This is a genomic window from Pedobacter sp. (assembly GCF_041645105.1).
Classification (GTDB): Bacteria; Bacteroidota; Bacteroidia; order Sphingobacteriales; family Sphingobacteriaceae; genus Pedobacter.
This window is the reverse complement of the sequence record NZ_JBAZQQ010000006.1, coordinates 1-115,343: the sequence shown is the minus strand read 5'-3', so window position 1 is coordinate 115,343 and position 115,343 is coordinate 1. Positions and strand designations below refer to the sequence as shown.

Below are 115,343 nucleotides of genomic sequence, written 5' to 3'. Positions count from 1 at the left end.
CATTTTAGCTCCTAAAAACACACTAGATAAACCTTTTATCTCTCTATTTAACTGTTGTAAGCTCTGATAAACTACGGTTTGCTTTCCATCTTTACCAATTGCAGCTATATAGAACTGAGGTGTTGCCGGTGTCCAGTAAGTAAAATACTGAATACCTTGGGCTCCATAGGCCAGGTTACTATATACCTGCAACCTCAATGCTCCCAATGTTGGCACCGGATAGGGTGCGTGAGCAACAGAAAGAGCAAAACCCCAAAACGGCCTGCCTGATCTTTGGCTTGCTTCAGAAATCGTTTCTAAATTTTTATAAAACGATGGCCTTACAGATCGTTTGGTACTTCCGATAATTGGATAATGATCAAAAGATATTATCTGTGTGGGTACTTCTTTTATAAAGTTTTCTAAATATTCTTCATACGTTCTAACACCCAAATATTTTTCTACCTGATAATTTGGGAAAAGATTGACATAACAAATATGTTTATCATCAATCGCTCTTATCTTTTTCACCAATTCTCCCAATCGAGAAAAATCCTTGCGAGATGGTTCATCTGCTAAAAAATAACCAGCAAGTGCTGGATGGTTCATAAAACGCCTTACAGTCGTTTCCGGATCACTGATAAGCTCAGGACAAGATACAAACACTTTAATCCCGGCTTGCTGTCCCATATCCAATGCTGCCTGCATATCATGCGCATTTAAAAAATGATAGTAACTCATCGTTACACCAGAAGCACGTAACTCCTTATAACGCGAGATATTAGTTAAATTTTCTGGTATGGCTAAAATTGCAACCACAGGGATTTGAGCTTCAGCTTTTGAGATATAAGAAACAAGAGGATGGGATCCAACAAAATATTTAGTTAAAGTCTCTAGTGAATCCTTTTCACTTCCCTTGCTGATCGCGGCAATTGAAACAATTAATAGTGTTAGCAATAATTTTTTCATAATTAATCAAAGGTAACATAGTTAATAAAATCCTTCGCAGCACCCTATTATTGCTTAGAACCAGTGGGAAATATGTTCTTAGTGGGATGATACCATATCAGAGAATTTCTAATGCATGAAGTAATAAATATGGACCAATTAAAAATCCTGATACAGGTTTCTAAAGGTACTGCGCAAGCCAAATGTAAATAACGCTGTGTTTGTATTTTTAACCCCATTCACTTCTCTCCTCAATACACCACCAAGTTCCAGTCGTAAATTGTATTTTGGATTGAGCAGATAAGAAGCACGGCCTTCGGCAAAGTAAAGGTCAGTCTTTATACCTTGGCCAACTTTGTTACCATAATCAGCGGCCCTGGTGTCATAGTCTTTAAAAATATCCTTACCATAGTTCATCCCTTCAGGATCCAGGCCATAGCGCGCATACATCAGCTGACCTTGCAGGTCAAACCTTTTGTAGCTATAATTCAGCATACCTAAAACCTCTTTGAAGTTCGCTCCCATCGGGTGTGCCAAAGGCTGGTTCATGGCTGCATAGTTTGATAACCTTTCAAAGTGCGCATAAGTATAAGGCCTTGCCGTATTAAACTCTGCCAGGTAGTTTAAGTTTTCGACTTTAAATAGGTCAGAACCCCTTACCCCCAATTGCAGGGCCCATTTATTTGCCCAATATCCTTTATTGCTAAAAAACTCCTTTGCTGTAAACTCATCAATCATAAACTGACCATACAATGTAGTCTTGTCCAGAATTTCATACTTTGTATTGATCCCTAAACGCATTTTATCAGGTGAATTGACATTCGCTCCCTCTAAAGGTCTTAAGAAAACAAAGGGGTGGACATAATTGAAATCAAAGCCACGCTTTCCTTCTGGCTCTGCATCTGCCCAGGTTACTGCCTGGAAGAAGCCAATAGAGAATCTGTTTGTCGCATTCCAATCTATATAATGCATGGCGGCCCATTTACCACGATCACCTAATCTACGATCTGTAGTTAATTTCTCTGCTCCAGGATCCAGCATATAGCCAAATATGGTCTGGTATTGCACATTTCCAAGGCTTGCCCTAACCCTTAAAAAAGAATAGTTGGCGGCTACGTCCGACAATAAAATGGAGCGATAACCATCACCAATAAAGTTCTTATCATAACCCAAAGCCACGTTTAAGTGTTTATTTGGGGTATACGACAGTAAAGCTGTTACGTAAGACCAGTCTTTCGTTTTCTTGCCAAACTTACCACTCATTTCACTTGGCACCACCTTATTCGTATTAATGAAGTCAGTCAAGTAATTTGCGAATACCCCCTGGTTCTCAAAACCATTCGTATAAAATGAAAATTTTTCTCCAACTGTTCCACCAATCTGAAAGCCCCTTGTATTCTTCCATGTTGTTGTTCCGTTCTTAAAATCACGACCAATCTGAAAGTCAGGAAGAAAATCAGCATATACTGTATAATCTTCACCTTTAAAATTAAAAAGATGTTCTTCAGTCAGTTTTCTTCGCACCCATGAACGTTTGTTTACAGAATCAACGCCCATTTGCATTAAGCTATTGTACCTGTCTACTAACAAAGAATCATCGGCATAAAAACCTTTAATTGCAGAGTGTGAACGATTATTTACATCATAAGTCGACTTATTCAACTTCTGATAAAACTGATAAGAATAAGGGATATTTACATTAGGAGTCTGTGCTTTTAAGCTTTGGCAAGCCAATGCCAAGACTCCCAGTAATAGGATTTTCTTCATTTCTAAGAATTTTCTTCTACTGGCTCCTGGGCGTCCAGTTCTTCAAATACAGAGTTTTTACTAATAAATTCAGGCACGATGACTTTCATCTGTTTTACTACCTGTCTGTTGTTACTTGATACTGCAAATTGCACCAATTGATAAATCTGTGCTTCAATATCATTAAAAACATACTCCCTTACCTGTCCAATCATGATTTTCTCATGATGGGTTGGCATGGTACTTTCCTCATCGTTCAATAACTCCTCAAACAGTTTCTCTCCCGGCCTTAAGCCAGAATAAGTAATTTTAATATCCTGATTAGGAACAAGCCCCGCTAAACGGATCATCTTTTTCGCTAACTCTACAATCTTTACAGATTTACCCATGTCAAAAACAAATATCTCTCCTCCTTTACCCATACAACCAGCTTCTAAAACCAATCTACAGGCCTCAGGTATGGTCATAAAATAACGGGTAATTTCAGGATGGGTAACCGTTACCGGTCCACCATTTTCAATCTGATGCTTAAATCTGGGTATAACAGATCCATTAGAGCCCAATACGTTTCCAAAGCGGGTAGTAATGAATTTAGTTATTGGCTTCACATTCCCCTCATTCAGATAACTCAATCCATTTGTATAGATATGATCTGACTTACCTAGTGAATTGTTTAACGACTGCACATAAATTTCTGCGATGCGCTTAGATGCCCCCATTACATTTGTAGGATTCACTGCTTTATCTGTAGAGATCATTACAAATTTCTGAACACCATACTTTACAGATAAATCGGCAATTGTTTTAGTACCGAAAACGTTCGTCTTAATGGCCTCTGCAGGATTGTCTTCCATCAAAGGTACATGCTTGTATGCTGCAGCATGATAAACGTAATGTGGCTTATAAGTTATAAAAAGCTTCTCCATGCGTTTCACATCTCTTACATCCCCTATGAAAGCATGAAAATTGGTATTTACATGCGTTTCTTCCAGTTCCAGATAAACATTATGCAAACCAGTTTCACTTTGATCACAAAGAATAATTAAGCCAGTTTCAAACTTCAATAATTGTCTTACAATTTCACTTCCAATTGATCCTGCAGCTCCAGTAATCAAAATCCGCTTATCTTTCAATTGATTCTGAATTCCCTCTATATCAATCTGAATAGTTTTTCTATTTAACAGATCCTCGATATTGATGTTTTGAATCTGCGCAGTAGTCACAGGCCCCTTTGCCCATACATCTGGAGATGGTATATTTAAAATCTTAACCTCATTTTCCAAGGCAATATCAACCACCTGGTTCTTACGCTCCACCGGAATGGCATAAGAAGCAAAAATGATCTCATCTACCTCATGTTCTGCTATTAATTTCTCCAGATTTCCAGCATCCAATATGCGTACACCATCAATGGTTTTACCCACTTTTCTGATGTCATCATCCACAAAGGCAATAATGGTTTTATTTACCTTAGGATCATGATCGAAAGTTCTTTTTGTGGCTACGCCAGCTTCACCTGCACCATAAATAATGATCCTTATCTTGTCCAGACTAGCATTTTTGATGTACATAAAAAAGTACTTTACAATTATTCTGTACGTAATTAGAAACAAAAAGTTACACAAAGTGTAAGTTATAATGGTCACTGCAGTAATCACATGCTCACCTGTAACCACAATGGCAATGGCATGCGCAAAAAACAAGATTAAAGAACTGAGCACAACCGCGAATAAAATGCGAAAGGAATCCTGTGCAGAAGTATATCTGACTATGCCTGCATAGGTTTTTACAGAGTAAAACACCATTGAGTTCACAATGATCATTAAGACTACTGCTTTATAAAAAGCCAGGAAATCGATATGATTGAGGGCAAAATTCTTCTGAAGGATTACTGCAAATAGCAAAGCTATGACACTTAAACAAATGTCAATTGTAAAGATAATCCAACGCGATACAATTTGTAGTTTTGTAAACATATAGGCTACATAAAAATGATCGTTACAAACCTAACAATAATTACACCAAAAAGGTTTACCAATAAATGAGCATTAATTTAATTCACACTGATTTAGATGCTTAACATTAATTTTTTCTTTAAAAAAACATAACAGAGCACTAAAGGTAATGTGGTTAATAAGAATAGGTATTCAAAATTGATCGGCCAATCAATAATAGCGATGATAATTAAGGACTGTACCAAAGCGTACAAGGCAGCAACCCATAAATGTGGCCATTTTTGATCATTAGCTAAAATCTGGTAGAAATGTAGCCGATGTGCTTTAAAGATATTCTGTTTCAACAGTAATCTATGAACAATGGTCAATATCGCATCTACGCCATATACTGATAAAAATAAAATATAGGCATAATTCTCCGTCTGAATGATCAGTTTAAATATTAGATAACTGATCCAAAAGGCGATACTTATACTACCCACATCGCCAGCGAAGCACTTGGCTCGTTTACGGAAATTAAAGAATAAAAATACCACACAAGCTAAAACAGGTAACCAGATTAAATCAGGTTCAATAAAAGATGCGATCTGATAATTCACATATTGTAAGCCTCCCAGAACAACCAGACTATATAGTCCGGTTATTCCATTAATGCCATCCATAAAATTATAGGCATTAATAATTCCTATCACCAAAATGTATAGTCCAATGCATATATACCAGGGATAAAGCTGAAATATATTCAAGGCAAGAAACAACAAAGTCACCGCAGTCAAGTGGAAAAAGATTCTGATCTTATTAGACAGAGTGATCCTGTCATCAATAAAACTAATTATTCCAATAATCAGCATCCCCAAAATTGGCATCCAAAACTCAGGATGTAAAATCAAACTACAGATCACAGCGATAAGAAAGATTACTCCCCCACCGCGTATAGTGACTTCGGCGTGTGAGCTTCTTTCATTGGGTTTATCAATGATGTTATAATGATCTGCAAGCTTAAAATAAAGCATCATCATTATAAACATCAATATAACTAAAATCAGGTATAGCATTATTTAATCATTTTCAATAAATAGCTACCATAACCACTCTTTACTAAAGGAGTAGCAATGGTACGAAGCTCTTCTTTATCAATAAAACCCATTCTATAAGCCACCTCTTCAATACATCCAACCTTTAAGCCCTGACGCTCTTCTATTACTTCAACAAATTGTCCAGCTTGCATCAAAGAATGAAAAGTTCCAGTATCCAGCCAGGCGGTGCCTCTACTCAAGACCCCTACCTTTAGCTTTCCTTGTTCCAGGTAAACTCTATTTACATCTGTGATTTCATATTCACCTCGTGGAGAGGGCTTAATATTTTTGGCAATTTCTACTACGCTGTTGTCATAAAAATACAAACCAGGAACAGCATAATCAGATTTGGGTTCTAAAGGTTTTTCTTCTATTGAAATTGCTTTATTATCCTGATCAAATTCAACAACCCCGTAGCGTTCAGGATCTGAAACCCTATAAGCAAATACGACTCCACCGTCTGGATCAGCGCTATTCTGCAGTAGCTTTGCCATTCCATCACCATAAAAAATGTTATCACCCAGAACCAGTGCAACCTTATCCTGTCCAATAAACTCTGCACCAATAACAAAAGCTTGTGCAAGCCCATTCGGTTCATGTTGTACGGCATAAGAGAATTTACAGCCCAAACTACTTCCGTCTCCCAGTAACTTCTCAAAGTTCGGCAAATCATGAGGTGTTGATATAATTAAAATCTCCTTAATACCTGCTAACATTAATGTTGATAGCGGGTAGTAGATCATTGGTTTATCGTATACCGGCATCATTTGCTTACTCATCACCAATGTTAATGGGTGTAGCCTAGTACCGCTTCCTCCAGCTAAAATTATTCCTTTCATCTATTTATTTATTGTTTCTTTCGTCAGATGGAGCCTTTGATGATTGAAATAATTATAGCCCTATGTGTTTAATAATTATTTCAATCATGTCGGGTTCATTATTTTTCAAGTAGATTTAATTCCTGTATACATTTTACAAGGCTATCCCTCCAATAGGGAATCTCCATATCAAATGTATTTTTAATTTTTGCCTTATCCATTACTGAAAAAGCTGGTCGAACCGCCTTAGTTGGATATGCAGAGCCTGGTATTGGATTCAATTTTACTGTAATCTCACTAATATCAAAAATTGCTTTAGCAAAATCATACCAGGAAGTTACCCCCTCATTGCTATAATGGTAAGTGCCATAAGCAAGTTTTTCTGATTCAATAATATCCAAAATAGCTCTTGCCAAATCAACTGCATAGGTTGGTGTTCCTACCTGATCGACAATTACACCTAATTCATCACGGTCAGCACCAAGCTTACGCATTGTTTTAAGGAAGTTACCAGCAAATTCTGAATAGAGCCAGCTTGTACGAAGGATATAATTCTCTTTTAAAACTTTAGATATTTCTAATTCACCTTCCAGTTTAGTTTTACCATAAACATTAATAGGCTGGGCAATATCATTTTCATTTAATAACTTAGGTAAATTCCCTTCGAAAACAAAATCTGTAGAAACATGTATAAGTTTAGCGTTATGCTCGGCACAAAACCTCGCCAAATTCCCTGCACCAACCTTGTTAATCTGCTCGCACAATTCCACATCGTCTTCTGCTTTATCAACAGCCGTATAAGCTGCGCAATTAATTACAAAACTTGGTCTTTCTTTAGAGAAAAGCCCAGACAGCACATTTATATCTAAAATATTTCCCTCAATTTCATCCAAAAATACAATGGTTTGATAGCCTCTTTCTTTACTAACCTTATATATACACTGACCAAGTTGACCAAGGCCACCAAAAACTAATATTTTATTCATATTTATTTTATTGAAAAGAACGGCAAGGACAAATCTCTTTCTGCAATGACTTTTTTGTCTTCATCAATTAGCCAATCGATATTCAAATCTGGAGAAGCCAGGTGAAATCCTTGTTCAGCATCCTTATTATAAAAATTATCACATTTATAAAAGAACTCGGCTGTTTCACTTAAAACTGCAAAACCATGCAAGAATCCTCTTGGAATATATAACTGCAATCTATTTTCTGCACTTAAACGTACGGCTACATGCTGGCCATAAGTTACTGAACCTGGTCTTATATCAACTGCCACATCCAAAACTTCACCCTGTAATACTCTTACCAGTTTTGCTTGTGCATGATCTCCCGATTGAGCATGTAATGCCCTGATTACACCATAAGATGAATAACTTTGATTGTCTTGTACAAAGGCACCTGACATTCCAGTTAACCTTTCAAAGGTTGCAGAGTTAAAACTCTCATAAAAGTAACCTCTGTTATCTTCAAATACTTTAGGTTTAAGGATAAAACATCCTTTTAATGCTGTTTCTTGTATTTCCATTAGATATTGTTGTATTGTGTATTGTAATAAGTTTGGTAATTCCCAGAGGTCACATTATTCAACCATTCCTCGTTTTCCAAATACCATTCTACAGTTTTTGTCAAACCTTCTTCAAACTGTAAGCTAGGAACCCAGTTCAACTTGTTTTGCAACTTAGATGAATCAATAGCGTAACGTAAATCATGCCCTGCCCTATCGGTAACAAAAGTGATCAGTTTAGCAGAAGTACCTACCTCACGACCTAGCTTCTTATCCATGATATTGCATAATAAATGAATCAAATCAATATTCTTCCATTCATTGTGACCGCCTATATTATAAGTCTCCCCAGCTTTCGCTTCATGGAAAATAACATCAATAGCTCTCGCATGATCTTCTACCCAAAGCCAGTCGCGCACATTCTCTCCTTTTCCATATACTGGAACAGGTTGATTATTTTTAATATTATTAATCGCTAAAGGAATCAACTTTTCAGGAAAATGATGAGAACCATAATTATTGGAGCAGTTAGAGATTACGATATCAATACCATAAGTATCATGATAAGCTCTTACAAAGTGATCCGATGATGCTTTTGATGCCGAATAAGGGCTATGAGGGTCATATGAAGTGGTTTCTATAAACATCCCAGTATCTCCTAAAGCGCCATAAACCTCATCTGTAGATACATGATAAAAGCGCTTAGTAGCATAATCATCTTTCCAAAACTCCCTTGCTGCATTGAGCAGATTTACTGTACCAATTACATTGGTCATCACAAAAGCTGTAGGATCAGAAATAGACCTATCTACATGAGATTCTGCTGCCAAATGAATAACCGCATCAAAATCTTCGTTCTTAAAGAGATCACTAATTTCTATGACATTTGTAATATCTGCCTTTACAAATCTGTAATTCGGCTTTTCCTCAATATCAGTTAAGTTAGCCAGATTCCCAGCGTAGGTCAATTTATCGAGATTTACAATCTCATATTGAGGATAGTTGTTTACAAAGCGCCGAACCACATGAGAACCGATAAAACCTGCTCCACCTGTTACTAATATTTTTTTACTTAAACCCATAATTAAATTTTCCTTAAACTCTGAGCCTCCTTTAACTTATAAAGTTGGCGATTTCTTTGCCTCTAATATTATACCAATTAGATAAAAAACCAATAAACGTCCCTACAACAACTACCCCTACCAGAATATAATATCGATACTATTAGCTGACCTTATAAATTTTGTTTTATCATTAAAATAATAACAACTGATCATTTAAAATTCAATAGCTTCCAAATAAATGTGAGAATAAGAATTTGTTTAAATAAAATCGTGTCAATACAATGCTGCGAAGATATTTTTATTTTTTTGGATTACCTATTCTTAATAAGAATAGCAATAATTCCATGATGACAGATTTCATTTTAAATCAGATATGATTTAATTCGTCTTAAAAATTAACTTTGTGTCCTATGAAAAATAAAAAGATCATAATTGCAATTGACGGACACTCATCCTGTGGTAAGAGCACAATCGCAAAGGCAATTGCTAAAAACTTAAATTATATATATATAGACAGTGGAGCGATGTACCGTGCTGTCGCTGTATTCTTCCTTGAAAACAAAATTGATATTACAGACAGAGATGACATATATATATTTAATTCTTTGAAAAATATGAAAATTGAATTCAAAGATGAAAGTCAGAATTGTTTTATACTATTGAACGGAATCGATGTGTCTTCTAAAATCAGAACCATGGAGGTCTCCTCATATGTTGCTAAAGTTAGCAGTTTAAAATCTGTAAGGAAAATTTTAACGGCGCAACAAAGAGAGATGGCCATTCATCATAACATAGTCATGGATGGCAGGGATATTGGAAGTTCAGTATTTCCAGATGCTTCGGTAAAAATATTCATGACAGCGGACTTAGAGGTTAGAGCAACCAGAAGGTTAAATGAAATGAGAAAGTCCAATGAAAAAATTTCCATGGAAGAAATAACAAATAATTTAGTTATAAGAGATCATTTGGATTCAACCAGAGTAGAAAATCCATTAATCCAGGTAGAGGACGCTACTGTTTTGGACAATTCAAGACTTACACACGAAGAGCAATTAAGTATCGCATTAGGAATTATCAAAAATAAGATGAAAATTTCCGAATTTGAAAACTCACTTTACATATAGTCATTTTGGTGAACACCCAACATTCAGTTTACTTATTTAATTGCGACAGCGATGCAATCATTTCTAATGAAACATATTTAGAAAACTGTCTTAAATATTCATATTTTAAAAAATGAATCCGCAGTTTGTTTCAGTCCTTCTTTAGTAGTTAACGGGAAATCAATGCCTAATGCCGATTTTATTTTTTCATTACTGACTGTATAATTCTCAGTCAACTTTCTTAAACGTCCCGTATTTAATGGCAATTTAAAAAAATCTCCCAAAATAGCCAACCCTTTAATTAAATTAGAAGGAACTTTCCAAAGTCTTGGTTCCTTGTTTAAAGAAGCGGCTAAAACACATACAACTTCATTAGTTGACAAAGATTCATCATCTGCCAACTGATAAACTCCAGAAAGAATATCTTTTTCTATGATTTTTGCGACTACAAAACAAAAGTTCTCAACGCTTAAGAAAGATCGTTTATTTTCAAAAGCAGCCAAAGGATAAGGAACACCTTTTTGAACAAACTTATATAGTAAATTTAAGTTCCCTTTATTACCAGGCCCATGGATCATACATGGCCTAAGGATATAACAATATTTCCCTTCTGGCAAAGCCTGATTTTGGATGTATTGTTCAGCCATCAATTTAGACTTTCCATAGTGAGTTTGAGGGTCTGGATTAATTCCTTCCGTTAAAACACCTCCAACAACATCTGCAGCAGCTTTCACCGAACTTATAAAAATGAATTTCTTAGCATCTGATTTCAAAAATGCATCATATAACCTTTTCGTCAACTCAAAATTAACCTGATAGTATTCATCGGCATTAGAAGTGCCTTTAAGATCATGTGCTTTACCGGCAAGATGGATAATTACTTCGGTATTTTTAAAAACTTTTGAATCGAATGTCGACAAAACTTCTCTAGATATCGAATTGATAGTGTAACCTTCATTTTCCAAATATGGAATTAAATTCTGGCCAACAAAACCAGAAGAACCTGTTATTGAAATTGCCATTAGATAAATTGGTTCAAAGTTTCCCTATTAATGTCTTTTCTTTCTATATCAAAAAACCATCCCCATTTATTAAAATATGCAAACGCAGATTTAACAAAGACCATAAACAACCTACTGCTTTTGTTAGCTCCTGAATCATACCCATGATATACAGAAACTTCTGGAAAGTAAATTGTTTTATACTTCTGATGCATTCTTCTAGATAAATCCCAGTCCTCGAAATACATAAAATATCGATCATCGTACATTCCAATTTCCTTTATTGCAGTTAAATTAAGAAGAGTAAAGCAACCAGAAAGTATAGGGGAATTATATGTGACATCTTTGTGAACGAACCGTAATTCATATTTTTCAATAAAACGGTTATAAATCATTTCGGGCTTCTTAAGCTTACGTAATAAAATACTTAACGGGCTTGGAAGCAATTTTGGTAAGTTTTGCACAGTACCATCTTCATTCAAAACACTCGGCATCATCATCCCAACATCTGTATTTTCGTGCATGTATGTGATCATCTTTGTCACAACATCATGAGTGAAGTAAATGTCAGGGTTTACAATAAAATGGTAATTTGAACCACAACTCAACGCTTCTTTGATTGCTATATTTTGAGCCACTCCAAATCCCGGATTGGATGGATTATGGATATAAATTATATTAGAATTGTGTGATTCAATCCACTGAAGATCGTTCAATGGTGAATTATCAATTAAATATAATGTGAAAGTATAACCTTGATTATAAAAGCTATTAATAGCTTTCATCAACTCTACTGGATTGTTTTTATAAAGAACTATACTAGCAGAAAAAGTAAAATTTAGCATTTTATTATCTACTTATATAAACCTCGTGCTTTCATCTCATCTATTGATTTGGCATAATTATCAACTTCAACTTCTTGATCATTTACCCAATCTGTAAACTTTTTAATTCCATCCTGAAATGAAACTTTAGGTTTAAACCCTAGTTTATTTTGTATTTTTTTCAAATCGGCATAATTATGACGAATATCTCCTAATCTATAATTACCTGTAATTGTAATAGGTACATCGATACCATAATTATCAATTAAACATCTAGCTACCGTCATAACATCTGTTGGCTCACCAGTTCCAACATTAAAGATTTCATTATTTGCATCTTCGCTTTCTATACCTAATATTGTAGCATCTACAACATCGTCTATAAAAACAAAATCTCTTGTTTCTTTTCCATCTTCAAAAATATTAATACCATTTTTATTTTTGATCTGCGTTGAAAAAATCGATAAGATTCCAGTGTAAGGATTTTTTAGTGATTGCCCTGGACCATATACATTCTGATATCTAAACGAAACTGCAGCAATGCCTAGAGTTGGTGCAACTGTCATAATCATCTGCTCCTGATTTTGCTTTGTAATTCCATAGACCGATGACGGATGGATTTTTGACTCTTCGTCTGTTGCCATTAATTCTAAAGGTCCACTTCCTTCAATTCTCACTTCAAAATCACCAATATCCATGTCTTTTGAAGTTCTATGCTTTGGATATACAATTTCATTTTCTGAACTTTTGTATTTGCCCTCTCCATATAATGAGCGTGATGACGCTAAAACAATTTTTTTGATCGAATGAGGTTGGTTGGCTAAAATATCTAATAGGATCGCAGTACCGTTAATATTTACGTCAACATACTTATGAATTTCATACATGGATTGCCCAGTACCAGTTTCAGCAGCATAGTGAACGATAACTTCCTGACCATCGAGTGCCTTTTCCCAATCCTGCTTAGAAGTAACTGTTCCTCTAATAAATTTGACCTTATTTCTAATATTATTATATAATACAGAGGTTACTTCTGCATTATCTCCATGTATTTGAGGGGATAATGAATCTAAAATAGTTACTGTATGCCCTTTTGATATTAGTTTCAGAGCTAAATTACTCCCTATAAAACCCGCGCCTCCCGTTATTAGTATATTCATGTTTTCCTTGTAATGTAATTCATTGGTTTACAAATATAAATATTTAGATGTAACCTAGTTAATATATAAAAGCTTAACTTGACTCTTAATCAAGTGATTTATTGAATATGATTTAGCAATTCTTATCGAAATTTGACTATAATAAGTCTCCTGATAAATTTCAACAAAGAGTACCCAATTAAAAGAAAATACTCAAATATTCCAATGACCCCGAGCTTATAACCATCTTTAATGTTCTTCAAATCACCTTTTTCCATTTCGACCAGGTTTGATGATAACCCTGAAAAGCCAAAGCTTGGTTTGCCGCCACCTGTTGTAACGTAACTTTCATTAAGCAAGACACAGGTACCTGCCTGGCAAATTCGAACCCAGTAGTTACAATCTTCCGTATGTTTTTGATTCTCATCAAACAACCCTACCTTATTTATGACTTCCTTTCTAAAAATAACTGAAGGAGTAGAAAAAAAGTTCCTATACAATAATATTCTGGAAGTTATAATGGTTAGTCTCGAAAACTTCTTCTTTAAAAACCTACTCACATGCTCTCCATTTCGGTTACAACCAAGTAAAATCACATCGGGATTATTAACTAAGATCTCAAATTGAATTTTTAATTTATCTTTATGCCATTCATCGTCTGAATCTAAAAATGCAATATACTCTCCACTTGCAGATTTAATACCTACGTTCCTTGCTTTAGAAACACCCTCATTTTTTTTATTAATTAATAACACACTGAGGTGTACATTATGTGCAATAAATTTTTCTACTATTTCCTGCCCTTTATCTGTACTGCCATCATTTACTATTATAATCTCAAGATCATTAAATGTTTGATGCTTTATAGAATTTAAGCTTTGTAAAATAGTTGCTTCCGCATTATACATTGGTATAACTACACTAATCATTATTAATCTCCTTTAAAGGGTCCCAGCTTTGGGTTTCAAAATTAAACTTCTTTATTGGTCTGGCAGGTGCTCCAACAGCGATTACATTAGCAGGAATACTTTTAGAAACTACCGAATTCGCCCCAATTATAGATCCATCACCTATTATTACACCAGGCAATATAGAAACAGACTCTCCTATCCAAACTCTATTACCAATTACAACCTCCTTTGAAGATATTGGTCTTAAGGCAGGGCTGATAAGTGGTGAACTACCCAAATTATCACCTGCAGAATAATTACCGTGACTAGAATCAGATATGTAAATTTTGCTGGCCAGAAGTACATTGTCTCCAATAACAACCTTGGACACTGCAGTAATATGTACATAATCATGAATCTGAACATTATTCCCAATATGCATTACCACACCATTCCCCTCCGGATAAGCCTCTAATCTACATCCAAATCCCATTCTAAAACCGCTTCCCCAAGTAATGCTTTTTTTTCCTCTTATATCACTCGGCAACATTATCAATTTCGCAGAAGAATAGAAAATCCTTGTGAAAACCCATGACTTCAACAGAATAAAGCAGCCCCATAAACCATAAGTCTTATACATATTTAATTCAATAATATTTGTTAAATAAAACTAATCAACGCTAAAAATATTAACCAACCATTTCTGTAATGATAATAAATTAGGTTTGTTACTTACTTCAGATAATAAAAATGACTCATTAATTTCTGGATTAAGTTCATTAAAAAAGGCAACATATTCCTTGGAATAAATCTGCGTATCATTTTTAATATTATGGTTGTTAGTAAGAATTTTTGTATTTGATGCCATCGCCTCTATAACCCTCATAGAAAGTCCAGTTTGATTTGGACTACTCACATCTACCATTATTTTTGAATTGACCAATATATTAAGATATTCTCTCCTCGGCATTGGCTTCAATGAAACTATCTCTCTATTCAATTTCCGGCCTAATAACCTTTCTTTGATATATGAAGTAAAAGGCATATACAGAAATGCCTTTACCGAAAATCCATTTTTTGACGAAAATTCAATGAATTTTAATACTGCTTCATACCTTTCCGGAAAAAACCATCCCATAAAGAAAAAATCATATTTCTTATGCTCTACATTAGACCTTGCATTTCTTGAAACATCATCAGTAAAAAATAAAGGCAAATAACTCAAAGAAAGATGTTGTTTACAATCTGCAAAATCAAATGAGTATACCTTATCAAACAAAGGAATCAGATGCGAAAAGCAGTTAGTTTTGTTAGAATCCCATTGATACATAATCATTATAGCTTTTGGGCTCCTATCCCTAAATTTTACCAAAAATTCTTTTGATAGCATAAAACCACGAATTACAAACAAATAATCAAAACTACTCACATCAAATTTCTCAAATACTTGATTATAGTGATGGTTTTGATATGTCTTTAGACTTTTATTAAAAAAATTATTAATTATTTTAAATATATTTCCATATTTCCTTTCGGGGTAGAAAGTCACTTCAGCACCTAGAGCGATTAAGTTCTCTTTTATCAAAATGTGATAATCGTGAAAAACCGGGCCAATAAAAAGAACCTTTTTATTACTTAACATATTTGATCAAAGGTAAAGTTTGAGAATTTGTAAATCGAAAAGACTCATATAATCCGGAACACACAATTAATATAAAGAATGGGGCCATGATCAGTGGTTCTGAAAAATTCGCTAATATAATTATCACAAAAAAAAGCCACTTTTTATTAATCACAATTCTTTGTTTAAATAAATAGTAAAACCAAAAAAAACTAAATAACATTCCAAATCTAGATAAAAAATACATAATTGAATTTGAGCTTCGTCTGTCGAATATATTATCTATAAACTCTTGAGAATAGCCATTTAGAATAGAATTTTCGTTGTTTTTAACCCGTTGATATGTTTTTTCTGAAAGCCCTAATCCTGTGATAGGGTAACGTATCGTAAGATTTACACCCTCAACAAAATCATAAATCCTTAATACAGAAGATGTAACTTCAGTATTTGCAGTGGCACTATCTTTAAGTTTCGATTGATAATTAAAAATAAATAACGGTAGGGTAACTATTGCCAAACTTGAAAGTATAATTAATTTTTGCACAATACTCGTATTTTTAGAAAATAGAATTACAACAAACTGCAACAAAAGTATTCCGATACCAGTAGTAGAATAGGTCGTGAAAATCAAAAAAACTGATAGAACTTGTAATTTCCTGTTTTTAAATATAAATGAACTGATAAAAAAGAGAATGTTCATATAAATCTGTAGTATACCTGGTTCCCAAAAAATACCTTGATTACGATAAAAAGTTATGCCAAACAAATCAAAACTACTATTATAAAAAAACAAATAAATAAAACTATTCGTGTAGATATTTGAAGTAGTTATATTAAATAAAAAATTACCAACAATAAAAGATAAAATAAATGCTATAAGGGCATGAATTGCTATTACTTTGAGAACAGGATGAAGTAAATTAATCAGGTTAATATTTTTACTTTTTATATAGACTAAAAATAGCCCGATAAAAGCAGATCTCAAATAAAAAGTAATGTAGGGTAATGAATCATTTTCAAACGGAACCAGTAAATAATGAAGAGTTAAAAAAAAACCTAGAGATAAAGTTATAACTATATAAGTCAATAATGAATTTCTATTAATTCCATGCTGTAAATCTTTAAGAAAAAGAACTAATAATACAATAATTGCTAATACACTTAAAATGTTTCCAAATAGAACTACATAAACCGTACCCGTTAATGCTATAGTTAAAAATAAAAAAATCTGATCCAATCTCATAAAGGTAATTTTGTCAGGGATTAATTAGAAATCAATTATTAACATTATATGACTTGATTCCCTTCAAGAGAAAGTACATGATATATCCTAAAGATACGGATAGGTAAAATATAACACTAACATAAGAATAACTTTCTAGTGAACCTAGTCTATTAAAGTACAAAAAGCAGTAACACAAAACAGAAATAAGCAAGGCGCTAATATAGATAAACAACAATTCTCTATAGTGCAATTTTGCATTTATAACAAAGCTTATAGGATCAAGTAAAGTGAAAAATAATAAACCAACAATTACAATCTGTACATAGCGAATTCCCGCCTCATGCATTGGTAGTATTGCTTTTATTAACCATGGCATAATATAAAATGTGCCAAAAGTTATTACTACCAAGTAAGTTAAAATTTCCAGGTAATACAATCTAAATATTCTTATTAAGTCTCTTTTACTACTGCTATTTTGTGCTAGGGCTTTCATAAATTTAGGGAAATTTAAGTTACCTAAAGCACCTGGTACTACAGAGAAAAGACCAACATAAACAAAAACAAGATAATATTCTCCTAAAGCTTTCATTCCAAGATCTAACCCAATAACCCACCTTTCAAGCTGTAAATTAATGTAGTGTAAAATACCAGTCAAAAAAGGAACAAAACCTAATTTTATAATGAGCCTTAGATAAACAATACTTTTAAAATTAAGTTTAAATGCAAAATCCTTATTAAAAAGGTAGGAAAAAAATACTAAAAAAATCGGTTGAAGACCAACTAAGGTAACGGCTCCGTAAATAGAGTGGCTGTAAAGTAATGGCATTGCTATAAAAGACAAGACAATACTAGACAACGTAATCAAGCTCAATTTATTAGTCCTTGATAACGCAATATGCATATTTGAAATCCAGTTGCCCCAAAGAGAGAATAAACCTACAATTATTCCGATAGTCCAAAACCAACTTACAGAAATAAAAAAATTTAGTATTGAAACACAGCTAATAAGAACAAGAAAAAGCAAAAACAAATAAGTGACTACAGCATCATTTGTCTTTCTTTGTCTTAAAACGGAAAATGAGATAACTCTATACCCACCATAAATGACTCCCATCTGGAAAAAATTAACGATTAAGATCATTGACTGAAAAAGTGCCATGTACCCCAAATCTTCTTTACTCAAGATATCCATGAAAAAGTAACTTTTAATAAAGGTTACTAGAGAGCTAAATATAGTAACTGCTATGTACCCATATTTTTCGAAATAATTTTTCATGAACTCATTTCACTTTCTATGGCATATCTCACGTCATCGATATTTTTCTTACTATACAACTCTCCATGGGGCCATGGATTGCCTACATTTTGCATAGCGATTAATTTAGCTAGATAAGTTAGTAAATTAGTCCCTTTATTGAATTGCTTATGTCCTCTAAGTAAATCATAAACATCTTCAAATGTTGCACAATAATTAACGTTATCAAAAATATCAAAATATATCTTCCCAAGTACTATTACAGGCTTTCCAAGTACTGCAGCTTCAAACCCTGCGGTGCTGACCAAAGTTACTACAACCCTTGACCGTAAAATAATTTCCTTAGAGGAAATCTCAGCCTTGATAAATCTTAAACTTGGAAATCTATTTTTAAGATTTCTCCAGTGTTTTTGCATTAAATATCCAGCTTGCGCGGGATGCTCTTTAACAACCAAAAATTGATCTTCCGGCAAGCATTTTAAAAGGTTTTCAACTAATGCAAATTGATTATCATAATAGGTCGACATATAAAATAGAGTCGCCTCAGGTTCAAAATGCATTGGATAAAATACACATTCATCATTATTCTTCAAATTCGACAAACTATCATATGAGCCACTTCTTAATACATAATTAAAATAATGCCTAATCTCATTAAAGAAGTAATCCATCGCATTTCCATAACAAATTTGCCTAATAATCTTACGTTTAACAGCAAACCGAATATAGATATTTAGAATTAGCTGTTTTATCAGAATCTTAAGCCTTGATACATCTTTTCCAAGCTTATACTCCTTAATAAATGGATTGTCTATTGGCCCAGAATTAACCTTATCTACATATGCCTGAGCATCTTTTAAATTCTCTTCACTAGGTTGGATAATATTTAACCTTTCAGGCATCGAGCTATGAAAAGGATTCACATGCCAGTAAAACGATTTTCCAACTGGAAATGCTCCAAAGGCGAGGTATCTTATATTTCTTTTACGCGCCTCTATATACATTACCTCAGAAATCTCCAATGCAACTACTTCATTAACGATGAAATTAGGTTTATATTTATCGTAAATATCGGCCCAAAAAAAGACACATTTCTTGAGAATCTGGAGTCTTTCTTCCTGTGTGTGACCAACTATATATCTATCTGATCCAACGGAATGATCTAAATAAGGAAAGTCAATATCTGCTTCTTTAAGGTTTTCATACTCCTCCTCTAAACAACCAACTACCACTCCCCCACGCTCCTCAACATTTTTCTTTTCTTTTAAATTTAGCGTTACATGGATTGAATCATAAGTATCCGAGACTAATACAGGAAAAAAATTTGATTGATAATCGCGTGAAAAAAAAAGCACTAATGGTTTTCTATTCATAATTTTCTTAGTAGAATATAATATTGAGACATTTTATTAAACAAACCCTTTACCAAATAAGATATATTCATCTGTACTATCAGTTGATTGATAAGATGGTGTAACAACAAATTTTGAAAATTCTTCAACCTGTTTCAGTCGGTTAATATCCTGATTTATTTTCGGGAAGAGATAGGAAGAGTTTAACTCCCATTCCCAATTGTCATTTCTTTTCCAAAGATTCTTATTTCTATGCTGATCTATAAGATAATTGAAACTATTTATAGAAATACCAATCCAATCTAAAAATTTATCTAAATTAACAGGTGGCTTCTGAATATACTCTTTAACTAACTCTAATCCCTGCTCCCTTGTCATCCTTCTTAATCTAATTTCCCTGGAAGCATGATCTGTCACTTTTCCATACCCATGTTTAAGGAACTTAATATAATCATGCACATCTGAATAATTATAACAGTCTATATCATTATAAGTATCAAACGTTCTTGTTTGTTCGTGGGTTTCATAATTATAGCTACGAATCATCTCTTCGTGTTGCGCCTTAGTATCCCACCTAATGTAATTATTTAAATATATACCCCTTACACCTATCCGTTCTAGCTCTTTGTCGTCAGGGTATTTAAATTGCACTATATCTTGTTCTGTTATCCCATCAAATTCATTGATAAAATCCTCTGCCTCAAAGCCCATTAAATCATGTTCTTTCCTATATTTTCTCGTCATTTCTACTTCATCCAAATGAGAAAACATTCCTACTTGATCAACACCTTGATGAGCACCCCAAATAATTAATGGAATCTTAAATTTGACCGCCACTTGAACCGGATATACAGTTTGTCCTGCTAAACAATGCCAATAAATACTACCCATTTGACGCAAGCTTGCTCTCGTTATTTTTTTGACTGTTTCAGGGTTCACCGTTAACGTCATAATATCACAATCAAACTCCATTCGTAACTTGGCAAGGTTTCTAACTCCAACGTCAGTATTGTAATGTTTATTATAGGTAACTAACAATGGATTCATTCCTAATACATTTTTTACTGTATGAACAATAAAAAATGAATCCCTAGCCCCGCTTACAGGAATTATGCAATCATAGTTAGTATTTGATAAGTTCTTATAATTATCAAAAATATCCTTTAATTTATCGAATCGAGAATTCCAATCTAAAGTATCTTTTTCTTCATGAACAGTACATCCACTACATACACCATCTTCATTAAATACTATATTTAGCGGATGATTCTCAGGATAAAGGCAACGTGAGCAGTATATCATATAACTTCTTTTTCTATCCTAATAAACAACATATTTTCCAAAACCTCTTCCGTCTTCTTATTTAAGCGCAGTTGACCATCGTACTCAGAATCATTATAATCCGCAAAAGTCTCCAATCTGATATCCAAATTCCTTTTAATTATCGATTTTGTAATATTTACACTATGTTCCGTAAAATGGAAAAAATTAGCTGCACAAGCGGCGGAAACATTTGTTTCATTAAATACTTTAATAAAATCATTTGCATTTTTTGCCCCTCCGCAACAAATAACTGGCACATTAGCTACTTCACAAACACTATCTATTAAATCCAGGTCATAACCCAAATAAGAACCGTCTCTATTTACGGAATTAATCAGAATCTCTCCAGCCCCTAAATCTTGTACCTCCTTAGTAAATTCAACTATCGAAAGATCAAGTGCTTTCTGATTCACATAATCAAAAACTTGATATCCTTTATCAGTTTTCAAGGCATCAATAGATATCACTACGCATTGATCTCCAAAAACATTGGCAGCTCCTGAAATAAGTTTTCTATTTAGTAATGCAGACTGATTTAATGAAATTTTATCTGCTCCACAATGCATCAATTCTCTAATCTGATCAATAGTCTTTATACCGCCTCCTATTGTTAATGGAACATGACATTTTAACGCAGCATTTTTTATCATCAAAAAGTCAGGTTCTTGATGATTTTTAGTAGCACTAATATCTACCAGTATAATCTCATCAATCCCCCATTTATTTAAAAATTCAATGGCAATTGTAGGTTTTCCTACTGGCAAATATTTTTTAAACCCGATACTTTGAACTACAATCCCGTCTTTAACAACTAAACTTGCAGCGACTCTCTTTTTTAGCATGACTATTTAATTGAATTGAAAAAATCTCTAAATAATTTTAAACCATTTGTTTGACTTTTTTCTGGATGGAACTGAACTCCAAATATATTTTCTTTCTGTACTGCAGCCGTCACTTTAATATGATAATCACAATAAGCACTAACATAATTTGAGTCACAATCAAGATAGTAACTATGATCAAAATAGAAATTTGAATCTTTGGAATTTCGACTAAATAATGGTTCAACATGATTTATTGAAACGTCATTCCACCCAACATGGGGAATTGCAAACTCCTTTGGCAATTGTAATTTCTTCACTCGGCCTTCAATCCAATTCAATCCATAATGAATCCCATTCTCTTCAGATAGTGTCGCCATCAACTGCATTCCAACACAGATACCAAGAATTGGTTTTTTCTTATTAAGAACCTCTTCATTAAGAATTACGTCAAGACTTCTAGATCTTAAATTGTTTGCAGCTTCTTCGAATGCCCCAACCCCTGGTAAAATAAGTACATCTGCATTCTTAATGACATTCTCATCATCAGAAATAACCAATTTGTTATATCCTAAATATTTAATTGCATTAGAAACTGAATAAGTATTACCGACTCCGTAATCAATGATTACAATATTTTTCTTTAAACTCATAAACCTACACCTACCTCAAATTTTGGAACCCATCTATGATTTTCATCTTTCTCAAATAAATCCTTATTAACAGACTGATCAACTTTTTCCCAAAATTGCGCTTCTGAAATATCAATATAATCACAAAAACTCTTTATATATTTAGGCGAACAAGCCCCGTCATACTTTTTGTTTAATGTAATTGCCTCATCACGAGTCATCCTTCCTAAGCGGATATCTTCGTTCACATAGTCACTTATACGGCCAAATCCAAATTTCAAATATTTTATCATTTGATTCAATCCAACCCAGTCTTCATCTAATGATGTAATTCCCAATGGGTCTCCTATATCCTTTGGCGATTCATTTCTAATATCTAAACCTCGCAAAGCAGAGAAGTTACCATTATCAACTAAAGACCAGTCTTTCCAAAAATAGCCTAAAAATGTAATTCTCAAATTAGCATCTTCCATTTCCTTTTCTGAAGGGTAGTTATATTGAAGAATATCTCGCTTTTTTATTTCATCATTTAGCATCCAGGTAATATCCCCACCACCAAGCGTATTCATTTTTCTCAAATTATTACCATCACTCCCACTTTTCCCCATTACATTTAAATCTCCTAATTGCAACGCAGAATTTTCGCCCCACCATATTAAAGGTATTTGATATGCAATAGCTAATCTGGGAACACTACTGAATAATGCCAGCTCTGTTGATTTTGCCCAATTAGTATATTCAAAGAATCCTTTACGCATTAACTTTTTCCAAACCTTTGGCCCTGGGTTAATAGATATACAATCAAATCCATGAGCAACCATATTAGAAACGTTATCAACACCTCTCTGTGTTACCTGTTCTGGGGGATACCCCAAGCTCACTAATAGGGGGTTCATCTTTAATACGTCTTTCACAAAAAACGCTTGGCGAGTGCTATCTTTACCACCACTTACACCAATGATACAATCATATCCAGAGTGCGAATTGGCCTTACCGAAGGCTACAATACCATCTAATTCCTTTCGTCTCTCGTCCCAATCTACCGTTTTTAAGGTCTCGAAATAATTACAGGCTGGACAAACGCCTTTATCATCAAACTTTGTACCTGGACGAGTATCGACTTGTAAACACTTCTTACAATATTTCATAATTCACTAGATAAAATCCCATACTCAACAATATCAACATATTGACCATGCTTAAAAATAGCATGTCTCCTTAGCCCTTCTTTTCTCATTCCTAGTTTCTCTGCTAATTTCTGCATACCTAGATTGACAACTGACGTCCCGCAATAAATCCTGTGTAAATTTAAAAATTTAAATCCATGATTTACCATCAGGCAGCCCGCTTCGTACATAATTCCTTTACCCCAATAACTCTTATCACCTAGCAGAAAAGCAATTTCTGCATTACTATCAATCCAATTGATATTTTGTAAACTTATATTTCCAATATGTTGATTATTGGTCCGATCAATAATAGCTAATACCAAGTCCGATTTTGAAGAATTAACACTGCTGATATAGCTTAACAATTTATCCTCAGTCATTGGGAACCTTCCATGAGCGTTGAAATAAGTAATTTCAGGATCGTTTAGCCACAGGGCGTAATTACCTTTTATATCACTTTCATTTAGTGCCCTTAAATATATTCTTTCGCTTTCTAAAAAAGTTTCTAAATTCATTTGATCGACAGTTTTTTTAAAATATCAATAATTAAATTGTCTTCATTGGTTTTAATCCCCAAGTCCTGATCTATAAGAGGATCATTTTTTGAATCCTTTTCAAAAAACCTAACAACTGGCTTATCCATTAAATCGGCTTCAATTAGTATGGATGAAAAAAAACCAACAACAATATCAGAGAAGTATATGCTTTCATTAGTATTAATTTCAGGTGGTAAAATAGTGAAATTGGCTTGCCCAAAGAATATATTCTCCAATTCTTTAACAACTTGATTCGGGTGCATTTTAACTAGAATCTGTGTAGCATCTCTGAACTCAACAGACGAGTCATTAACACAATTTACCAATTTAATAGAAGCCGAAAGTTCATCAAAACCATAAGTATCTAAACCATTTACATTAGAAAGAGGATCTGGTGCGAAAAGGATGATTCTCTTTTCTGTGTCTAAACCAATATTCTTAAAGAATAATTCACGCGTGATTTTAGGTTTCCAGTTTTTTAGCCACATATGATACGGATTTCCTGATATATATAAGCTTTCTGAACTTATTCCTTCATCAACAGCAATTAGTCTTGCTCTTTCATCTAAAACCCAAATATCATTAGGTAAATTTAAATTCCCTTTGTCATCTCTAAATCTATTGGAAATAGAAGTCCAATGATCTACAAAAGACTTTATATGTATCCCTCTTCTTTTTGCCAAAAGGATAGTAGTCTTTTCAATATTTGATGTATAGGAAGTACCAGTAAATATTAAATTTGGTTTAAAATCATCTATTATTTTTTCAAGTTCAAGATCCGAATTTATAATAGTGACTTTAGACCGAAAATCGGTATAAAAAGAATATTCACGATCAGAAATGACCAATAAACCTGATGGATCAATTTCATCAGCAATAGCTAAACAAGGCTTAGCTCCTCCTGGATCACTAAATACAATAAGAATTTTATCCCCGGGTTTCTGCTTAAACACTTTTTAGTTCGTCTAAATTCTCAAATATTTTATGAAAAGCATTCACTACATCATCTAAATCTACATTTGTCATTCCTGGGCGCATAAACTCATGCGTGAATAACGTATCATAGTGCATTTTTTCGGTAATTGGACATAATCCCTTTGGGTAAGTTAAATTCTTGTCAGTCAGTTGATGTTCATATGCCCAAGCTGCTTTCTTTTGATAGAGTGGCTGTAAGTATATTGGCATTACATAACCTGCACCTAATAAAGGGGCCGTTTCTCTTAAAACCGCTGAAGGCAATTCTGCTTTCAAGGCATTAACAAAAGTATTTCGATCAATTCCAACAATATTTTTATTAAACTTTATTGGATGTACATAATAAGTATGCACTGAACCCTCTGTTGGTATTGGCTGCAATTCTAAACCGCTTATGCTACTCAATTGTGAGTTTAGATAGTAAACGTTCTTTAATCTTTCAGTCAATAACGACGGTAATTTCTTTAACTGCTGAATTCCAATAGCACATTCTATTTCTGTCATGCGATAATTAAAACCAATCATATTGGTAAGGTCTTCAATAGCTTTTGGACCAACAACATTTTCTGCATGGTTACGAATCATCTGACAGCGGTCTATCAAATTACTATCATTTGACGTAATTACACCACCCTCTCCTGTATGGATATGTTTATGATAGTTTAAACTAAAAACACCTAAATCACCAATTGTACCAACGTTTTGGCCTTTATATTTAGCCATTGGCGCCTGTGCGCAGTCCTCAATAACATACAGATTATGTTGCTTAGCTAAAGCCATAATGCTATCCATTTCTGCAGGATGTCCAAAAATATGAACGATCAAAATGGCTTTAGTCCGTGGGGTGATACAAGCTTTTATACTCTCCGCCGACATACAAAATGTTACTGGATCGATATCAGCAAAAATGGGAATACCACCATAAACAAGGGGAGCGATTGCGCTGGCAGACATTGAATAGGGAGATACGATAACTTCATCTCCTGGCTGAATACCAATTGCCCCCATAGCTGTAAATAAACCTGATGTATTCGAGTTTACAGATACCGCATGTTTAACATTAAAGGCTTCAGCCCAAGCTGATTCGAAAGCCCTAACAGTTGGACCACCTAAGAAATCACTGTGATACGCTCCCAAAAACTGAGAAAGATTGCCGGTATCCAAGACTTTCATCACGGCATCTTTTTCTTCCTGTCCAATTGTATTATAAGCAGGAAAAAGCTTAGTTCTTATGGCTTCGCCTCCATTTATTGCTAACTTTGCCATACTATTTATTTTTATAATTTAACATTTTAAGATTTAGGTTTATCGAAGTTAAAAAGTTGTCTTCTAAACTACGATTATCTGTAAGTTTTAAACTTTCAAGTATTACAGAATTCATATAATTTTTCAGACATTTTTTTTTGCTTAAATTTTCTTGAAGTATTAAAGGTTGTAAAAATCCTGATTGATCAGCGGCTTTATAAACATCAATAGTATTGCCAGCATTTATTATTGATATTTTATATTTTTCAAAATATAAATCAACCTCAAAATGAGAAAACTGTACACGACTAAGGCCTAAAACACTTATATTAGTTTTATTCCAGAATGCTTGAAAAGACAAGGTTGGATCATTTTCAAACTGATCGAATTCCATATTATGTATTTTCACTTCATTTAATGTAATTTCTGAATCCATTAAAAATTCTAAAAGATCCATAGCATGACTACAATTATTTACAAATCCCCGTTGGTATCTAATAGCAATATTTGTTAATTGCTCATTATTAAGGTTCGTATTTATGTATTCTTTCAGTTCTAAAAAATCTGGCTGAAATCTTCTGATGTAGTTTACCAATATTTTCGATTGTCCAACACCATAGGCATCTTTGAGTTTTGCCATTTCAACGTTGTCATTTGAGATCGGCTTTTCGCAAATGATCGTCTTCACTTTAGCATCAATTGCATCCCGCAAAAGTTGATAATGAGTAAATGTAGGTGTACAAATACTTATAATATCAAATGCGGCTAATGTCTCAGGAGTAGTATCAGTAACAATTTTACATTGATATTTTTCGGCTACCTGTTTTGCAAGTCCGCTATTGATGTCATAGATACTAACTTCAGTTCGGGAATTTAAATACCATGCCTTTACATGTGTTTGCACGTCATCATTATCAATGTCATACTGAGCACCAATATTTCCACAACCGATTACCAATACCTTATACATATTATTCTTTCCTCATTTTATTCAAGAGGAAAGTATACTTAATTTCTGCTACTTTCCAGTCTTCTTCAGTATCGATATCCTGAACTTCTGACTCCGGCATTTCCAGACCCACAGAAACATCAGAAAACAGCTTTTTATTTTGCATAAACAAAGCTGTTTGTATAAAATAAAACTGCCCACAATCATGGTATGCCGGTGGCAGGTCCTGAGATCTGGTATTGATATGTTCAGGCCAATTCATTTTAATAAGTCCATTCTCGATTTTGAATGATCTTAGTATAGGAAAACCAAAACTAACAACTGGTACAACTGTTTCCGCATTTTTTTCTAATAGTAAATGATAAGCTTTATTTAATTTTTCAGCAGTTACAAATGGCGCGGTCGGATAAATACAGCATGCATATTCAAACTCTTGCCCAATTTCGCTATACATTTCTAACACTTCAGTGATAACCTCTGCTGTGGTTGCAAAATCATTGGAATTTTCTTTAGATCTTAAGAAAGGTACTTTTGCACCGAGTGAAATAGCCAATTCTGCAATTTCATTATCATCAGTAGATACCATAACTTCATCAAAACAACCAGCTTTTAAAGCTGCATCTATTGAGTATTTGATAATCGGACTTCCTAGAAACTCTTTAATATTTTTTCTGGGAATTCTTTTGCTCCCACCGCGAGCAGTAATGATGGCAAGGCATTTTTTCATAGTTTTGTTAATTTATCTCAAATAGATCTTTTAACTTTTGTTCAGGTATATCAGGTCGTAAAGTTTTACCTATCTCTAGGAATTTTTCCTTATTCTTTTGAATTAGTCCAGGAATGATTACATATGGTGTAGAGCTATTGAACGTAAAAAATATAGCTAATCTACCTTCTTTACATCGGCTACCATAATGATAACAGGCAGCTGGATCTACAAAAATAGATTCACCAGCCTTACCATAAAAATATTCAACCCTACCATCCCCTAGTTCTTTTTTAAAGTCTTCATCATTAATTCTTCTAATCAAAACGGAGCGTTTCATTTTTTTTGAATCGGTTCTATTGATAAAAACAAAAGGTCCTTGATCAACAGTATTCACATCATTTAGGTACATAATTCCATGAAATGATTTGCTATCCCCAAAATCTTTATGCCAATATTGACTTTCCCTTAATTTCCCCTCAGTTGGGTAGCTATATAATACCTGTAAACTCTCGAATAGAAGTTTCCCACCAAAATAGTCCATTGCAGGATCTAATATTTCTTTTGAAAAAGCAAGTTTAATGATTGGATTATCAATAGTTACATCTTCATCACGCATCAAATTCTTAAATGGTGCACCCGTAGGTTTAGGAATAACTTCAGCAATCCTACTTTGATAAATTGATTTAATCCCCTCCAGAGTTTCGTCAGAACAAGTTGGGCCAACAGTAAAACCTATTTCGTTTATTAGAGAAGTACTCTCTAAAATAGGTGGCTCTGGCTTAGAAAACGATCTAAGGCTTATGTTTGACAGCATTGAAAACTTACGTAAAGCAATCAAATGAGCCCGTAGAAAGTTAATCTTATACTTCAATTTTTTCATTATTCTAAAATTTACAAATGAGAAATCCAATCATAACATACTTGGCTAGAAATTTTCTTAGCAGGAATTCCTACGTAAATGCCAGGTTCGGTTATTGATTTATTAACTAGTGACATTGATCCAATCATTACATTATCGCAAATAGTTACTGGTCCTAAAATGATTGAGCTCGTACCAATCACAACATTATCGCCAAACTCAAAAACTCTTTGTTCTTTGTGCTTTTTCAGGTAAAGCTCGTCATTCGGCGATCGACCTCCTAATTTCACTCCCGACATTATTACAACCCTACCCGTCGAGAAAACGCCATTTCCTCCAAGCAATATTCCACCAGGATGGGTAATAGACAATTTACTTACATTGATGGAGAATGACATAAGTTCAATACCATAAACTATAAATAAAAAGCGATCCATCGTAACACTTATTAATTTACCAAAAAACGGAATATTATAGTAGAAAAATCTAGATATTTTTAAATGTTTTGTAATCTGCCACTCAATTTTAAATATCTTACCAATTCCTAGGCCTAGTCCCATAGTTATTACGATTAAATCAAATCAAAAGTAAGCGGTGTACCTTTTTTAACGGATCTATTTATTTTTTTCCCAAGCATTGTTTCAAAATATTTTGGAGAAATCCCTAATCCTGGTCTAATAATCCGAATGTTTTGCTCATTAAATATTTCTCCTTCATTCATATCTTCAACAACATAAATAGAGCGTTTAAACATTTGACTCTTTTTCTCCGCTTCCATAATGCCATAGGTTACATTTCCTATTCCTAAATAAGCTCTCTCAGACTCTTCTACTAGCATCTTAAATTCTGCAGGTTCTAATGAAAAAGCAGAATCGACTCCACCCTCAGCTCTATCAATAGTAAAATGCTTTTCAATAACCCTAGCACCCAACGCAACAGCTGCTACAGACACCCCAATCCCTAATGTATGATCTGAGAGTCCAACATGGCAATTAAATAACTGAGCCATATGTGGAATAGTCAATAAGTTTGTATTTTCTGGGCTCGATGGGTAGGTACTTGTGCACTTAAGTAACACCAGCTGATTACATCCGTTTTCCCTTAGTGTAGCTACTGCAATTTCTATATCCGCAAGTGTCGATATTCCTGTAGACATAATTACTGGTTTACCTGTTTTCGCTACTTTCTTCAAAAGTGGAAGGTGATTGTTTTCAAATGAGGCAATCTTATATACTTCAACCCCGAGTTCTTCCAAAAAATCTACAGAAGTATCATCAAAAGGGGTACTAAAACAAATCATTCCCTTTTCCTTTGCCCGATCAAATAGTGCTTTATGCCATTCCCATGGAGTATAGGCTTCTTGATATAGTTCATAAAGATTCCTATCCTTCCATAAGGAATTGGGATCTTTAATCCTAAATTCATCATGAGATACATTAATTGTTAATGTATCAGCAGTATAAGTTTGTAATTTAATGGCATGTGCTCCAGCTTCTGCAGCTGCATCAATAATTGCCAATGCTTTTTCAATTGATTGGTTATGATTACCACTCATTTCGGCAATAATGAATGGTTTTAGATCATCGCCTATTAATATATCACCAATTTTAATATGTTCTCTCATCCTTAATTTTTGTATAAAATATAACTAGGAATATCCTTCACAATTTCTTCTTTTAATAATTCAAACCCAGCTTTTTTAAAGCTCTTATACGATGCCTCGTTTGTTTTAAAAATATACGCTAATAATTGTACCCCTTTATTAGTTTCAAGAAAATCATTTGATGCCATTTCTATCATTTCCTTGGCATATCCTTTCCCCCTAAAATCTACATCAACTTGCAAACTAATTACAGCATTTTCCTGATTACCTGCATTTATCCTAACCTGTCCTACAGCTACTCCATCCTCATCTAAGAAAATATAAAAGTGATTATTTACATCTAAAATTTGCTTATTAAACCACTCAACATGATCAATATAGGTTATTTCATTTTTTTGGTAAGAATTGATTCTAGCTAATGGATCATTGGCCCAATTAAATAATAGATCTATGTCTCCTAAATTTGCTTTCCTAAATGTCAACATGCAACAAGTAATTTAAATTCATCCAAAATCCTATCAGCAGATTGTCCATCAATATTGTGGAACTGATTTTTTATCATTTGATTAACTAGACTAACAGAAGCAAATTTCTGTAATTTGATACTTATCTCGTCCACATTGACATGATTAAAATCACCAACTGAATTAGCACAACTGGCATTCAAAAGTTGTTCATGAATTAGCTTTTGATTGTTGGCTGTTGTTCCCGTTAGTAAAGCAGCTTTTACACAACATACCTCCAATGCTATTGAACTTGCTGGACAAATGCAAATTTGTGAGGAGGAGATCAACTTGACCATTGTATTTGCATCAACATTGATATGATTAACAATTTTAATATCGGTACCAGCTTTTTTAATAAAACTTGCCAACTCTTGTTGATTTGCGTATGCTGAACCAGTAACAACAATGATCTCTTTGATAAACTTGGTTTTTATGCAACCCTCCAGAACCTTAATCGTTACATTTGTAGGATCTGCACCGCCCATACACACAAAAACAGTATCTACTTGACATACAGACCTATTAGTTCTAGCAGCCTTAAGAAACTCAGGTCTCAGCATAAGATAATTGAAACCGCACAGAACCTTCGTGTTTCTACTTGTCTTATAGGAATAAATTAGGGATTCATTTGCATGATTTAGTACTATAGCAGAATCAAAATATCCGACTGCGAAGTCATCAATAATTACTAATTTATGAACTTTAGCATTTAAATAACCAATATACTTTTCGTCAAATGCATACCCATCAACAACCATAATATCTGCTTTACATACAAAGGACTCTATTTCTAAAAGTTCGCCATCCATGTCCATCGACTTCAATTCGATTAACTCACCAAACGGAGCAATGATTGTTTTCAAAGACTCACTTGGGTGTGAAATTATAAAGCTACAGTGAAAATCGCCCCTTAACATTTGCGATAATGCAATGCATCTCATAATATGTCCCAGTCCTATTTTACTATTGCCATCTGCCCTAAATAATATCCTATTTTTTATAAAAGTCATTAATGGTTTTGATTACAAATTGCTGTTGTTGTTTCGTAAGTGTCGGATACATTGGTAGGCTAATACAATGTTTATAATACTTTTCTGCGTCTTGAAAATCATTTTCTTTATAGCCAAACTGTCGATAGTATGGCATTAGATGACAAGGGATATAATGTATCTGAGCAAAAATATTATGCATTCTCAAATAATTATATAAACCTAACCGATCCTCAACTTCAATTACATACAAATGATAAGCATGTCCATCGATCACTCCAGACTGCCCTTTTATAAAAGTCTGTCCTCTGAATTCTTCTTCGTAGATATGCGCAATTTCTCGTCTTTTCACAAGGCCTTCGTCTGCTCTCTTCAATTGACTTGTACCTAAAGCTGCTTGAAAATCTGTTAAACGATAATTGAAACCTAAACTTTGCATCTCCATATACCAACCTGGGTACTCATCTTTTCCACCAGCAAATTCAATAGAATTCGCAAATTTATCTTCCTGTTTGGTAATTCCGTGTGACCGCAAAATAAGCAGTTTTTGATAAAGCTCTTTATTATTAGTTGTAATCATCCCCCCTTCACCACAAGCAATATGTTTTACAGGATGGAATGAAAAAATTGCCAAATCTGCAAAATTACCATTTCCACAATTTTGCTGATTGTCGTCCTTATCAATAAAGTACCCCCCGGGAGCATGGCAAGCATCCTCTATAATCCACAAATTATATTCGTCTGCTAAAATCTTCAACTCCTCTAAGTTAACAGCTCTTCCGGCAAAATCAACAGGGATAATTCCTTTATACGTTCCTTTTGGAGAAGAATCTAGCAATATCTTTATCTTTTCAATATCAATCAGATATGTTTCAGGATTGATATCTGAGAATACTGCTTCACCACCACAATAACGTATACAATTAGCAGACGCGGCAAAAGTAATCGGTGTAGTAATTACTTTGTCTCCATCTTTAACACCTAAAGCTAACGCACATAAATGCAGTGCAGCTGTTCCATTCGCCACTGACACAGCATATTCACATCCTATATATTTAGCAAACTCCAATTCAAATTCTAAAATTCTTGGTCCTTGGGTCAAATAGTCTGATTGCAAGGCTTCGATAACATTCTGAATATCTTCCTGAGTTATGTTCTGTTTACCATAAGGAATGGTTGCATTATTATCCATTACATTCAAAACTTGAGTCGACATGTTCTTTAATTAGAGATCTTAAAGTATCTATTGTTTCCCACTCTGTATTTTCTCCAGAATTATACGCAAAACCTGGCTTTACCAATTCAGCATTAAAAGTACTTTTGAAATCTTCAATATTCCATTGGCATGTCGCTGGCAAAATGGTGTAATATTTTCCCAAATCGTACGTATAAAATGAATCAGAAGGTGTAATCATTTCTTCATGAACTTTCTCTCCTGGCCTAATTCCAACTACAACTTGTTCACAATTTGGCGCGATTGCTGTTGCAACATCTGTTATCTTATAAGAGGGAATCTTTGGAATAAATATTTCACCGCCCCAGGCATTTCCTAAAGCATGCATTACCATATCAACTCCACCTTGTAGAGAGATATTGAAACGCGTCATTTCCGAATCGGTAATAGGGAGCTTTCCTTCGGCTCTTTTATTTAGGAAGAAAGGAATTACAGAACCATTAGATCCCATCACATTACCATATCTTACCACAGAGAATATTATAGGGCTATCTCCTCTAATGTTATTAGCTGCAACAAAAAGCTTATCTGACGTCAATTTTGTTGCACCATATAAATTGATTGGGGCACATGCCTTATCAGTAGACAATGCTACGACCTTTTGCACATTTGTTTCAAAACAAGCATGAATAACATTCTGAGCACCATTTATATTAGTTTTGATACATTCATCAGGATTGTATTCTGCAATTGGTACATGTTTCATAGCCGCAGCATGAATCACATAGTCAACACCCTTAAATGCTCTTACTAATCTCTGGGAATCTCTAACATCCCCTATAAAAAACCTCAGTTGTGGATATTGTTTTTCAGGATATTCCTGAGCCATTTGGAACTGCTTTTGTTCATCCCTTGAAAAAATAATTACCCTTCTAACATTAGGATATTTTGTTATTATTTCTTTTGTTAAAGCTTTTCCTAAAGAGCCTGTGCCTCCCGTGATCAAAATACTTTTGTTGCTTAAATCTAACATACCTGGTTTAAAATAATTCTTTTAATATTTTTTTTACGATTAAATACAAGACACTTATTATTCCTAAAAGAAAACCTCCAATAGCCATCCCCTTTACCTTTCCAAAGGTCTCTTTCTTTAAAGGATATATGGGCTTATCTATGACTTGTATTAAAGGCGTTTCTTTCAACAGTGTCATCTTAGTCATCTCTAAACTTTTAGCCATTTCCGATAAAATTGCCCTATTCGTTTCTGCAGAAAACTGCGCACGCTGTGCTGGAGCAACTCGCTGAACTTGTCTTGTTGGATTTAAATTTGGTGTAGCATCTGCAATTGCAACAGCACTATAAATAGCACCGTTCATTACTGCTCTTACCGAATCTGTTTTATGCTGTAAAATTTTTACGGTCTGTAAAGTTTTTTTAGTTTTAGTATTAATGTAAAATTCATTAACAATTTTCACCAATTCATCATTAAAAGATTTAGCAAAAAACTCATCCTGAGCCTTAACATCTACCTGAATAGTACTGAGTTTTTTATCAGGTTTACTAACAACCAAATAATTTCTATTGAGATCGGCAACAATTACACCTAAAACACTATCTCGCAAGCGGTTTGGCTTCAAAAAATGTTTTTCATTTAGCAAACTGTCATTGATAAACTTCAAATTGATCAATTCCGGTTTATCAGCCCATCGTTTTCTTAAATGATGAAAATCAATATACCAGTCTATAAGTAATTGTTTTTTACCCTTACTTTCTACCTGAGTTAATAAAGTTCGCTCTAATATGCTGCGAGACTTATATAAACCTAAAATATTATCTCCCTGAAATATACCTCCTCCACTTCCTCCTAAATCTACACCAGCCATAGAAGCCAAACCAGCTAAATTACCTAACCCACCGCCACTTTTCTCATCTTCCAAGACAAAAGTAGTAGTCGCCGTATAAACAGGCTTTTTACTAGAAGCATAAGCAAAGCCCAATGCTCCTCCTATAAGTCCACATATCACTATGATCAACCATTTGGAAAGTAGATACCTCCAAAACTCTTGAATTTTTAAAATCAATTCTTTCAACGAGATCTCATCAGAATCAGATGAAGCGTTACTACTATTTATATTTTCTTGATTCATTCCTAATTCTAAACTATCTCAACAAAGTAATAATAATCGCACCTAAGGACGCCAAAGCAGTTCCTATCCCAATCCATGCCTGTGCACTCATTCTCTCTCTCTCCGCTTTCTTAGGCACCAAAATCTCTGCACCCGGCTTCACCTTTGGAAAATTGTTAAAGAACAAAAACTTACTGCCTGCTTCGACAGAACCATTGGCATATTTAATATATGCCCCACGTTTTAATGCACTAGAAGTAAAACCTCCAGCACCATTAACATACTGCTTAAAGCTTTTGCTCGGCATAAAAACGATGCTATTCGGGTTTAGGACCTCACCAGTAACTTTAACAGTTTGTAATTGTCTTGGAACCCTAATGATATCTCCATCTTCAACAATCAAATCATATTTTGAATATGGTTGATTCAGAATTCGATCTAAGCTAATACCAACCAGATCAGATTGAATTAACATCTGTTCCACTTCTGCTTTAACGGTATCCTTAACACCTGCCTCCTGAGCACGTTTTAAGTTTAAAAACTTTTTACGTTCTTCATCCTCATTGCTAATTGCATTCTTATCTGTAGGATTTACTTTCTCAGCACCCGGTCTTTTCAATGATGCCCCCTCTGCATAGCCATAAGGTGTTAATCCACCTGCTCTTTTAACTAAGTCAGAGATCCGCTCATCCTTAGAAAGAATAGTATATATACCGGGATATAAAACCTCGCCCTCTAACTTAATCTGCTTTTGGACCGTATATCCCGCCGAATTACGTATAGTTACGATATCATAAGGTTGAAGAATAAAAGCACCATCTTCTATCTTCAAATTCTGATCAACCTTTACAGTAAACAACTCTGCAGTAGCGGCCGACTTAGATAAAGAATCACTATTTTTCATCCTTCTCGAGACATCAATCCGATCTGGAGTTGCACCTTCTTTAAAACCACCTGCCATTTGAATTAAAGCCTCTAAGCTGATATTCTCGGCATACTCGAAAGTACCTGGTGCACGCACTTCACCTTGAATACTTACTTTATATTCATCACGCAAATCAAATAAAGACGATATTGTTACCTTATCTTCTCTTTGCAATAGAATATCCTGCTCTGTTCCTGCAATAATCTTGGCCACATCAAAAGATATTAATGCCAGAGTATTATCTGCATTTAAACGATTAATATAACCCCTGTTTAAAAACGCATCTTCTGTTAATCCATCTGCTTTAGCGATCAGCCCTTTTAAGGTTACGCCATTGTCTAGCGCATAAATACCTGGGCGGAATACCGACCCTATAATCTCAACCCTGTTCTGGAACCTATCCAAAATTGCCTCAACAACAAACCTATCTCCATTTTTAGGTTCATAAGTAGTAAAATCTGCAGCAGCAATATCTGTTATACGACGTTCCTTATCTGTGTTTTGAAAAGTCTTAATTTTTGCGGTATATGCCTGCGTTGTAAAACCACCAGCATAATCAATCAGGTCTTGTAAATTTTCGCCAGAAACGACTTCAAACAAAGCTCCAGTTTTAACTTCACCCATAACCTCTACTCGTTTATCATACACAGGAATATTAATCACATCCTGATCCTGTAAACGAATGTTATTTTGTTGAATACCTTTCAACAAGAAATCGTACACGTCAACTGTAGAAACTACCTTGTTGTTACGGATCACTTGAATTTTACGAAATGAACCTTTTTGATTAGGGCCACCTGCAGCATATAATGCATTATATACTGTAGCCAATGAAGAGATCGTATAAGTTCCAGGTTTAGTAACCTGACCTGTCATAATAATTTTTATACTCCTAATGTTTCCTAAATTGATAGCCAGACTGGTACGGCCTGATCCTAAAGAAGGATATGTTTTAGACATCGCCGAACGGATTTTAGATGTTGCCTGATCAATGGATAAACCACCAACAGCAATTCTACCTACAAATTGCAGGTTAATTACGCCCTCTGGATTTACCTGCAGTTCATAACTAGCTTCATTATCGCCAGTCAAATCGATCAGTAATTTATCATCTGGACCAATTATATATCCCTTAGGTGTTGCGATTCTTAAATTTGGTTCGAAAGTAATGTTTCCATTTCGGAAAAGCTCTGACCCAAATACCTTAGGACCAATCTCTTCATCCTTTACTTTCTTTTCATTATCTACCGCCCCACCGTCAGTAGTTTCGCTACCCTCGCGACCTGTACTTGTTGTTTTGTTGTCTGTTTGAACAACTACTGCAGAGCCCTGCTTCTTTACCTTATCAACACGCAAACGAAGCTTTTGAACTTCTTCCTGCTTCATTCCTTGAGCAGCAGCCATCTGCTCCAATTGTCCATCGCTATAACCTTTAGATTCCGCCCCTTTAATCATCTGCAAAATTTGTGCATCAGAAAGCTCGTCAACCTTTACATTAGCATAGTTCGACTGCGAGAAAGCAGCCTCTGTGACTAAAACAGCAAACAAGAATACTATTGCAGTTATGGTTTTTTTAAAATTCATATTGTATGTAGAGAGTTAATGTTTAATCATATATTTTATTGGTTACTTCTAAACCAAAACGTATAAAGTTCGAGAATCTTGCAAGCCACGGATCAAATCTAGCCATAAAGGCTTAAAATCGGCATATTTATCAGGAATTGAGGCGTTGTTGGTTAACTCAACTTTCATATTGGTAGATGTAGTTTAGTGTCGGATGCAAATATATTAAATTATTTGATCTGGATTAATGATATAGCCAATGAGTTATCTTACACTGCCAATATTAATCTGGACACCTACAGAAACTGCATTCGTTAAAAATTCTGATTTATTGTACTTATTAAAAGTCCTGGCATTCCCTACACCCTGAGCTACAGTTTCTTGTCGCTCATAAGAATAAAACCATTGAATACTACTTTCAGCAAATAAAGTTACCTGGCTTATCGGATTAATCTTGACACCTATTACAGGTGATGCCGTAAAACCAGTTTTACTTGTTTCCAAAATATTTGGAGCCATAACGGATCCGTTGGCATCAGATAATATATTTTTAGAAATTATTGTCCCATCAAATTTATTGTCTCTGAAACCAATATCAAAGCCAAAATAAGGTTGTATTCTAGAGAAGTTAAGGCTTTTTTCGAACCCGAGGGTGAGGTTAAAGTCCTTCATTTGACCATTCATCTCTTCACATGTACTGCAAATATTGACCGCCTTAATGTCTCTTTTAAAATAACTACCGCCTAGCCGATAGCTGATCTGATTGTCGTTAAATTTAATCATCCCTCCACTAAAGGAGACATCTTTAAATTCTTCGTTCTTTTTTTGGTTCATTATCTTGGGCATTTGCATGATGCTATAACCCTTTACAGCTAAACTGTAATTAAAATCACCATTTATTTGTGAAAAAGCACTATTGGACAATATTAGAGAGAGCACAATAAGTAGAATTCTTTTCATTAATAAATCCCTTCTCGGGCATTTTTGTTCAATTAAAATTTATAATAACAATAATGTAAAATAGCAAGAACGTTACAACTAGCGTATTTGCCCATTTATTGTGCCAGAAATTATATCACAGCAAAAAAAAATTAAAATTTCGACAAACATAATTGTCAAGATCAACTTGCAATGGAAATGGACAAGAAAGTCCAGAACATTCTCATCGATTTTTTTAATAAAAAAGCTGTTTTTTTTACAGATATTGTTCAAAATTCACCAACCAATGCCGCAATACGACTCACAAGATGAACAATCCTGGTTAAACGCCTTTCGTACAGGTGAGGACGCGGCTCTTGCATACTTTTTTGAACAACATTACCGGTCACTATGTTATTTTGCGAGTAGACTATTGCAAGATAATATGGAGGCCGAAGATATTGTGTCCGATTGTTTCTGTAAACTCTGGGAAAAGAAAGAAGATTTTGAGACAGCAAGTAATATCAAAGCATTTTTATACATCAGCTGTAGAAACGCATGCCTCAACCACCTAAAAAAAGTTAAAAGAAAAACGGCCATACAAGAGCAGTACTTTAGCCAGATTGAAGAAGGAGAAGAAACAATATTGTATGAACTGGTTGAAACAGAAATTCTAACCTTACTCAGTAAAGAAATCGAAATTTTACCAGATAAATGTCGTGAGGTATTTAAACTCATCTATCTGGAAGGCCGTAAAACAGATGAAATTGCCCTGCAACTCGGCCTTTCTGTGCAAACGGTTAGAAATCATAAAACACGTGCTGTAGAGATCCTAAAAGCATCTTTTCTTAAAAAAGGCATGTCGGCCGCAACAGCACTCGCTTTCTTCCTTTTTATCGATCGATAAAAAAATAAACATTTCATTTGGTTGTTTCCGATGCTCAGTTGTTTCTATATAAAAGCAGCATTAAAAACAGCCTAACATGAGTAATCAGCAAACCTTTAAAAATGAACAAGAACTATCATTACTGATAGCGGGACACCTGAACGGAACTTTAAGTCCGGATCAGGAAAAGGAGCTGAATAACTTTCGCCAGGCTTCAGGAGCTAATGAAGAATGGTTTCAGGCTTTTTGTGATGAAGCTAATATTGCAGCGCAACTTAAAGCGTACTACTCGGCAGATAAAGCTTCTGTATGGGACAAAACTAGAAATAAGGTCCTGGCTACAACCGATACACCAGTAACTAAAAAATTAAACATATGGTGGCGCATTACAAGCGCTGCTGCTGTTGTAATCATCATAGCTGCTGCCGGACTGCTGTTTTTGAACAATCCAGATCGTATAAACAATCAACCAACAGACAAATACGCCAATGATATCGCACCTGGAAAAAACCAGGCTTCGATCATCTTAGCAAATGGTAAAACCATACACCTTAGTGATCAGAAAAATGGAGTCATAATCGATGCTAGTGCTTTAACTTACAATGACGGTTCTAAAATCCAGGATGGAATAGCTTCAACTGAGGGAGTACAAACGATAACAACTCCTAAGGGAGGAACCTATCAGGTTCGTCTACCTGATGGAACAAACGTCTGGTTAAATGCAGCTTCCAGCTTAACTTACAATGCTTCTTTAAGTAAAGTAAGTACACGAATGGTGAAGCTAACCGGTGAAGCATATTTTGAGGTGGCAAAAGATAAAAAACGTCCTTTTATCGTGCAAACTGCTAAACAGCAGGTTGAAGTACTAGGTACACATTTCAATGTAAACGCTTACGAGGATGAATCAGGGACGAATACAACATTAATTGAAGGGTCTGTAAAAGTAGTCAGCAAAGCTGAAAGTAAGGTTTTAAGCCCTGGTCAGCATCTATTCAATGATTATAAGGAACTAAAAATTGCTCAGGCCAATATAGAGGAAACCATGTCCTGGAAAAATGGATATTTCCGCTTTAATGATGAAAGAATTGAAAGTGTCATGCGCAAATTATCCCGCTGGTACGATATAGAGGTGCACTATGAAGGGAAAATATCTGATGAAGAATTTAATGGAAAAATTTCCATGTTCAATAACCTCGACAAGGTATTAACCATGCTTGAAAAAACTAAGAGTATCCATTTTAAAGTTGAAGGGAGGAGGGTAACCGTTATGAAATAAATGATACAAACCCATGGTTACCAGAAAAAAAGCCATTCCGATTGGACTCAGAATGGCTAAACAGTCTGGATCATCAGCAGCATATCTAAAAACTAAACTGAATTCTCGAAAGCCGGATGCATCTCGACAATGAAAAGGCATTTCGAATAAAACCAAACTAACCAAATGTACAATTTTTATAAAAGGAATTTACAAATCCAGAACCACAGTCGCCCGGTTGTCAATTGGGTGAACCAAGCTGATAGAAGAAAATGGATTATGAGGATTAATATGATCTCGTTTTTGCTACTTGCCTCCTTTATACAGGTAAGCGCAACCACATTTGCTCAGAAAATAACGCTGTCCGAAAAGAATACCCGTTTAGAAAAGATCTTTGAAAAAATTAGCGCTCAAACGGGATATGATTTTCTGTTCACAAGAAGAACACTTAAAGATGCCTCTCCTATTAACATCGATGTTAAAAATGCAGAGCTGAACGATGTACTCCGGAAAATATTCAATGGGCAACCTTTTGAATATTCTCTGGAAGACAAATCTGTCGTCGTATCCCTAAAGTCTAAAACCATCCTTAAAAATGCAACATCAGGATTGCAGGATAACATTATAAAAGGAGAAATCCTGGATGATAGAGGTCTTCCTTTACCCGGAGCAACCATCACTATAAAAGGCACAAAAAAATCTGTAATCAGCAATACCAGCGGACAATTCAGCATCACAGGTGTCAAGGATACTGACGTGCTGGTCGTTTCCTTTCTGGGCTTTATAACTAAGGAAGTAAATGCTGACAAAGAGACTTTAAGAGTAGTCTTACAAGAAAAAGATGCGCAGCTGAATGAAGTCGTTGTAGTAGGATATGGTACACAGAAACGTGCAAATGTAGTGGGTTCCGTTTCCCAGATCAAAGGTGAAGAGCTTGAAAAAGCTCCTGCAGGTAACATTACCAATTTATTGGGAGGAAGATTACCAGGATTAACTTCCGTACAACAATCAGGACGCCCGGGTGCAGATGATGCAACTTTAAGAATCAGGGGCATTAGCTCGTATGGCAACAACCAAGCTCCCTTAATTATGATTGATGGTGTGCAACGCGAATCCTTCTCGCACTTAGATGCATCGGAAATAGAAAGCGTCACCCTGCTAAAAGATGCGGTATCAACTGCAGTATATGGTTTACAGGCCACTAATGGAATCATCCTCATTACCACTAAGAAAGGAAAACAGCAAAAAGCGTCCATAGCTTATGATGGCTCTTATACCTTAGGTCAGAATACTCGCTTCCCGGAATTTTTAAATGCGGTAGACTACATGGAATGGTTCAATAAAGCAACAGATGAAGACAATGAGTATCTGATGCATACTGGTGGAAACCCTGTCCCTTATGTATATGGCAAAAACCTCATTAACGACATCAGAAATGGAACAAACAAAAATATATTGTTTGGTGATACCGACTGGATAGGTGAACTGATTGGCAAGAACAGCAATTCGCAACACCATTCCATCACGGTTAACGGCGGTAATGAAAATATAAAATACTTTACTTCTGTTTCTCACCTGGATCAGGATGGGGTTGTGAAAAATACCGGATTCAAAAGGTATAACGTAAGAAGTAACGTCAGTGCGAACTTAAATAAGATCATCTCGGTCGACCTCAACCTGATGTTCAGGCAACAGAATACCAATACACCTGGTATTTCTCCTGATAACAGCTCATACCTGAACCCATTTTATCAGGCAGCGATGATGTTGCCAAACTTACCTATGTACGCACCAAATGGCATATATACGGCATACAGAAGTGGACCGGGATGGGTAAACCCCCTGGCATCTGTTGAGCAATCTGGCTTTCAGAAGCAAGAATCAAACTTCTTTCAGGGCGATTTAACTTTTAAACTGGACATCCCATGGGTTCCGGGTTTAAAAATGCAGGTAATGACCGCCTATGATAAAACTGGAACAGAAAATAAAGGTTGGTTACAGCCTTACCCATTAATGGGGCGCGATAGAGAACAGAAAACGGGTTCGTTTATACCGTTGACTACCGTTCCTGGAATTACACAAACTGCCTTAACTCAAAGCTATGTCCAAAATAATAGAAGGACATTTCAACCCAGCATCAGCTATCTAAAAACTATCGGAGATCACCACATCAATGTGCTGGCACTATATGAATGGTCAAGATATCAGAACAGCAAACTTTCTGCCGGAGCCAGAAACTTCCCTTTAGATGGCTTATATGACCTGGATTATGGTAGTCAGGACCCTGAAGATTTTGTACTTCCTGGTGGTTCCAGTGCGGTAACAGCAAGAGCCGGATATGTGGGAAGAATCAATTATGGTTACAAAGAAAAATACCTGATAGAACTTGCCGCAAGGTCCGACGCTTCTGTAAACTTTGCTAAAGAAAACAGATGGGACATCTTTCCTGCAATAGGCTTAGGATGGCTAATGAGTAAGGAGTCTTTTATTCAGGATCATATTAAAAGCCTAGATTACCTGAAATTTAAGACGTCATTAGGCCAGACAGGTAACGACAAAATAAACGGTTCCTTTCCTTACCTACAGACTTACAGGTTATCAACTGACCCCGTACATGTTTTTGGAGGAGCTCCAGTATCAGGACTGTATACCTCTGCACCACCAAATCTCGATATCCGCTGGGAGACTTCAACCACTTTCAATGTCGGCTTCGAATCAGAGTGGTTTAACGGTAAACTGGGCTTTGATGCAGAATGGTTTTATAGGGTAACGGAAGATATATTGGCCTCCCCTGCCGGACTATATCCTGCTTCTACAGGTGGCTTTTTCCCAAGCACCATCAATTATGGCATCATGGAAAATAAAGGGGTCGACTTACAGATCAGACATAAAAACAATGTTGGAGAATTATTTTACGGGCTAACAGGAAACTTCAACTGGGCAAAAAATAAAATCATCAGAAGAGATGAGAACACCAGTCTGCCCTACTGGCAAAGAACAGTCGGACGCTCCTACGGAGAGAAGGTTGGTTTTGTAGTAGATGGAATTTACCAAACCTGGGAAGAAACCAAAGATGCTGTTTCTCCTTCTGGTGGTGTTGTGGCTCCTGGGTTTTTCAAATACAGGGACCTGAATAACGATGGAAAAATTACCAGATCAGACGACAGAACTTTTATCGGCCGTTCTAATATTCCAGAAATGATGTTCGGACTTAACATAGATCTAAAATACAAAAACTTCGATTTCTCTTCATTCTTCCAGGGAGCAGCCTTGTCAGATGTAGCATTATCCGGACTATATGAAGGTTCATCAGGGACAGATGGTGTTGAAGCTTTTACGGTGATGTCAAGATCCTTTTATCAAAACGGAAATGCACCTTACTTTTTAGTTGAAAACTCCTGGAGCAGTGATAATCCTAACGCAGAATTTCCACGTTTAACAGCAGGCAAAGCAGCTTTGGGTGCGCACAATGCACACAGCAGTTCGGGATATTTGCGCAATGGTGCTTACTTACGTTTAAAATCTGTGCAGCTAGGGTATTCCCTGCCTAAAAGCATTCTGAATTATGCCAAGATTCAGAAAGTGCGTTTTTATGCTACGGCATCTAATCTGTTCACCCTGGATCATCTGAAATATTTTGATCCGGAGATGCCGAACGTAAACAATGGCTTTTACCCACAGCAAAAGTTATTCGCATTTGGTATAAACGTAGTCTTTAACTAAAATTTTTGAGTTATGAGTTTATTGAAAAAATATATAAAAGAAGCCTTCTTACTGATCATCTGCTGTTTCTCTTTGCAGTCTTGTAAAATCGACGTAACACCTACAGACAGATATACAGAAGAGGTAATCTGGAATAATCCGGGAAGTATTGAACTGTACATCAATGATATGTACCAGGAATTCCGACGCTTCCAATTTGGAACTTTTCCTATAGGGTATGACAATGCTACAGACGGATTAACCGATCTGTTAAAATACACATCCAGTGCATCTGGAAACGGTACCGTAAACATTCTGGCTACAGATGCATCCAGAATAAATTCGGCTAGCCCGGGGTTAAATTATTGGGCAAATGCCTATACCAGAATCAGGAGAATCAATGAGTTCTTAGATGGGATACATACCTATGCGCAAATAGATAATGGCAAAAAATTGGGTTATGAAGCCGAAGCCAGATTCATCAGGGCTTACATCTATTTCATGCTGGTAAAACTCCATGGTAGTGTAATTATAATGAAGGACCTGAGCGATCATACCAAAAAGGATATCGCCCGCTCTTCTGAAAATGACTGCTGGAATTTTATAGCGAGTGATTTAGAATATGCCGCGGCTTATTTACCTAAGACCTGGAAAACCGTTGAAGGTGGTAAGTTCGATGGTAAAGCTACCAAGGGTGCTGCTTTAAGTATGTTGGCCAGGACCTGGTTATATGCGGCTTCAATTGCAGAGTTTGATAAAAAGCAATTTAATGCAGATCCACTAACCGGTGTATCGGCCGATAAAGCGCAGACTTATTATACCAATGCCCAGAAAGCTGCCCAGGGGGTTGTCGATTTAGCCAATGAAGGATACTATGCTTTATCTGCTGATTTCGCCAATATATTCCAAAATAAAAACTCTACCGAATCCATATTCAGGATAGATTTTGTGACGCAGTTGCTAACACACCAATATGATTTCGGATTTGTCCCACCGGGTGATGATCCTGGCCAAACAATGGTTTATGGTGTACCAACAGCAAACCTGGTCGATGAATTTGAAATGGCCGATGGCAATAAGTTCAATTGGAGCACACCAGCTATGGCTAACGATCCTTACGCAAACAGAGAAAAACGCTTTTATGCTTCTATATTATACAATGGAGCAGTGTGGAAAGGGAGAACACTCAATACCACTGTAAATGGAACATTAGATGGTTTTGTGGCTTACGGAAGTATGTCGGAACCTAGAAAAACAGTTACAGGATATTATGCGAAAAAGATGCTTGATCCAACAAACACTACGATTCTTACCAGTAAAAGTACCCAAAGCTGGCATGAGATCAGGTACGCAGAAGTGATCTTGATTTTGGCAGAAGCTAAAGCCATGTTAAACGATGTATCTGGTTCAAGAACGGCCTTAAACCAATTGCGTGGTATGAGGAGCTTACCCAACACCCCTGCCAACAGTAAGGCCGATTTAATGAAAGCTATTGAGCATGAAAGAATTGTAGAGCTGGCTTTTGAAGGACACCGCTTCTGGGACCTTAGGAGATGGAGAAAAGCACATCAGACGCTTAACGATATCAGGTTCAGAGGTCATAAAATCAGCACAATAGGCAACAGCCTGAATTATGAATCAGTAAGTGTTGACGATAAAGACAGGGAGTTTTTCCCCTCTTTATATTATCTGCCAATACTGGACACAGAAGTTCAACGTAATGGAATGTTAACTCAAATTCAAGGTTGGTAATTATTTATTTAAGATTATGAAGAAGTTTATTTACATATCGCTGCTTGTTTTGACAACTGCAATATGGGGCTCCTGTAAAAAAGCAGACCCTGTGATACGAAACAGCACCGGCGACCTGACGGATATATTTGCAAATACTGAAGCATCGGGTGCAAAAAGAATGTTTGAACCCAGGTTTAGCAATGATACCATATATTTTGACATCCCCTATTTCTATCCTGTTGATACAGATTATCAAACAGATTTAAAAAAGATTATTTTAAGGGCATCACTATCTGCCGATGCGACTGTTAGTCCACAGTTAGGATCTCCAATGGATTTAACAGCTCCAATAAAGCTCACCGTGACCTCAGGTTCCGGGGAATCTAAAACTTATGTAGTAGTCGCAAAAAGAATTGGTGATGTAACCATCAGTAATGTAAAAATGTCTTACACAGATGGTGACGGGGCTTTACAGGAATTAGATGCTATTGCGGTCGACGATGAGTTGAGGTTCTTTATATTGCCTGGAACAGATGTATCTCAATCCAAAATCAATTTCAACATTAACAGTCATTCCACTGCTTCTATTGCAAATGGAGCGGTAGTAGATCTATCCAACCCTTTTTCATTAAAAGTGACTGCACAGGGGGATGTTTCAAAAACCTATAAGCTTATTGCAGCAGAGCCTACAAAACTGGATTATGGTTTTGGCATCCACAGACGTTTATGGACCAAACTAGCTGCAGATTTTGGTGGCTTTACAGGAGTAAATGAAACTTGTCTGGCTGTTAGTGGAGATCATCTGATCATCACAACCCTCGGAACAGCAGGTACTTCTAAATATAGAGTGTATAACCGTTTTACCGGTCAATTTATCCAGAATATGCACATGCCGTTTAACGCTGCATCAGGAGCTTTAAGTCAGACGAACCAATTGGTATCAGATGACAAAGGGGCTTTATTAGCGATTAACAGAGCTGCATATGGTACAAACTTTAGGATTTACAAATACAAAAATGTTTTTGATACCAATCCTGAACTACTGGTTAATTTCACCAACTCTAACCCTGCATTAGCTACGCTGACTACTGTAGACAGAGGAATTGGAAGAAGGATAAATGTATCCGGAGATTTAACAACTGATGCCGTAATCTTTGTTCCGATCGGACAAACACTTGCCTTTTATAAATGGGTTGTTAAAAACGGAACAATACAAAACGCCACTCCTGAAATCATATTTATGACAGGTCTGACAGGCGCACATTTTGGTTTCGTTGCCGAGGTGCAGCCTATAACTGCAAGTCCGACTACAAATTACCTGATCGCCAGTCAGTGGGACTTTGCTTATGTTAATGGCAGTACCAATGCCAATATCAGCAGTTTCTCTTTAGCAAATGCCGCTAACATCAACTTCAGGAATGCCTTATCTGTAGCGAATTTTAACAATGCAACTTATGTGGCGCTCATGAAATACATGAACAGCAGCAACTTAAACAAGGCTCATCTTTCCTTATTTGACATCACCAATCCAGCAAGAATCCCTACCCTGTCTACCGATCCTTCTTATGCTTTATTGAATGTATATAATTCAGAAGCATTCTCAGGTACACAAACCACAGGTGGCGCAGGCGATATTGCTTTAGGGTATTCAAATAATGGAGATAGAATGCAAGTCTACATGCTGTTATCAGGACATGGTGTATTGGCTCATGAGTTTACCGTTTATTCCGCAGAATAATTAAAACATAACCAGATGAAAAGAATTATAAAATTAGCATTACTGTTTTCAATACCTTTAATAGTAGGGTTTAGTTCAGGATGCAAAAAAGCTAAACATAGCATTGTCGACAATGAGCAAGAGGAGACGCCTAAAATAGAACCTAAAAGAGAGGTTTTAGTATGGGTAGATGCACAATCTAATATATTTCAAAACAGAGGAAGGTTTCGGGATAAGAATGACATAAAAGTTATCCTGGATAGTTTAAAGATCGTTGGTGTTACCGGACTGGTAGTCGACATTAAACACAATACCGGCTATACCTTATACAATAGCGCTTATACCGGCATGCTGAATTCCTGGGATGGCTATAATTTACCAGAGAATTATGTAGAGTTTATGATTTCGGAAGCGAAAACCAGAAATCTAAACATCTTTCTGGCCATCAATACCTTTGTTTGGGGGAATGGTGCCAGAAAAAGAGGTGTAGTTTATGATGAACCAGAGTTCAAAAAATATGAAGCTATTTTATGTGATGAAAATGGGAACCGGGTTACTTCTACCGATTTTGGTGCTAATGCTTTTATGAACCCCGCAGCTCCTGTGGTGCAGGAACGGGCATTAAATGTCATTAAAGAGATCGCTTCGAAATTTGACATAGATGGCATTGTCCTGGATTATTGCAGGTACAAAGATATCAATGCAGATTTTTCTGACCTGAGTAAGGAGCTGTTTATTCAATTCTTAAAGGATAAATTTAATGACAACGATGCGAAATACATGCAATTTCCGAAAGACATTGTAAGTTCCTGGAAAACCACTAATGGGGTTTTAGAGCCTAGTTCTACAGGGAAATATTACCAGAAATGGCTGTATTTCCGTTCTTCGGTTTTGAAAAACTTTATGGTCAAAGCCAGAGCTGCGGTTAAAAGTGTTAAGCCTAATCTTAAACTGGGTGCCTATACAGGTGCCTGGTACAACACTTATTATAAAGTGGGTGTAAACTGGGCTAGTGAAGATTATGATCCTTTTTATGATGATGATCTAACTTTTTCATGGGCCTACCCAGGATATAAAGAAACAGGTTATGCTGAGCAGCTGGACCTATTGATGACGGGTAATTATTTTAAACAGTTAATGTTGTCTGACAACCCTGCCACTGTAAATCTATTTTACCATTGGTGGAGTGTTGAGGGTTCTATAAATGGGGTTGATTATGTTACTAAAAACAAAATGCCTGTTTATTCGAGTTTAGATGTGGGGAATGTGCCTTATGATAATGAAGCTGAGATATCTAACTCTATAAAGTACATTTTAAACCGCTCTAGTGGTGGGCTCATGTTGTTCGACGTGGTGCATATTACTGTTCCTCATTACAACAATTTAAAGATTCCGTTGTGGAATGCGATTGAAAAAGGAATAAAAGGGAAGTAGTGATTTGTAAAAAATTAAAGCTGCGCTCCTTGGAGACTGGCATCTTTGCTGAAAAAGCAAAGCGCCTGAGGTCTCTTCGGAGCGCACCTTTAATTTTTCTGCTAAATAACTATCTTCAGAATGGAAGATAACGGAACAGGCCTACCGCCGGTATTTCTCTTAGCCTTTACACTAATGCAGCTGCTAAATTCCAGGCTTGAATATGAATTATGCCATTGTTAGAAGGTAAGGTAAAATCATCGAGCGAAACCACAAATTTTTCGTAATTGTCACGTATAATTTCCAGGGGCGCATATTCACGTTTTGCGGTATGCTCATCAGCCAAAAGATAAGTACTCTGTATATAAATAACACGGTCGGCCCTGGTGGCTACAAAATCTACTTCTTTAGTTCCTAAAGTACCTACATACACCTGATATCCAGCCCTTCTTAACTCTAGATACACCAGGTTTTCTAACTTATATCCAATTCCATAGCCAAAACCCGGATAGAGATAATTTTTATAAGAAAGATCGTTGATATAATATTTTAAATTGCCAGCTATAGTTTCTTTCCCTTTAATGTTATAGCGCTCGGCACTATGTACTAAAAATGTATCGGTTATATAACCGATATAATTGGAAATTGTATCGTATGATGTATGGCGCTTATTACTCTTAAAAAAATTGACGATATTTGATATAGATACCAGATTAGAAGCATTGTTTATCAAATAAACAAAAATATCTTCCAGCAGGCGAGGGTCTTTAACACTATGACGTTGTATAATATCACGCAACAATACTGTATCCTTTATCGCTCCTACATAATTCCGTCTGGTTTCCTCATTTGGCAACACAAATAGTTCTGGCAGCCCTCCGTTTTCCATGTAGCTTATATAGCTTTCTTTTGTACTTTCTTGCCCGGTAATACCTATATATTCTTTAAAACTAAATGGAAATATTTCGAAACTAACATACCTTCCAGCAAGTAGCGTTGCCAATTCTCCAGAAAGCATTCTGGAATTCGATCCACTAATAAAAATTTCATAGGGCTCCACGAAATCCTGTGAATGAGAATTCACAAAGTGTTCCCAACCAATAATGTTTTGAATTTCATCAATGAATAAATACTTTTTGCCGGTAGGCTGTAATTTATTGTTGTATACTTTCAATAAAGCTTCCAGATCATTGTATTGGCTAATAAAATCAAATTCAATAAATTCCTTATTGATGTATAAAATATTATGAGGATTTACACCTCCATCAATCAAGCCTTGGGCAATCTGCCGGAGGATATAGCTTTTTCCAGCGCGACGTTGGCCCACCAATACTTTAACCAGCTTGTTTCCAGTATAATTAAAAATTTTATCGACGTAATCTTTCCTTAGGAAACCCGGAGCCGGAATATTACCACCCCAAAAATTAAACTTAGATAAAGAATTGAATTTTTCGTCCATAGCTGAAAAAACCTAAACAAATGTAATATTTTTCGTCTACAACTGAAAATATATAAAATTAAAGCTGCGAATTTATCGCAATGGGCATTACGGTAATGTCCATTGCGATAATCAAAAACCTACCCGAAGGTTTAATTCAAAACTACCATTGGTATAGCCTGTCAAAGCAGAAGTTTGAGTGGTATACATACCGCCGATAAGGTATTTCCTTTTGTAATCCATGCCAAGACCGAAAGTTGCACTTTCAGTACTATGGTACATTCCCATTAAAAACACCTGCTTGTTCGCTATCCAGGCTTGTGCTCCAGCGTCCCAGATATTGTCAAAGCCCTTTACACCACGATAAGCTACCTTAGGTTCCAGATCTATGCCTTCCGGCCCCTCGCTCAACTTTATCTGATAACTTGCTGCAGTATAAAAAGTAGCCACATCAGCCACCTTGATCACATCCTTTTTAAAAAAGCTTTTTAAATTGGGAATAGCAGCTTCCAGGGTCAAACTGTTTGAAGTATAAGCAACCCCAAAGTCGCCATCCAGATAAGTTTTGCGATCATTATACAAGCCTATCTGCGGATCATTTATATCGCCATAAATATCACCATTTTCCAGACGCTGATTCATAAAACCAACTGAAACACCTAAATGTAATTGTTGTCCGTCGCTACTTAATGGTAAATGATAAGCATAAGTACCAACTACGCGGGTCTTACGTTCCAGACCTGCACTTTCATTGTTTACATTTAAACCAAGTCCGACTTTATTGAACCCATAATCGCCCGTCAGACTTTGGGTAACAGGTGATCCATGAATATTGCTCCAGAGTTTGCGGTAAGCGCCATTAATTTTAAAACCTTGTTTTGCACCTGCAAAAGCAGGGTTGATCAGGTAACGGTTGCTATAATATTGTGCAGCTAAAGGATTTAACTGGGCTTTTACTGTTGATATAACCCATCCAGAGCTTATCATTAACATCAAAAATTTATATAGAAATTTCATATTGTTCTGTTGTTTTAATTATTACGGATTACCGTAATGTATCCCCTTATTTTTCTTTTTCCCTGACCAAAGTCGATCACATAATAATAGGTTCCCTCGTTTAGCGCAGTACCATTCATCTGACCATCCCAGCTATTGTCATAACCCTTTTTGGTATAGACTATCCTTCCTGCTTTATCAAATACTTTTACGTCATTTTCAGGATAAACATCAATATTATCTATGACCCATTTATCATTATATCCGTCATTATTTGGTGTAAGAATATTGGTTGCTTTAATTTTAGCCAGGTCATCCAGAACTGTTACCGTAAATGTCTGCGTTTCACTACAACCGCTAGAATTGGTACCGGTAAGGGTATAGGTAGTTGTTACTGTTGGTCTGATTTGCAGCACCGCTGAATTTGCTCCGTTAACTATCCCGTTATTACCCGTCCAGGCATAATTACTTGCACCAGTTGCCGTCAAAAACACCACCTCACCTTTGCTCACAATGTTGCCCTTATCGCTGTTGATGGCCAATACAGGTAGTGGATTTATGGTAACTACAAAAGTCCTGCTATAAGCATCTACACCTCCGTTTGCTGTTCCTCCATTGTCTTTCACTGTAACCGTTACTGTTGCAGTTCCTACAGTACCAGTTTTACCACGATAACTAACTGAGCCCGTGGTTCCGTTATTGCTTACATCCAGACTTTCGAATAATGCGTCATTATCACTACTTACTGATACAACTAATGGCTGCCCACTTTCCGGGCCCGCACTGATACCGGTTAAAGCTACAGTCTGCAGGTTAGTTGTATAACAGATTGGTAAATTGGTTATCGCATCCAGCGTTGGTACTTCGTTTACATCAGCTATAGTAACATTCAATGTTTTTTCAAAAGTTAATGCATATTGGGTAGTACTGCGCACGCGTATGCTATATACAGCCTTTTGTTCAAAATTAAGACTTGCAGTAGTATTCAACTTATTTGTACTAATGGCGAATAAGCTATTATCCGTATCACCAGCACCCGGCACTAAGGTATAAGTAAAAGTAGCCGAAGGATCAGGTGAAACGCTGTTGAGTGTTCCAGCATTGGTTCCTGATGGGCGATTTTCATATAATGTAACTGCAGCCAGGCTGATATCTGTTGGAGCACCCGGTTTTATGGTCAGCACTCCTTTTACATATTTGAAAGAATAATTTGCTGCTACTGCCCCAGCTGCATTAATATCATAAGTTCCAACAGGGCTGTCGGCGGTGGCAGTAGTAGAAAGAGCCGGTTTAGTGGTTACCACAGTCTGTGTTTCGCCATTAACAAACCCACTGTAACTAGCTGTAAATGTTGGCAAGACTGCACCAGCAAACTTCTCAATATTATCAGCAGTAATGGTTAACTCTTTACGGGTGATGCTCAATCTGGTGGCATTTGTTGCTGCTTGTACAAATGTATAATTGGCGGCAGTTAAACCTGAACCAGTTATAGCATAGTTTCCAATACCAGTTGTAGTAGTGGCTGTTGTAGTAAACGAAGCTGTACCTGTAGTTGATCCCGCAAGGTTATCAGCATATTTAAAACCTGTCACCGTTCCACCAAGTACAGGATTAGCTGATCCATAAACCTTAGTAGCAGCGTTGGCTACATAAGTCAGTTGCGCTTTATTGATGGTAAGGGTTTGCTGTTTCTGTGCAGCTGCTGCAAAAGCAGTATTACCTGCCTGGTTGGCAAAAATGTTTACCTGCCCTGTCCCAACAATATGCACCTTTCCGGCAACAATGGTTGCAATAGCAGAGTTACTGGTGGTATAAGTTATCGGCAAACCACTATCACTACTTGCTACCGGAACAAAATCTGCATCACCATAGTTTACTGTAGCAGTAGAAGCCATGGTAATAACCTGTGCTTTACCCTGAACCACAATACTGTAGCTCTGATCTTTACTATATGGCCCATCGTCTGTAGATGAATCTGTACTGCGAACGGTAAATGTATAAGTTCCTTTTGTGGTCGGTGTACCAGTAAGAACGCCAGCAGAACTTAATGTCACTCCTGTAGGTAAGCTTCCTGATGCAATGGAATAACTATATGTTGCATATCCACCTGAAGTACTGAGAGTTTGATTATAAGTTGTACCGACTGTTACCCCAGGTAGCGTAGCTGGTGTTATAACCAGAGTTGGTCTGTCAATGGTTAAGGTATAGCTCTTAGAAACATTTGCCCCAGCATCGTCAGTACTTTTTACAGTAAATGTGAAAGTTCCCGCTGATCTCGGAGTTCCACTCATTACTCCCGCACTGGTAAACGATAAACCTACTGGTATATTTCCAGAGGCAATTGAATAACTATATGGGGAAATCCCACCTGAAGATGAAAAGGACTGACTATAAGCTACAGCCAATACAGGATTTGCGGGACTTGTCGGGGCAATCACAATTGCGGCCGGTGATACTGTAAAGTTATATATTTTCGAAATGGTCAGGTTGTTAAGGTCTTTAGACTGTACATTAATCGAAAAATTACCAGATTCACGTGCTGTGCCTGAAATAATCCCTGCAGAACTCATTGAAATTCCAGCAGGTAATGCACCGGATAGTAAACTATAGCTATATGGAGCTACTCCACCGGATGATGTTAGTGTTTGGTTATAAGAACCCGCATAATTCAGATTAGGCAAGGTTGCAGGATTGATTACAATTGGCACAGTAACATTTAAGGTATAGGCACGCGATCCTGAATAGGGGCCTGTACCAGTTGATGAGTCTGTTCCGGTTACAGTAAAATTAAAGGTACCACCGACTGTTGGTGTACCGCTGATCACTCCGCCCGCGCTTAACGTTAAACCGGAAGGTAGTGCTCCCGCAGTTATTGCAAAAGCATAGGGGGACGTACCGCCTGCTTCAGTCAAGGTCTGACTGTAAGCAGAATAAGCAGTAGCGGCTGACAAAGAAGCCGGATTTAAAGTAAGGGTTGGTGCAGCCACAGAAAGCGAGTATGCCCTGCTACCAGTATGTGGTGCTCCCGTACCTGTGGAATTTCCCTTCGCAGTAACTGTAAAGTTAAAAGTCCCACCCGCCGTAGGTGTACCAGATATGGTTCCTGAGCTGCTTAATGATAAACCTGCAGGTAAGGCTCCTGCCGTTACAGTATAAGTATACGGAGCTATACCGCCAGTTGCAACTATCGACTGGCTATAATTTACCGCAACTGCTGCATTAGGCACTGTTGTCGGAACGAGCGATATAGTCGGAGGGACAACATCTAAGGTATATGCCCTTGTACCCGAATATGGGCCGGGTGAAGCAGAAGCGTCTGTGGCCCTAATTGTAAAATTAAATGTTCCTGCAGCAGAAGGTGTGCCAGATAAAACACCTGTCGCGACATTGAGCGACAAGCCCGCTGGCAGTGCACCTGCAGAGATAGAAAAAGTATAGGTAGCAATACCGCCGCTTGCAGAAAAGGTCTGGGAATATGCCAATCCAACCTTAGCGTCAGATATCGTTGCAGGATTAACAACTATAGTCGGTGCCAGCGATACTGTAAAAGTATTGGTATTGCTCTGGTTACCTATATTCCCTGCCTGGTCGCTAGCCCGGGCACTTACCGTATGTGCACCTTGAGGCAAATTAGCCGGAGGCGTATAACTCCAATAGCCTGAAGCATTAGCGGTAGCGACATTGTTTATTGTATTGCCATCGATAGTCACACTGATGCGGCTATCCACCTCGGCTATACCGCTAACCAAAGGCAACTGTGAGTTTACTGTAGAGCCATTGGCAGGTGTAACCACCACCGGGGCTGCTGGCGGTGTCTTATCAACTGTATAAACCGGGCCGGTAAAACCACCACTTACAGGATTTCCTGCCAGATCAGTAATACCTGTGCCGCTAGCTTTAAGGTTTAGACCTAGTGTACCAGAAGCCGAAATATTGCTTACTGATATATTATACCTGTTGTTTGGAAGAACCGAGGAGACACCGCTCACCGTTGCGGGAAGTCCGACAACAGTAAAATCATTTATGTCAAGTCCCGTAACTTCTTCTGAGAAAGAAATACTAAATACAACGTCATTTAAATTGGTAGGATTGGGATGTTCCCTGTCCATGGAAATAACAGTAGGTGGAGTAACATCCGCTACTGCTGAACCTACCTTGATATCATCTATCCAATACCGACTGTTTGCTTTAAAAAAAATGCTTACGCTTGTAACCGTTAAATTTTTTGAATAAGTTTTTTCGCTCGTAGTATAAGTACCTCCAGCTACAGGAGTGTTATCTGGTTCTGTTTCTGGTGCTCCTACGGTTTTATTATAGGTGACGGTATAGAATGGGGGAATAGTTGGGTCACTTTGAGCATAACTGCTCATACTCTCCTGTCTCACATAAAACCCATAAAACTTAAAAGGCTGACCATCTGCACGTTCTAACACAAAAGTATCACCACCAGAGCCAACCTTCATGAGAGATTTACTGTTCCCTGAACCATTGTCAGGGCTATTGCTAAAGCTCCCATTACCTCCACTGGATAACTTATAGCTCACACCAGCTATCGTAATGTTGGCTTGGGTATTCCAAATAGGCCAGGTCGGATTGGAAAGAGCAGCGCCGGCGTCGAAATTATAAGTAGTTTGAGATTGAGCGCCAAAGTATGCAAATAGCATCATTAATAGTAATAGCAGGTTTCTGCTATAGGAAAAGATTTTCATGAGATTGTTTTGATGGTTTAGATAGGGTTAAAAGCAAAATCCAAAATGCAAGAGATTAATTAAAAATTAAGCGAATTTAAATCAAAAAATAAAAAATGAATTTTACAAACCGCAACATTTACGTTACACTGCCATAAAAACCATCACAACTTTAGATTTCTGTAAAAGAGAGAAATAACTGTAATAAGTATTACAATGCCAATTATGCCCCATGCATGTACAGATGTAGTATTTTTAGTAGCAATGGTCTGCTCGGCAGCGTTTTGTGCTATTGTTGTTAATTTTTCTGACTGAGCCTGATCAATCTGCTCTTTAATGTGCTGGTATTGATAAAAACCACTATCATTCCAATAAGTAAAAACCTGCGTCTCCTTACCAGAAGATTTTAAAACCAGCTGACCAAAATCCAGCTGGTTTTTTGAACTTTGCGTTGCGATATCCCTTGTTTTGCTAGTCTTTCTGAACAAGGAACAACTACAAAACAACATCGTGATGAAGAATAATTTCGTTTTCATAAGCTGGACCAATTTGAAAAGCAGTGTATACTGCGTTTATGTCTAATGCGTCGGTAAACACCTGTCCCCTCTCTGCTCCCATTAATATTGGTATTCCCTTCCACTGCATACACGAGATCGTTTTTCAGTTCCGTAACAATCCCGCAATGTCCTATTCTCTTTAGTTCAGGAAAGTATATCCCTAATACCATTCCAGGCAAAGGCTCCTTTGTAATCCTATTGGCCGGGAAAAGTGATGGACTCCAGGCTGTCCGCGGTTGCGGATATCCAGCCTGCCCAAAGCACCAGGAGACAAAGGAAGCACACCAAGGCACTTTTTTCAGTCCTACATAAGCATTGTACCGATCAACACGCAGGCCACTATTTTCTGAAGTTTCCTGAATGCCAATTTCCTTTTGTGCTATTGCAACGACCTGAGCTGGTGTTATAATACTGCGCTCAGCACGCCAACTGCTGCCAATAACAGCAATGCAAACGAGGCCCAATAAAATCCTAACTGTTGCCATAATAACAATTGTTTAAACTGTGAAACCATATTCCCTAAATCCGGAAAACCTAAACTCATCCAAAACCTTTGCAAAATCCACCAGCACAATGCTATAACCATTAGAAAAGCAATCATACTGAGCAAAAACAATAGCCAGATATTCGGATCAATAAACCCTATAGTAGGATCAGCATGCATGATCAGGCGCTGTGCAAATAACCATAGCGACAATAAGATCAGCAGCAACAAATAAACCTTATAATTTACCTTAGCATCTAAGGCTGAAACTTTTAATACATCCATTTTTACAATTTTAGAAATTACCTAATAATAAGACCAACACCCTTAACCACCCCACTTAGTTCATTACAGAAAAATAATGGTGTCTCCGAACAGGCATAGGGGCATTGCGTAGCTGTGTCCCAGCCTGAAACATTAAATGAAATCACCCCAAGTAGTTAATTACGAAAAAATAATGGTGTCTCCGAGCAGGCATAGGGGCATTGCGCAGCTGTGTCCCAGCCTGAGAGGAGATCACCATTATTTTTAATCAATTACACTACAACCACCTTCTTAACATAGACACTTTTAGAATGAAGCCCCTTTTTCTTAAAAGAAGTAAAGCTGAAGTAGCAATAAACCTCTGCCCCTACCAAATCAGGAGGCAACTGCAAGCTAAACTCCAATGCAGATCTTTCCTCCGCCCCTGTTAACATTACGAAGCGATTAGTCAATGGCTCATAAGCAACCACGTTGATCATATCTGTCCCATCCTTATGCTTACTATCAATACCATCCTCGCTCCAGGTAAATTTCAGCTCAGCTCCGGCAACCGGTTCCACATCGTATAAATAAGGAACATTCAATTTCCCACGACTAAACCTAAGCTTAGTATAATCAATTGAAAAATCCGGGGCGATACCAATAACCGCTTCTTTCAGATGATAAGAAACCGCCTGATTCATTGGTGATGCAGATTTTGCATCTGGTTGAAAACCTGTGTCAATCAGATCACTCAACAAGCTTAAGAAACTGGTCACCAATCCAAACTTTATACGCTGATTGACCTGTAACTGTGTTGGCGCCTTACCACTTGGACGAGGTAAGGTCTTGATAACATTTAGATCTCTAAAGAAAGCACCGGAAACATTACCAACTTTTTTGCGAAATCCGCCAAGGATTCCATTTCTAACAATTCCCATAATTTTAAATTTTAAGGATTAAAAAATCTGTTTGTTTCATTTAGCAGGCTTCAGGTAATTAATCGTCATTAAGCATCTTAGCCAGGACAAGGGTAGTCGTCACTACTCAGCCTATTGCAAATGATGACACAAAGAGAAAGAATAAAAGAAAGCTGTGGCAGTCCCGGGGGGTACGGTATGCTTGCGAATATTTAGACAAAAACAAGCTTTAAAGCTATCCAAACGGCATAAAATTTTTATCAAAAAATCATACAATCGTAAACTCCTCGTCCAACACCCTCAACATTTTCACCAGCAATGCCCTTACAGATTTGGCTGTACTTTGTACCACCTGCTTGTATTTGGTCATTAAACTATTGCTAGATAAATAAGCATTACCGATACCAGAAGTCGCGAAGTTTTTAGAAAGCGAAACGATCATACGGCTAACCGGGCCGGAGTCTAAAGCGCCGGCTTTAAAAAGCAATTTGAAAAAGTAGGCCAGGCCCTCGGCAGACAATAACACCCTGATACGATAGTCCTCTGCCGGATGATTGTAGTCCGCCCCTTTTCTTAAAAAACAATCCCCATAGCGCTCTTCAATATGCGACAATGTACTTTGAAGGCAGCCTTCTGTTAAGAAATACAAGGCTTCCGGCACATCCGGCATATTACCGTACTTGTACAAAGCATTCAACAAAAATGCACAATCGTAATGCATTTGTTTCAGATGACGCTCAACCAGGCTGTTGTCCGTATCGCCCAACACCTCTGCCTGTAATGCGCTTAATATATGCGACTGTATCAAAGGTAACTCCCGCAGCCAATCATCCACCTTCTGCTTATCCATATGGTAATATACCGGATCAAGATCCTTCAATACCAATGTCCTTAGCTTTGTTAACTCTGCATTCATAAGGGATTTACCTTTCCTAAATACTCACTATTTGCTACCCTTTTCCCATTTAATGAAACCACACTCACATACACATCCAGTGATTTGCCGATCAGTTTAGGATTTAATTCCAGGCTGCATTGTAGATTGGCGCGGTTACATCCGCCAATAAAGCCATCAACAATTTTAAGTTCCCTGTTATAAACGATTAACATCACCTGATCATCAGTAGAAGAGTCATCGTTGTGATTTTGCTTCCAGTTTAACTTTAGCAAATCTGGCTGGGCCAATTCAACTACTACTGAATATAAACCAGGTAAATGACCCTTTGTTAAAACCACCTTTTCATAATCGATGTTTAAGTCAGGATATGCCCCTACCGTAGCATATCTGTAAATCTTGGAGAATGCCGCATTGATTTCTGTTTTATCTTTCGCATAATTTCTAAAACCTACAGTCACATAGGCATAAAAAGGCACTAGCCATTGTTGTACAAATTTGAATTTTTCTCTGCAGGCTATTTGAGCAGGTGTTGCCTTTACGCCAGATTTTGTTTCTGTAGGCATGGTCCTCAAATATGCTGTTTGTTTCCATACTGCCCCCACTATTGAGCCTAACTTACCGTGTATAGGGCCTAATATCCCACTTCTTATTCTTGCCATAATTGATATGATTTAATTGATTTAAAATTTTTATTAGATTTTTTTGGGATGCGTCAAGAGCCGAATAGTGCCTTCCTAAACTATTTTTATACTACTCCTGTAAGGGATTAATATGAGTTGGATTTTCCCGAACAAAGCAGAACGAGAGAGCAAGGAGGTCCCTCTTAAATTCGACTTTGTTATTAAGCTGAATACCGCCATCCTGTAAGCCTGACATTCATCTAAAAAAATGTTGAAGAGAGTTTTTCTTATGTTATGTTTTTGATCCATAACCCAAAAGTAGAGTGAATAAAAAATGGCTTGTCGCAGGATGTCCCGATCTGACGTTTTATGTCGTAATTGTCTTGATAATAACTTTGTTACATAGGACCCACCTATAAAATGTTAAATAGTTATGTAATTGATTAATATTTTCACTTAATTTGAGAAATAAAATATTCCATTATTTGACAATAATTTATACAGTACAAAATTATTTACATAATAAATAATCATCATACTCAACCAATATATTAACCAACAACCAACTACCAGTTGGGTTCCGTACGGATCATCTGATCCATACGCTAAGCGTCACTTAACTTGTTGCGGTTTTAATCAGACCCTAACATGCAACGATTATGTATTTACCCTAAAGAAGCCGCCGGGCTTCTGGAAATCAGTGTGCGACAAGCACAGCGGATATTTAAAGCGATCCGTGAGGAACTAAACAAGAAAAAACGGCATTTAATCACTATAAAAGAATTTAGTGAGCATAAAGGCCTGGAAGAAAGCGAAGTTCTCAAAGCTTTAAACAAAAACAATTAATCTACTATCCACAAATCTCAGCGTATGATTCAAGATGAAAATCTATTGAGTGATTTCAATAGCACAGATTCCTTTTCCAAAGAATTTGAAGTTAATTTAGCAGATAAACTAGCCAAAAAAATCAGGAACAATTCCTCGATATTTTTAAGACCAGGTAAACAAGCTAAGTCGATCTGGCACCTCCGCTCTGGCTTTATCGTAGAAGTTAGTCAAGACATCAGCGGCATGCAAACCATTATGGACATCTATTCTCCCGGTGCATTTGTTACCGATCTGCCAAGTTTTTTCTATAACAAACTTGTGGCTTATAAATATATAGCCATTGGTCAGGTAGAAGTTCATGAATTGACACGAGAACAATATCTTAAACTAGAGCCGTATTCAGAAAGGGTAAAGTTCAAAGGATTGTTAATGAGCAATGCCATAAGGATAAATGATGTAAAGTCTGAAATGTTTTTATTAGCTCCACGTGAAAGGATAATCTTCTTTTTCAACCAATACGATGTTGCTGAACTGGCCGATAAATATTGTGCTTCATTTTTACGAATCAGCGCAGAAAATTATACTCAACTAAAGATAAGCCTGTTAAAATCAGGAGAAATTGACATTTACTCAGCAAAATCCAAATACTCCTCCCAGCCTCATTATATGCAAGTAGTACTTGAAATAAGAACTTATATAAATGAAAATTACGGCAATCCGGAATTTGAGAACCTCACGATTTTGGGAACTAAATTTAACACCACCAAGAAAACCCTGACCGAGTATTTCAAGAAAGTATTGGGTACAACTGCATATAAATATTTAACAGATCTAAGAATGACAAAAGCTCGTGATCTTCTGGTAAAAGAGCAGAAAATGGTAAAAGAGGTATACAAAGAGGTCGGATTTAAAACTGAGTACTATTTCAGCAGGAGATTTAATGAGTATCATGGGTATCCAGCTAAGGACGCGTTTATGTATAATCCTGGTTAAGAAACTCGTTTTTGTAAAATAGTAACCGATTATTGCTTTAATCTCTAAAATTTTGTCCCTAAACTGCATTTTTTAAGATCGATATAGTATGGAACTTTGCTTTTCATCTAAACGCTCTTCGACTATGCATTCTCATATTACATTCTACCTTAATGCCATGCTGATCAGAGTTAGTGATTCTGGTCAGCATTCCCATCTTAAAAACATCTCTTTAAATGGAGCTGCGACACAATTACTTCTGGGGAGTGATTCCAGAATCCAGCTTCAATCGATCAGTCATTACCTTGTGCTTTTAGGCTTTTTTGAACTTGATTTACCAGAAAAAACGAGTTTTGACATGATCATCGAGCAATCATCCTTCTTGATGTTTATTATGTTAAACGGAGAATCTACTCTTCACAATGAGTTTGGCGATTTGATTTCAGAAAGCAAAGGAAACAGCTGCACTTTGTGCTTTCTTAGTGCCGGGCACTACACCTGGGAATTTAAGTCCCCCAAACACAAAATGATCATTTTAAATTTTAACCCCGATTATTTTATAGATAGATGTAAAGAAATTCCACAATTCAAAGGGATGACAGATGCCCATCAATCTGGGGATATCCCTTACATTCTCTTGCCTCATTGCAAGATTACCACAAGCATTTTCAATCTGTTTAAAAAATATTTCAAGCACATCAACTCAGGTACATTGTCACAATTTACCGCTATAGAGAGCATCAGTACAAACTGCCTTGCTAAATACGAGCAAGCTCTGATAAATGAGAGATATACCACCAATGCTTTAAATAAAAAGAAAAAAGCAGAAATCATTTCTTTTATTCATCAACATTATACAGAGAAAATAGTTGAAAACCAGCTTACAATGGCAAGCATGTTTAACATATCGATATCTACCTTAGATCGGCTACTCAAAAAAACCATTAAAATGACCCTACGCCAATATGTTATAAAGCTGAGGATGGATGAAGCTATGCTACAAATTACAACCAGCCAGATCGCTATTAAAGACATAGCAGCTAACATAGGCTATCCCGATCCATTGCATTTTAGTCGGCTATTTAAAAATCATTTTAGTCTAGCGCCCAGTGATGTAAAGCGAAATCACTAAAAAATTCAGACGGTATGACATGGACAATCGTTTCAATTGAGGCATAAAATACATTTACATATTGACGTGATTGTCCATTCCAAAAGAAAGAAAATGTGTTGAGATTTGATTTGCATGCTTCTAGCACCACTCATAAAAATGTTTTTCCTGGAAGCGCTTAGCCGGGAGAAGCTGATTTATGAGGGTGCAACGAAGCGGCTAACGCGATCTACAATTAACAGATTTCTCACCATTAGCAGTTTTGGAAATGAAAACCCAAAGTAAAGTTTACCTGGTAAAACCCACTAGCAACCATTCGCTGGACGAGTTATATGGCATGTTTGACACACTTGAAAAAGCAGAGACTTTTTTAAATCGCTTTAAAACCAAAATGTTTGACGTAGAGATTGTTTCGTTGGATCTTAATCCTAAATATTATACGGAAAAAACTACAGACCCATATTGCATACTGCTTGATAAGATTTCCATTATACCAAAGGAAATATTAATCTGCAGTACGATTGACATGGTTGAAGAAGCATTAAAGGAATCTTACCATATCTTTTTTCATTCGGCATACGGCGAAGATGGAGGCATATTAATTTTTCAATGTCTGGCTGCAGATGAAAAAGAAGCAATTAGTAAAACTATTCAGAAAAGGGATGAGCTGGTTAAGAGTGGAGAATGGAAAGACACATGGAAAACATGCGTTAGCAATGATAAAATCGCTCTTTAAGCAAATATTAGACGAAACGCTTCGTTTGCCAGCAGCCACCACGGCACAAATGAAGGAAGAAATGTATCAATACATTTTCGATTTGACAAGACCAGATTATCGCGAAGGAAAACGGGATCTAATTAAAGATGGTAATGTTGCTGTAAGCATTTACTTTTTATTAAAGGGTAACTGTCGTTTCTACTACTACAGTAAATCATATAAACAAGAACTCAATCCATTCCTGATGTTAAGTCCCTGCATTTTGGCTGAAGGAAGAAGTATGAAAAAAAACTGTGTTGCAAGATTTAGCATTGAGGTTAGTGCAGGTAGTGTTGTTTATATTTTAGACAAGGCAGGTTTATCAGCAATTGAGTCAAAATATAGCGAAATAGGTATCTGTATAAATGATCTGATTAAAGAACAAATCCAGGATTTTAAACTATGGAAAAGGAGGCTTAAAACCCGTAGTCCTGAGCATCGATATTCGAAATTGAAACATGGACGTCCAGAAGTAGAACAGCAGTCAGCAAGAAAAGATATTGCCGGCCATTTAGGTATTAGAAATACGTCTCTAAGTAGAATGATTAGAAGGTTATCAAAATAATTTACTTTTTTTCAAATATTTTTTTCCTCACAAAACAGCCTTTACACTACCGCCAACCTAGGCCACTTGACTTAGGTCAAGTGTTTTACTTGACCCAGGTTAAGCGAATCACTTGACCCAAGTCAACACGCTTTTTTTTTCCTCATATATCTTTGGGTTAATTGACAGAGAACGAAGGGAAACGCCATTGCAGGAGATGGTGAACAATTAAAAGAAATAAAATATTATGGACGACAGGCATGTTAACAACAGATTTAGCTCCTTCAATTTTAGGGGAATCATAAATCAGCAGGTGATTGTAACCATCATCTCTGGTCTGTTTTTTTTATTGTTTATCCATACCGCTACAGATAAACTCATAGATTTTCAAAAGTTTAACGTGCAGCTGGGACAATCGCCGCTATTAACCCCTATATCCAGGTATGTGGCCTGGTTTATTCCATCAGTTGAAATCCTTATCTCATTTTTACTGGTATTCCCTTTTACCAGGCTAATTGCACTTTATGCCTCCCATGGTTTAATGGTGATGTTTACCACTTATATTATTGTGATCATGAATTTCACGGAAAGGATTCCCTGCAGCTGCGGTGGTATTTTCGAAGGGATGAAATGGGGAGAACACCTCATTGTAAACATTGCATTTGTAGGTGTTGGAATAGTGGTGATTCTTTTGCAAACACGGATAAATAAACAGAAAAGGCAGCTGATTGCCATATAGAAGATATTTGGTTGCTTAAGGCAATCAATCAGTGGAAGCCGAAAAACTGTGAAGAGTAGGCAATACCAAATATAAATGCTATGAGAAAAGTATTTTTCTTTTTTGGCTTACTGGCAACAGTTGCTGTAGGTCATGCGGTTGCAAAAAATGCAACTACGAGCAGGTTGGTTCCTATTGGCGGACCGCTGAACTCGTTGGAAGATTGTACCCGAAATGTGCCCTGTACATTATCGGATACTACCATTCCATGCACCTTTACCACAGGCCCTAACATAGGCACGTGGTATGCCAATGATCCGGAAACAGGCAAGTGTACGGTTACACTTTATAGAATACCATAAGCCGTTTCCTTCATCAGCTATACCTGTAGTTTAATTACTGCAGGTATAGCTTTACATCCTCTCAGTCATGAAAAGAACATTCTTAGCCCTTGCCCTAGTATCCCTGTTAGCCATAGTTCCCATAATTGTGTTATTCGGCTGGTATAATCTCCATTTAACAAAAAAATCTTACGATTTTGAACGCAGGTTTATAACTCCGTTAAGCAGTATATTCTCGTTAAACCTCAAGTACGACTCCTATTATATTGCAGGATCATCGGGCAATAAGCTCTATTTAGGAAACTATGTAGCCTTAGCACATTTGCTAAAAACTAATCTTCAATTAACCGATACCCAATTTGTCTATGTTCATATAAACCCGGCCGATTACAATAAGAATGGCAGTTACAAATATTATATAGACACTACTGATTTTTATATCCTCAATGGAACCGACCGGTTGATCTTATCTGGCAAAACTGACAAGTGGAAAGCGGGGAGGTCTGCAGTTTTTGCGCCCTATTTTAATCAGGGAATTCCCATAAACCTGCATTCTATTATCTATAAATATGTCAGTAGCAGAACAAATGAGAATGCACTCCGCAAGGAAAGCACGACAATAAAAAGAATCGAGAATGATGTTATCTTCGAAAAGCAGGTAGACGGATTGTTTTGTACCGCAGGGAATATAGAATACAACAAACAGCTTCATCTGTTAACTTATACCTATTTGTACCGTAACGAAATCTTGGTTATAGACACTAATCTGTCTTTGGTTCGAAAAATAAAAACCATTGATCCAATAAACAGGGCTGATTTTAAAGTGTCAACTATTAAATCAGCAGGTTCAAGTGTAATCACATCCCCCGCATTGATGGTTAATTCCGGCAGTTCATCATGGGATGATAAACTATTTGTCCAGTCAGAATTAATGGGCAGAAATGAAGATCAGGTTATGTTTGAGCATTCTGTAGCCATTGATGTTTATGACCTGAAAAGGTCTGCATATATGTATTCCTTTTACCTGCCTAAACAAAGTAAAGCTGCCATAAGCCAGATTAAGGTTATTGGTAATAACGTCTACACCCTGGCTGGCAAACAACTCAGCAGGTATACATTCCAACTTCCTGATGTAAAATAAGGGGCAGAAATGTTTAAGTTCCTGCCCTCTATTTTAATTGTCTTTTCTAATCACAATTACATCTGTCTCTCTTTTCTGTAGCGAGAGTTCTAAACCATGTTTTCTGAGCTCTTCAGCAAAAACGCTGTAATCGATGATTTTCCCCCGATGCTCAAATTTAGCCAGTCCCAGTTTTCCGGTATAACCGGTTTCATCAATTATGGGGTAAGTAATGTTATAAGAGCCGGGGCTATTAAGCAGACCATCTATTAATTCAGTTGTGGAAATATTATTGAACTGCATGTTGTTAGCCCCAATAAAGACTTCCTTTTCCCCTTGCTTATATTCATTTAAAGGACCTCTTCCTTTAGCAAGCACCAGACATTTCATCTGCTGTTTTTCCCAGCGTGCTTTTATTCCAAAGCTGGTTTCTATATCCACAATCATTTTATCTCTGATTTTTTGAATCGGGATGTCCCGGCTTGAGGTAGCCTGATAACAATACTTATTGTCATAACGTGGAATGTTGTTTAAAACGGACACTAAACTAGAAGAATCCTTGTTTTTAAAAATAATCCGTGCAGTTGGCACAGGCATAATATGATTAAATTCATTAATAAATCTACCGTATAAAAGCCGAAGAGCCGATTTTACAGAATAGTTTGCAATCCATCCATAAGCCTTATTATTAGCCTTTGTGAAACTATATATAGTCATGATATTGGAATTATACGGTGTAATAACGGAGCTTAAAACTAAATTGTTTCCGGTATCCTGTCCAACTACATTCCCGTTTACAAAAAGAGGTCTGTTGAATTTCAAGGAGATCAGTTGATCAGTTTTCTCGGGGACATTTATAGATTTTCGATCTAAAATACTCCTTATAAATTCTTTGCTGAGAAAATCACCTGAAGTAATGTGTTTTACTATACCCTCCCGATCTATAAAAACCAGATGGGGGACTGAAGCATGAGGAAAGATCTGTAATAATTGCTTATCTCCACAGGCCATCGGTAAAGTCATCTTCTGCCCGGATATGCGATCATTATTTTTTATAAATGCCTGTACCTGCGCTTTGGTTTGATAAGGATTTACGGTAATGATCTGGATACTACCCTTAAACATTTGCTGCAGTTCCATCAGTTTGGGCCAGGAGCCAACGCAGGAAGCACATCCGAAAGACCAAAAATCCAGGATCAGCAATTTGCCTTTAAAGTCGCTCAGCCTTAAATGTTGTTGCTCAGAATTAATTACGCCGGTTAGTACATAGTTTGGGGCGGGTACTCCAATCTTAGCCTTTTCTAAAATTGGTGTACTAACCTGCGCTGCTGTATGCTCTGTAAAAAAAGGTACAAGCATAAAAAGAAGTACTATTTTTATTTTCATAATGCTTTTAATGATAACCAAGGTTCTGTACTAAATTTTTATTATTCAGGAGTTCCGTTACAGGAATAGGATACAAGACATCCGTATTTTGCCACTTGCTGCCCTTAAGTGGAGCAAGGATTGTATTTGCCCTGTTGGTTCTTTTCAGGTCTAACCACCGGTGTCCCCATTCCGAAAAAAATTCAACTCTTCTTTCATCCTCTACCGCAAGCAGGGCGGTTGCCTTATCCATATCAGCGGGCAGATCAGGAAGGGGGCTAGAAACAGCGATGGTGGGCAATGCTCTAGCTCTTCGTCTTAATGCATTCAGATCTTCGATACCCAGATCTATCTTTTCCTGATTAATCCTGGCCTCAGCCCTGATCAGGTATTGTTCTGCCAACCTCAATACCATGGAATATTCTTCACTATTTGCGGAAGATTTCACTTTGTATTTAAAAGGATATTTCCACGAGTTGGCTCCAATGGTAAATGTGCCTACCCATTTCAACTGTCGCTCGTCTCCTGGTCCAAATGCAGACAAGAGTTGGTCACTTAAAACCACCTCAGTACTTACGTTTGGTGCGGCATTCAGGATAAACCTTTTCCCTTCAAAGGTATTACTGCCAAGTCCCGCAGGAACGACGAACTGTAAAATAGCCTCTTTACTGTTTTTTAGAAAAACCTGGTTCAGATCGCCAAGCAGTTCATACTGGTTTGTCCTGCCAATAATTTCTGATGCTTCGCTTTCTGCTTTAGCCCAGTCCTTATGGTATAAATAAACTCTGGACAGCAATGCAACAGCGGCCCATTTGTTAACCCTTACCCGTTCAGTTGAAGGGTAACCATCAGACAGTTGATTTTTAGCTTCTGTAAGATCCCTGATCATCTGCTCGTATAGCCGTGCTTTTGTACTAGCGAACGCCAAAATATTAGCTTTGTAATCTGTGGTTAAAACCAGTGGAACGTCTCCAAACAGATTTGTTAAATAGAAATGACAGAATGCCCTTATAAATTTTGCTTCTCCCAAAAGTTGCTGTTTAACAGGTTGAGATACCTGATCTGAAAGTATCAGGTTCTCTAAAACTGCGTTGGCGGCATAAATGATCTGATACGGACTCTGCCAAAGAGAACTCCGTAAAGAAGCATTGTCGGGTAAGATATTGTTATCGTAAAACTGTTTGTAGCTTGCATTTCCACTGTAATTGACAAAATCATCAGCAGACCTCCCTGCCAGGAAGGTAATGCTCAGCTGATTTCCACTTGCAAACATGGAATTGGATATGAGCTGTGCGTAAATACCCCTGATAACTGCCGTCGCAGTTTCATCATTGGTGTAAATTTTGCTTGCGATGATCTGGTCTTTAGGTGCATCTATTTCAAGGAATCCCTTGCATGCCATAACTAAACACATACCACTAATCAGAACTGTTTTTATGAATGTATTTTTCATTTTAAATGTTATTTTTATAAGTGCTGAACTGTTAAAAGCTGATTTGCATTCCTAAAGTAACGGTCCTAAGACTTGGGAGCGCTCCACTTGCGCCCACTTCCGGATCGCCCGGATATTTGGTTAGGGTAATTAGGTTTTGTCCTTGCAGATAAAGCCTTAGGCTTTTAATCTTTGCTTGGTGTATCCATTGAGAAGGGGCGTTCCAGGAAAGTGATAAATTCTTTAATCGGACAAACGAGGAGTTTCTGAATCGGTCAGAACTTACTAAATAATAATCCTTATTTCCTGCCAGGCCAAAGTCCTGGGTAAACATCTGGTAGTTGGCTATATCTCCCGGTTTCTGCCACCTGTCCATTACTTCTATTGGCTGATTGTAGAGCGCTCCAGGAGTAGGGAATGTGGATGAATACCTGCTGGTTTTATTCACAAACTGGAAAAAAAAGTCCAGTTGTAGTCCTTTAAAAGTAATAGAATTCTGGAATCCACCATACCAATGGCTGGTAAGAGATCTGGATGCAAGCTTACGGTCGGTTTCGTCTGTATCGTTGCCATTGCCATCTACATCTTCAAACATGTAAACACCCGTCTGTGCATCGACACCCAGATAGTGGTAGGCTTTTGGCCTAAACATGGAGGCGCCTACCGTATACATATAAACATAGGAAGAACCTTCTATGTTAGGATAAGATACAAGCTTGTTTTTCGGGACGCTGAAGTTGAGCGAGCTTTTCCATGAAAACGTAGTGGTTTTAATATTGGTCGTATTCAATTCAAACTCCCAACCGGTATTTTGTATGGTTGCCGGTAAATTATACTGGATACTCGGAAAACCTGTAATATCCGGCAGGGTATAACCAACCAGCTGGTTAGACGAACGGTTGCCGTAATGACTCAGTGCAAGCAATATCTTGTCATTTATAAAGCCCAAGTCCAAGGCCAATTCTGCTTTGCGGCTTGTTTCCCACGAAAAATCTGGATTGGCTATTCTTGAAGGGATTAAACCATTCTCTCCCTGATAAGGCTGCGTGGTGGCTTTGTAGGTTTCCAGGTAACCATAATTTGGAATCTGATCATTCCCGGTAATGCCATAACTTCCCCTTAACTTTCCATAAGAGAGCATAGGCAGTTTTTCGGCCAGCCAGCTTTCATTGCTAAAGATCCAGGCAAGACCAATTGCGCCAAAATTTCCGAACTGTTGATCCGGCCCAAACCTGCTTGATCCATCTCTTCTTCCTGTCAGGTTAACAATATACCGGCTGTTCAGGTTATAATTGACCCTGCCAAATATGGCATTGTATCTATATTGTGAGGATGAAGCACTTCCCAATCTGGATGGGGCAACCGAAACATTATCCAGATAGAGATCACTTAAATAACCCGATGCAGAGATGCGCTCTGATCTTTGGTCATCTTTTTGAAAGGTGGCGCCAAGCACCAGGTCAATTGTTCCTGGACCAATCTTTCTTTTATAGTTGAGCAGAGGCTCTATAATCCAGGTTTCTATGTTGTTAAATGCAGAAAGATTGGTGCCTGTTACTGCCGATGGTGAAGGAGCCTGACTGCTGATCGGGGTAATCAGGTTCTCGTTTAAGCCAATGTTTGTATACCCAAAACTGCTTTTAAGGAAAAGCCCTTTAACCAGTTCGTAATCAAGCAGGGCACTGGTAATGAAACCATTTGCCTTACTGTTGTAAGGCTGGTAAATACTGGCTATAGGATTGGTCCAGGTTGGGGAGCCGCTGCTGTTCAATCCCCAGTTTAGCTTTCCTTTTTCATCATATAAAGGTGGCGCATTGGGTGGCAGACTAATGTATTTAGAAACATCAAACAGCCCTAGTTTGTTCCTGTCTATGCTATAGCTGGCCGAAAAGCTGGCTTTAAACTTATGGTTAGCCGAGGTATGGTTAACCGATAATGCTCCGGCACCTTTATGGTCTACAAAATTACCGGGCGTAACGGTAGTGTTCCGGCTGTAATTCCCTCTAAAGGTAAATTGTGTCAACTCATTTCCTCCGTTTATTGCAGCCTGGAGACTGGTGTTTTTTGCTTTACCACCAATCAGTACCTCCTGCCAATCAGTATAACGGTTTTGGTCCCAGGTTCCGTTGACGTCGTAGTCGGTTGGTCCGGGGCTGGTATTGTCATTTTTAAATGCCTCTCTCCGCATTTCCAGGTATTGCTGGGTGTTTAATAGCTCAACCCTTCTGCTGATTTCGGAAACCCCATGGTAAACATTCATGTCTATAGTATGCTGACCTGATTTTGCCTTTTTTGTGCTGATCAGAATTACACCATTTGCACCTCGGGAACCATATATAGCTGTTGCATCTGCATCCTTTAAAACTTCTATGCTTTCAATGTCTGCCGGATTAATGTAATTCAAAGGGCTAGAAAATGCACTGAGCCCTTCTACGCTGAGGTTGCTGTTTGTGATTGGGCTGGACGGATAGGGTACCCCATCAATAATATATAAAGGTCTGTTCCCATTATCTGCACTGGTTGTTCTCAGGCTATTTTGACCTCTGATCTCGACTTTGAAGCCACCACCGTTTATGCCAGACTGCTGTTCTATGTTTACCCCGGGCATGCGGCCAATTAAGGCCGCGAGTGGATTGGATACCGGTTGCTTACCGATAGTTTCGGCGGTTACCCTTGATATGGCACCTGTGCGTTCTTTATCTTTTACGGTGTAGTAGCCGGCATTGATTTCTACTTCCTGTAAGTTTTTATCATCGTTATCCAGTGCAATAACTAGTGACTCTTTAAATGGAACTTGAATACTGATGCTTTTGTTTTTATAACCAAGGTGGGATATGGATAGATTATAGGTTCCGTTGCTCAGCGTTAGGATAAACTCTCCCTTATCACTGCTTACCGTAGTATAGTTTTGTGCATTTACTTTTATAACTGCACCTGGAAGAGATTCTCCAGTGAAAGCTGATATTATTTTCCCTATCACTCCTTGATTTTTTAAGGCTGGTGGTTTTAGAGGCTCCTGGGCATTGCTACTTAAATTTAGGCAAAGCGTGGCCATTACGATTATTGGTATCGTTTTAAACATATTTGGTTAGTGGTTAAACCCTAAAAGCCAGTTATGGGTAATATTCCCGTCCCTGGCTTACAGGTGATTGAATTAATGGATGATTTATGAGCTCAGAAAATGTTCAAATTGAGGATGCTGTAGCTAGTGTGGCGGAATGATTACCAGTGAAAGAATGTCACAGTGAGAAGTTTGTTTAGGTTTCATATTAATAATTGTTAGTTGCAATTTTAAAATATGAGTCTTGGGCGGGTAAGTAAATTTGGGGTTGCCACCCGCGTCTACTTGTCAGTTCTCAGGCCTTACGTAACGCGGGATAACGGCAAACCCCAAATCTATTTTTCAATGCGCAAATATAGCACATATCAAATAGGAAATGGGAGTTATCTACCGTCTTGCGTTACGGCCTGAGAAATGTAGCCGCAAGACTCTTTAATTAAACTTCATAAACAGAAGTCTATATTTTAGTTTTTATCATTATTGATTTTCATATGTAAATATAAAAAATCAATTGTAATTAAACAAATGTGTAGTCAAATACAAATGATATAAATCATTCCATTTGATCTTATGAGCGATCTTATAAGAAACATAATTGGTAGAAATGTTAAGTCTATTAGAAAAAGTTTAAATCTTTCCTTACTCAATTTCTCTATATTGACTGGGATTTCAAAAGCAAGTATTGTTAATATTGAATCCGGTAAGAAAGGATATAATCTAAACCTACTGGATAGTATTCTTTCATTTACGACTTATACTCTAAAGGAATTATCAACACAAAATCTAGTTGTTCCTTATGATTTAAGGGAAAAACTTCTAGAACTTTATAAAAATGATCTAGTTACATTTAATCTGCTATCACAAACTCCAGAAATTGGATACGCAGTATCCGCCAAATTATTGCCAAGCACATTTCTAAAAACACCTAAAGAGATTGGACAAATCAAAACATTTTTTGAAGAATTTGGCTGGATCTATCTAGGGACATCAATATCGAATGTTTTAAAAGGAATGCCAGATTCAATTGAAATTAGAAAACATGAAACCAAGAAAAACACCAATGTCTATTTAAAAAAACAGTAAGCTAAATCCAATTCCATTTTCCTTTACTCTTTAGCTGACTTGAATATTGACCAACGATAATTTAAATAACATTTACATTGAAGATAGGACTTTAATTAGAGGCCAAAAGATGAGCTGTAATTTTGTAAAGGTGATAATTCATCAAATTTTCTCATCAACATTCCAGCAAGAGAGCCATTCCATTGAAACAGCTCTCTTAACAATGTAAAAACTACCTCTTAGTATTCAACTCCCCATTCTTCTAATAATCTTTTATCACGGTCTAGAATCCTCTTCAGACGCTTTTTCCGTTTGCGAGGTAATCGCTTTGGTTTTGTAAATTCTATCTTCCGAATATCATATAGACTGCCGTCACTTCGTTTTAAAATCATAATTGTCTTAGTTATTTTCTCGTTTTGTTAAAAGGTCCGAAAAATGTTCATTCATTTTCACGATTTCTACTTCCACAAGCTCCAAATGAAAGCCACGCGCATTCTCTCTGCTGGTTCCAATTCTATCCTCAGCAATATTAGAAATCATATCTTTTAATATAGCAACTCCTTTATTAAGATATTCAATAGCTTCCTTACGGTTTCCCAACGCAGCTTGATCGGCTTCCTCAATTAACTTTCTATAGGAACGGCTTATAGGCACCATATTCCCATTAAAACTACCATTTTTAATTTCTTCAATTCGTCTTTTGTATTCTTCAAAATTGGATATCATACCTTTCATAATTAGTTATCCATTAGTGTTCACTGACCTTTATTGATCAACTACCACGCAAAATAGCGAATGTGTGATTCTAAAATTCCCTTAAAATTTCTTTGTGATTAAACGCAGTAAAATGGGTGAGATACAAAATAAAATTGCGTTTGAGCAAATTTTAAAAGGTCGTACCAAATAAAGTTTGCAAGGAGATTTTCCGCCAGTATAAAAGCGGACTGACCTGACGATGGCTACGTACCCAGTTTAGAAAGGTAGTGATAGATAAACTCGGGACTCTTTAGATTGTCACCATTTCTGTTCAGTTCATCCGCATAATCCAATAGCGAGCCACATCCGGCTTTTACAAAAAGTGCCCTGAGTCTTTCATTGCCGGAAATATCATAGATCAGAAATGCATCCATCCGATCCAGCATCAAATATTTTTTGTCCAGAACTTCTAATTGGGTAAGCTTTTTCAGTCTGTTACCTTCGGGTGTCCCTTCATTGGTCAGGAACAGAAAAGTCCGCACCAGCCATTTGTCTTCATGCAGGGAAATAACAAAGTAGCCGACTTTATGGATGCCAAGGTTACATTCAAGCAGAATATGGCTCTTTCGGACGATAGCTTTAGGATTACCTTTGGTAAATAGATGACCCAGATAGGCCTGTATATATCCCTTTGTAAACAATGTTCGTTCTTCAAAACGTTCCAGCGCATGCTGTTGGGAATATAGGGGAAGGGCGATTTCATCCTCCATGTCGAGTATTCCTAATTGGCTGGGTTTTATCATCAGCCAGTCCAGTTCGTCCACTTTCTTTGCAGAAGGTACTCCCATCCTCACAACCACACGCTTCTTTCCGTCTATATCCTGCAACTGTGTGCTGTGCTTCAGACGATAAACACGGATCTCATTGGTACCTCCTAATTGTTCGATTGCCATCCTGTCGAAGCGTAACCTTACTGTTCCTCTATAGAAATCGTACAACTGTAGGTCATTCATTCCCATCACAATAAGGATATTGGTTTTCTGTTTTTCGAACCATTCAGTGTCCGTAAAATAAGGAGAAAAGGCTTCCCGAAGTTTGGAAAAACGCTTGAATCGGTTCGCGATTCGGAATTGAATGTAATGCAGAAGAACCATGACATCGGTCATAAAACGTGCATAAGTTATCTGTTCACCAGAAGGAAGATCGATATAGTGTTCGCTCAGCAGACTGGCTAGCATCTGTTTATAGCCAGCCAGCTCTTCTTCGGTCATGACTCGCTTCCCGTTTAATACGATCTTGATGTCAGGATAACGGTGCACGTACAACAGTCGCCGGCTACTTTCAGGCAGGAGTTCAAAATATCCTTTGCCAACCATCTTTTCGCAGATACTACGTAACCGGTGGTTAAATACCCTTCTTCGGGTTAGCTCCTTTTGAGCAAAAGCTGCCTTTTTCTTACCTGTTTTTGCCATGTTCAGTCTAAACAATCGGTTCTACAAATAATCCCGATAGTCAGGACTTGCCTACACTCTGCCAAGAGAACGAGTACTGTAATTTAATTAAATAGACTGGAATATCCAAAATAGAGCAAAACAGACCTATTACTTATGAATGAAAGAGCCCAGCCATATCACAACCTCTATCAAGCCATTTTCGATCTCCTTTCAAAACCATGAATAGGAAGTACGTATGGTTTCCAGCCTATTAATTCCAATAATTTTCTTATTTAAAACGTGGAAAAATAGCTTCAGAAGGCAAATCTCCATAAACGTTAAAATATGCTTCCATAATAACAGGCAAGCTCAGCAGCTTTTTAATCTCAATTTGTTTCTTAGATTCTTTCCGATTAGAAAGCAACCTTTCAATAACATCGTCAGCAAATGAACTTGGTCTACGTCCTAACATTCTTTCAATCTCCAATTCTGTTGAATATTTCTTAAGCATCTCCTTAAGATTTGGAAATGACCTTGCAGAGACAGTCATATGCTTAAAATTGAGCTTTTTCTTCTTCAATAGTTTAAAGACAAACATATATGCCGGTAAAAACTCCCGAACGTCAGGAAACATTCTAGGTACGTAAACAGAACGATCAAATGCACCACACTTGCTTTCCCAGATCAATGCTCGGAAATCGTTCAGCAATAATGGCGGATATGACTTCTATATCAAGCAAATCTGAGGAATAGGGAGAAAAGCATTTAAAGCCTAAAGATCTCGTCTTTTCTCTGCCATACAACCATTATTACGAAAGTTGCTCATCCATCCAAGTTGACGTAAAACCCATTGCTGCCGGGTCTATGTTGGGATATTTGATGAACAAATCAAAAAAATTATCTTTAAATCTATGGTTCGGATTTATGACCTGCAACAGATAGATCATCATGGATAGAAGATAATATGTGCGGTTACTAATGCTCTAATAAACTCTAATTAAAAAATGTGTTAATCACAGCCAAAACCCCTATTTTATCCATTTCGTCTAATAACCCTCTAATTGATCGCGATTAAATAACCGTCATTTATTAGAGCAATCTATTAAATATTATCTTGGTAATGCTCCTCATTTTTGATCATCTCCTTTTTTCTCATTTCTGACAATAGGTTATTAACCTTAAACTTTTTTCTTGCTCATTCATCCACCCAGGAAGTTTATTAGACAATAATTCATCTATATCCTTTCGTTGTACCTGGTTATGATGTTTGATGAACTGAATGATCAGATCTAAATAATAAGCCTTATCAAAAGCCCTATTCTTCGTATATCCCGCTTTTTGTCCCGTTTGACTTGCAACCTTCAATGAAAGATAGTAATTTGGTTTTCTACCTTCTATTAATTTTTTGGTTCTCAGATGCTTTTCTTCATTATTGGATAGCAGCCTTCCCTTCTGGACTTTATCAATGGCAATTATCTCTCCTAGTGTTAACTCTTTATGCTGCGCAAGTATATTAGCAAATTCCATGTCAAGTACTTTCCCAGTAATAGTCACCTTAACTTTACCACCTGAAAGATCATAATCCGGTAATGGAAACAAACGCTGTCGCTGATAATTAAAGATCTTTTTTATACCACCACCTGCAGTATCTACCATCTTGAGGTTGCGATAAAACAAATATAATTATATTACATTATTTTCTTTTACGTCTGATTAATAACAAAGTACCCATCAACAACAAGAGTCCCGGCAATATCCATATGTAAATTATTTTAAATACTTTAGCTGTACTATGGCTAATTAACAATAGGTTGTCTTTAACTTCGATATTTCGCGGCAGGTACTGAGGATATGCTCCATCAGCGAACCAACTATAAAAGGCATTCCCAAAGGAGTTCTTCCCATTTCTCATATTACTGGTGAAATCTGCATCTCCGCAGATAATAATGCGTTGATGCTTATTATTAATCTGCCTGGTCAATTGAACAGCGGTAACAAACGATGTTTCTTTAATATCTCCGTCTTTAAGATTAAATGCCGGTGGTATGGAATCCAATACCAGAGTGCCTGCTTTAAGCCATGTTTTATGAGGAACTGTCCTTAACAAAGGGCTTATGGTGAAAGACCCATCTGTAGTATAAGAAAGGGCCACTACACCTGGCGTAGGTATTTTCAAAGTATCATTTTCAATGTCTTTCTTTTGCAAGGCTTCTTTCCACTTTAACAGTGGGGCTTCTTCCGCGAGATCGGCCCCGGCTGCCGTAATATATGATCTTACTTTATCCGGCGTTTCATTTTTGCTCAATTCTACCAGTATCCCCTTCATAAATTGTACTCCAATATAGGAAAGCAGGGGATTAAGTATCCCTTGTTTTCGGGGCTCACCATAAACCAACAAATTCCCTCCCTTATCTATATACTGCTTAACTTTGGTCAGTGTTGCAGAACTTAAATCAGTTTTAGGATCAGCAATTACAAGAGCCGTGATATCAGCAGGGATATCCTGTTGATCTAATGAAAGCGTACCTATATCAAAACCATGGTTAATTAATGCATTGCGATTACCTTTATCTGCGAAAGTTCTTGAATACTCCCGTTCACCGGTTTTATAAATGCTTCGTTCCAAATTTCCCGAAAGCATATATATCTTTGGGCTCTTTTCTGCTGTCAAACGCTTTAAAGCTTCATCTATATGTGTTTCATTTGGCCAGCAATAACTATCTTCATAGGTACGCAAATTAATTATCTGGTCTTTATACTTTAATTGTAAAAGGAGCCGACCGTTTTCAGAGTTTGGGTCAATCATTTTGCGGATATCTGCGGGGGGCATAAACATAGTCGAATCTACTTTATACAACTTTGCCATTATACCGGCTATCTGTTTTTCTGTTTTGCCAGGATAGGCTTTATAATATTGCTTATCGTCTAAACTACCATCATTATCATAATAATAAACGTACTTAAATTTAATATCTGGCTTAAACCGCAGAAAGGGTTCCCAAAGGGTTGTTAAGTATGAATTTCTTGCCGCAGGAAGTCCCCTTGTAAGGCTCGCACCTAATAAATTGGCATAAAGTGTTACTTCCAGCTCGGCCTTATCATCTAAGCTCTCTAGTATCTTTTGACTGCGGGGATGGATGGTATTAGTTTGTCCGACAGTTAGATCCCAATAACCGGTGATTGCGGGGCGCGAACTGATGTAGCCAATTAATACACCTGAAACAACTACTCCGATATATCTTAAAAATTTAACCGACCATGGCTTTATCTCCCTTCCACCTTTAAGTTTAAAAAGCGTAAAACCAAGAAACATATAAATTACAACAAAAAAATAGATCACATCTTTACTGGTGATTAATCCTAACATCATTTTACCCGTCCGCCCAGATATAGATAAAAAATAAGTAAGATCGCGCACAAAATCATATTGCTGCCAAAGAGTACCTATGCGGCCCAACATAAAGAGAACCATGAAGGTACCAATAGCAGATATGATCTGATAAGTACTAAGACTAGACATGAATAAACCTATAGCTGAATAGGCACAAGCAAGCAAATAAAAGCCCAGGGTTGCAGATAACAAAATTGGGTAGTCAATGGATTTAATGTGAAAAATACCCGAAACCATAAATATGCTTAATATTCCGACGAGCGCAAGATTATAGATCATTAAGGCTAGGTATTTTCCTAAAACGATATCGCGCAGCCTGATAGGCGACGAATACAATAATTTGAAGGTCCCATTATTAATCTCACGACTTAAAATACCCATTGTAAGCAATGGGATAAACAAGTATAGATTCTCTAATGCTTTCTCAAAAATGCTATTTGCTTCTAAATAAGCAACAGGTGTAATTGGCGACGGAAAATGTTTAAACTTAGGGCTGTTTTTTAACAAAACCTCCTGAACCATGGCACTCACCGTTAATGGTGTGGCATAATAAAAAGCACATTGCACTAAAAACACTAATGCCAAAAACCAGGCTACGGGTGAATAACAAAGATTACGGACTTCGTTCTTAGCAATTTTGAATATGATCATGATATGTTGATTGATTAGTAAGATTGAGCTCCTGATAGTTGTTTAAAAATATCATCCAACATGCTTTTTTCCAGGCTGATCTCGCGTAATTGCCATTTATGCTGTAAGCTGGTGGCCACCACTCTTTCAGTAATCTCTTCATCCCCATCAAAGTACAGGCGGATTTCTTTATGAGTAAGCGCCTCAGCTTTAGTAACGCCTGGTATTTTTAACAATTCTTCGATACTTGGCGGGTTTTCCATCTTTACAATTAAACTGTTGGGCTGCACATAATTGTCAAAGGCATCCATAGAATCTGCAAATACAACTCTACCTCCTTCAATCATTACAATCTCTTTGCAAAGGATATGGATCTCTGATAAGATATGTGAGGACAGCAGTACGGCACAATCAAGAGATATTTCTTTGATCAGCTTCCTTACCTCTATCAATTGGTTAGGATCCAGCCCGTTGGTCGGCTCGTCTAATACCACCAGTCTGGGTTTATGTATAATGGCCTGCGCTATGCCTACTCGCTGCCGATAGCCACCAGATAAGTTATGGATCAGCCGGCTGCTAAAATGGGTAATCCCGCAACGCTCTTTTACCTCCTCTACTGCGCTTTTTATTTTGCTTTTTTCAATAAATCGCAGCTCTGCACAATAAGTCAGGTACTCATCGATAGTCAGATCGGTATACAGCGGTGGATTCTGGGGTAAAAAGCCAATCTGCTTTTTGGCCAGTTCAGGCTGGGTTCTGATGTCAAAACCATGAACCTGAACCCTGCCTTCGGTTTGGTTCAACACCCCACAAATAATGTTCATTGTGGTTGATTTTCCGGCGCCGTTTGAGCCCAATAAGCCGGTAATACCGTTCTGGGCTATTTCCATATTGATATCGCGAACAGCCCAGCTGCTACTGTACTTATGCGAAAGTCCTTCTATTCTTAAAATGCTACTCATTAATTTTATAATTTATTTTTTTATATCAGCACCCCATTAACTCCAGAATTCCCTCATTCCTGATGATCATCATCCCCTGCCGGTCTTCGGTTATGCCTTCTTCCATTTTATAGGTATAGCGGGGTCTGGCTCCATCCATCACGGTAGGCATATAACCAAACCTGATATTGTCCCGTTCTTTTAGAGCTTCGCCCACTTCGATAATGTGTGTAGAAACAATAAACAGACAGTTCCGGTATTCTGAAAATCCTTCGGTTACCGCCAATGTCCCATCGTAAGCATCTTTTACATTGGTACCTTTAAACAGTTCATCGAACATCAGCAAAAGTCTTTTGCCACTGGCAGCAGCTTCTGCAGCCTGTTTTACCCTGACTACCTCGGCGTAAAAATGGCTGTAACCAAGGTTGATGTTGTCGGCCACATTGATAGAAGAATAGAGCCCTTGCCGGACTGAAAATTCCATACTTGCTGCTGCCACTGGGAAGCCCACATGTGCCAGGTACATCGTTATACCCACAGATTTCATCAGCGTAGATTTACCCGCCATATTGGCGCCTGTTAAAAACAGCACATTACTGTTTTGGTCCAGCAGAAGGGAATTTCCTACTGCTTTTTCTACACCGGGGTGGTAAAGGTTTGTTACCGAAAGCACGTTCTTTTCAAACGCTAAGGCTTTGGCGAAAACAAAACCTTTACTTCGGGCAACATCACTTACCGCAATGTTAACATCAAGCTCGTAAATAAACAGTAACACATTTTCTATTTCCTGGTGCAGTTTGTTTTTTATTAAATGGTTATAAAAAACCAATGATTTTAACGGCAGGCTCTTATAGATGTCTATGCTGCGCAGACGCTCTACACGCTTGTCGCTTAATAAGGTCCTTACTTCTTTTATCCGCTCTGCCCAGGTGCCTGGTACCGCTGACATGGTCTCTAAAAATGAATAACATTTGTTTAATACAATAATTGCGGCCTGCAGACCCTGAATGTTCTTTTTATACCGTTCATCCCGGGCTAATCCTGAAAGCCACTTTTTTATAATGGTCCCGGTAAACACCTTCAGAAAGCTCTCTTTTGCGCCGGTATCTACATATTCCCGCATTAAGCCTACCTGCCCGGCATCAAAAGGAAAGCTCAATTGCTCCTTTTGAAAAAATCGGAAAACGGCGGTACGCTCATTAATGCTTCCTGGATCTTCCAGCGGAGAAAGGAACATTTTATCTAACAGTTGTTCCCCGCCCCGCGTTTTTACATGGTTGAACAGGCTATACACTGAACCGCTCCGGAATTTCCCGGGCAGGTTCAATTCTTCAATCGTTTGTCTGTCTATACTGAAACTCATATTCATTTAATTTAACAGGGGTTCTTTATTCGATCTAACGGTGTGTTCTCCAGGTTGTTTACCGGCGTGCTTTTTATCCCGTTTTTTAACAGCTCCAGGATTCCCTCATTGCGGATGATGACCATACCATGGCGATCATCGGTTACCCCTTCTTTTAAAGTGTAAGTATATTCGGGCATGGTACCATTCATAATGGTGGGCAGGTAAAGAAACCCTACATTGTCCTTTTGTTTTAGTTGCTCTGCAGCTTCGACAATATGTGAGGAGATGATGAACATACTGGTTTTCTTCCGTGCAAAAGCATGGGTAACGGCTACCGTTGCCTCATGCGCATCTTTAACATTGGTACCCCTGAATAGCTCATCAAACAGAACAAACAACGATTTCCCCTGTCCCAGTTCTGTGGCTATTTTCTTTACCCGCAGTACTTCCATATAGAAATGGCTGGCGCCTATGCCTAGTTTATCAGGCAGGTTAATGGTGGTATAAACACCATCCATCACCGAAAACTCCATGTTGCCGGCCGCTACCGGGAAACCCATATGCGCCACATAAAGTGCGGTACTTACTGCCCGCAGGAAAGTAGATTTACCTGCCATATTTGCTCCTGTTAAAAAAATCACATTGTGCTGCGGATCTATAAAAACAGTGTTTGCAACCGGATGTTTAAGCTCTGGATGATACACCCCGCTCAGGTTTAAGGTATTTAAACCTTTTTCCAGAGCTATTGGAAAAACAAAATTTCGTTTAATAGCTACCTGTGCTACAGACAGGTATATATCCAGTGTATAAATATGGCCGAACAGATTTTTTATCTTCTCGTGTTCGCGCACTCTGAAAAGTACATCGTAGGCAGCTATAGCAGGGTAAGGAAGCTTACCCCGGGGTTTCTCTCTCAATGCGGGTTCAAATGCTGCATCGGCCAGGAACCGGGAAATCGCTTCTCGCTCTGCGGCATAGGCCACTATGGAGATTACCGCAGGGTTTTCTATAAACTTCTTGATACGCCATAAAATATCTATTATTGCCGTTACCCCGTTATACATTTCCTTTTCGTTTAATACTGTAGCATGGCTGGAGGTATCTTTGGCACGCCCGCTGGTGTTCAATAGATACCGCTCAGCAGCATCAAAAGCCGTAGTGTCAAAAGGGAAGCTCGCCTTCTGAGCTGCAAAATGGGAAATTATACTGCTCCGCTGATTTATTGCAGTTCTGTCTGACAAGGGGTTGCGGAACAGCGCTTTCAACACTTCTTCGCCGCCGCGGGTATGGGCAGAGTTATAGATATCAAATATACCACCAGAATTCTGCTTGCCAAATATGCCCAGATCTTCTATCGTTTGTTCGTCGGTTTGTAAAAATATCATATCTTATTTTCTTTTGCGCCTGATTAATAATAAAGTCCCCCCAACTAACAGCAGACAAGGCAACACCCATAGGGTAGCTATTTTAAAAGCATTCGCCTGTGGCTCGGTAACAGTGAGTAAAGTATCTTTAGGCCTAAATAGCCGGGGCAGATATTGAGGGTAGGTACCATAAGCCAACCAGCTATAAAAGCCATTTCCAAATGCATTAAAGCCTAATCTTAAATTACTGGTAAAATCTGCATCCCCGCATACAATGATGCGTTGCTGTTTATTATTAATCTGCCGGGTTAGCTGAACGCCTGTAACAAAAGAGGTCTCTTTACTGTCGCCCTCATCCAGGCTAAATACCGGTGGCACAGAGTCCAGTACCAGGGCACCTGTCTTAAGCCATGCTTTTTGAGGCATTGTCTTTAACAAGGGACTGATGACAAAGCCACTATTTGCAGAATAAGAAAGTGCTGTTGCACCGGGCATGAATATTTTAATGGTATCACTATCCCTATCTTTTCTTCGGATTGCATCCTGCAAAGCTAAAAGCCTGTTTTCTTCTGCAAGATTAGCTCCGTCCGAAGTAATATAAGGCACTACTTTATCTGGCGTCTCATCTTTGCTCAATTCTACCAAAGTGCCATTCATCAATTGTATCCCTAGCTGCTTGAGCAGGGGATTAAGAACATATTGTTTACCGGGCTCGCCACAGATGAGCAAATTCCCACCTCGATCAATGTATTGCCGGATTTTATGCATGGCAACATCGCCCAATATAATTTTGGGATCGGCAATGACCAGCGCCGCTATGTCATCAGGAATATTATGGCTTTCTAGTGAAAGGGTATCTACATCAAAGGCACGGTTAATTAATGAAGTTCGATTGCGTTTATCAGTAGAAATCGTGGAATATTCCCTTTCGCCGGTTTTATAGATGCTGCGCTCCAGATTACCCGAAAGAAAATATATTTTTGGTGCTTTTTCTGCCATCAAACGATTTAAAGCATCATCTATTTGTGCTTCATCGGGCCAAAAAGTATCGTCGTCAAAGGTACGAAGGTTAATTTTCCGGCCTTTATATGTCATTTGTAAAAAGAGCCGGCCGTTTTCTGCATTAGGGTCAATTATTTTACGGATCTCGGTTGAGGGCATAAACATAGCTGAATCCAGATCCAGTATTTGTGCCAATATACCAGCTATCTGTGCTTCTGTTTTACCTGGATAAAATTTATAATACTGTTTGTTGTCTAAACTACCGTCATTATCATAATAATAAACATATCTAAACTGGATATCAGGCTTAAAGCGTAAAAAGGGTTCCCACAGATTGGTTAAGTACGGATTTCGTGCTTCCGGCAGTCCATATGTAAAGGATGGTCCTAATAGATTCGTATACAGCGTTATTTCTAATTGAGCACTTTCATCTAGACTTTTCAGTATTTTCTGGGTACGGGGATGGATCGTATTGGTTTTACCGCCGGTAATGTCCCAATAGCCGATAAATGCCGGACGCGAGCTTACATAGCCGATTAGCACCCCAGAAATAACTACCACAATATATCTTATAGCCTTAATCGGCCAGGGTTTTATCTCTCTTCCGCCCTTCAGTTTAAAAAGCGTAAAGCTTAGAAATATATAAATCACGATCAAGAAATAGATCACATCTTTAGTGGTGATCAGTCCGGCAAGCATCTTATCTGTTCGACCGGAGATAGATAGAAAATAGGTAAGGTCACGTACAAGATCATACTTCTGCCATACTTTACCTACATAGCCCAATAAAAAAATGACCATAAAAGTTCCTATTCCGGATATGATTTGATAGGTGCTAAGGCTGGACATAAATAAGCCTATAGCGGAGTAGGCACAGACAAGCAGGTAGAAGCCTAGAGTGGCAGACAACAATATAGCATAATCTACAGATTGGATTTGAAAGACTGATGACACCATGAATATGCCGATTATCCCAACCAAAGCTAAATTATAGATCATTAAGGCGAGGTATTTCCCCAAAACAATATCGCGCAGCCTAATTGGGGAGGAATACAATAATTTGACGGTGCCATTGTTTATTTCCCGGCTCAATATACCCATGGTAAGTAGGGGAATAAACAGAAAAAGATGCTGTAGCGCATTTGCAAAAATGCCTTCAGGACTTAAAAAAATTGCTCCTGTAATTGATGATCCGAAATTTATAAATTTCGGACTGTTTTTTATCATCGTGTCTTGCGTATTCGCGAAACTGATTAAAGGACCGGCATAAAAAACAGCGCATTGTACTAAAAATACAATTGCCAGGAACCAGGCTACAGGTGAGTAGCAAAGGTTACGAACCTCATTTCTGGCAATTTTGAATATGATACTCATAGCTTGTTGTTTTATCATCTAAAGTATTCCATTACCATAAGCACCTGCTTATTAGCCTGTGTACCAAATAGGGCAAGTGTAAAATTGTTATTTCGCCATTTGTTGCCACCCGTTTCTACAGAGCCACTTGCATTTACCTCATCAAACGTATAGCTCCCTAATAATTCATCCGTAATCCGATCACGAAACTCGAAAGTATAGCTATCTACAGTTGACCGCACGGTATAATGTTTAAATTCTGTAGCTCCTTTATAAGGTAGATTTGCTATTGCATAGCGATCAGCCTGCCCAATTAAATTTACACTTACAGGGTTACCTCCTTCCGAAATATTAACAAAACGGATCCCCATGGTCGAATCTGCAGGGAGATGATATGGTAGCTTATTTTTGGTAAATAAAGTATCTGGAGCCTGTGGTGTACCCATTAAAAAAAGAGTATGCATAGTGTTAACCGGCAGGTTCAATTTTAAATTAAACAAGGGGTTACTATTGAGGCTGGTATCTGCCGCCAGGTATAAGCCCAGCTTTTGCTGGCCACTGTAATTAGTGGTAAACAGATACCATTCAGGGTCTACATAGTTTAACTGTCCATAAAACTTTACGCCGCTTAAATCTGTCCCATTAAAATTGGTAAGTAACTTACTATTGCCTGCTACACAATTAACAATAGTAAGGGCCGCTGTGCCTGTACCAGGTTTGACTATATCTTTCTTACAAGAGCTTATGACCAATAAAAACAGTGTAATTGAAAAAAGATTGAAATATATTCGTCTCATTTTTTGTCTTTTTATTTGTATTAATTTATCTATCAATTATTTACAGACAGAACATGTCTGATGCCGATTGATTTTGTTTATAACCTCTTTAGGTGTCGCTAGTAGTCTGGGTTCTGTGTTAAAAAAGGATCTATTATGATTTCTGCGACAGGTATGGGATATAAAAGCTGGTAATTTCCTGGCCAAGGTTGTTTTAGAGGAATGGCAGAAAGCACAGCACCGGCTTTACCTGTGCGCTTTAAATCAAACCAGCGATGCCCCCATTCGGAAAAAAACTCTATCTGTTTTTCTTTAGCTACAGCGGCAATGACCTGTTGCTGGCTTAAGTCCTCATTTAAATCGTCCAGGTCGGCCCTATTGCGAATGATATTTAAATCAGAAATGGCTGTGGCAATTCCGCCTAAGGCTCCATTGGCTGTTGCCTCTGCACGTATCAGATAAGCTTCGGCCAAACGCAATATCATATAATATTCTAAAGGCGGCTGATAAGCCTCGCCGTTTTTACTGCCAATTTTGTACTTATGAGGGTAATTACGGGTTGAACCTGAGATTACAGAACTACCTACCCATGCTAGTTTACGCTGGTCTTCGGCATCAAATCCGGACAACAGTTGATTGGTTAGGGAATATGGCGAAGGTAAGTTAAACCCATAACCCTCGGTTGTTGCATTTTTTACAGCACTGCTTTCATTGGTTTGCTTTAATTGCCATACTGCTTCTCTACTGTCAATTAAAAATACCCTATTCAAATCGGTCTCCAGACCAAACAACGCAGTATGGCTAATAACGGCTGTTGCCTGTGCTGCGGCATTTATATAGTCGCCGATATATAGGTAAGCACGGGCGAGTAATAGCGTAGCTGCCCATTTATTAGGGATTACCCTTTCGCCTTGACCTGCAGAATAATCTGGTGGCAACGCAGCCTGCGCGTCTATCAGATCTTTAATGATTTGCTGATAAACCTCCTGCTGGGGCATGCGGCGCAGGTTTCGGGTTTTGTTAAAATCAACCGTAAGCACCATGGGTACATCGCCAAAAAAGTTAGTAAGGTAGAAGTAACAAAACGCCCTCACAAATTTAGCCTGGGCAGTAAGCTCTGTTCTTACATTATTGTGCAATGCCGGAGCAGTTGATGCTGCTATGCCTTCGATAACCGAGTTCGAACCATATATAATTTTATAGGCTGATGTCCATAGGGTTGTGGATGCACCTGAATTTAATGCCGATATCCGATTAGTGTTATATAAATACATTTGGTTTCCTGAATTGCCTGAAGAAAGGAATAACTCATCTGAAGATAGTCCCCCTAGAATGGTAGTAAGGCCCATGCTAAAGCCACTGGTTGGTTGCGGAAAATTCCCATTTCCATTGGCCATTAAGGTATAAACACCTGCCATCGCCGATGTAGCCAAGGCATCAGTACTGAAAACTTCCACCGTTGTAACTGTATCTAGGGGTGGATCAATTGCTATCAATTTCCTGCATCCCATATTAAGGGTGCATGTAATGGCGCAAAAAATATAAACTGTTTTTAATTTAAAGGAATCCATAATCATTTCTATAAAGTAATTGATAGACGAAAATTAAAAGTTCTAGGTTGCGGGTATTCTCCAAAGGGTAACTGTGGATCAATGCCATCATATTTTGTAAGTGTGAAAATATTTTGCACATTAAGAGAAACGCTCAACTGCTTTGCGCCAAGCTTTTGGGCAAACTTCTCTGCTAAATAATATCTTGCCGAGATATTGCTCAGGCGCAAATAAGAACCATCAGTATACCCTCCATCTGAACTTCCAAAAAGACTCTCTGAAACACCTGGATTAGTTGTAAGAATTGGATTAATAGCAATGTCTCCAGGCCTTTTCCAATAGTTACTGAAAGCCGTTACTGGAACGTTGCCTACTGCACCAGGAGAACCTCCTGTATAAGCCCTTTGCACTATTCTTTTTTCAAAAGTAAAGCCCAGGCTGACTGCTAAATTCTTATAATTTAAATCTGTAACTGCTCCCCCATTAAATTCGGGACTCAAATCGACAACAATACGTCGATCATCTGTACCCAGACCGGGAGGAGTACCAGGGGCATAGTTGCTGATTTTTCCATCATTATTATAGTCCTGAAAGGCTCGACGCCCTGTTTGGGGATCTACACCCAAATAGTGCAGCAAGTACATAGCACTCATTGATTCCCCTATTCTAATTCTGGAGTAATCAGCAGTATATTCTATACCAGGGTAGGCCAGTAATTTGTTTCGATTCCGACTGATATTAAATGAGGCTGACCATGAAAAATCCTTTTCGGTGATGATATTTCCGCTTAAACTAGCAGTTACTCCTGTATTTTGCAGATTTGCAGCAGAATTCCCAAATACAGAATTAAAACCAGTAAATTGCGGCGTTGGCAGGTTTGTCAACTGGTTATCGCAATTATTTTTATAGACCGATGCACTCAGGTTAAACTTATCTTCCAGAAAACCTAAACTTAGCGAGGCAGATAGTTTTTTAACGGATTGCCAATGGTAGTCCTGATTTACAGCATTGATAGGTACTAGTGGTAAATTACCATTATAATAATATAATGGACTAGCTGATCCCGATGACCACTGCGATAGATATTTATAATCGCCGCCGGAAAGTCCCGTAATGCCATAATTACTGTTCAACTTAATTAAACTAATCCATGTCGGTATTACTCCTTTCAGCCATTTTTCTTCTAAAGGAAACCAGTTGACCCCTGCCGACCAAAAATTCCCAAACTGCTTGCCTGGGCCAAAACTGGAAGAGCCACTCCGATTTCCAGTAAGTTCAATAATATACTTTCTTTCCCAGTTATAGTTGATATTTGCATTTACATCAATATACTTGTTCTGAAGATATCTTTGGGTGATCGTTTTAAAAGGAGCATTATTAATCGACTTTAATAATTCATCACCTGAATATCCAGCCCCCATTAAGGTGTACCCTTCTGCAGTGGTATTGTTTAGTGTTGCACCCATTGAGATCTTCAGGTTCCCCTTGCCAATATATCCAGAATAGGCTACAAAGGGATTAACATTATAGCCAATGTTCCCATTATTCCCAAAAATAGCAGTTCCAAGAGGATAGTCGATGGGATTTTGAGCCGCTATGGGCTGGAAAAATTTGTTTTTTGCCGAAGAGTTGTTATATCCCATGGATATATTGAAGTCTAATCCTTTTACTATTTTGTAGGCTATCGTCATACCGCTTGATAAGGTATAGGTACTTGCGGTACTAGGTGATAAAAGCCCGCTGAATGGGAAAATTATACCTGATCCTGGAGAATAATTAAAAGGACCGTAGTTCAAATTCCCTTCTTCATCAAATATTGGCGGCAGGTTAGGAGGCAAGGTGGTGGCCCCGCCAACAAATACCTGATTGGTAGTTGTATAAGCATAGGTCGCGGTAAATGAAAGAGATAATTTTTGATTTAAACTTTTATAACCCAAGTTGAAATTTAGGCCTCCCTTATCATTTTTATTTTGATTGCTTAAAGCGGACATATTCTGTATTGCAGAATAGGAAGCCCCTAGCCTAAACGTTGTAATGTTATTTCCTCCAGACAGAGAAGTTGATACGCCAGTACTGATATTCGATTGCCAAAGTTCCTTTTGCCAGTCGGTATTCCTGTTTGCATCCCATAAGATCAAATCGGGTGCATTTTCAATCGTTGGGGTAATCCCATCGTTACTGAATGCCTCGCGCCGCATTTGTAGATATTGACTGGTGTTTAACATATCCCAATGTCCAATTGCCCTATCCACAGACCGATCCACATCTACAGTAAACTGGGTTGTTCCCTGCTTGCCCTTTTTGGTAGTGATCATGATCACTCCGTTTCCGGCTCTTGAACCATATCTGGCTGTGGCCGCCCCGTCTACCAACACACTAACACTTTCAATATCTTGCATATTGAGGCTATATAAAGGGCTTTGCCCTTTGGAAAAAGACAAACCTGACTGTATCAATCCGGCAGAGCCATTGGCATAATCTCCACTAAAAGCAAGCCCTAGGTTTGGTATAATTAATGGCACCCCATCTATTACATATAGGGGATCGGAAGGGACGTTCGCGATGGAATTTCGTCCTCTGATTTCTACTTTTACCGGAGCACCACTAAACCCACTTGTAGGGCTTACTATCATCCCTGGCACCATTCCCTGTAATGCCAGCAATACGTTTGTTACTGGCTGTTTCTCCAGTTGCGCCGCATTTATTTGGGTTATTTCGCCTACGGACAGCCTTTTGGTAGTAGTTCCATAAGCCTGCACCATTACAGCATCCAGCTCATTGTCTGCCTCCTTCATATAAATGCTAAATTCGGTTTGCAAGGATACCGCCATCTCCTGGCGCTTATAACCTATATAACTTATACTCAGGGTATCATTTGTACGTACATTTTCTAAAATAAATTCCCCCTTGGCATTTGTAATTGTACCTTGATGGCTACGCTTGATGATCACATTGGCATTAGCCAGGCCCTGCCCTTGTGTATTATAGACAAAGCCATGTACTGTCCCTTTAGAAAAAGCATTCATATTAATTGCCGGCTTTCCGTCATCGTCTTTAGGTTGAGTTTTATCGATAAGCACTACTATTTTACCCCCTACCAGGTTATATCCCACTGGGGTATTGAGCAAACACTGATTTAATGCAGTACGTAAATTAGCTTCCTTTACTGTAATAGATACTCTCCCTGCTTTTTTTAATATGTCGAGATCATAGAAGATCTGAATCCCTGTCTGTTTTTTTATTTGCGTTATTACAGTTTCGAGCGGCACATTTTTTAAAGAAAGCGTAATGGTAGGCTCTTTCTGTGCATACAGCTGAGCACTCGCCAACAGGCAGATAAAAACGAGTAAAAGTCTATACATTTTCATACGCAGTGATTTAAGTGCTGAACTACATATATTTGTTGCGCAAACAGTCCTGCAGGCAAAGTAGCCCGCATAAAAAAAATCCCTTTTTTCATCAGTTTAATTTGGTTTTGGTTGGTTTAGTTACTCAATTGCTATTTACATGAGTGCTTAACAATTATTATATTAGGGGGTAACAATTAATTTTCTTCCTTCAATGGTGAAATGAACTTTAGACAATTCCAGAACTTTCAATACTTCTAAAAGATTGGTATTTATTGAGATTTTACCTCCAAATTGCCGTTTAGGTATGTCACCTTTATATTCCACATCTATATTGTACCAGCGTGAAAGCTTACGCATAATGCTTTCAAGACTTTCGTTATTTAAAATAAAATAGCCATTCTTCCAAGCAAAGGCCTCTTCCAGATCTGCATCTGAAGCCATTAATTTATTAGCTTGCAATATAGTTTGTTGGCCCGGTTTTAAGCGTACTTCGGCGTTTTTGAAGGCAGATTCCCCTGAGGTAGAGACTTTAACTGAGCCTTCTAAAAGCGTCGTTTTGGTCGCAAATTCATCATCATAAGCACTAATATTAAATATTGTGCCTAGAACTTCAATAAGCTGGCCTTTAGATTTTACCCGAAACGGCTTTTCAGCATTATGGGCCACTTCAAAATAAGCCTGTCCACTAACCTCTACTTTACGTTCATTACCTGCAAAAAATACAGGATATTTAATAGTAGAAATGGCATCAAGCATAACTTTTGTTCCATCTGGCAAAACTACCGTCCATTGCCCGCCTTTTGGAGTTGTTATAGTATTATAGGTTATTGACTCTTCGCTACTAGATTGATTGTTTGCCAGATAGCTGATCACCCCCTCACTGGTCTTTGTAATAACCTGACCATTCTCTTCTAATACCGTTCCTTTTGTAGCCTCATTTAAGCTTACCTGCTTGCCATCAGACAATGTCAATATGGCCTTGTTGCCTCCGGGAGTAATCTCCACCTGCTTCTGGCTAAGTAATTGAGGAGTTGATTTGTGTAGGTAAAAATACCCCCCCATAAACAGACAAAACAATAAAGAGGCAGCAACGGCAATACGCGGCCATATGCTCCTTAACTGCCTTGCAGGCGCTTCTTTTTCAACCTCTTTCCACATTTCGGCTTTGAGTGCTAAAAAATCAGGCTCTGATAACAGATATTTTTCATCTTTATCCAGATTATGGAACCAATGGTTCAGCCTCAGCTTCTCTTCTTCGCTGCACTTGCCTGATCTGTAACGCTCTAGTAATTCTATTGCCTTTTCCATTTATACTCTGCAGATATTTAAATCTATATCCTCTTTATACTCTCTTAATTATAACCAAGACAGATAACTCAGCACATACAGTGACAAACTTGTAAAATAAATTTCAAAAAAAAGACAATAAGCTTATAACTAAGAGTTTATAAAAATAAAAATATAGACATAAATACCTAATTTTGTACGTAGTGCTTTTAAAGCACGCTTCATTTGGGTATTTACTGTTGTCTCAGAAATATTGAGTTTCTCAGCAATTTCTTTATAGGTTAAGTTTTCAGTACGGCTTAAAAGAAATACTTCTCTCATTTTTAGAGGTAAATTATTGATCTCTATTTCAATTAATGCTGCAATCTCCTTTTCACGGATCAGATAATCTGTTCCTTCATGATTGGCTTTCAAATATTCATCAAGTGATGCCAGGTACTTGCTCTCTATATTTTTATGAGCAAAGATATTTAATGCACGGTTACGAACGGAGCGGTAAAGGTATCCGGACAAAGAAATATCAAACTTGATTTCCTCCCGACGGTTCCACAAAGCTATAAACACATCTTGTACAGCATCTTTTGCTTCTTCCCTCTCCTTTAACTTTTTGTAGGCGTACAGATAAAGCAGGCTATAATATCTATCATAAATTTCTACAAATGCCTTTCTGTCGCCCTGATTTAATAATAAGGAGAGTTTATGATCACTATAAGCATTGTATATTGATGCTATCATCAGTCTTACTTAATTTATACAATTCCAGGTCAATTATAAATAATTATCCTTAGAATAACAGTACAGTAAAATATACACTCATACTTAATGATGGTGTAAGTTGCGCCCAGCATCACCTAAAGATAGTTTTTAGCGTAAAAAAGATGATAAAATTAATAGTACCGTCCATTCTGGTCATGTACAATATCTTACTTCTCACAGGTCTTAGGTTTTTATACAAATGGGAAAGGCCGCCAAATGAAGAAACCTCGAGTAACATCCAGCTAGGGGGCAAAGGGTTGCTATAGTTTGCCTTGAAGAACCCTAAAAATTGCTCATCACTCCCGTCAAATTCCCTCTTTCAATTTAATTAGACTCGCATTGTGTCTGTTTTGATTAGCAAACAAAGAAGGATTACTATACCAGAAAAGGCCGTATTGGTGTGATAATATGTAAATCATCTTTGCACGAATGGCAACTTCAATCTTTTCAAGTTCGGCCGTTGCGAGTTTACGGAGTAAGTAATTAAATAGACCGGAATATACAAAACCCGAGTCCTGCTCAGATTTTAGATGCATTTTTTAAATTGCAGAACTAGATCGTATCTTGCCGGGCACTAAGCAAAGCCGCAAACCGCTGGCAGTGATTGAAACGAGCAATCCCCATAGCAACCGATGAAGTACAAAAAAATAAATCCTTATAAACAATTAAATCCCTTTATTCATTTCTATTGGGAACTCAAAGGAAACGAGCTTGAAAGACGACAATGGGAACGGGTTTTCCCAGATGGCTGTGCTGGTATAGTAATGAATTTGGGAAATACTTGTTTGACCGACAATGGCTCGAATTTAATTGAGTTTGGGAAAACGTATGTAGTTGGTGCAATGAATTCATTCAAAGACAGCTTTATTGACAACGATACACATCTAATAGGTGTGTGTCTAAAACCTGCAACTTTTGCGAATTTTTATAGCTACACCTCACAAAATGAGCTGACCAACAACACCGTTGAATTTGAAAAATCTAATTCATTTAATGTTAATAGAACATTTGACAATCCATTCAATTATTTTAACCAATTCTTTTCAGAGAGAATAAAAAGCAAAAACAAACCACTACAATCAGTGATCAACGATATACATTCCACAAATGGACAACTCAGTATTTCCGAGCTATCAAAACGAAACTTCACAACGGTAAGACAACTGGAGAGAAATTTTAAAAACTACATTGGATTATCACCAAAAGAATATTCAAATATTATTCGCTTTCAGAATGCTTTGAGTATAATCAAAAATTCAAATCAAAACCGAAGCTTATTAGATATTGCATTTGAATGCGGCTATTATGACCATTCGCATCTTACCAATGAAATAAAGCGAAATACCGGGCTTTCACCTTCACTACTTTAATTTTGTCGTATTTTTACAAAGTGTAATGACTTGTCTAAAAGTAAATTTGCAGAAACAGTTAAATTTAAAAAAGATGCGAAAAATATCACTTTTCATTGCAATGAGTTTAGACGGTTACATTGCAAAACCAAATGATGACCTAAGTTACTTGAAGCTTGTTGAGAAAGCAGGAGAAGATTACGGCTATGAGGAATTTACATCCAAAATTGACACCATAATTATTGGTAGAAAAACCTATGACTATGTACTTAATGAAATCGGTGCATCTCATTACGACAATGGACAACGAGATATTTATGTCATAACAAGGACTGAAAGACCACAAGTAGGCAGAACGATTTTTTATACGGGCGACTTAACCGAATTGGTGGACCGTTTAAAATTAGAAGATGGTAAGAACATCTATTGCGATGGTGGTGCTGAAGTAATCAATGAACTATTGAAGCACGAATTAATAGACGAGTTTATAATCTCGGTTATCCCTGTTTTATTAGGTGACGGAACAAGACTTTTTAAAGACGGAAGGCCTGATCAAACTCTTGAATTTATAACAGCAAAAACTTTTGATACAGGATTAGTACAATTATATTATAAACGAAAAAAATAAAAATGAGCAAAATAATATTTGACAGTGGAATATCGCTTGATGGCTTTTTTGCAGGCGACCGTGTTCCTTGAACGGAACCAAATGGAGCTATAAAATTACGCCGATAATCTTAATGCAATCGGCGTAATTTACAGTATAATCAAAAATTAAAATTTGAAAACCTCCTTCATTTTCTTGTCGAATTCCTCACTGCTGGTGCCTCTGTATCTTGCAAGTTCGGTTCCATCCTTATTCAGCAATATCTTAGTTGGAAACATACCCATCCCAAAAGCTTTTATCGGGTCAAAACTAGCGACGCCATCATTGGCCAACACTTGAATCCAATCTATTCCATCGTCTTTTACTGCTTTTTTCCAAGTTACTTTTGCTTTTTCCAAGTCTGTAGCAGATTCCATCGCCACCCCAACAATTTCAAAACCTTTATCCTTATACTTGTTGTAAACTTCCTTTAGATGGGGATGACTTCCACCGCAGGGAAAACACCAGCTGCTCCAAAAATCAATTAGGACAGGAATGAAAAGGCTATTCCTTTTACAATTCATTATTTTACCGTCGTCATATTTGAGCATGATGATCTGCTTTGCGGTCTCTGGGGATGATTAACGATTATTGTAATTGGCCAAGCTAATGAATTATGTATACCTTAGTGTTCAGGAATTTGACAATGAAAGATTTGCGCAGCGCTTCAGACCAAGAACTGGTCGCCCTACTAAAGGGTGCTGACCATTCTGCGTTTACTGAAATCTACAACCGTTATTCGGTTCCCGTACTCTACCAGATCAACCAGATGCTGCGCGACCGGGAATCATCCAGGGATTTATTACAGGATTTGTTTGTCGTACTATGGAATAAACCGGAGAACTTGCAGCAGAATACCAATTTGAGGGCTTATTTGTATGTGGCCGCCCGAAACCGTGTATTTGATCTGATCGAAAAAGGGAAAGTCAGAAATGATTATTTATCTGCGGTGGCCGCTTATGCGTCTGAGGTGAGTTTAGATACTTTAAACGAGCTGGATGAGCGGGAACTGAGCCGGAACATTCAAAAAGAGATCGATACCCTGCCGCCTAAAATGCGAGAGGTATTTGAGCTGAGCCGGATGGAGAATCTTTCCCATCTGGAAATTGCGGAGAAACTAGGTATTTCTGATAAAACGGTAAAAAAACAGATCAATAAAGCTTTGCATGTTTTACGAGAGAAAGTTGGCCCTTATACGGCTACCGGATTGATTGTGATGTCAATTTACCATCCCCTGCAACAAAACTTCCCGTACAAGGAAGCACCCAAAAAAAATATTTTTCAAAGTAGCGTACTACCTGGGCGCTAGTCACCCGTAATACTTATAGATCTGCGTAATCAGTCCGTTGGTCAATATAGGTATGAACAGAAATGAAGCTAGAGATTTATTCCGGAAATACAACACTGATACCGCTACTCCGCAGGAGCGTTCATTGCTGGAACATTGGTATTCGGAAACTTTATTGGATAGGCAGCAGGATCCTACTGGGGATGATCTGCTTTCATTAAAGCATGAGGCTTGGTCTGCGATCTATGCACAGACTGTTCCTGTAAGACGGGTGAAGCTTTGGCCACGCATTGCGGCTGCAGTTGCTGTGGTTACCATTATTTTCGGTGCAGGTTTATTCTATTTTTCGCAGGACTCCAAACAGGTTGGCACCAATCAAATTTCCTACAAAAATGATATAGCTCCAGGAAAGCAAGGTGCGACGCTGACACTGGCCAATGGTAAAAAAGTCAGGTTAACTGATGCTGCAAATGGTGAACTGGCTAAAGAGGCGGGTGTAGTAATCACCAAATCTGCCAGCGGACAGGTGATTTATGAAATCAGAGGTTCTGATGCCCAGAGCAACAAAATAAATACTTTATCCACTGCTAAAGGGGAAACCTACCAGCTACGTTTACCGGATGGTTCTTTGGTATGGCTAAATTCAGCTTCCACCCTCACCTACTCGCCTATCTTAACTAAAAATGGCCAACGAAGTGTAAAACTAGAAGGTGAAGCTTATTTTGAAATTCAGAAGGATAAGACACACCCTTTCATTGTAGAAAGCAAGGGTCAGCAGGTGGAAGTTTTAGGAACCCAATTTAATATTAATGCTTACCATGATGAGCCAATTGCTGCCACTACCTTAGTTGAAGGTTCTGTTAAAATTAATGCTCAGGGAAATGACCTGTTGCTAAAACCGGGTGAACAAGGCATAAACAACGGCAAAACTTTGTTGGCTCATCGAGTTGAAATCGAAAATATCACCGACTGGAAAAATGGCGACTTTTATATGGATGGGATAGACTTTAAGGTCGCTATGCGGAAAATTGCCAGATGGTACAATGTGGAAGTCATCTATGATGACTCAGTACCTACAAATATCAAATCGGGTGGTTGGATGTCGCGAAGTAATAAACTTTCTGCGATCCTACAATCCATTGAAAAATCAGGTATGGTACACTTTAAAATTATCGGACAAAAAGTATATGTATCAAAATAACTTTTACCTCCCTTAACACGATTATTTATAAACCAAAAACAAACTAAAAAATGATAAAAACACTACGACGGCAAGCCTAAGGGTAAATTAAACCTGCCATAAAATAAAAAACCAGAAGTGTAACTAGCACTTCTGGTGTATGAATGGCCAGTTAATATTAAAATATCAATCTGTTAAACCGCAGCTGCCTTCCGTTTCGAAGCAAAGGGCAAGTTGCATACAACCAATCAAAACAAATGTATCGAAATTATACTAAACCTGGTGGGTCCCGGCGACTCTACCAAAAAATATGCCTGGTTATGCGCCTGATCGTCGTAATACTTATCGCATCTCTTGTTCAAGTTAGTGCCGCTACGTTCGGTCAGCGCATTACCGTCCATCAAAAAAATGCTTCGCTCACATCTGTACTGAAAGAAATCAGGTTACAGAGTGGATTTGACATTTTTTACGATTTCAAAATCATTCCCCAGCACCAGAAAGTTAGCATACAGCTAGATAACGCAACTATTGAAGAAGCGTTAAATACAGTATTAAAAGACTTCAAGTTTCAGTACTACATCGATGGAACTATAGTGACAATTAAAAAGAAAAAAGAGCCTTCTGTGTTAGATCAGATTATTAGCCGATTTCAAGAAATTGAGGTTAGAGGTAAGGTTTTAACAGAAAACGGAGAATTTCTAGCTGGGGCTACTGTTGCCATAAAAGGAAGTGGCCGATCTGTAAAGACAAATGAAAAAGGAGATTTTTATTTGCAAAATGTTGCAGAGAAGGATAAGCTCCTGATTAGTTATATCGGCTATGAGACCTTGGAACTGAATGTTAAAGCTGATATGGGAAGCTTAACTATGAAAATTGCTGACAGTAAGCTTGAAGAAATCACAGTAAATGCGGGTTATTATACCGTAAAAGACAAAGAACGTACTGGAAGTATTTCAAAGATCACGTCTAAAGAAATTGGACAACAACCAGTTGCCAACCCACTGGCCGCTATGCAAGGACGTATGGCTGGGGTGCATATTACGCAGAGCAGCGGTACCCCTGGAGGTGGCTTTGATATACAGATCAGGGGGCGTAACAGTTTACGCACTGAGGGTAATGCGCCTCTGTATATCGTTGATGGTGTACCGTTTTTAAGCGAAAGTAACAGTACGGGAGATCTCTCAGTGGAAATTCTACGCAATACGGCAAACAATCCACTGCAGCTGATCAATCCGAACGATATTGAAAGTATTGAAGTATTGAAAGATGCAGATGCAACCGCAATCTACGGCTCGCGTGGTGCAAACGGTGTCGTACTTATAACAACAAAAAAAGGAACAAGCCAGCCAACGGTATTTTCTTTACAAAGCCATACTGCAATTGGTATTGTACCAAATTTTATGAACCTAATGAAAACGGGGCAATATCTGCAGATGCGCCGTGATGCCTTTTCAAACGATGGTATTACGGAATTCCCAGCAAATGCATACGATGTAAAAGGTACATGGGACGCTGAGCGGTATACAGACTGGCAGCGGGAACTGATAGGGCGAAAGGCGGTAAACCAGCAGGTTTCTGCAAGCTTGCGCGGAGGCGACAAACACAATAGTTTTATGGTGCAGGTAAGTACTGCAAAAGACGGTACGGTGTTTCCCGGGGACTACGGTAACAAACGGAAAAACCTGCTGGCGCAGTTCGGCCACACTACCGCTGATGAAAACTGGAAAATCAGCACCCAGTTTGTAAGAGGCGAAAGTGATAACCGGTTGCTTGGTGTAGACTTAACCAGAGATGCCCTTACACTGGCTCCAAATGCACCTGCATTGTACAATCAAGATGGCAGCCTGAACTGGGAGAATGGTACGTGGAATAATCCACTGCGGTGGACAAACCAGACCTATAAGGCAAAAAATGTACAGTGGCTTACCGCATGGAATCTGGAAGGTAAAATAACACGCAACCTTACATTCAAAGCGGTTGCGGGCTATAACGAAATGAACGGTGACGAATGGAAAATTATTCCGCATACCATTTACAATCCAGCAATGGGACTTACCAGTGCCAACTCCAGCAGTATGCAGGGCATCACCAAGGCAAGTGTATGGAACCTGGAACCTCAGCTGCACTTCGAAGAACAGTTCGGCAGGCATAAGGTAACTGCGTTGGTCGGAACTACTTTTTTAAAACAACAGAATGCAAAGCAGGTATGGCGGGCCTCTAATTTTGGTTCTGATGCACAAATACAGAACTTTCTGGCAGCAAAAACACTGCGGATTATAAGCAATACGGTCAGCGAATATGCCTATCAGGCAGTCTTTACGCGTTTAAATTATCTGTATGACGGCAGGTTTGTAGTAAATATAACAGGGCGTCGCGACGGTTCCAGCCGTTTTGGTCCCAACAAACGCTGGGGCAATTTTGGTGCGGTGGGGGCTGCATGGTTGTTCGGCAGTGAAAAGATATTCGAGAATAGTAGTTGGTTAAGTTTTGGAAAGCTGCGTGGAAGTTACGGAATAACGGGAAGTGACCGAATCGGCGATTACCAATACCTTGATACCTATCAGTACTCTGGTGGTGTTTACGAAGGTGGCGGGCTGGCACCGGCACGCCTTTACAATCCTGATTTCAGTTGGGAAACAAACCGTAAAATGGAAGCCGCAATAGAACTGTCGCTTTTTAACAACCGCGTTAGCCTGTCTACTGCTTACTACAGAAATGTTTCGGATAACCAGCTTGTGGGTGTACCTCTACCGGGAACTACGGGCTTTGCTACGGTGCTGGCAAATTTACCCGCAGAGGTAGAAAATACCGGTTGGGAGCTGGAGTTTAAATACCGTGTACTTTCTGGTAATGATTGGAATTGGAGTCTTTTTGGAAACTGGAGCAGCAACCGCAACAAACTATTGGAATTTCCAGGATTGGAAGCTTCTACCTATAAAAATATGTATGCGCTAGGGCAGCCTACTTCCATGATTTATGTGTACGACTACACAGGAACCGACCCGGTTTCCGGAGCATATACCTTCCGCGATGTAAATGGTGACGGTGTGTGGAATGCGGCCGACGATAAAAAGAGGATCGTTGATCTTACGCCGCGCTATTCGGCAGGCATCGGCTCTGAGGCATCGTACCGGAACTGGTCGCTTGATCTTCTATTTCATGCTGTAAAACAACAGGGTACTAATCATGCACTGGGATATGGCATGCCCGGAACATTTACCAATCAGCCGTCAGATGCCGTAATTGTTTCGGCACAGAAGCCTTCTGCAGGTTATAATAATGTCTTGAATGCTGCCTATAGCAGGTACGTTCAAAGTCAGCAGGCTTTTACGGATGCTTCGTTCATTCGTCTAAAAAATGTTACGCTTGCCTATAGTATTCCCAATGTATTCGCTTCAAAACTTTCAGGCCGCATCTACATCTCCGGACAAAATGTTTTTACGTGGACAAATTACAAAGGACTTGATCCCGAAAGCCAGGGAATTACCTCATTGCCGCCTTTAAGGGTGTGGTCTGCAGGTTTTGTTCTTAACTATTAACTTTAATATACTGATGATGAAAAATATATACAGAAATGGGATACCGCTCCTGATGGCAGTGCTATTATGTTCGGTGGCATTCACAGCTTGTGAAGAATTTGTGGAAACCGATCTTCCCGTGACCGAAACCACAGCTGACGCTGTATTTAACGACAAGGTCACCGCGGAAGCAGCACTGCTGGAAAACTATGTTTCACTGAGAGACCGTGTACTTACTACGGGTACAATTCCCGGTATAGGAAACCTTATGGGAATGTATGCAGATGAATCTGTAAACTGGCAGGTAGGCAGTATTGCAGAAAACACTTTCTTTACCAACGCACTTACTCCCTCCGATGCGGCTGTACAGACTTTATGGAACGATTCCTATAAAATAATATATCAGTGCAATAGGGTGATCGACGGAGTGGCGCAGTCCGATGCGTTTGCCAAAGCCTCTAAGGATCAGCTTACCGGAGAAGCATTGTTTATACGCTCGTTTGTGCATTTTTACCTTTTGCAGCTTTTTGGTAATATTCCTTATGTAACGTCTACAGATTACCGCATCAACAAAACGGTGGCAAAAACACCTGTAAAGGATATGTACAGACTGCTTGCAGAGGATTTAGTGCAGGCTGGCACACTATTGGAAACGGCTGTTGCTCCGGTAAATACCCGGCCTTCAAAATATGCTGTAGATGCACTTCTGGCACGTCTGTACCTCTACGCACAACAGTACGACAAGGCATTGGAGTATAGCAGTGGCGTAATAGCAGCCGGTTTCTCGGTTGACCAGCCGGTAGAAGATACGTTTCTCAAGGGTGGTAAAAGTATTATTTGGAGTTTGAAGCCCGGTGTGGAAGGTGCAAATACACACGAAGCACTAATCTACATTGTCACCGGTGCAACTCCTACCTCGCGCAGCCTCTCGGAAAATCTTGTAGCAAGTTTCGAACAGGGAGACCTTCGCAAGGAATTGTGGATCAAAAAGATGGGCACAGAAAATGCACCGTATTACCACGCTTTTAAATACCGCGAAAAAGTCCCTTCGGCAGCAACAAAAGAACATTCGGTGCTGCTAAGGCTCGAAGAAATGCTAATGATACGCTTGGAAGCAGACCTGTATTTGGGAAATAATGCGGCCGCACTAAAGGGTTGGAATAGGATACGCGAACGCTACGGACTTAATCCTTTTACAGAGCTACCTACGAACTGGAAAAAGCTGTTGTTGGATGAACGCCGACATGAGTTCTTTTGCGAGCTCGGACATCGTTTTTTCGATCTGAAGCGTACCGGAACACTTGAACAGGAAATGCTAAAGGCAAAGCCATCTTGGAAGAAATCGTTTGCAAAACTGCCGCTGCCACAGGCGGAACTGATGTTAAACCCTAATCTGCTTCCGCAAAATGAAGGTTATTAGATTTTTAGGCACCATTCTTTTTTTTGCTACGGCATCCGGATGTTTTGCACAAGCTGACTGTAATGCTATAAACAAACGTTTTTCTGTATGGAAAAAACAGGGGCAGGGTAAATTCTCTGAAAAAGGAGATTGGTTTACCTACATCAAATCCGGTGCACAGGACAGCCTTTTTGTAGTAAATACACGCAATGGGATAGAGAAGGTATTCACTGGTGTGTCTTCATTTAACTTTTTAGATGCGCACCTTCTTGCTGTGAAGAAAGAGGGGGCGGATATCCTGTTTGATTTGAAACGAGATCACTCAAAAAGGTTCGACCCTAAAGAATATGCTGTGTGGCATGGCAACGAGGGACTTTTATGGAAAAAGGCAGGTGAAATTGGATATACATCAATAAATGGTAAAAACAGGAAGCCGATACGTCAGGTAGCATTTTTTCAGCTTCACACGTCACAGAATTGGGGTATATATACAACGGAAGTAGCAGACAGTACGGCGGTGTACACACTCAATATTGGCGACTGGAAGCAACAGCAACTGCTAAGGTTTAGCGGAAAATTAAAAAGAGTAGTTTACAATCCGGACGATAACTTTTTTGTCATAGCGGTCGAAAAGGCAGATGGTAGTACACAACTTTTTGCACAAAATGTTACAGTAAAACAATCAATGGACAAAATAAAAACGGTCTTCGTGAAAGATATTGCCGTAAACAGTATATCTCTTGACAGCCGTAACGGGAAAGTGTATTTCAACACGTTGAGCGTACCGCAAGTCGCAACAGGTAAAGCGGTATCGTTTGCCGAATCTTTGAAAGCCGAATCTACCGTCCCACAAAACAAACGTATGGTTTGGAATACTTTAAAAGAGGAAGTATATGCTTTAGCAGAACCGGGCTTTTCAGAAATGGTACCTACCGCACACCCTGACAGATACATCGGAATCAAAACCGATCAGTATGATCCCAGAGATCACAACGGACTCTCTTATGCAGATTATTACATAAGCGGTAAGGGCATAGATGAAGTACTTATAGAACGTAAAATGCCCTTGCTGTACAGACAGTTGCTCGTGGCACCTCATGCAGAATATCTGGCATATTTTAAAGAAGGTAATTGGTGGTCTTACAATATAGGTACTATGGAAAAAAGGTGTCTTACCTGTAAAGTGGCGGCGGAGTTCGAAAACACCTTACCAAATTATCCTTACAGTGTCAGGCATTATGAAACGATGGGCTGGTCTGCGGATGGGCGGGATCTGCTGATATACAGCAAATACGATATATGGCGGCTTGCACTAGATGGGTCTTCAGCTGAAGTCCTCACAGCGGGTATTACAACCCAAACGGTATTCAGACACGCTGTAGAAAAAACACTGCCCAAGTCGTTTATTTCCGATCCTAGGTTCGAGACTAAAATAATACCGTCTGGAAATAAGTTCGTTTTAACTGCTTACAGACATACAGTGGAAGAACAGGCATTGTATCTCTTAAATTGTAAAAGGCTATTTGAGATATGCGGTTTTGCAAACCAACAATTTGATTATACGAAACTTACAGAAAAATATTTGGTGTATAAAGCCGAGAGTTTTAATAAATTTCCGTACTTTGTAAGACATGATTTAAAGACCGGTAAAACATGGTCATCTGATAAACAGTCTGATACGGTAAATTTTGGTAAAACAAAAGTGATTACTTTAGAAGGTACCGCAAATCGGATTAAAGGTGCACTGCTGTATCCTACAGATTATAAACCGGGTGCAAAATATCCGCTGATAGTATCGCTTTATGAACGCGAAGCACAGGAGATTAATAAGTTCAGGCTTCCAACATTGGAGAATCATGCGGGTTTTAATGCAGCACTTTACACTCAGAATGGTTATTTCGTTCTTTATCCGGATCTCAGATATACACATGACAATGTGCTGGAAAGTTTTCAGACCGATCTGGATGGATTGCTGGATAAGGTTATTGCAGAAGAACCGGCAGTAAATGCGGATAAGCTTGGTGTCATCGGTCATTCTTTTGGAGGTTTTCAGGTAATGCATGCGGTGGGGCATACGCACCGGTTCAAGGCAGCTGTTGCAGGTGCCGGTGTTTCAGACCTGATGGATTTCTATTTTACCGAACACGGAAAGGGCGGTGTCGGTATGTTTGCTTTTGAATTTGCACAGTACCGCAGTAAGATGCCAGTTGGAAATTCGAATATAATGTTAAATGACCCCCTAAGTTTTGCACATAAGATAACAACCCCGCTTTTTTTATGGTCGGGTACAAGTGATTCACAGGTACACCACAGAAACAGTGAGAAAATGTACAAAGCTTTATGGCGTCAGAAGAAGGAAGCCTATCTCACACTTTATGATAAAGAGTCGCACGCATTGGAAAAAAAAGAGAATCAGACGGATCTCAGTTGCAGGATACTGAAGTTTTTTGATGCGAAGTTGAAATAGTTTTTTTTCTTTGCTACTTACAGCAAAGAGGAAACTGTATTATGGTAGCGAGAAATTCCTATAAACAAGTAAGAAGGCTGAATATTTCATTTTTTCAAATGGACTATTCAGCCTTTTTACTTTTCCTCATACTTTTTTCTTAATCTTGCCCTTGCAACCTGCCTAAAGTCACAGCAAAATAAAGAATGAGAGATTATAAAAAATACAGCGATCAGGAGCTGACTATTCTTTTAAAAGATGGAGATGAACCAGCATTTGTTGAATTATATAACCGTTACAAATTACGCATTCTAGGTAATCTGGTAAAATTGTTGAGGTCTGAGGATTTGGCATTAGAACTTTCCCAGGATTTATTTTTAAAAATATGGGATACGAGGAAACAACTTGATCCTGAAAAATCATTTCGTTCGTATATCTTCAGAATTTCTGAAAATATGGTCATGGATTTTTTTAGAAGGGTCGCCAGAGATAAAAAGTTGCAGGCACAAATGATCCTCACCCAATCTGCCCTATATTCACATATCGAAGAAAATTTAATACAGGCTCAGGAAAGTAAACGTTTTGAACAAGTAATAGCTATGCTTCCACCTCAACGTAAACAAGTATTTACTTTATGCAAACTGGAAGGTAAATCTTACCAGGAGGTCAGTGGACTTCTCGGCATATCTACGTCAACCGTCAGCGATCATCTATTAAAAGCCAACCGTTTTTTAAAAGCAAAAATAAACAACAACTCTCCCCTGGCCATATCTGCATTTGCCCTTGCAGTTATTGATGGGATTGGACGTTAAAGTAAATATTTCAAAAATATTTACTTTCAGAGCAGGGACTTTTTCATCTTCGAGCGTAATAGCTGCAAAAAACAGAAATTGAAAAGTCCGGAACCCATCGCTTCTTTATTTGAAAAGTATCTTTCAGGCTCTTGTACTGCGGATGAGCTTAAATCCATGCTGGATCATTTTGAGGAACACCATGATACCCATCATCTGATGCAGTTAATAGAAAAACAGATGCAGCAAGATATTAATATAGAAGATGCGGAAAAGCTTCAAAACGCAATTGCCAAGCTTGACACCAACATACATACGGCTTTAAGCGAGATAAAACAAATATCTGCAAAACCAATAAAATACAGGTCAATTAGATGGATATCTGCAGCTGCAGCTATAATTACCATTCTATTTGTAGCAGCTATATTTTATTTCAACAAAAACACCTCCCTGGATCAAAATAAAACAACATATGCAAATGATGTCTCCCCAGGAAAAATTGGTGCTACATTAATATTAGCAAATGGAAAACAGATCAAACTAAGTGATGTTGCAAATGGAGAAATCGCAAGTGAAGCAGGAATCCGTATCAGCAAAACTGATGATGGACAAGTTATCTATGAAATAAACCCAACTAAAGGCACTCAACAACATGTAGACGCCCTCAATACTTTAACCACCGCAAAAGGGGAAACTTATATTTTAACCTTACCGGATAAATCCAAAGTTTGGTTAAACGCAGCCTCAAAATTGACTTACTCCGCTAAACTTATTAAGCATGGGAAACGCATGGTTAAACTTGATGGTGAAGGATATTTTGAAATTACTAAAGATCACCTCCATCCTTTTGTAGTAGAAAGTAAAGGACAGCAGGTGGAGGTTTTGGGAACTCATTTTAACGTCAATGCTTACCATGATGAAGAAAGCATCAAAACCACACTGTTAGAAGGATCGGTAAAAGTGTCTGGCAACAACAATAATATAATTCTGAAACCAGGACAGCAATCTCTATTAACCAATGGCAATCAATTAGTAGTATCCAAAGTCGACCTGCAGGAAGTCATAGCCTGGAAAAGTGGGGAGTTCTTATTCAGGAATGATGACTTTAGAACCGTAATGAGAAAAATTGCCAGATGGTACAACATTGAGGTTATTTATGAATCATCTGCCCCACTCCATCTTGAACTCGGCGGCATCACCTATAGAGCAAGAAGTATATCCTCTGTATTAAAAATGATGGAAAAAACAGGAGAAGTACATTTTAAGATAGAAGGTAACAAAGTAATCGTGAGTAAATAATAACAGAATATTAAATCCAAATTAAACCCAACACATGCAAGTATAATTATTAAAAAACACAAATAACAAATAAGCCAGAAGTGCTGAAACACCCCTGGCTCAAATTTGGAAAAAGTCAATAAAAATCAACTAGAATCGCAGAAAGCCGAAAGCTTAGACACCATAGGCCAACTGCATAACCAAATCTTTAAGTAAATGTATAAAATTTATACTAAGAAACTAGCTATACCCAAATGGTATATCCCTAAAATCTGGCTAATAATGCGCTTAACCGTCGTAATTTTAATGGCTTCTCTCATGCAAGTTAGTGCCTCAGGCTTTGCTCAGCACCTAACTTTAAGTAGAAAACAAATATCATTGGAGAAAATTTTTCATGAGATCCACAATCAAACGGGTTATGAATTCCTTTATAACAGGTCTTTGATCAAAAAGAAAAAAAACGTTGACATCAACGTTGCAAATGAACCCATCGAATCTGTATTAAAAAAATTAACCGAGGACCAACAATTACAATTCTCAATTGAAGACAAATTCATTGTAATTAAGGAAAGATCTTTACTAAATAAGCTGATCGCAAGATTTCTGGAAATTGAGGTCAGAGGTAAGGTTTTAACAGAAAACGGGGAAGCGCTAGCTGGGGCTACAGTTGCCATAAAAGGAAGTGGCCGATCTGTAAAGACAAATGAAAAAGGAGATTTTTATTTGCAAAATGTTGCAGAGAAGGATAAGCTCCTGATTAGTTATATCGGTTATGAAACCTTGGAACTGAATGTTAAAGCTGATATGGGTAGTTTAACTATGAAAATTGCTGACAGTAAGCTTGATGAAATAACGATAAATGCAGGGTATTATACTGTGAAAGACAAAGAACGCACGGGAAGTATTTCAAAGATCACATCAAAGGAAATCAGTCAACAACCAGTTGCCAACCCACTGGCCGCTATGCAGGGACGTATGGCTGGGGTACATATTACGCAAAGCAGCGGTACCCCCGGGGGTGGTTTCGATATTCAGATCAGGGGGCGTAACAGTTTACGCACCGAGGGGAATGCGCCCCTGTATATGGTTGACGGCGTACCCTTAAATTCTCAAAGCACAAGCGATTTCGGTATATCTGGTGGTGTAATGCCTCTTGGAAACGTAAGCCCGCTGAACAGTATAAACCCTAATGATATTGAAAGCATCGAAGTGTTGAAGGATGCTGATGCTACTGCTATTTATGGTTCCCGAGGTTCCAACGGGGTAGTATTGATTACCACAAAAAAGGGCAGTTCGGATAAAACTACATTATCTGTACAATCAACAACTTCTGTTAGTACGGTCTCAAAATTCATGGATTTAATGGATACCCAACAATATCTTCAGATGCGTCGTGATGCATACGCTAACGATGGTGTCACAGAATACCCTGCGAATGCTTACGATTTAAATGGAACCTGGGATAAAAACAGGCATACAGATTGGCAAAAGAAGTTTATCGGCGGAAAGGCTGTATCACAAAATACACAGTTTTCAGTTGGAGGAGGATCAGCACAGACATCCTATATGCTTAGTGCATCAACTCGAAAAGACGGCACCGTATTTCCGGGCGATTTCGGTTATAAACGCACTAATTTTTTACTGAATGTAAACCACCGTTCGAAAAACGAGAAATTTTCAATGCAGGCAAATGTGCAGAAAAGCGATCAGAAAAACAACCTCATGGCATCGGATATTACGCCGCAGATTTTTCTTTCTCCAAACGCGCCTTCGCTTTATGATGAGAACGGCAACCTGAATTGGGAAAATAACACCTTTGATAACCCGCTGGCAAAACTGAACGGAAAGTTCTTACAGACCACCGGAACGTATAACTTACAGACAGTTATTGGTTATAGCATCGCTAAAAATATCAAAGCTGCTGTAAATATGGGATATAATACTGCATCGGGAGAAGAAATATTTACCAACCCATCCACTATGAATAATCCTTTTTATAAAATAGGTAGTGAAAGCTCTTTTATGCTTCGCACCACATCAAAAAGAGAGAACTGGATCATAGAGCCGCAACTGTCTGCAGAACGGAAATGGGACAACCATAAAATGGAAATCCTGATAGGAAGTACATTCGAAAAGCGTTTCCAATCGGCATTATCCATACAGGCTTCCAACTTTACATCAGACGACTTCATATTTAATGCTGCTAATGCCGTGACACAGCGAATTACAAAAGATTCTGAGACCGGATACGCTTATATGGCATTTTTCGGACGCATCAATTATATAGCGTATGAACGATACATTGTAAATATTACCGGTAGAAGAGACGGCTCCAGTCGCTTTGGTCCCAACAACCGTTTTGCCAATTTTGGGGCATTGGGTGGAGCGTGGCTGTTCAGCCGTGAAAAGTTATTAGAAAACATTTCGTGGCTCAGCTTTGGTAAGTTGCGCGCAAGTTATGGTATAGCGGGCAGCGACCTCATCGGTGACTACCAGTACCTGAATACATTCGGTGTAGGCAGAACGAATTATGATGGCAATGTGGGACTGGAACCGCTAAGGCTTTTCAATCCGGATTTCAGTTGGGAAACCAATAAAAAGCTCGAAGCGGCTCTGGAATTAGAATTATTCAACGGCAGGTTGGCACCGTCAATTTCATGGTACCGAAACCGCTCATCAAACCAGTTGGTAGGTATCCCGTTGCCGGGTACAACAGGTTTCAGCAGTGTACAGGCTAATTTAAATGCAACGGTCGAGAATTCGGGTTGGGAGTTTACTTTACGAACAAAGAATATAGACAAGGATAATTTTCAATGGAATACGAGTATAAACTTTAGTACTCCCCGTAACAGACTGATTTCTTTTCCTAATTTGGAAGGATCTACCTATGCCAACCAATACGTGATCGGGCAGCCTGTTACCATTAAAAAGGTTTACAGATACCTTGGTGTGAACCGCGAAATAGGTCTTTTTGAATTTGAAGATGTAAACAGGGATGGGGTAATGAATGCGTCAGACCGCCAAACAACGGTTAACATAGGGGCACGCCTTTTCGGCGGTCTGCAAAATAGTTTCCGTTATAAGAACTGGACTGTTGATTTTTTATGGCAGTTTGTAAAACAGAATGCTTATACGCCCGATTACGGTGTAAACTATTTGGGAAGTACATCCAACCGCCCGGTATATCAGGCTGATTATTTTACCGAAGGTACTCAGGGAAGTTTTCAAGTTCCTACTGCAGGTGCCAACAGGCCAGCTTTGCAGCAGTATCAATATTATAAAGACAGTGATGCAGTAATCGCAGATGCTTCGTTCATACGGCTGAAGTCGGCTATGGTACAGTATGGTTTTTCAATGAGTCGTACCAATCCTTTAAGGGCATCACTTTTCTTTCAAGGGCAGAACCTTCTCACTTTAACCGCCTACAAAGGCTTGGATCCTGAGGGAACCGTAGGTTTTCTTCCCAATTTGCGCACACTTGCGTTCGGGTTTCAATTGGCCTTTTAACTGTTTAATCCTTAAAACTTAGAATTATGAAAATATTCGGAAAAAAAACGGTGCTACTGCTTATAGTATTGATCATCACCGCCTGTGAAGGGTTTATTGACGAAGAACTGCCAAAAGATATGGTAAGCGAAGAAATGACCTTTAACAACGAACGTATGGCTGCGGCTGCACTTACAAATATATATACGCTCATGCGTAATAACGGATTTCTTTCAGGAAACAGGGATGGGATCAGTTATCTGCTGGGGTGTTATGCAGACGAATTGGAAGTACGCTCTCAACAGGAGTCGGGTTACAGGCATTTCTTTCAAGGAAGTGTGCTGAGTAACAACCAGTCTGTCAAGAATCTATGGAACAATACCTACAGCCAGATATATGCAGCAAATAATGTGGTAGAGGGTGTAATTGCTTCTACAGCCCTTTCGGTAGAAGTTAAAAACCAACTGTTGGGCGAAGCGTTGGCAATACGTGGACTGCTGCACTTTTATCTAACACAGACTTTTGGAAATATCCCTTACGTGAAAACTACAGATTATAACGTTAACAGGAATATGGCAAAAACAGATGTGGGTGAAGTGATGAAAATGGTAAAGGAGGATCTTTTGAAAGCAGAGCAACTGCTTATACCATTGTATCCTTCCGGTGAAAAGGTACGCATCAACCGGCGTGTCGTGCAGGGTTTTTTAGCACGGGTAAATCTGTATGAAAAAAATTGGTCAGCTGCCAGAGCATACGCGGAGCTGGTAATTGATGACGCCCTATATGACTGTGATGCACTGGATAAAGTTTTTTTGAAAGGAAGTAAAAGTGCAGTCTGGCAGTTTAAAACAGCAGTAGAAGGAGTGAATACCCTTGAAGGAGGTGCCCATATATTCATAGCGCTCCCTGTGCCCAACGCAAGGCTTCATCCGGTTCTGCTTGATGAATTTGATCCAGGTGATCAGAGAAAAGTACAGTGGGTTAAACAGGTTGGAACAGATCCCCAGAATACCCATGCTTTTAAATACAGACAACGTGCAGCTACTGCCTCTACCTTGGAATATTCTGTTATTATCAGGATAGAGGAAATGTATCTGATAGTGGCAGAAGCGACAGCAGAACAAGGAGATATGGAAACCTGCAGCAGTTCGCTTGATGTTTTGCGTAGTAGGGCAGGACTACCCAGATTGGATTTTACAGACAGGCAGTCTGCTGTTGATGCTATACTTAAAGAACGCAGGTTGGAATTGTTCGCTGAATTTGGTCACCGCTTCTACGATCTTAAACGAATGGGTCGCATGAACGATCTATCAATCGTCAAACAAAACTGGCAGGAACACTTCCGGGTGCTACCGCTTCCGGAAAACGAATTATTGTTGAATCCGAACATGCTGCCACAGAACTTTGGTTATTAATTAAACGGTTATGAAACATCTTTTTTCATATATTATTAGTTTGTTAGTATTTACAACCTGCCCGGTATCAGGGCAGGTTTCATCAGAAGGTCAGCAACAGTTGGTCAACGATAAGATAAATCCTTCAGGTAGCGCCGTTACTTTTTTTTCGCTGGAAGACAACCGCCGTACGCTGGTATTGAAGAATCTGAAGTCTGGAAATATAGCTTGTTTTGATAATGTAGATGGTGGTACCGTACTTACGGATCATGCACTTTACATTAAAGATTCCTCAAAAAACCTGATCCGATTTTCTTTAACAGACAATTTAAGGGATACCGTCAAGCAGGTAAATACATTTTATTATAATGGGGCTTATAGTATGTTATATGTATATAGTAGCAAAAAACAGCTTTTGGAACTAAGAAAAGCAGATAATTTAAAGCTTGTCGCTTCATATCAAGTGATGAAATACAGCCTGTCCGATGATTTCAGGCAGGTGCTGCTACACGATATTGCTGGGACATACCGGTTGCTAGATCTTAAAAATCTTAAGAGAAACGTAGTCTGGGTGCCGGAAAATCCCATACGTGCTTGGGATAAAGTAGTGTGGGAAAACAATAAAGCTTTTATAATATTTAAGGACGACAAGGAAATACGGTTGCAAGAATTAGGTATCAAAGGTATAGAGTCTGAACAGTTATGTAAACTTCCTTTGGATGAAAACCAATGGCAGATTGATGCATCGCTAAATGGATTACGCAGGTTAAGTGATTCCCTGTGGATTGTGGGCTTAAGACAAGTAAACGTGCAAAGTGATACTGTGAAGCCGCAGGTTTGGAAACAAAGTGATGTGCGAATCATATCAAAAGAAAAAAAACATCTTAAAGGACTGCATCCGGGTATATTAACTCGTGGCGCTTCAACAATAAGGGTACTTCCTTATGGTGATCACACAGTGCAATATTATACCATCGGTAATAATCTAAAGCTGTATTTAGTTACGGAAGGCTCAAACGATGTAAAGATTAGTGCAGATCGTAATATTTCTGTTTACGATCTGGCAACAGGCTCTGTGACAGATGCAGTTGTATTTTCTGGTAACAAAGAACGCTTGCTTTCATCTGCTCACTTTAACGACCTTTTGTACTTTAAAGATAGAAATTGGCATCTGTACAATACGGATACTGATAAATATACTGACGTAACTACAGGTGCCAGAGCTGCCTTTTACGAAGAAGGAAGCGAATTTTGTACACAGGAAGATTGTAGTCCCGTTACTAAGACATTTAATGTAACAGCCGGTGCAGAGGTGTTTTTAAACGATTCGTATGATGTATGGAAATTAAACGTTCCTCAGAAAAAACTTCAGAAGTTAACTTCAGGTCGTGCGAAAGGTTTGGTTTACAGTCTGGATAGTTCAAATGGCAGCGTAAAGTATTTACCATGGAGTATGAGTTCGGAAAGAATAGTAAAAAAAGAGGCAAAGCTGCTGTATCATTACCATTTAGAAGATTACTCGTTAGAAGGGATTGCGCTTGAAGGTGGTAAAGGTGTTGTTGTCAACCTTATTCAGGATGATGCATCTTACAGCCAAATAAATCGGTCGGGAAATTTTATTACCTATATAAAACAAAGGGCAAACATTCCGCCGGTAGTTTGTATGTTCGACACTAAGGAAAGAAAGGAAATAGTACTTTATTGCAGTAATGCTGCCGATACGCTTGCAGCTCTTGCCAAAACCAAGTATCTTCAGTGGCTAAATACTGATGGGGAAAAAAGGGGAGTTTTGATAAGGTATCCTTTAGATTATGATCAGGGTAAAAAATACCCTGCCATAGTAGACATCTACGAAAAAAAATATAAGGGACAGCACAAATATACTTCAAACAAGGTGGTAAGTAGTATAGGGTTTAACTGGCGTAACTATACCGAAGAGGGGTATTTTGTCCTTGAGCCGGACATATATTATAAGATAGGCGAAACAGGAGATGCTGCAAAAAGATCTGTAGAAGAAGCATTAGATAAGGTTGTTGAGAGTATTTCGCTCGATCAGGACAGAATTGCTCTGATAGGACATTCCTTTGGAGGTTATGAGACCAATTTTATAATTACAGGCAGCAACAGGTTTCGGGCTGCGGTATCGGGTGCCTCACTGTCTGATCTAGTGTCGGGGTATCATTTTTTGAATAAGGCTTCTTATCGTCCTGAGTTTTGGCGTTACGAACAATACAGCCTGCGCATGGGTAAACCTTTTTTCGAAATACCGGAAATTTATTTGAAGAACAGCCCGCTGCATCATGCCCAAAAGATAAGTACACCTCTACTTCTCTGGGCTGGCACGAAAGACGCACAGATTGACTATCAGCAATCGTTGTCATTTTTTCTAGCATTAAAAAGACAGCAGAAAAAGGTAACCATGCTTCTTTATGAAGATGAACATGTTTTATTTGATAGGGAAAATAAGTACGACCTGAAGTATCGCTTAAAGCAATATTTTGATTTTCATCTTAAGGATAGTGCAAAACCAGATTGGCTTGAATAAAAAAGACTGTCTCTTTTGAAGACAGTCTTTTTTTTAAATTAGTTGATAAACGATAATCTTACAGGACAGCTAAGTCCGTTGTCATCGGAACCCCAGAACTCGTTTCCGATAAGATCTGTACAAATAGGTCCTAATGCATCTGTACACTGTACTTCAACCATTGGCTTTTAATAAAGCGGTTAGTTCTTCGTCCTTAAAGTTATTATAGCTTCTCATCACTTCGATCTCTTTCTAATTTACGAAAGAAATAATGGTCAATGATAAGTATTAACTGGATATCACCAAGTGGTGATGATTTGAAGAACAAATAATTGCACCGGAAAAAGCCTTGGCTTTTTATTCTGCCAAACAGAAGCGCTAAGGCTAGCCAAAGAAAATCAAAAGATGGAACCGCAGGATATTCTCCGGCGGTTTAGCAAATATTGTTATAAAGCCCTAATGCTATACCAATGCCTCGATCTCTTCAAAAGAAAGCTTGGTAAGTTTAGAAATTTGTTCAATAGAAAATTGATCTTTCTTCATTGCCCGAGCGATTTCTAAAGCTTCTTGGTGGCGACCTCTTTCCATTCCCTGTTCAATCCCAATTTCAATGCCTTGTCTAGTCCTGTGTCTAGTCCTGAAATAACTATACAGGTGGTCTAATACGGGTTTCGCTATACAGTTTTTTTGGAAGGTTATCATTTATAAAATTAATAGTTTTCTTGCATTTTTTTATACTTTTTCCTGCAGTTCTTCCAGCGTTTGATCAGTGGCTTTTCTGAA

93 protein-coding genes and 1 pseudogene (1 of these 94 running past the window's edge) are annotated in these 115,343 nt (G+C 38.0%); 28 read left to right on the top strand and 66 right to left on the bottom strand.

Going from position 1 to position 115,343, the window contains the following annotated elements; translation table 11 throughout:
- The 8 genes from WC623_RS18945 to rfbB all read right to left on the bottom strand — a co-directional run.
- A protein-coding gene (locus WC623_RS18945; protein ID WP_372854014.1) for a beta-galactosidase crosses the window boundary here: on the bottom strand, window positions 1–948 show its 5' portion. Its footprint begins 315 nt before the window's first position; 948 of the gene's 1,263 nt are visible here — the first part of the coding sequence; it begins with the start codon at window positions 946–948; the stop codon falls past the left edge of the window.
- 138 nt (window positions 949–1,086) lie between these two features.
- Window positions 1,087–2,694 carry a gliding motility protein RemB gene (locus tag WC623_RS18940; RefSeq protein ID WP_372854012.1) on the bottom strand — a complete coding sequence of 536 codons (1,608 nt, stop codon included), beginning with the start codon at window positions 2,692–2,694 and terminating at the stop codon, window positions 1,087–1,089.
- Between the two features lie 2 nt (window positions 2,695–2,696).
- Window positions 2,697–4,649 carry a polysaccharide biosynthesis protein gene (locus WC623_RS18935; protein WP_372854010.1) on the bottom strand — a complete coding sequence of 651 codons (1,953 nt, stop codon included), beginning with the start codon at window positions 4,647–4,649 and terminating at the stop codon, window positions 2,697–2,699.
- A 92-nt stretch (window positions 4,650–4,741) separates the two neighbouring features.
- A complete protein-coding gene (locus WC623_RS18930; protein WP_372854008.1) occupies window positions 4,742–5,647 on the bottom strand; it encodes a glycosyltransferase family 4 protein in 906 nt (301 codons plus the stop codon).
- A gap of 35 nt (window positions 5,648–5,682) precedes the next feature.
- Window positions 5,683–6,543, bottom strand: a complete 861-nt coding sequence (rfbA, locus tag WC623_RS18925) for a glucose-1-phosphate thymidylyltransferase RfbA (RefSeq protein ID WP_372854006.1) — start codon at window positions 6,541–6,543, stop codon at window positions 5,683–5,685.
- Between the two features lie 98 nt (window positions 6,544–6,641).
- A complete protein-coding gene (gene rfbD, locus WC623_RS18920; RefSeq protein WP_372854004.1) occupies window positions 6,642–7,508 on the bottom strand; it encodes a dTDP-4-dehydrorhamnose reductase in 867 nt (288 codons plus the stop codon).
- Between the two features lie 2 nt (window positions 7,509–7,510).
- Window positions 7,511–8,050, bottom strand: coding sequence for a dTDP-4-dehydrorhamnose 3,5-epimerase (gene rfbC / locus WC623_RS18915; RefSeq protein ID WP_372854002.1), 540 nt, complete (start codon window positions 8,048–8,050; stop codon window positions 7,511–7,513).
- Window positions 8,050–9,111, bottom strand: coding sequence for a dTDP-glucose 4,6-dehydratase (rfbB, locus tag WC623_RS18910; RefSeq protein ID WP_372854000.1), 1,062 nt, complete (start codon window positions 9,109–9,111; stop codon window positions 8,050–8,052). Before rfbB ends, rfbC begins: the two co-directional genes overlap by 1 nt.
- Before the next feature lie 392 nt (window positions 9,112–9,503).
- On the opposite strand from rfbB, the gene cmk reads away from it, so the two are divergent.
- Window positions 9,504–10,217, top strand: a complete 714-nt coding sequence (gene cmk / locus WC623_RS18905) for a (d)CMP kinase (protein ID WP_372853998.1) — start codon at window positions 9,504–9,506, stop codon at window positions 10,215–10,217.
- A 98-nt stretch (window positions 10,218–10,315) separates the two neighbouring features.
- Here cmk and WC623_RS18900 read toward each other — a convergent pair whose 3' ends face one another.
- The 28 genes from WC623_RS18900 to WC623_RS18765 all read right to left on the bottom strand — a co-directional run bounded on the left by WC623_RS18900 (window position 10,316) and on the right by WC623_RS18765 (window position 38,567).
- Window positions 10,316–11,218 (bottom strand): NAD-dependent epimerase/dehydratase family protein, encoded by a 903-nt coding sequence (locus WC623_RS18900; protein WP_372853996.1) that lies wholly within the window; start codon window positions 11,216–11,218, stop codon window positions 10,316–10,318.
- Window positions 11,218–12,042, bottom strand: coding sequence for a glycosyltransferase (locus tag WC623_RS18895; protein ID WP_372853994.1), 825 nt, complete (start codon window positions 12,040–12,042; stop codon window positions 11,218–11,220). The genes WC623_RS18900 and WC623_RS18895 overlap by 1 nt, the downstream gene beginning before the upstream one ends.
- An 8-nt stretch (window positions 12,043–12,050) precedes the next feature.
- Window positions 12,051–13,181, bottom strand: a complete 1,131-nt coding sequence (locus tag WC623_RS18890; RefSeq protein ID WP_372853992.1) for an NAD-dependent epimerase/dehydratase family protein — start codon at window positions 13,179–13,181, stop codon at window positions 12,051–12,053.
- 122 nt (window positions 13,182–13,303) lie between these two features.
- Window positions 13,304–14,089: a glycosyltransferase family 2 protein gene (locus tag WC623_RS18885; protein WP_372853990.1), complete on the bottom strand. Its 786-nt coding sequence runs from the start codon at window positions 14,087–14,089 to the stop codon at window positions 13,304–13,306.
- Window positions 14,082–14,690, bottom strand: a complete 609-nt coding sequence (locus tag WC623_RS18880; protein WP_372853988.1) for a DapH/DapD/GlmU-related protein — start codon at window positions 14,688–14,690, stop codon at window positions 14,082–14,084. Before WC623_RS18880 ends, WC623_RS18885 begins: the two co-directional genes overlap by 8 nt.
- A 30-nt stretch (window positions 14,691–14,720) precedes the next feature.
- Entirely contained in the window at window positions 14,721–15,692 is a 972-nt protein-coding gene (locus tag WC623_RS18875) for a hypothetical protein (protein ID WP_372853986.1), read from the bottom strand.
- Window positions 15,682–16,914: a hypothetical protein gene (locus WC623_RS18870; protein ID WP_372853984.1), complete on the bottom strand. Its 1,233-nt coding sequence runs from the start codon at window positions 16,912–16,914 to the stop codon at window positions 15,682–15,684. Before WC623_RS18870 ends, WC623_RS18875 begins: the two co-directional genes overlap by 11 nt.
- 31 nt (window positions 16,915–16,945) lie before the next feature.
- On the bottom strand, window positions 16,946–18,088 hold the full coding sequence (locus WC623_RS18865; protein ID WP_372853982.1) for a hypothetical protein: 1,143 nt from the start codon (window positions 18,086–18,088) through the stop codon (window positions 16,946–16,948).
- An 80-nt stretch (window positions 18,089–18,168) separates the two neighbouring features.
- Window positions 18,169–19,524 carry a hypothetical protein gene (locus WC623_RS18860; protein ID WP_372853980.1) on the bottom strand — a complete coding sequence of 452 codons (1,356 nt, stop codon included), beginning with the start codon at window positions 19,522–19,524 and terminating at the stop codon, window positions 18,169–18,171.
- 36 nt (window positions 19,525–19,560) lie between these two features.
- Window positions 19,561–20,805: an N-acetyl sugar amidotransferase gene (locus WC623_RS18855; protein WP_372853978.1), complete on the bottom strand. Its 1,245-nt coding sequence runs from the start codon at window positions 20,803–20,805 to the stop codon at window positions 19,561–19,563.
- Window positions 20,802–21,668, bottom strand: coding sequence for an imidazole glycerol phosphate synthase subunit HisF (hisF, locus tag WC623_RS18850; RefSeq protein WP_372853976.1), 867 nt, complete (start codon window positions 21,666–21,668; stop codon window positions 20,802–20,804). Before hisF ends, WC623_RS18855 begins: the two co-directional genes overlap by 4 nt.
- A gap of 2 nt (window positions 21,669–21,670) precedes the next feature.
- On the bottom strand, window positions 21,671–22,300 hold the full coding sequence (hisH, locus tag WC623_RS18845; RefSeq protein ID WP_372853974.1) for an imidazole glycerol phosphate synthase subunit HisH: 630 nt from the start codon (window positions 22,298–22,300) through the stop codon (window positions 21,671–21,673).
- Window positions 22,297–23,427, bottom strand: coding sequence for an N-acetyl sugar amidotransferase (locus WC623_RS18840; RefSeq protein ID WP_372853972.1), 1,131 nt, complete (start codon window positions 23,425–23,427; stop codon window positions 22,297–22,299). The genes hisH and WC623_RS18840 overlap by 4 nt, the downstream gene beginning before the upstream one ends.
- On the bottom strand, window positions 23,424–23,963 hold the full coding sequence (locus tag WC623_RS18835; RefSeq protein ID WP_372853970.1) for a GNAT family N-acetyltransferase: 540 nt from the start codon (window positions 23,961–23,963) through the stop codon (window positions 23,424–23,426). Before WC623_RS18835 ends, WC623_RS18840 begins: the two co-directional genes overlap by 4 nt.
- Window positions 23,960–24,937, bottom strand: coding sequence for a hypothetical protein (locus WC623_RS18830; RefSeq protein WP_372853968.1), 978 nt, complete (start codon window positions 24,935–24,937; stop codon window positions 23,960–23,962). Before WC623_RS18830 ends, WC623_RS18835 begins: the two co-directional genes overlap by 4 nt.
- The gene (locus WC623_RS18825) at window positions 24,930–26,225 is read right to left on the bottom strand and encodes a DegT/DnrJ/EryC1/StrS family aminotransferase (RefSeq protein WP_372853966.1); all 1,296 of its coding nucleotides are present in this window, start codon (window positions 26,223–26,225) and stop codon (window positions 24,930–24,932) included. The genes WC623_RS18830 and WC623_RS18825 overlap by 8 nt, the downstream gene beginning before the upstream one ends.
- Before the next feature lies 1 nt (window position 26,226).
- The gene (locus WC623_RS18820) at window positions 26,227–27,174 is read right to left on the bottom strand and encodes a Gfo/Idh/MocA family protein (protein WP_372853964.1); all 948 of its coding nucleotides are present in this window, start codon (window positions 27,172–27,174) and stop codon (window positions 26,227–26,229) included.
- Window position 27,175: 1 nt separating this feature from the next.
- Window positions 27,176–27,880: a pseudaminic acid cytidylyltransferase gene (gene pseF, locus WC623_RS18815; RefSeq protein ID WP_372853962.1), complete on the bottom strand. Its 705-nt coding sequence runs from the start codon at window positions 27,878–27,880 to the stop codon at window positions 27,176–27,178.
- Between the two features lie 7 nt (window positions 27,881–27,887).
- Window positions 27,888–28,742 carry a hypothetical protein gene (locus WC623_RS18810; protein WP_372853960.1) on the bottom strand — a complete coding sequence of 285 codons (855 nt, stop codon included), beginning with the start codon at window positions 28,740–28,742 and terminating at the stop codon, window positions 27,888–27,890.
- Between the two features lie 11 nt (window positions 28,743–28,753).
- Window positions 28,754–29,281 carry a hypothetical protein gene (locus WC623_RS18805; RefSeq protein ID WP_372853958.1) on the bottom strand — a complete coding sequence of 176 codons (528 nt, stop codon included), beginning with the start codon at window positions 29,279–29,281 and terminating at the stop codon, window positions 28,754–28,756.
- 11 nt (window positions 29,282–29,292) lie between these two features.
- Window positions 29,293–30,345: a pseudaminic acid synthase gene (gene pseI, locus WC623_RS18800; RefSeq protein WP_372853956.1), complete on the bottom strand. Its 1,053-nt coding sequence runs from the start codon at window positions 30,343–30,345 to the stop codon at window positions 29,293–29,295.
- Between the two features lie 2 nt (window positions 30,346–30,347).
- Window positions 30,348–30,809, bottom strand: a complete 462-nt coding sequence (locus WC623_RS18795; protein WP_372853954.1) for a GNAT family N-acetyltransferase — start codon at window positions 30,807–30,809, stop codon at window positions 30,348–30,350.
- Complete coding sequence (gene pseG / locus WC623_RS18790; RefSeq protein WP_372853952.1) at window positions 30,803–31,840, bottom strand: UDP-2,4-diacetamido-2,4,6-trideoxy-beta-L-altropyranose hydrolase; 1,038 nt, start codon at window positions 31,838–31,840, stop codon at window positions 30,803–30,805. The genes WC623_RS18795 and pseG overlap by 7 nt, the downstream gene beginning before the upstream one ends.
- On the bottom strand, window positions 31,821–33,035 hold the full coding sequence (gene pseC / locus WC623_RS18785; RefSeq protein WP_372853950.1) for a UDP-4-amino-4,6-dideoxy-N-acetyl-beta-L-altrosamine transaminase: 1,215 nt from the start codon (window positions 33,033–33,035) through the stop codon (window positions 31,821–31,823). Before pseC ends, pseG begins: the two co-directional genes overlap by 20 nt.
- On the bottom strand, window positions 33,004–34,026 hold the full coding sequence (gene pseB / locus WC623_RS18780; protein WP_372853948.1) for a UDP-N-acetylglucosamine 4,6-dehydratase (inverting): 1,023 nt from the start codon (window positions 34,024–34,026) through the stop codon (window positions 33,004–33,006). The genes pseC and pseB overlap by 32 nt, the downstream gene beginning before the upstream one ends.
- Window positions 34,027–34,033: 7 nt before the next feature.
- Window positions 34,034–35,140, bottom strand: a complete 1,107-nt coding sequence (locus WC623_RS18775) for a Wzz/FepE/Etk N-terminal domain-containing protein (RefSeq protein WP_372853946.1) — start codon at window positions 35,138–35,140, stop codon at window positions 34,034–34,036.
- A gap of 13 nt (window positions 35,141–35,153) precedes the next feature.
- Window positions 35,154–37,628 carry an SLBB domain-containing protein gene (locus tag WC623_RS18770; RefSeq protein WP_372853944.1) on the bottom strand — a complete coding sequence of 825 codons (2,475 nt, stop codon included), beginning with the start codon at window positions 37,626–37,628 and terminating at the stop codon, window positions 35,154–35,156.
- Window positions 37,629–37,871: 243 nt separating this feature from the next.
- Window positions 37,872–38,567, bottom strand: coding sequence for a hypothetical protein (locus WC623_RS18765; RefSeq protein WP_372853942.1), 696 nt, complete (start codon window positions 38,565–38,567; stop codon window positions 37,872–37,874).
- 265 nt (window positions 38,568–38,832) lie between these two features.
- Between WC623_RS18765 and WC623_RS18760 the strand changes: the two genes are divergently transcribed.
- The 6 genes from WC623_RS18760 to WC623_RS18735 all read left to right on the top strand — a co-directional run bounded on the left by WC623_RS18760 (window position 38,833) and on the right by WC623_RS18735 (window position 49,253).
- Window positions 38,833–39,432: an RNA polymerase sigma factor gene (locus WC623_RS18760; protein WP_372853940.1), complete on the top strand. Its 600-nt coding sequence runs from the start codon at window positions 38,833–38,835 to the stop codon at window positions 39,430–39,432.
- 76 nt (window positions 39,433–39,508) lie between these two features.
- Entirely contained in the window at window positions 39,509–40,687 is a 1,179-nt protein-coding gene (locus tag WC623_RS18755) for a FecR family protein (RefSeq protein WP_372853938.1), read from the top strand.
- A gap of 165 nt (window positions 40,688–40,852) precedes the next feature.
- On the top strand, window positions 40,853–44,389 hold the full coding sequence (locus tag WC623_RS18750) for a TonB-dependent receptor (protein ID WP_372853936.1): 3,537 nt from the start codon (window positions 40,853–40,855) through the stop codon (window positions 44,387–44,389).
- A 12-nt stretch (window positions 44,390–44,401) separates the two neighbouring features.
- Window positions 44,402–46,120, top strand: a complete 1,719-nt coding sequence (locus tag WC623_RS18745; protein ID WP_372853934.1) for a RagB/SusD family nutrient uptake outer membrane protein — start codon at window positions 44,402–44,404, stop codon at window positions 46,118–46,120.
- Between the two features lie 16 nt (window positions 46,121–46,136).
- A complete protein-coding gene (locus WC623_RS18740; protein ID WP_372853932.1) occupies window positions 46,137–47,840 on the top strand; it encodes a DUF5018 domain-containing protein in 1,704 nt (567 codons plus the stop codon).
- Between the two features lie 15 nt (window positions 47,841–47,855).
- Entirely contained in the window at window positions 47,856–49,253 is a 1,398-nt protein-coding gene (locus tag WC623_RS18735) for an alpha amylase family protein (protein ID WP_372853930.1), read from the top strand.
- 166 nt (window positions 49,254–49,419) lie between these two features.
- Here WC623_RS18735 and WC623_RS18730 read toward each other — a convergent pair whose 3' ends face one another.
- The 9 genes from WC623_RS18730 to WC623_RS18690 form a co-directional block, all read right to left on the bottom strand.
- The gene (locus WC623_RS18730; RefSeq protein WP_372853928.1) at window positions 49,420–50,691 is read right to left on the bottom strand and encodes an ATP-binding protein; all 1,272 of its coding nucleotides are present in this window, start codon (window positions 50,689–50,691) and stop codon (window positions 49,420–49,422) included.
- 111 nt (window positions 50,692–50,802) lie between these two features.
- Window positions 50,803–51,657: a PorP/SprF family type IX secretion system membrane protein gene (locus WC623_RS18725; RefSeq protein WP_372853926.1), complete on the bottom strand. Its 855-nt coding sequence runs from the start codon at window positions 51,655–51,657 to the stop codon at window positions 50,803–50,805.
- A 44-nt stretch (window positions 51,658–51,701) separates the two neighbouring features.
- Window positions 51,702–56,375 carry a putative Ig domain-containing protein gene (locus WC623_RS18720; protein ID WP_372853924.1) on the bottom strand — a complete coding sequence of 1,558 codons (4,674 nt, stop codon included), beginning with the start codon at window positions 56,373–56,375 and terminating at the stop codon, window positions 51,702–51,704.
- A 143-nt stretch (window positions 56,376–56,518) separates the two neighbouring features.
- The gene (locus WC623_RS18715) at window positions 56,519–56,890 is read right to left on the bottom strand and encodes a hypothetical protein (RefSeq protein WP_372853922.1); all 372 of its coding nucleotides are present in this window, start codon (window positions 56,888–56,890) and stop codon (window positions 56,519–56,521) included.
- On the bottom strand, window positions 56,887–57,396 hold the full coding sequence (locus WC623_RS18710) for a peptidoglycan-binding protein (RefSeq protein ID WP_372853920.1): 510 nt from the start codon (window positions 57,394–57,396) through the stop codon (window positions 56,887–56,889). Before WC623_RS18710 ends, WC623_RS18715 begins: the two co-directional genes overlap by 4 nt.
- Entirely contained in the window at window positions 57,315–57,680 is a 366-nt protein-coding gene (locus tag WC623_RS18705; protein WP_372853918.1) for a hypothetical protein, read from the bottom strand. The genes WC623_RS18710 and WC623_RS18705 overlap by 82 nt, the downstream gene beginning before the upstream one ends.
- A 251-nt stretch (window positions 57,681–57,931) precedes the next feature.
- Window positions 57,932–58,579 (bottom strand): DUF6266 family protein, encoded by a 648-nt coding sequence (locus tag WC623_RS18700; RefSeq protein WP_372853916.1) that lies wholly within the window; start codon window positions 58,577–58,579, stop codon window positions 57,932–57,934.
- A gap of 247 nt (window positions 58,580–58,826) precedes the next feature.
- Window positions 58,827–59,474: a hypothetical protein gene (locus WC623_RS18695; protein ID WP_372853914.1), complete on the bottom strand. Its 648-nt coding sequence runs from the start codon at window positions 59,472–59,474 to the stop codon at window positions 58,827–58,829.
- Window positions 59,471–60,115, bottom strand: coding sequence for a DUF6266 family protein (locus tag WC623_RS18690; RefSeq protein WP_372853912.1), 645 nt, complete (start codon window positions 60,113–60,115; stop codon window positions 59,471–59,473). Before WC623_RS18690 ends, WC623_RS18695 begins: the two co-directional genes overlap by 4 nt.
- A gap of 609 nt (window positions 60,116–60,724) precedes the next feature.
- On the opposite strand from WC623_RS18690, the gene WC623_RS18685 reads away from it, so the two are divergent.
- From WC623_RS18685 to WC623_RS18650, 8 genes are all read left to right on the top strand, one after another.
- Entirely contained in the window at window positions 60,725–60,922 is a 198-nt protein-coding gene (locus WC623_RS18685; protein WP_349786698.1) for a hypothetical protein, read from the top strand.
- Between the two features lie 24 nt (window positions 60,923–60,946).
- Complete coding sequence (locus WC623_RS18680) at window positions 60,947–61,897, top strand: helix-turn-helix domain-containing protein (RefSeq protein WP_372853910.1); 951 nt, start codon at window positions 60,947–60,949, stop codon at window positions 61,895–61,897.
- An 88-nt stretch (window positions 61,898–61,985) separates the two neighbouring features.
- Complete coding sequence (locus WC623_RS18675) at window positions 61,986–63,008, top strand: helix-turn-helix transcriptional regulator (RefSeq protein WP_372853908.1); 1,023 nt, start codon at window positions 61,986–61,988, stop codon at window positions 63,006–63,008.
- A 247-nt stretch (window positions 63,009–63,255) separates the two neighbouring features.
- Window positions 63,256–63,723 carry a hypothetical protein gene (locus WC623_RS18670; protein WP_372853906.1) on the top strand — a complete coding sequence of 156 codons (468 nt, stop codon included), beginning with the start codon at window positions 63,256–63,258 and terminating at the stop codon, window positions 63,721–63,723.
- On the top strand, window positions 63,650–64,309 hold the full coding sequence (locus WC623_RS18665; RefSeq protein ID WP_372853904.1) for a hypothetical protein: 660 nt from the start codon (window positions 63,650–63,652) through the stop codon (window positions 64,307–64,309). The genes WC623_RS18670 and WC623_RS18665 overlap by 74 nt, the downstream gene beginning before the upstream one ends.
- Window positions 64,310–64,535: 226 nt before the next feature.
- Window positions 64,536–65,027 carry a MauE/DoxX family redox-associated membrane protein gene (locus WC623_RS18660; protein ID WP_372853902.1) on the top strand — a complete coding sequence of 164 codons (492 nt, stop codon included), beginning with the start codon at window positions 64,536–64,538 and terminating at the stop codon, window positions 65,025–65,027.
- An 80-nt stretch (window positions 65,028–65,107) separates the two neighbouring features.
- Window positions 65,108–65,368, top strand: coding sequence for a hypothetical protein (locus WC623_RS18655; protein ID WP_372853900.1), 261 nt, complete (start codon window positions 65,108–65,110; stop codon window positions 65,366–65,368).
- Between the two features lie 67 nt (window positions 65,369–65,435).
- Window positions 65,436–66,488 carry a hypothetical protein gene (locus tag WC623_RS18650; protein WP_372853898.1) on the top strand — a complete coding sequence of 351 codons (1,053 nt, stop codon included), beginning with the start codon at window positions 65,436–65,438 and terminating at the stop codon, window positions 66,486–66,488.
- 33 nt (window positions 66,489–66,521) lie between these two features.
- On the opposite strand, the gene WC623_RS18645 is transcribed toward WC623_RS18650, so the two are convergent.
- The 3 genes from WC623_RS18645 to WC623_RS18635 are packed head-to-tail and all read right to left on the bottom strand — an operon-like array spanning window position 66,522 to window position 72,346.
- Window positions 66,522–67,853: a TlpA family protein disulfide reductase gene (locus WC623_RS18645; RefSeq protein WP_372853896.1), complete on the bottom strand. Its 1,332-nt coding sequence runs from the start codon at window positions 67,851–67,853 to the stop codon at window positions 66,522–66,524.
- Between the two features lie 7 nt (window positions 67,854–67,860).
- Entirely contained in the window at window positions 67,861–69,285 is a 1,425-nt protein-coding gene (locus tag WC623_RS18640) for a RagB/SusD family nutrient uptake outer membrane protein (protein WP_372853894.1), read from the bottom strand.
- A 31-nt stretch (window positions 69,286–69,316) separates the two neighbouring features.
- Window positions 69,317–72,346 carry a SusC/RagA family TonB-linked outer membrane protein gene (locus WC623_RS18635; protein WP_372853892.1) on the bottom strand — a complete coding sequence of 1,010 codons (3,030 nt, stop codon included), beginning with the start codon at window positions 72,344–72,346 and terminating at the stop codon, window positions 69,317–69,319.
- A 549-nt stretch (window positions 72,347–72,895) separates the two neighbouring features.
- Here WC623_RS18635 and WC623_RS18630 point away from each other — a divergent pair.
- Entirely contained in the window at window positions 72,896–73,408 is a 513-nt protein-coding gene (locus WC623_RS18630; RefSeq protein ID WP_372853890.1) for a helix-turn-helix domain-containing protein, read from the top strand.
- A gap of 378 nt (window positions 73,409–73,786) precedes the next feature.
- Here WC623_RS18630 and WC623_RS18625 read toward each other — a convergent pair whose 3' ends face one another.
- The 16 genes and pseudogenes from WC623_RS18625 to WC623_RS18550 all read right to left on the bottom strand — a co-directional run bounded on the left by WC623_RS18625 (window position 73,787) and on the right by WC623_RS18550 (window position 93,797).
- Complete coding sequence (locus WC623_RS18625; protein ID WP_372853888.1) at window positions 73,787–74,113, bottom strand: hypothetical protein; 327 nt, start codon at window positions 74,111–74,113, stop codon at window positions 73,787–73,789.
- Between the two features lie 233 nt (window positions 74,114–74,346).
- Window positions 74,347–75,555, bottom strand: a complete 1,209-nt coding sequence (locus tag WC623_RS18620; protein WP_372853886.1) for a hypothetical protein — start codon at window positions 75,553–75,555, stop codon at window positions 74,347–74,349.
- A 250-nt stretch (window positions 75,556–75,805) separates the two neighbouring features.
- A complete protein-coding gene (locus WC623_RS18615; protein WP_372853884.1) occupies window positions 75,806–76,225 on the bottom strand; it encodes a hypothetical protein in 420 nt (139 codons plus the stop codon).
- Window positions 76,226–76,668: 443 nt separating this feature from the next.
- Window positions 76,669–77,172, bottom strand: a complete 504-nt coding sequence (locus WC623_RS18610) for a hypothetical protein (protein ID WP_372853882.1) — start codon at window positions 77,170–77,172, stop codon at window positions 76,669–76,671.
- A gap of 37 nt (window positions 77,173–77,209) precedes the next feature.
- Complete coding sequence (locus tag WC623_RS18605; RefSeq protein ID WP_372853880.1) at window positions 77,210–79,558, bottom strand: Gldg family protein; 2,349 nt, start codon at window positions 79,556–79,558, stop codon at window positions 77,210–77,212.
- Between the two features lie 14 nt (window positions 79,559–79,572).
- On the bottom strand, window positions 79,573–80,499 hold the full coding sequence (locus WC623_RS18600; protein WP_372853878.1) for an ABC transporter ATP-binding protein: 927 nt from the start codon (window positions 80,497–80,499) through the stop codon (window positions 79,573–79,575).
- Between the two features lie 25 nt (window positions 80,500–80,524).
- The gene (locus WC623_RS18595; protein ID WP_372853876.1) at window positions 80,525–81,841 is read right to left on the bottom strand and encodes a DNA mismatch repair protein; all 1,317 of its coding nucleotides are present in this window, start codon (window positions 81,839–81,841) and stop codon (window positions 80,525–80,527) included.
- Between the two features lie 11 nt (window positions 81,842–81,852).
- Entirely contained in the window at window positions 81,853–83,208 is a 1,356-nt protein-coding gene (locus WC623_RS18590) for a DNA mismatch repair protein (protein WP_372853874.1), read from the bottom strand.
- A 3-nt stretch (window positions 83,209–83,211) separates the two neighbouring features.
- Entirely contained in the window at window positions 83,212–85,563 is a 2,352-nt protein-coding gene (locus tag WC623_RS18585; protein WP_372853872.1) for a Gldg family protein, read from the bottom strand.
- Between the two features lie 14 nt (window positions 85,564–85,577).
- Window positions 85,578–86,339 (bottom strand): hypothetical protein, encoded by a 762-nt coding sequence (locus tag WC623_RS18580; RefSeq protein ID WP_372853870.1) that lies wholly within the window; start codon window positions 86,337–86,339, stop codon window positions 85,578–85,580.
- Between the two features lie 98 nt (window positions 86,340–86,437).
- Window positions 86,438–87,829, bottom strand: coding sequence for a RagB/SusD family nutrient uptake outer membrane protein (locus WC623_RS18575; protein ID WP_372853868.1), 1,392 nt, complete (start codon window positions 87,827–87,829; stop codon window positions 86,438–86,440).
- Window positions 87,830–87,897: 68 nt separating this feature from the next.
- Window positions 87,898–91,236, bottom strand: coding sequence for a SusC/RagA family TonB-linked outer membrane protein (locus WC623_RS18570; protein ID WP_372853866.1), 3,339 nt, complete (start codon window positions 91,234–91,236; stop codon window positions 87,898–87,900).
- A 162-nt stretch (window positions 91,237–91,398) separates the two neighbouring features.
- Window positions 91,399–92,526, bottom strand: coding sequence for a FecR family protein (locus WC623_RS18565; protein WP_372853864.1), 1,128 nt, complete (start codon window positions 92,524–92,526; stop codon window positions 91,399–91,401).
- A 129-nt stretch (window positions 92,527–92,655) separates the two neighbouring features.
- Window positions 92,656–93,240: an RNA polymerase sigma factor gene (locus tag WC623_RS18560; protein WP_372853862.1), complete on the bottom strand. Its 585-nt coding sequence runs from the start codon at window positions 93,238–93,240 to the stop codon at window positions 92,656–92,658.
- A gap of 112 nt (window positions 93,241–93,352) precedes the next feature.
- A pseudogene (locus WC623_RS18555) lies at window positions 93,353–93,517 on the bottom strand (hypothetical protein); the annotation flags it as partial.
- A gap of 49 nt (window positions 93,518–93,566) precedes the next feature.
- Entirely contained in the window at window positions 93,567–93,797 is a 231-nt protein-coding gene (locus WC623_RS18550) for an Abi family protein (RefSeq protein ID WP_372853860.1), read from the bottom strand.
- A 96-nt stretch (window positions 93,798–93,893) separates the two neighbouring features.
- On the opposite strand from WC623_RS18550, the gene WC623_RS18545 reads away from it, so the two are divergent.
- Complete coding sequence (locus WC623_RS18545) at window positions 93,894–94,631, top strand: DUF6597 domain-containing transcriptional factor (RefSeq protein WP_372853858.1); 738 nt, start codon at window positions 93,894–93,896, stop codon at window positions 94,629–94,631.
- 25 nt (window positions 94,632–94,656) lie between these two features.
- A complete protein-coding gene (locus WC623_RS18540; RefSeq protein WP_372853856.1) occupies window positions 94,657–95,238 on the top strand; it encodes a dihydrofolate reductase family protein in 582 nt (193 codons plus the stop codon).
- A gap of 146 nt (window positions 95,239–95,384) precedes the next feature.
- Here WC623_RS18540 and WC623_RS18535 read toward each other — a convergent pair whose 3' ends face one another.
- A complete protein-coding gene (locus tag WC623_RS18535; protein WP_372853854.1) occupies window positions 95,385–95,807 on the bottom strand; it encodes a TlpA family protein disulfide reductase in 423 nt (140 codons plus the stop codon).
- Between the two features lie 95 nt (window positions 95,808–95,902).
- On the opposite strand from WC623_RS18535, the gene WC623_RS18530 reads away from it, so the two are divergent.
- The 10 genes from WC623_RS18530 to WC623_RS18485 all read left to right on the top strand — a co-directional run bounded on the left by WC623_RS18530 (window position 95,903) and on the right by WC623_RS18485 (window position 114,581).
- Window positions 95,903–96,565 (top strand): RNA polymerase sigma factor, encoded by a 663-nt coding sequence (locus WC623_RS18530; RefSeq protein WP_372853852.1) that lies wholly within the window; start codon window positions 95,903–95,905, stop codon window positions 96,563–96,565.
- Window positions 96,566–96,617: 52 nt separating this feature from the next.
- Window positions 96,618–97,745, top strand: coding sequence for a FecR family protein (locus WC623_RS18525; protein ID WP_372853850.1), 1,128 nt, complete (start codon window positions 96,618–96,620; stop codon window positions 97,743–97,745).
- A gap of 236 nt (window positions 97,746–97,981) precedes the next feature.
- A complete protein-coding gene (locus WC623_RS18520) occupies window positions 97,982–101,263 on the top strand; it encodes a SusC/RagA family TonB-linked outer membrane protein (RefSeq protein ID WP_372853848.1) in 3,282 nt (1,093 codons plus the stop codon).
- A gap of 13 nt (window positions 101,264–101,276) precedes the next feature.
- Window positions 101,277–102,662, top strand: a complete 1,386-nt coding sequence (locus WC623_RS18515; protein WP_372853846.1) for a RagB/SusD family nutrient uptake outer membrane protein — start codon at window positions 101,277–101,279, stop codon at window positions 102,660–102,662.
- On the top strand, window positions 102,649–105,108 hold the full coding sequence (locus tag WC623_RS18510) for an alpha/beta hydrolase family protein (protein WP_372853844.1): 2,460 nt from the start codon (window positions 102,649–102,651) through the stop codon (window positions 105,106–105,108). The genes WC623_RS18515 and WC623_RS18510 overlap by 14 nt, the downstream gene beginning before the upstream one ends.
- A 185-nt stretch (window positions 105,109–105,293) precedes the next feature.
- Window positions 105,294–105,899, top strand: coding sequence for an RNA polymerase sigma factor (locus WC623_RS18505; protein ID WP_372853842.1), 606 nt, complete (start codon window positions 105,294–105,296; stop codon window positions 105,897–105,899).
- A gap of 78 nt (window positions 105,900–105,977) precedes the next feature.
- Window positions 105,978–107,177: a FecR family protein gene (locus WC623_RS18500; protein ID WP_372853840.1), complete on the top strand. Its 1,200-nt coding sequence runs from the start codon at window positions 105,978–105,980 to the stop codon at window positions 107,175–107,177.
- Window positions 107,178–107,372: 195 nt separating this feature from the next.
- Complete coding sequence (locus WC623_RS18495) at window positions 107,373–110,663, top strand: SusC/RagA family TonB-linked outer membrane protein (protein ID WP_372853838.1); 3,291 nt, start codon at window positions 107,373–107,375, stop codon at window positions 110,661–110,663.
- A gap of 26 nt (window positions 110,664–110,689) precedes the next feature.
- Window positions 110,690–112,057 (top strand): RagB/SusD family nutrient uptake outer membrane protein, encoded by a 1,368-nt coding sequence (locus tag WC623_RS18490; RefSeq protein WP_372853836.1) that lies wholly within the window; start codon window positions 110,690–110,692, stop codon window positions 112,055–112,057.
- A gap of 10 nt (window positions 112,058–112,067) precedes the next feature.
- Window positions 112,068–114,581, top strand: coding sequence for an alpha/beta hydrolase family protein (locus WC623_RS18485; protein WP_372853834.1), 2,514 nt, complete (start codon window positions 112,068–112,070; stop codon window positions 114,579–114,581).
- 441 nt (window positions 114,582–115,022) lie between these two features.
- On the opposite strand, the gene WC623_RS18480 is transcribed toward WC623_RS18485, so the two are convergent.
- Window positions 115,023–115,262, bottom strand: coding sequence for a hypothetical protein (locus WC623_RS18480; protein ID WP_372853832.1), 240 nt, complete (start codon window positions 115,260–115,262; stop codon window positions 115,023–115,025).
- Window positions 115,263–115,343 lie beyond the last annotated feature (81 nt).

Bases quoted from the DNA above. Each gene is read 5' to 3' on its own strand.
- WC623_RS18940 (WP_372854012.1), bottom strand. From the start codon at position 2,694: ATGAAGAAAATCCTATTACTGGGAGTCTTGGCATTGGCTTGCCAAAGC.
- WC623_RS18935 (WP_372854010.1), bottom strand. From the start codon at position 4,649: ATGTTTACAAAACTACAAATTGTATCGCGTTGGATTATCTTTACAATT.
- WC623_RS18930 (WP_372854008.1), bottom strand. From the start codon at position 5,647: ATGATGATGCTTTATTTTAAGCTTGCAGATCATTATAACATCATTGAT.
- rfbA (WP_372854006.1), bottom strand. From the start codon at position 6,543: ATGAAAGGAATAATTTTAGCTGGAGGAAGCGGTACTAGGCTACACCCA.
- rfbD (WP_372854004.1), bottom strand. From the start codon at position 7,508: ATGAATAAAATATTAGTTTTTGGTGGCCTTGGTCAACTTGGTCAGTGT.
- rfbC (WP_372854002.1), bottom strand. From the start codon at position 8,050: ATGGAAATACAAGAAACAGCATTAAAAGGATGTTTTATCCTTAAACCT.
- rfbB (WP_372854000.1), bottom strand. From the start codon at position 9,111: ATGGGTTTAAGTAAAAAAATATTAGTAACAGGTGGAGCAGGTTTTATC.
- cmk (WP_372853998.1), top strand. From the start codon at position 9,504: ATGAAAAATAAAAAGATCATAATTGCAATTGACGGACACTCATCCTGT.
- WC623_RS18900 (WP_372853996.1), bottom strand. From the start codon at position 11,218: ATGGCAATTTCAATAACAGGTTCTTCTGGTTTTGTTGGCCAGAATTTA.
- WC623_RS18895 (WP_372853994.1), bottom strand. From the start codon at position 12,042: ATGCTAAATTTTACTTTTTCTGCTAGTATAGTTCTTTATAAAAACAAT.
- WC623_RS18890 (WP_372853992.1), bottom strand. From the start codon at position 13,181: ATGAATATACTAATAACGGGAGGCGCGGGTTTTATAGGGAGTAATTTA.
- WC623_RS18885 (WP_372853990.1), bottom strand. From the start codon at position 14,089: ATGATTAGTGTAGTTATACCAATGTATAATGCGGAAGCAACTATTTTA.
- WC623_RS18880 (WP_372853988.1), bottom strand. From the start codon at position 14,690: ATGTATAAGACTTATGGTTTATGGGGCTGCTTTATTCTGTTGAAGTCA.
- WC623_RS18875 (WP_372853986.1), bottom strand. From the start codon at position 15,692: ATGTTAAGTAATAAAAAGGTTCTTTTTATTGGCCCGGTTTTTCACGAT.
- WC623_RS18870 (WP_372853984.1), bottom strand. From the start codon at position 16,914: ATGAGATTGGATCAGATTTTTTTATTTTTAACTATAGCATTAACGGGT.
- WC623_RS18865 (WP_372853982.1), bottom strand. From the start codon at position 18,088: ATGGATATCTTGAGTAAAGAAGATTTGGGGTACATGGCACTTTTTCAG.
- WC623_RS18860 (WP_372853980.1), bottom strand. From the start codon at position 19,524: ATGAATAGAAAACCATTAGTGCTTTTTTTTTCACGCGATTATCAATCA.
- WC623_RS18855 (WP_372853978.1), bottom strand. From the start codon at position 20,805: ATGATATACTGCTCACGTTGCCTTTATCCTGAGAATCATCCGCTAAAT.
- hisF (WP_372853976.1), bottom strand. From the start codon at position 21,668: ATGCTAAAAAAGAGAGTCGCTGCAAGTTTAGTTGTTAAAGACGGGATT.
- hisH (WP_372853974.1), bottom strand. From the start codon at position 22,300: ATGAGTTTAAAGAAAAATATTGTAATCATTGATTACGGAGTCGGTAAT.
- WC623_RS18840 (WP_372853972.1), bottom strand. From the start codon at position 23,427: ATGAAATATTGTAAGAAGTGTTTACAAGTCGATACTCGTCCAGGTACA.
- WC623_RS18835 (WP_372853970.1), bottom strand. From the start codon at position 23,963: ATGAATTTAGAAACTTTTTTAGAAAGCGAAAGAATATATTTAAGGGCA.
- WC623_RS18825 (WP_372853966.1), bottom strand. From the start codon at position 26,225: ATGGCAAAGTTAGCAATAAATGGAGGCGAAGCCATAAGAACTAAGCTT.
- WC623_RS18820 (WP_372853964.1), bottom strand. From the start codon at position 27,174: ATGTATAAGGTATTGGTAATCGGTTGTGGAAATATTGGTGCTCAGTAT.
- pseF (WP_372853962.1), bottom strand. From the start codon at position 27,880: ATGAAAAAATGCCTTGCCATCATTACTGCTCGCGGTGGGAGCAAAAGA.
- WC623_RS18810 (WP_372853960.1), bottom strand. From the start codon at position 28,742: ATGAAAAAATTGAAGTATAAGATTAACTTTCTACGGGCTCATTTGATT.
- WC623_RS18805 (WP_372853958.1), bottom strand. From the start codon at position 29,281: ATGGGACTAGGCCTAGGAATTGGTAAGATATTTAAAATTGAGTGGCAG.
- pseI (WP_372853956.1), bottom strand. From the start codon at position 30,345: ATGAGAGAACATATTAAAATTGGTGATATATTAATAGGCGATGATCTA.
- WC623_RS18795 (WP_372853954.1), bottom strand. From the start codon at position 30,809: ATGTTGACATTTAGGAAAGCAAATTTAGGAGACATAGATCTATTATTT.
- pseG (WP_372853952.1), bottom strand. From the start codon at position 31,840: ATGACTTTTATAAAAAATAGGATATTATTTAGGGCAGATGGCAATAGT.
- pseC (WP_372853950.1), bottom strand. From the start codon at position 33,035: ATGTCGACTCAAGTTTTGAATGTAATGGATAATAATGCAACCATTCCT.
- pseB (WP_372853948.1), bottom strand. From the start codon at position 34,026: ATGTTAGATTTAAGCAACAAAAGTATTTTGATCACGGGAGGCACAGGC.
- WC623_RS18775 (WP_372853946.1), bottom strand. From the start codon at position 35,140: ATGAATCAAGAAAATATAAATAGTAGTAACGCTTCATCTGATTCTGAT.
- WC623_RS18770 (WP_372853944.1), bottom strand. From the start codon at position 37,628: ATGAATTTTAAAAAAACCATAACTGCAATAGTATTCTTGTTTGCTGTT.
- WC623_RS18765 (WP_372853942.1), bottom strand. From the start codon at position 38,567: ATGAAAAGAATTCTACTTATTGTGCTCTCTCTAATATTGTCCAATAGT.
- WC623_RS18760 (WP_372853940.1), top strand. From the start codon at position 38,833: ATGCCGCAATACGACTCACAAGATGAACAATCCTGGTTAAACGCCTTT.
- WC623_RS18755 (WP_372853938.1), top strand. From the start codon at position 39,509: ATGAGTAATCAGCAAACCTTTAAAAATGAACAAGAACTATCATTACTG.
- WC623_RS18750 (WP_372853936.1), top strand. From the start codon at position 40,853: ATGTACAATTTTTATAAAAGGAATTTACAAATCCAGAACCACAGTCGC.
- WC623_RS18745 (WP_372853934.1), top strand. From the start codon at position 44,402: ATGAGTTTATTGAAAAAATATATAAAAGAAGCCTTCTTACTGATCATC.
- WC623_RS18740 (WP_372853932.1), top strand. From the start codon at position 46,137: ATGAAGAAGTTTATTTACATATCGCTGCTTGTTTTGACAACTGCAATA.
- WC623_RS18735 (WP_372853930.1), top strand. From the start codon at position 47,856: ATGAAAAGAATTATAAAATTAGCATTACTGTTTTCAATACCTTTAATA.
- WC623_RS18730 (WP_372853928.1), bottom strand. From the start codon at position 50,691: ATGGACGAAAAATTCAATTCTTTATCTAAGTTTAATTTTTGGGGTGGT.
- WC623_RS18725 (WP_372853926.1), bottom strand. From the start codon at position 51,657: ATGATAAGCTCTGGATGGGTTATATCAACAGTAAAAGCCCAGTTAAAT.
- WC623_RS18720 (WP_372853924.1), bottom strand. From the start codon at position 56,375: ATGAAAATCTTTTCCTATAGCAGAAACCTGCTATTACTATTAATGATG.
- WC623_RS18715 (WP_372853922.1), bottom strand. From the start codon at position 56,890: ATGAAAACGAAATTATTCTTCATCACGATGTTGTTTTGTAGTTGTTCC.
- WC623_RS18710 (WP_372853920.1), bottom strand. From the start codon at position 57,396: ATGGCAACAGTTAGGATTTTATTGGGCCTCGTTTGCATTGCTGTTATT.
- WC623_RS18705 (WP_372853918.1), bottom strand. From the start codon at position 57,680: ATGGATGTATTAAAAGTTTCAGCCTTAGATGCTAAGGTAAATTATAAG.
- WC623_RS18700 (WP_372853916.1), bottom strand. From the start codon at position 58,579: ATGGGAATTGTTAGAAATGGAATCCTTGGCGGATTTCGCAAAAAAGTT.
- WC623_RS18695 (WP_372853914.1), bottom strand. From the start codon at position 59,474: ATGAATGCAGAGTTAACAAAGCTAAGGACATTGGTATTGAAGGATCTT.
- WC623_RS18690 (WP_372853912.1), bottom strand. From the start codon at position 60,115: ATGGCAAGAATAAGAAGTGGGATATTAGGCCCTATACACGGTAAGTTA.
- WC623_RS18685 (WP_349786698.1), top strand. From the start codon at position 60,725: ATGCAACGATTATGTATTTACCCTAAAGAAGCCGCCGGGCTTCTGGAA.
- WC623_RS18680 (WP_372853910.1), top strand. From the start codon at position 60,947: ATGATTCAAGATGAAAATCTATTGAGTGATTTCAATAGCACAGATTCC.
- WC623_RS18675 (WP_372853908.1), top strand. From the start codon at position 61,986: ATGGAACTTTGCTTTTCATCTAAACGCTCTTCGACTATGCATTCTCAT.
- WC623_RS18670 (WP_372853906.1), top strand. From the start codon at position 63,256: ATGAAAACCCAAAGTAAAGTTTACCTGGTAAAACCCACTAGCAACCAT.
- WC623_RS18665 (WP_372853904.1), top strand. From the start codon at position 63,650: ATGAGCTGGTTAAGAGTGGAGAATGGAAAGACACATGGAAAACATGCG.
- WC623_RS18660 (WP_372853902.1), top strand. From the start codon at position 64,536: ATGGACGACAGGCATGTTAACAACAGATTTAGCTCCTTCAATTTTAGG.
- WC623_RS18655 (WP_372853900.1), top strand. From the start codon at position 65,108: ATGAGAAAAGTATTTTTCTTTTTTGGCTTACTGGCAACAGTTGCTGTA.
- WC623_RS18650 (WP_372853898.1), top strand. From the start codon at position 65,436: ATGAAAAGAACATTCTTAGCCCTTGCCCTAGTATCCCTGTTAGCCATA.
- WC623_RS18645 (WP_372853896.1), bottom strand. From the start codon at position 67,853: ATGAAAATAAAAATAGTACTTCTTTTTATGCTTGTACCTTTTTTTACA.
- WC623_RS18640 (WP_372853894.1), bottom strand. From the start codon at position 69,285: ATGAAAAATACATTCATAAAAACAGTTCTGATTAGTGGTATGTGTTTA.
- WC623_RS18635 (WP_372853892.1), bottom strand. From the start codon at position 72,346: ATGTTTAAAACGATACCAATAATCGTAATGGCCACGCTTTGCCTAAAT.
- WC623_RS18630 (WP_372853890.1), top strand. From the start codon at position 72,896: ATGAGCGATCTTATAAGAAACATAATTGGTAGAAATGTTAAGTCTATT.
- WC623_RS18625 (WP_372853888.1), bottom strand. From the start codon at position 74,113: ATGATATCCAATTTTGAAGAATACAAAAGACGAATTGAAGAAATTAAA.
- WC623_RS18620 (WP_372853886.1), bottom strand. From the start codon at position 75,555: ATGGCAAAAACAGGTAAGAAAAAGGCAGCTTTTGCTCAAAAGGAGCTA.
- WC623_RS18610 (WP_372853882.1), bottom strand. From the start codon at position 77,172: ATGGTAGATACTGCAGGTGGTGGTATAAAAAAGATCTTTAATTATCAG.
- WC623_RS18605 (WP_372853880.1), bottom strand. From the start codon at position 79,558: ATGATCATATTCAAAATTGCTAAGAACGAAGTCCGTAATCTTTGTTAT.
- WC623_RS18600 (WP_372853878.1), bottom strand. From the start codon at position 80,499: ATGAGTAGCATTTTAAGAATAGAAGGACTTTCGCATAAGTACAGTAGC.
- WC623_RS18595 (WP_372853876.1), bottom strand. From the start codon at position 81,841: ATGAGTTTCAGTATAGACAGACAAACGATTGAAGAATTGAACCTGCCC.
- WC623_RS18590 (WP_372853874.1), bottom strand. From the start codon at position 83,208: ATGATATTTTTACAAACCGACGAACAAACGATAGAAGATCTGGGCATA.
- WC623_RS18585 (WP_372853872.1), bottom strand. From the start codon at position 85,563: ATGAGTATCATATTCAAAATTGCCAGAAATGAGGTTCGTAACCTTTGC.
- WC623_RS18580 (WP_372853870.1), bottom strand. From the start codon at position 86,339: ATGAGACGAATATATTTCAATCTTTTTTCAATTACACTGTTTTTATTG.
- WC623_RS18575 (WP_372853868.1), bottom strand. From the start codon at position 87,829: ATGGGATGCAGGAAATTGATAGCAATTGATCCACCCCTAGATACAGTT.
- WC623_RS18570 (WP_372853866.1), bottom strand. From the start codon at position 91,236: ATGAAAATGTATAGACTTTTACTCGTTTTTATCTGCCTGTTGGCGAGT.
- WC623_RS18565 (WP_372853864.1), bottom strand. From the start codon at position 92,526: ATGGAAAAGGCAATAGAATTACTAGAGCGTTACAGATCAGGCAAGTGC.
- WC623_RS18560 (WP_372853862.1), bottom strand. From the start codon at position 93,240: ATGATAGCATCAATATACAATGCTTATAGTGATCATAAACTCTCCTTA.
- WC623_RS18550 (WP_372853860.1), bottom strand. From the start codon at position 93,797: ATGCATCTAAAATCTGAGCAGGACTCGGGTTTTGTATATTCCGGTCTA.
- WC623_RS18545 (WP_372853858.1), top strand. From the start codon at position 93,894: ATGAAGTACAAAAAAATAAATCCTTATAAACAATTAAATCCCTTTATT.
- WC623_RS18540 (WP_372853856.1), top strand. From the start codon at position 94,657: ATGACTTGTCTAAAAGTAAATTTGCAGAAACAGTTAAATTTAAAAAAG.
- WC623_RS18535 (WP_372853854.1), bottom strand. From the start codon at position 95,807: ATGCTCAAATATGACGACGGTAAAATAATGAATTGTAAAAGGAATAGC.
- WC623_RS18530 (WP_372853852.1), top strand. From the start codon at position 95,903: ATGAAAGATTTGCGCAGCGCTTCAGACCAAGAACTGGTCGCCCTACTA.
- WC623_RS18525 (WP_372853850.1), top strand. From the start codon at position 96,618: ATGAACAGAAATGAAGCTAGAGATTTATTCCGGAAATACAACACTGAT.
- WC623_RS18520 (WP_372853848.1), top strand. From the start codon at position 97,982: ATGTATCGAAATTATACTAAACCTGGTGGGTCCCGGCGACTCTACCAA.
- WC623_RS18515 (WP_372853846.1), top strand. From the start codon at position 101,277: ATGATGAAAAATATATACAGAAATGGGATACCGCTCCTGATGGCAGTG.
- WC623_RS18510 (WP_372853844.1), top strand. From the start codon at position 102,649: ATGAAGGTTATTAGATTTTTAGGCACCATTCTTTTTTTTGCTACGGCA.
- WC623_RS18505 (WP_372853842.1), top strand. From the start codon at position 105,294: ATGAGAGATTATAAAAAATACAGCGATCAGGAGCTGACTATTCTTTTA.
- WC623_RS18495 (WP_372853838.1), top strand. From the start codon at position 107,373: ATGTATAAAATTTATACTAAGAAACTAGCTATACCCAAATGGTATATC.
- WC623_RS18490 (WP_372853836.1), top strand. From the start codon at position 110,690: ATGAAAATATTCGGAAAAAAAACGGTGCTACTGCTTATAGTATTGATC.
- WC623_RS18485 (WP_372853834.1), top strand. From the start codon at position 112,068: ATGAAACATCTTTTTTCATATATTATTAGTTTGTTAGTATTTACAACC.
- WC623_RS18480 (WP_372853832.1), bottom strand. From the start codon at position 115,262: ATGATAACCTTCCAAAAAAACTGTATAGCGAAACCCGTATTAGACCAC.